The sequence below is a fragment of the Ochrobactrum sp. SFR4 genome, assembly GCF_019730395.1.
Lineage (GTDB): Bacteria > Pseudomonadota > Alphaproteobacteria > Rhizobiales > Rhizobiaceae > Pseudochrobactrum.
This window is the reverse complement of the sequence record NZ_JAAPBB010000007.1, coordinates 57,672-173,014: the sequence shown is the minus strand read 5'-3', so window position 1 is coordinate 173,014 and position 115,343 is coordinate 57,672. Positions and strand designations below refer to the sequence as shown.

The window sequence follows — 115,343 nt, the reverse complement described above, 5'->3', positions numbered from 1 at the left end:
ATCCGATCCGGATTTTCCGCAAACATCCGGACATCCTGCGCGAGTATCACACGAAATTCCGTTATATTCTGGTGGATGAGTATCAGGATACCAACACCGCACAATATATGTGGCTGAGACTGCTGGCGCAGCGCCCTAAATTTACAACACCTCAAGATAACACACCCAACACGACCGACTGGTCGCCCAATTCAGGCAATGATGACTTTTCAGCCGCCCCTGCGGAGCGCAGCCGCGATAGCGGCGACAGCGTGAGCACAAAAAAAATCAACACAGACAGACCTGCGCAGCAGGTCAATCTGTGTTGTGTAGGCGATGACGATCAGTCGATCTATGGCTGGCGCGGGGCGGAAGTGGATAATATTCTGCGCTTTGACAAGGATTTTCCGGGTGCAACAATTATTCGTCTTGAGCGCAATTACCGCTCCACACCGCATATTCTGGGCGCAGCATCCTATCTGATTGCCCATAATGAAGGCCGCCTAGGCAAAACCTTGCAGGCACAGGCTGCTGATCCGGAAGATCAGAAAGTGCATGTGCATGCGGCTTGGGATTCGGAAGAAGAAGCCCGTGCGGTCGGCGAAGAAATCGAACAGGCGCAGCGTCACGGTCATCTGCTTAATGATATGGCTATTCTGGTACGTGCCTCGTTCCAGATGCGTGAGTTTGAAGACCGTTTCGTAACACTCGGCCTGAATTACCGCGTTATCGGCGGCCCGCGTTTCTATGAGCGTCAGGAAATCCGCGATGCGATGGCTTATTTCCGCGTCGTAGCACAGCCTGCCGATGATCTGGCCTTTGAGCGCATCGTCAACACACCTAAGCGCGGTCTTGGTGAAGCCAGCCTGCGCTTGGTGCATGATTATGCCCGCGCAAAAAATATGCCGATGCTGCAGGCGGCAGAAGATCTGATTGCCACGGAAGAACTGAAACCCAAAGCCCGCTCGGCACTGCGTGAAGCGGTCGAGAATTTCCGGCGCTGGCAGGGGCTAATTGACAACAAGTCTCACACGGAACTGGCAGAAATCATTCTCGATGAATCCGGCTATACGGCGATGTGGCAGAATGACCGCTCTGCCGAAGCACCGGGACGTCTGGAAAACCTCAAAGAACTCATCCGCTCCATGGAAGAATATGAAAGCCTTCGCGGTTTTCTCGAACATGTGGCACTGGTGATGGATACGGAACAGAACGAAGGCATGGATGCCGTCAATATTATGACGCTGCACTCGGCCAAAGGTCTGGAATTTAAAACTGTATTTCTGCCCGGTTGGGAAGAAGGCCTGTTCCCGCATCAGCGTGCACTGGATGAAGGTGGCCGTTCAGGGTTGGAAGAAGAGCGTCGTCTGGCTTATGTCGGTCTGACACGCGCCAAGAAAAACCTGCATATCTGGTTTGTGTCCAACCGTCGTATTCACGGCATGTGGCAGACCACGATCCCGTCCCGCTTTCTGGAAGAATTGCCGGAAGAGCATGTGGATATTGCAGAATCCGACAGTTCCTATGGCGGCGGCTATGGCCAGTCGCGCTTTGATGCCGTGGGACGCGGTGATCCGTTTGCCAATTCCTATTCCACACCGGGCTGGCAGCGGGCGCAGCAAAACCGCTCCGATGCCACGCGTAATAATTGGGGTTCGCGCTCCGGTACCAATGTTGAGCGCATCGGCTATGGCGAAACAGATTCCGGCTTCGGTGCCGGTCGCGGTTCGGTCAAAGGCAAGGTCATTGACGGCGAGCTGGTGGCAAAATCCGTTTCCTCGACGCCGTCGGCCTTTAAGGTCGGCGATCGTGTTTTCCATATGAAATTCGGCAATGGCAATGTAGCATCCATCGACGGCAACAAACTGACCATTGATTTTGACCATGCCGGACAAAAACGCGTCATCGACAGTTTTGTAAAGCCGGTATGAGGCGTATCAGCAATGTAGCGCTGTATCGCGATGGCCGGATCCTGTTAGGCAAACGATCACCACACCGCCGGGTCTATGCTAATTGTTGGGCATTGTTCGGCGGTCACTTAGAGGTGTATGAAAGTCCGGCGCAAGCTGCGATCCGTGAATTGCGAGAAGAACTGAGTATACAGATTTCTGATCTGCAATTTGTGCACCAGTTTGAAACCGCTCAGATCACAATGACCGTTTATGCCTGCAACAGCTGGTCAGGCGAACTGCAATTATTAGATGACGAACATTCAGAAATGCGTTGGTTTGATCCGGTTCAGGCGATGACTCTGCCCGACCTTGCACTCCCTGAATATCGGACGACTTTTGAACACCTTTCCCGTCTCATATGACAGAGTCTCATTGCGGGATAAAAATTCCGTTTACCGACAACGCAGAAATAATATTCTAACATTGATCTGTATGAGAGCATAACATCATCTGACAGCAGATTAACGCAGCATAGCATTGCTTAACCGCGCCATAAATCTCCGTTAAATTTCGATCCAAAGAGCGAAGGAGCAGATTTGCCCCTTCGCTTCACTTGTTTTGAAAGAAAAATTTATGTCCGACGCTCATGTGAAAAAATCTTCTGCGCAGGCCAAACCGCTCTATCTGAATTTTGGTTTTCAGGTATTGACCGCAATGGTTATCGGTCTGCTGCTCGGTCTCGTTGCCCGTAATATGGGGCCTGATATCAACGGCAATGCCAACTGGCTGTCTGTCACCCTGCAGACAATCGGCTCGATCTTTGTGCAAATGCTGCGTGCACTTGTGCCACCGCTGGTTTTCACTGCGATTGTGGCTTCTATCGCCAATCTGGCTGCGCTTAACAATGCCGCTAAACTGGTCTGGCAGACCCTGCTGTGGTTTGCCATCACATCCTTTATTGCTGTGCTGATCGGTATTGCGCTGGGTCTGATTATTCAGCCGGGTATCGGCTCCGGTGTTGCCGCAGAGGCTGCCAAAGCGCCAGCCTCTTCCGGCTCATGGCTCGACTTCCTTAAAGGACTGGTGCCTGCCAATATGCTCGGCCTCGAAGCCAGCACCAAACTTGGCAAAGATGCTGCCACCACTTCGCTGAACTTCAATGTGCTGCAAATCCTCGTCATCGCCATTACATTCGGTGTCGCAGCTCTGAAAGCCGGTGATGCTGCCAAGCCTTTCCTCGCCTTCAACCAGTCTTTGCTCGTTGTGGTACGTAAAATCCTGTGGTGGGTTATCCGCCTCACCCCGCTGGGCACGATCGGCCTGCTTGGCCGTGCTGTTGCCCAATATGGCTGGGAAACACTGGTTCAGCTCAGCTGGTATGCCGCAGCCGTCTATATTGGTCTGGCAATCGTACTGTTCGTGGTCTATCCGGCAATCCTGATCTTCCACGGCCTGAAACCATCCCGTTTCTTTGCGGGTGCATGGCCTGCAATCCAGCTGGCTTTCGTATCCCGCTCTTCTGTTGGCACACTGCCGGTAACTGAAGCCGTGACCGAGCGTAATCTGGGCGTGCCGCGTGAATATGCAGCTTTTGCTGTACCGCTTGGTGCCACCACTAAAATGGATGGCTGTGCTGCAATCTATCCGGCGATCTCGGCGATCTTCATCGCCCAGTATTTCGGCCTGCCGCTCGGCCTTCAGGAATATGTGCTGATCGCTTTTGTCTCCGTGCTTGGCTCAGCTGCAACAGCCGGTCTCACTGGTGCGGTGGTGATGCTCACCCTCACACTCTCCACCCTCGGCCTGCCGCTGGAAGGTGTCGGCCTGTTGCTGGCGATTGACCCTATCCTTGATATGGGACGTACAGCTGTTAACGTTGCCGGTCAGGCACTCGTACCGGCCGTTGTTGCCAAGCGCGAAGGTATTCTTGATGAAGCTGTCTATAACAGCGAAAAGAACATCGATGATATCGATCCGTCACATCTGACAGCGCAAGGCGTTGCTGCTTAGAGCCTATCCCGAAAAGTGTGAAACGGTTTTAGGATTAAGATACGCGTAAAAACAAAAAGCCGGAGGAAACTCCGGCTTTTTTATTATCCCTGTCAGGCCGCTCCGGTGATCACATCATAAATCAGCTTCAGGTTCAGCACGATTACACTCAGTGCCACCAGCCATGCACTGGTTGTCAGCCACAGAGGTGACCGCAAAGCGCCCATCTTTTTACGATCCGCTGTAAACATAATCAGCGGCACAATAGCGAATGGCAGTTGCAAACTCAGTACCACCTGACTGAGGATCAGCAAATTGGCTGTTCCTTTATTCCCGTAAATCATCGTCACAATAATCGCCGGTATAATCGCCAGTCCGCGGGTAATCATCCGTCTGACCCACGGGCGGATACGAAAATTGATAAAGCCTTCCATCACGATCTGACCGGCCAGCGTCGCGGTGACTGTTGAGTTCAGCCCCGCACAGAGCAAGGCCACACCAAACAGAATTGGTGCGAGCGTGCTGCCGAGCAAGGGGGCGATCAGCGCTTCAGCCTGCTCAATCTCCACCACATCGGTACGGCCAACCTTGTGAAAGGTTGCAGCTGCCAGAATAAGAATAGACGCATTAACCGCCAGTGCCAGCATCAGTGCGATGGTTGAATCCCATGTGGAATAAGAAATCGCTTCGCGCTTTTCCTCTAAATTACTGCCATATTTACGCGTTTGTACAATGCCGGAATGCAAATACAGATTATGCGGCATTACCGTTGCCCCGATAATCCCCAGCGACAAATAGAGCATTTCCGGATTGGTCACGATTTCTGTTGTCGGTGCAAAGCCACGGATCACAGCCCCCCAATCGGGATCAGCCAGTGCAATCTGCACCAGAAAACACAGGGCAATAATACAAAGCAAAACCAGCACATAGGCTTCGATCCAGCGGAAACCTTTGCTTTGCATATAGAGAACAACAAAGACGTCCAGAGCCGTGAGCAGCACACCCAGCTCCAGCGGCATACCAAACAGCAAATTCAGGGCAATCGCCGTACCGATCACCTCGGCAAGATCGGTCGCGCAGATCGCAATCTCCGCGCCGATCCACAAAAACCACGCCATTGCCGGTGAGTAAGCATCGCGGCACGCTTGTGCCAGATCCCGTCCCGTTGCCACTGCCAGACGGGTACAGAGTGATTGGAGCAGGATCGCCATAATGTTAGAGATCAGAGCTACAACCAACAGCGTATAGCCAAATTTTGAACCACCGGCGATAGATGTGGCCCAGTTACCGGGGTCCATATAGCCGACCGCCACCAGATAGCCCGGCCCTGTAAAGGCCATCAATTTTCTCCAGCGGCTACCATGGCGCGGAACTGCAATTGTACCGTTCACCTCAGCCAGTGATTTCGCTGCCGGTTCCTGACGCCAGGCGCTCAAATTATCAGCACCCTCTGCCAGTGGAAATTCAGTTTTCTTCATGAAAAAATCTTTGCTACAAATGATAATGAAACTCATTTGCAACTAAATGCCTGAATTTTCCTGTCGTCAAGAAAAAACAATTCGTCGTATCGTGACAGGGAAATACAGGCATAAAAAAATGCAGGTTAGAGCGCCGTGCGCCCTCTTGGGCGCACAAAGGTCGCTCTAACACTTAAAAATTACACTTCAGAACCGGCATTTTCTTATAAATAATTTATTGCGGCTTACCTTTTTCCCACATCACATCCCCGCGATAGAGTGGCACAGTTGAAAGTGATGTTTTGGCAGAACCATCCTGCACCTGCGAGGCATGCGCCAGATAAATCAGCGTATTATTGGTCTGATCGTAAATACGGGTAATCACCAGCTTCTTCCAGATCAGGCTGGTGCGCTCGGAAAATACCCGCTCGCCGCCCTTACCTAGTTTAATATCTCCGATGGTAATCGGCCCTGTCTGCTCACAGGAAATCGACGCATTGGACGGATCTTCAAACCAGTTCCCCTTCTGCAGCCGGTCAATCATACCGCGCGAGAAGGATGCAAGATGGCAGGTCACACCCTGCACTTTCGGATCACTGACCGCATCAATCACAATATCATTGCCGAGCCAGTCCACACCAACCTTACCGATTTCCTCCGCCTGCGCCATGTTTACGCTTGTCAAAGGAGACAAGGCCAGCATTGCGCCCAGAGCTGTAACGGTCAGAAATTGTTTCATAAACATCTCCTGCATTCAGGTTTGAATCATCCATGGCAATTGTGGAGTGACCTTACACATCCTCCGCCAAAGGCAGCCACTTATCGAGAAAAGCATTAATCTCCATGGTCTGAATATCCGGCAGCGCTTTATAAATCAGCTCCACCGGCCAGTCCCACCATGCACTCTGCAGCAGGCGCTCAACCGTCTTTTCATCAAAACGCGGCCGCAGAATTTTTGCTGGCACACCGGCAACAATCATATAGGGCGGCACATATTTAGAAACCACTGCATTTGCGCCGATTACGGCACCGGTGCCGATGCTCACACCGGGCAAAATCACCGCACCATGGCCAATCCAGACATCATTGCCGATCGTTACCCGTCGGGAAGAACGATGCGCACGATAATCCATATCCACGCCGATATTGCGGAAATATTCATTCGGCCGGTAGGTCATTTTATGCATAGTCAGGCGCTGCATCGGATGTTCCAGCGCATTGATCCGCACATTGGAAGCAATGGAGCAGAAATGCCCGATCTCGGCATAAATACCCTCGCCGCTGCGCTCCAGATAGGTGAAATTACCAATCTGCACATCACGCAGGATCACCCGTTCAGCGATTTCGGTATATTGTCCGAGTTTAACGGATTTCAGCTGCGCGCTCGGATGAATTTTCGGCTGCACATCACGCGAAAACTGCAAAACATCCTCACTCATCACGTTTTATTCCTGCATAAGTTCAATTTCAAAATTTTCTGAAATTTCATAAAAGATGGGAAAATCACACACACAGCCTTTGCCAAACTGCAGCAAGCCAGCTATAACATTATTATGACGACAGCTGATAGACAGGCCAACGGGCACGAGAGCAGAAAATTGCTTTGGATTAGCGGCGTGGTATTAATCACCGCTCTGGTCGCTGGTGCTTTGTTTGCAGGCTGGATGAATTACAGCGACACCATATTCATGACCATGCTCATGGATGGTATTTCATGGTGCTTCTGAGGATCTGATTTATGCGTAAATATCTTCCCGTTCTGGTGCTGTTTGTTGCTGCTTTCACAATCGGCATTGTCGGCTTTCAGGCCTATCGCGACAAACAAATGGCCTCCGGCGAAGAGAGTCCTTATGGCGGCGCGTTCAAACTTGTCTCTATGAATGGCAGTGAGATCACCGATCAGTCTCTGCGCGGTAATCCTTCAGTCGTGTTTTTCGGTTACACCCATTGTCCGGTTGTCTGCCCGACTACCCTTTTCGACCTCGACAGCTGGCTGAAAGAGCTCGGCCCTGAAGGGGCAGCTATTCGCGGTTATATGGTCACTGTTGATCCTGAACGTGACACACCGGAATATATTCAGAAATACATCACCAATGTCTCCGACCGTATCACAGGCATTACCGGCGACCCGAAGGACATTGCTGCGATGCTGAAGTCCTATAATATCTATGCCAAGAAAGTTGACGAAGACGGCGAAAATTACACGATGGATCACACCGCATCTATCCTGCTTCTCGATAAGAACGGTCGTCTGCGCTCAACCATCGCCTATGGCGAACCGTCAGAAACAGCAATTTCCAAGCTGAAACGTCTGGCAGCAGGCTGATTATAGCGGAGGATAGCATTCGCATCTGACCAAGCTTCGTGATAGAGCAGTTTTCCTGAGTAAGGAAACTGCTCTATTCTTTTTTATAACTCCAATTCAGAGACCCCACATGGCACAGTACCGCTTATATCTCACACGGGACAAAGATCAGGCTGAGCAGATTTTCGATCTGCTTGAACCGGTATTTGAAGAAGATGGTCTGCCGCTGGCCAACACTGAAATTGATGAGGACAAGCAGATTTATGAAATCTCGCTTTATACCGAAGATAAAGCCGGTGCTGACGAAGCCCTGCCGCGCATGGCAGCTTGTCTGGGCCTGAAACCGGACGAAATCGGCGTGGAAGAACTGCCGGATATTGACTGGGTTCTGCATTCCCTTGAAGGTCTGAAGCCTGTACGCGCCGGCCGTTTTTTCGTTCATGGTTCCCATGACCGCGACAAGCTGCAGGACAGCGATATCGGCATTGAAATCGATGCAGGTCTTGCTTTTGGTACCGGCCATCACGGCACCACCGCCAGTTGCCTTGAGATGATTGAAGAAATCGTCGCGCTTGAAGAGCCGAAAAATGTACTGGATCTCGGCACCGGCAGCGCCGTTCTGGCCATTGCTGTTGCCAAATTACGCGACATTCCGGTACTTGCTACTGATATTGATCCTGTTGCCGTTGATGTGGCGCAGGAAAATGTGGTGAAGAACGGTGCCGACAAATGGGTTTCAACCCTCACCGCCACCGGCTTTGACAATCCTGATATGCAAGCTCGGGCACCTTTTGACCTGATCGTTGCCAATATTCTTGCCAATCCGCTGATTGAACTGGCAAGCGAGATGCGCCAGCATGTGAAAGATAATGGCTCGCTGATCCTGTCCGGCATTCTGGAAACCCAGCGCGACAGCGTTCTTGCAGCCTATGAAGCGGCTGGTATTGAACATCACAAAACTATTTACAAAGAAAGCTGGGTTGCTCTTCACCTGAAGCCAAAGCTCTGATTATAATCGGACTTCGAGGGATATATTCAGGATCAGAATCTCATGTTTCAGAACTTTGAAGTCAGCAGCAATCCGGCAACCGGTGCGCCGCGTGTAGCCAAATTGCGCGAGGAACTAAACCGTCTTCAGTTGGACGGTTTTCTTGTACCGCGTGCCGATGAGCATCAGGGCGAATATGTGCCGCTGCGTGCTCAGCGCCTTGGCTGGCTGACCGGCTTCACCGGTTCTGCCGGTGCAGCGCTGATCCTGAAAACCAAAGCCTATGTCTTTGTCGACGGGCGCTACACATTGCAGGTTCGTACGCAAACCGATCCGGCAGTCTTTGACATTGAAAGTCTCGTCGACAATCCTCCAGCCACATGGCTGGAGAAAAACGGAAAACGTCTGGTCATCGGTTTCGATCCGTGGCTGCACACAATTGCAGAAACCCGCGCGCTGAAAACAGCTCTTGAAGCACAGGGCGGCAAGCTTGTGCCGGTGCAGGACAATCTGGTGGATCTGGTCTGGACTGATCAACCTGCCGCGCCATTAGAGCCGGTGACAATTCAGCCACTGCAATATGCCGGTCAGGAGCCACGCGCCAAGCTCAACTTGTTGAGTGAAGCAGTTGCGGCAAGCGGCGCCGGTGCAACCATCCTCACTGATCCGTCTTCCGTTGCATGGGCATTTAATATTCGCGGCCGCGATGTCAGCAATACACCACTGCCTTTGAGCTTCGTGCTGATTGCCGCGGATGGTCAGCACATCCTGTTTATTGATAAACGTAAACTGCCGATTGAAACCGAAGCCTACCTCACACAGCTAACCAGGATCGTTGCTCCAAATCAGATGGAAAGCACACTGGCGCAGCTGGCTGGCGAAGGCACCAGCTTCATGCTGGATTCCGCACTTGCCGCGGAAAAACTGCGCATGATCATTACGCAGGCTAATGGCACCGTGGTTGAAGGTACCGACCCTGCCCGTCTGCCGCGCGCGATGAAAAACAAAGCTGAGCTGGACGGCTCCCGCGCTGCCCATGAGCGCGACGGCGTGGCAATGGTCAAATTCTTTTCATGGCTCGACAGCCAACCTGCCGGTAGTGTGGATGAAATCAGCGCCGCACAGCAGCTTGAAACAAGCCGCCGTACTGTTGGTGAAATGTTTCAGAAACCTCTGGAAGACCTGTCTTTTGACAGTATCTCCTGCGCAGGTTCTGACGGCGCAATCATCCATTACCGCGTCAATACAGATACGAACCGCACACTCAAAGATGGTGAACTGTATCTGATCGATTCCGGCGCGCAATATCGTGACGGCACCACAGATATTACCCGTACCGTGGCGATTGGTGAAGTCTCTGCTTTTGAGAAGAAGACTTTCACATTGGTGCTGAAAGGCGTTATCGCACTGTCACGCCTGCGCTTCCCTGTCGGCACGCGCGGTCAGGATATTGATGCCTTTGCCCGTGCCGCTCTCTGGCAGCATGGCTATGACTATGCGCATGGTACCGGCCACGGCGTTGGTTCCTATCTCGCGGTTCATGAAGGGCCGCAGAGCATCTCAAAGCGTGGTGCACAAGAACTCAAAACCGGCATGATCCTGTCCAATGAGCCGGGCTATTATCGTCCGGGCGAATTCGGCATCCGCATTGAAAATCTGATTATCGTCAAAGAGCCGAAAGCAATTGATGGCGGCGATATCGCGATGCATGAGTTTGAAACGCTGACTTTCTGCCCGATTGATCGTCGTCTCATTGATGTTTCTCTGCTCAATACGGACGAACTGACGTGGCTCAATGATTATCATGCACAGACCCGCGACAAATTACTGCCGCATTGCTCGGAAGACGAAAAGAATTGGCTAATTGCAGCGACTGAAGCGCTGTAAATCATACCCGTCTGAACAAAAAAACCGGCGCATGCGCCGGTTTTTTTTATTATCAATCTTATACCGATCTCAGAACGGCATATATTGGCGCAACAGCACAATCAGCACACCGCCAAAAATACACAGCGGAATAATACCGATACGGAATGCCGCCAGAGTGCAGAGCACCATGGTCACAAACTCTTTCCATCCCGCATTGAAAGCAGCAGGAGCAACAAGCGTTGTCAGCACTGCCGCAGGCACGGCATTGAGCCCGGCCTCAACGCGATAATGCACGCGCTCAAACTGCGAAAGAATGAGATGCCCCCCGATACGGGTAATATAAGTCAGCACAGCCGCGCCAAAAATAATCCAAACGGTTGAAGACATTACTGCACGTCCTTCACAGTTTTCACCGGTTCATCATCCAGCGTAATCACGGTTTCACGGCCAGACAGCGGCTTGGCAATCATCACAGCAACAGCAATCCCGCCAATGGCACCAATCGATACATGCCACGGCGAACCGATCCAAAAATAAGCGGCAACGGAGGTCACGGAGCTGGCAGCAACAATCGGCAGCCAGTTGGTACGGCTGCGAAAACCCATTACCAGCCCGAGAAAGTAAATCGGCAATAGCATATCAAGGCCGATGGCTTTCGGATCACCGATCATTCCGCCGAAGGTGGCGCCGAGATAGGCTTCAAAAACCCACATAGCGTAAAGCGGCGCGGCAAGTCCGATATACCAGATAAAGCTGATCGGCAGTTTCTGCTCAGCACGCTTTTCACTCTCCGCATATTGCACATCAGTCAGAAAGAAGAAGGCGACAATCTGCTGTAACGGCGTGAAATGCTTAATCAGTCGTCCTGTACCTGCGGAATACAATACGTGACGGAAATTCACTGCAAAAATCGACAGCAGAATCATCCAGGGCGCAACGTGATGGCCGAACAGTTCCATCCCCACCAGCTGACTGGCTCCGGCAAAAACCATGGTGCTCATCAGCACGGAATCCCAGACATTGAAGCCGTTATCAACGGCAACCACACCAAACAGCAGGCCAAAAGGCGCGCTGGCAAGGGTCACAGGAATTGCACGTTTGAAGCCGTCATAAAACAATTCGGCATTCGTTTGTGCTGCACAGGAACCATCCTGAGGCAGCATTTTCGGATTACATCCATCCATTTTCATTACCAGTATTTTTGCAAGCGCGCCTGATGGTCACAATCGTCATCAACCCGCGCTTGTCATCAAAGAATGGACTAAAGCAGAAAACTGCTCTCCGCTCCCACTCTGGTTATGAATAGGCTGATGCATAAAACCAATCAAGTGCAGGGCAGACACACCTGTCCTGTCATAAAACCGGATATTTAATCCGCACCCACCAGTGTGAACCATGCATCTTCATCAATCACTTCAATGCCCAATTCGGCAGCTTTTGCCAGTTTTGAGCCTGCACCGGGGCCTGCAACCACCAAATCTGTCTTTTTTGAAACAGAACCTGCTGCTTTTGCGCCATAGCGCTCAGCCATGGACTTGGCCTCATCACGCGACATACGCACCAGCGATCCGGTGAAAACAATAGTCTTACCGGCAACCGGTGATCCGCTCACAACTTCGTGAATTTCATCCAGAGGCGTTACCTCTGCCAGCAATGCACTCAGCACTTCAGTGTTATGCGGTTCCTGATAGAAATCTACAATCGCCTCGGCGACAATCGTGCCAATGCCTTCCACATCGGTCAGTTCACGCCAGGCATCATTGCCCTTATCGCTCTTTTCCTGCGGCACCAGAGCCGCCTGCGCCATTTCAGCCAGCTTCGCATAAGAACCAAAGGCACGCGCGAGTTTCTTGGCATTGACCTCACCGACATGACGAATACCAAGCCCGAACAGAAAACGGCTCAGCGCAATCTCACGCCGCTCATTAATCGCAGCATAGAGTTTTTTCACCGATGTCGCACCAAAACCTTCAATATTTTCCAGCTTCTTCAGCGGTGATGCGGCCTGCCGCTTTTCCAGCGTGAAAATATCTGCCGGTGTGCGGATTTTTAAACTCTCATCCTCAGCATTGAAGAAGAATTCAACCTGCTTTTCGCCCAGCCCCTCAATGTCAAAAGCATTGCGGGAAACAAAATGGCGGATACGCTCAACGGCTTGCGCCTCGCAGATCAGACCACCGGTGCAACGGCGCACTGCCTCACCTTCTTCACGCACCGTATGACTGCCGCAGACAGGGCAGAGACGCGGGAATTCATAGGTAACGCTATCCGTAGGGCGTTTATCGGCTACAATATCCACGATCTGCGGGATCACATCACCGGCACGCTGAATAATCACCGTATCGCCGACGCGGATATCACGCCCTTCACGCAATACATTGCCCTTCTGGTCAAATCCGCGAATATAATCTTCATTATGCAGCGTGGCATTGGTCACCACCACACCACCAACCGTAATCGGCTCCAGACGTGCAACCGGCGTCAGAGCGCCGGTACGACCGACCTGAATATCAATACCTTTGAGAATGGTGAAAGCACGCTCTGCCGGAAATTTATGGGCAATTGCCCAGCGCGGACTGCGTGAGATAAAACCAAGCCGCTGCTGGAGAGCCAGATCGTCAATCTTATAAACCACGCCATCAATATCATAACCAAGCGTGGCACGCTGTTCTTCAATCGCATGATAATGGGCAACCAGCTCCGGTACACTCTCAAAACGGCGCATCAGCGGATTGATAGTAAAGCCATAGGACTGAAATTTTTCCACCATGCCCATTTGGCTAGAGGCAGGCATTTCACTCACCTCACCCCATGCATAGGCGAAAAAACGCAACACACGGCTGGCGGTGATTTTACTATCCAGCTGGCGCAGAGAACCTGCTGCCGCATTACGCGGATTGGCAAAGACCGGTTTGCCGTCTTTTTCCTGTTTTTCATTGAGTGCCGCAAAATCCGCATGGCTCATATAGACTTCGCCGCGCACTTCCAGCACATCAGGCGCATCACCTTTGAGAACCTGCGGAATATCAACAATCGTACGCGCATTATTCGTAACATTCTCGCCCACCGAGCCATCGCCGCGCGTGGCAGCACGAACCAAACGCCCCTGCTCATAACGCAGCGAGAGCGACAGCCCGTCAATCTTCGGTTCTGCGGTAATACCAAGCGGACTACCGGGAAAGAGTTTGAGAAAACGATAAACCCGCCCGATAAACTCGCCCACATCCTCGTCACTGAACGCATTATCCAGCGATAGCATCGGCACCTTATGAGTGATTTTGGAGAATTTCTCGGAAACCGCCGCGCCGACTTTCAACGAGGGTGAATCTTCACGGATCAGGTGCGGAAAGCGTTGCTCAATCGCCTGATTACGTCGGCGTAGCGCATCATATTCCGCATCGGAGATGGATGGCGCATCCTGTGTATTATAAAGGAAATCATGCTTAGCGATGGTTCTTGCCAGAACTGCAAGCTCAGTTGCGGCCTGCTCTTCGCTCAAATTTTCAACGCTGATTTCGCTCATATTCAACCCGTCTCCGTTTACGGATTGAATATAACACAGTCGGATAAAATCAAACGCTCAAGACTGAATTTTATACAGTCAAAGCGCCGTTTTCCCGCAGCAAACGCTCGGCAGCTGCGCGGGCCTCGTCAGTCACACTGGCACCGGCGAGCATACGGGCAATTTCCTCCTGACGCTCGGCCACTTCCATCGTGCGGATAGAGGTGCGCATTTGCTCGCTCTCCCCTTGCGCCTTGGCGATCAGAAAATGCGTTGTCGCACGCGCAGCAACCTGCGGCGCATGGGTGACAGACAGAACCTGCACATTGGAAGAAAGTCGTGCGAGACGCTGACCAATCGCATCAGCCACGGCACCACCCACACCAGTATCAATTTCATCGAATACAAGGGTCGGTGCCGAGCCACGATCAGCAAGGGCAACTTTGAGCGCCAGCAGGAAACGGGACAATTCACCGCCCGAGGCGACTTTCATCATTGGCCCAGCGCGTGTACCCGGATTGGTACGCACCCAATATTCAACAACATCAATACCTTCAGCACTGCGGTTTTCCGTATCGGTTTCGATATTGACGATAAATTCCGCACGCTCCAGCTTCAGCGCCGGCAATTCCTGCATCACAGCCTGTGTCAATGACTGGGCGACCTTTGCACGCTCTGCCGACAAAGCAGCAGCCGCTGCATCATAGATTGCACGGTTTTCCTGTGCCTGCTTCTCCAGCTGCTCCAGCTTTTCAGCACCGGCATCAAGATCCTGCAAATCTGCATCCATCTTGTCGCGCAATGCAGCCAGATTGGCCACCGGCACAGAGAATTTGCGCGATGCAGCACGCAGCGCAAACAAACGTTCTTCAACTGTTTCCAGTACACGCGGGTCAAAATCAATCTCGCGCATTGCCGTATCAATACCGCCTTGCGCATCGCCGAGACGGTCCAGCGCCTCGTCAATCGCTTTAATCACCGGCTCCAGCAGATGTGGTGCTTCCGGCATTTTGCGTTCAAGACGGCGCACCAAAGCAGCCAGCGTCGGCACCGGCGACTCATGACCGGACAGCAGATCATTGGCTTCGCTGACATCTGTCGCGATCTTCTCGGACTTCATCATGATGGAGCGCTTTTCAGCCAGCTCGTCTTCTTCGCCCTCTTGCGGATCGAGCTTGGAGAGTTCTTCAGCGGAGGCGCGCAAATAATCGGCCTCACGTGCTGCGGCTTCCACCTTGGCGCGATGCTTGACCAAAGCACTCTCGCTGTCGCGCCATTGCTTATACAAACGGCGGAGCTGCAAAGTCTGTCCGTCCAGTCCGCCAAAAGCATCCAGCAGTGTGCGGTGCAAATCTGTGTCAATCAGCGCACGATCATCATGCTGCCCGTGGATTTCCACCAGATGGCGGCCAAGTTCACGCAGCAAACCAACGCTTGCCGCCTGATCATTAATGAAAACACGCGAACGCCCGTCACTATTCTGCACACGGCGCAGAATAATATCACCATCATCACTGATTTCATTGTCTTTAAGGAAATGCCGGGCGGGATGATTGATGCCGACATCGAACACCGCCGTCACCTGCCCCTGATCCGCGCCATGACGCACAAGAGACGCATCACCTCTGGCACCAAGCGCCAGAGACAAGCTGTCGAGCAAAATGGATTTACCTGCACCGGTTTCGCCGGTGAGGACAGACAGCCCTTTTTGAAACTCGATATCGAGTTTCTCAATCAGGACGATATCGCGGATCGACAGTTGCGCTAGCATGGCTGCCTTTTATAGCATTTTACAGTCAAATGACCACATTTGGCATCGATAAATGCGGGGAAACAATAAGACTGAGCGAGTTGAAGTTATCATTTAACTACAACTCGCTCTGCCTGCATTATGCTCCGCCCGTGATGAGCGAAGATGCTTTGGAAAGCCACGAACCGGAGTTTTCACGCGGCTCAAGACCACCACCCTGCAAGAGCTTATAAGAATCTTTATACCATGGGCTGTCCGGGAAGTTCTTACCCAGAACCGCAGCAGCGGTCTGCGCTTCAGAAGTCAGACCCAGTGCAAAATACGCCTCAGTCAGACGAGCCAGCGCTTCTTCCACCTGACGGGTGTTGGAATATTCCTCAACCACATTACGGAAACGCTTGATCGCACCAAGATATTCCTTGCGTTCAAGATAGTAGCGACCAACCTGCATATCCTTACCGGCGAGCTGGTCACGGGCAAAACGGATTTTGGTTTTGGCGTCTTCAACATATTCCGATTTCGGGAAACGATCGATCACTTCCTGCATTGCAGCAATCGCACGGCGGCTTGCCGCCTGATCGCGCGTTACATCCGGAATCTGACGGAAATAGCTCAGACCGATGATGTAATAGGCATAAGCGGATTCATCCGAAGTCGGGTAAAGCGTGTTGTAACGCTTGGCCATTGAAATGGCCTCTTCATAATTACCTTTGCGGTAATTGGTGAATGCGGACATGACCAGCGATTTACGCGCATATTCTGTGTAAGGATGCTGACGGTCAACAGCAGCGAATTTCTTCGACGCTTCGTCCAGACGTCCGGCTTCGAGATTGGCAAGACCTTCATTATAAAGCTTGTCTGCCGGATCAATGCTCTCGACATATTTGGACAGGTCAACATCTTTTTCGCCGGAGGCACAACCTGCAAGCGCCATTGTCAGCACGACAGCACTGGTCGCCATCGCCAGCTTGGTCATTTTACGAATTTGAGAACCCTCAGCACCAGTAACATTGGCTGCAGTATGTGGGAATTTAGAAATCGTCATGCTGTCTCCGGTGTTTCGGCAACACAAATCATGGGCAAATCATTCCTGTGTCAGAGGGTTCATAAACCATAGCTGAGAACAATCGGCAATGTTAATACAAGTTTATTCGCACTGCTTCGAGACTGCAATGCCTGCCAGACACGACTTTTTCAACCCGTACAGTCATAAAACAGCAAAATCTCTTACCAACCGCCATCACACTGCATGTGTTCGCGGCTCAATTAAGGCTGACAGAACAGACTCACAAAGAATCATTGAGTAATGTATCCTGATTATCATTTATAGTTGCGTGCTGTGTTCTTCAGATAACAAAAACTCAGCTTTCCAGCCGGAAATGGTCCTGATTTTCCAGCAATGCCTTCACCAGATGCGCATTCAGCTTATGACCGCCGCGATAAGAACGGAACAGACCACGGAACGGATGCCCCGCCAGCGCCAGATCACCGACGGAATCCAGCAATTTATGGCGCACAAACTCATCCGGATAATACAACCCGTCAGGATTGAGCACCTCGCCGCCATCACCGATAGCAATCGAATTTTCCAGAGACGAGCCAAGCGCCAGCCCCATTGAGCGCAGCTTTTCTACATCGCGCATAAAACCAAAGGTACGCGCTTTAGCGATTTCATGCTCGAAGACATCGGCATCAAGATCAAAACTGAAAGACTGGCGGCCGATTGAGGCCACCGGAAAATCAATTTCCACCTCATAGCGGGTACCGTCATACGGTACAAATTCAGCCCAGTTCTGCCCGTCTTCCACACGCACGGGTTTCAAAATAGTCATATGCTGGCGGGGGGTATCCTGTTTCGTTAATCCGGCCTTGCGAAATGCACGTATAAACTCAGCCGAACCGCCGCCGAGGATCGGCACTTCAGGACCGTCAATTGCAATGGTCAGGTTATCAACCTCAAGCGCAGCAATCGCTGCCATCAGGTGCTCAATTGTGCTGACACCAAAATCAGCAGAGCCGATTGACGTATTCAGTGTTGTTGAGCCAAGAGAGGCAGACAGTGCAGGAATACTCTCGCGACGCCCTTCGCTGTTGTGGCGGATAAAAACAATACCGTGGTTCGCAGGAGCCGGGCTGATATCCAGCGTCACAGGTTTGCCGCCATGCACACCAAATCCCGAGAGCGGAAATGATCCGGCTATTGTTTGCTGCATAGTTTTCATAACAATCCTGCTTCCTGTCTTATCTGCCAGTTTCATATAAGACGCTCAGCCTCAAGGCTCAATCTTGTTCGCCGATAAAACATCATCCATGAAACAAAAAAACACCGCGTCCTTATGAGAACGCGGTGAAATTTAAGCAAAAGGTATTTTATCAGATCAGTTGGCCTGACGGCGAAGGAACGCCGGAATTTCAAGCTGATCATCTTCAGAAGCCATGCGCGGCTGTGCACGACCCTGACTGTCAAGCTGACCGTTGCGCGGTGCATAGATCGAGGCATCCTGCGACAGCGGACGGCGCTGTTCAGGGGCACGAGCCTGCATCGGAGCGGCCGGCATTTCACGTTTCTGAGCCGGTTCCAGACGGGCAGTCGGCTGTTCGTCATCACGACGGGACAGGCTGGCAGTCAGACGACGCAGCAGACCAAGCGGACCGCGTTCTTCATGTGCCTGCTGTGCCGGCTGCGGAGCCGGTGAGCGACGGGCATTCATTTCCGCCTGAACAGCCGGAGGAAAGTCCGATACGCTTGGCATACGCGGAGCCTGACGCGGCTGCTGAGGAGCCAGAGCCGGATCCATGTGCTGCTGCGGCTGGAACTGCGGCTGAGGTGCCAGATTATGACCCAGATTCTGATTTGGCTGCTGCATCTGCGGCTGAACCGGAGCCTGCATCTGCGGACGCGGAGCTGCTGGCTGCTGGCGCATTTCCATCATGTCCGGTGCAGGTGCCTGAAAAATACGGCTCTGCGGCTGGAAAGCAGCATCATTGGTAGCGGCTGGCGGCGCATAAGAGCGCTGCTCACCTTCACCCAAATGCAGGGACTGCTGAGCTGAAGCTGCATGTTCAACAGGTTTAGCCTGAGCAACAGGCTGCTGAACAGGAGCCTGAGCGGCCGGCTGCGGAGCTGGTTTGGCTACTGGTTTCGCTGGCTGGCGAAATTCCAGCGGCGCAGGCGCCGCGTCTCCGATCTGCTTATCGATTCCGGTAGCAACGACAGAAACACGGATCACACCTTCGAGACCTTCATCGAAGGTCGCGCCGAGAATGATCATAGCATCCTGATCGACTTCTTCACGGATACGGGTAGCAGCTTCGTCAACTTCAAACAGTGTCATGTCACGACCACCTGTGATCGAGATCAGCAGGCCGCGCGCACCGCGCATGGAGGTTTCATCCAGCAGCGGGTTAGCAATCGCAGCTTCAGCAGCAGCAATCGCACGACCGTCGCCGGAAGCTTCACCGGTGCCCATCATGGCCTTGCCCATTTCGCGCATAACCGAGCGAACGTCAGCAAAGTCCAGATTGATAAGACCTTCTTTAACCATCAGGTCGGTGATGCAGGCAACACCGGAATACAGCACCTGATCGGCCATCGCAAAAGCGTCGGCAAAAGTGGTTTTGTCATTGGCAATACGGAACAGGTTCTGGTTCGGAATGACAATCAGAGTATCGACATTCTTCTGCAGTTCTTCGATACCCATATCAGCCGTTTTCATACGGCGCTGGCCTTCGAAGTGGAAAGGTTTGGTGACAACACCAACGGTCAGAATACCTTTTTCGCGCGCTGCACGGGCAACAACCGGCGCGGCACCGGTACCTGTACCACCGCCCATACCGGCGGTTACGAAGCACATATGTGTGCCGTTCAGGTGATCGATGATTTCATCAATGCACTCTTCAGCGGCTGCGCGGCCGACTTCCGGCTGCGAACCTGCACCCAGACCTTCGGTCACAGCTGCACCCAGCTGAATAATACGTTCAGACTTGGACATGGTCAGAGCCTGGGCGTCGGTATTGGCCACAACAAAATTTACGCCACGCAAACCGGCGTTAATCATGTTGTTGACAGCGTTACCGCCACCCCCGCCCACACCGAAAACGGTGATGCGCGGCTTCAGCTCGGTGATATCCGGCTTTTGCAGATTGATTGTCATCAGTTTCGTTCCTTTTGCCTTTCACCGCTTCGCCGCCGCGGTGCCGTATTCTGATTTATTTTTTGTACGCATACCCCGGAAGGAACCGCGTTATCATTTTGAAATTATCCGGTCATTTACCATGATTTGGCAAAAAGCCCAGAGTGTAATCGGGTCAGAAATAAAAAATCTCAAACCCTTGTTTCAAAACTGCTTTCCTTCAATTTTACTCCTCAGGAAAGCTGCAGCTCTTTCTTACTAAAAACTTGTTTTCAGCCATTGGCCGACCCGTGACATACGCCCGCCGGAGCCGATAAGACGACCACCGGAGGCAGCACGAACAGACCGTTCTTCAATGCCTGCTACCTGCGGATAAATCAGCAGGCCTACTGTTGCCGAAAATGCCGAACCTTTTGCAGCTTCCGGCAATCCCGCAATTCCTAAAGGCCGCCCGATACGGACATTGCGCGCCAGAATACGGCGGGCAACTTCCGGCATACCGGTCAGCTGGCTTGCGCCACCTGTCAGCACAACACGCTTACCGACAATATGGCCCAGACCCGAAGCATTCAGCCGGTCACGAACCAGTTCCAGTGTTTCTTCAACACGGGCACGAATGATACGGGTGAGAACTGAACGCGGATACTGGTTGGGCACATCACGATCGTCATCGCCGATCGGAGGAACACTGATCAGATCGCGGTCATCGGCGGCGCTTGGCAGCGCTGAGCCATACATAACTTTGAGACGTTCAGCATCTTCCATACGGGTGGAGAACCCGCGTGCCACATCCATTGTTACATGCATACCGCCAATGGCAATGGCGTCAGCATGGATAAATTTGCCTTCCGAGAATACGGAAATTGTTGTGGTGCCGCCGCCCATATCAATACAGGCCGCGCCCATTTCCGCTTCATCATCCACCAGAGCCGCCAGACCGCTCGCATAAGGGGTGGCGACAATAGCTTCAACCGAGAGATGGCAGCGATTGATGCACAATTCGAGATTGCGCAAAGGTGCACTGTCTGCGGTCAGCACATGCATATCAACGCCGAGTGAATCGCCCAGCATGCCCATCGGATCGCGGATACCGCGTTCACTGTCGAGTGTGTAACCAATCGGCAGCGAGTGAACCAGATGACGCTCAGCCTGCAGCGCCTGTTTGGCACCGGCAGCAAGCACGCGGCGGATATCCGTTTTCTCTACTTCATGGCCGCCCAGATCAATGCTCGCATTGAAGCTTTCGCTTTTCAGACGACCGGAAGAAATATTGACGATCAGCGATTCAACGGTCAGACCGGCCATACGTTCAGCCGCATCAACGGCCAGACGGATCGACTGCTCGGCAGCATCCAGATCAATCACAACACCGGATTTAACACCGCGGGACTTCTGATAGCCGATACCCAGCACATCCATACGATGCGTACGACCCGGCAGAAACGCGCTTTCATCCCGCGGGCGCAGACGCGCAATCACACAGGAAACCTTGCTCGACCCGACATCAAGCACTGTCAGAAGCCGCGTGCGGCGACCTGAAGAGGCCGAACCGGAAGTATTTTTTGCAGACCAGATACTCATACGCGCCTACCCGCTGCCGCTTTGGCAGCTTTTTCACGGTCTTTCAGCATTTTCACACGGCTTTCCATGCCGGTCGGTGTGAGCTGTACAGTCACACGGTCATCCAGACGCATGTCGAGACTGAGAATATCCCGACCAAGAATATTTTTAGTCCGTTGCAGGGTTTCAACCTCTGCCAGAGCACGCTTTACATCCTGCTCAGGCAACAAAACCCGTACACCATTATCAAACAACAGATCCCAGCGGCGGTCAGAAACCCGCGCATAGGCACGCACTTTGGCGGCCAGATCAGGATAGGCCGCGACTGTTTCAATAAAAGCTTTGCCGCGGCTCGAAGCGCCTTCGCCCACCACCAGCGGCAGCGAGGCATAACGTGAACCGTTCAACGGAACGATCGGCTTGCCTTCTTCGTCCACCAGCAGCAAATCACGGCCGGACTGCCAGACTGCAAATGCCTTACGCTCCTGCAGGGAAACCACAACAGAACCCGGATAGACTTTGCGGATTTCAACACCGGCCACCCAAGGCAAGGTTTCAATCGCCTGACGTGCTTCATCCGCATTGAAACCGATCAGAGATGTCTCTCCGTCGAGCCCGAGCTTTTCAAGAATATCAATTTCAGAGGTTTCATTATTACCGGCAACGCTCACCTTCTCGATTGCAAAACCGAAAGTTGATGCCGTTGCCTTCACAACCTCATGCGTATGGTTACCAATAACCATACCGTAAATGCCGGTCGCACTCAGAAAACCGATCATGCCGAAAGTACCCGCATAACGCGGAACATTGACCCCGCCGCCGAACAGGCGCGAGGCAATACGGAAAGGCTTGCGCAGAAAACGCGGAAGAACAAAAGCACCACCGTGCGAAAGTGATGTACGGGACATCATCGCATCACGATTACTTCTGTCAGATCTCGCCTTTATCGCATGCACGAGGCATCCTCCACCATCCAGCTCAACAACTCACCGAATGAATACCCTTCAGCCTTGGCAATATCCGGCACCAGAGAGGTCGGCGTCATGCCCGGCTGCGTATTCACTTCAAGCCAGATCAGCTCACCGTCACCGGAGCCGTTCTCATCAAAACGGAAATCGGAACGACTCACGCCGCGACATCCGATTGCCTGATGTGCCTGAAGTGCCATTATTTGTATTTTTTGGTAAATATTTGGTGAAATTTTCGCAGGACATTCATGCCGCGAGCCACCATCTGCATATTTTGAGTCATAATCGTAGAAGGAATGTGCCAGCGGAATGATCTCGCACACACCAAGGGCGCGATCACCCATCACAGCGCAGGTTAATTCACGTCCGGCGACATAGCGCTCGACCATAACCTCATCGCCGTATTTCCACTCATCCGAACCGAGAATCTGCGGCGGAGCGCTCTGCCCTTCACGCACGATTACCACGCCGAAGCTGGAACCTTCACGCACCGGCTTCACCACATAAGGCGGCTGCATCGGATGCTGATTACCAATATCAAAGCGGCTCATCACGCGCGATGGTGCAATAGCCACACCGGCAGCACCGGCAACAAGCTTGGCACGACCTTTATCCATAGCCAGCGCCGAGGCCAGCACACCGGAATGTGTGTAAGGGATTTGCAGATATTCAAGAATACCCTGAATGGCACCGTCTTCACCGAAAGGACCATGCAAAGCATTGAAGGCCACATCAGGCTTCAGCTCAGCCAGAACGGCGGCCACATCACGGCCGACATCAACGCGCGTCACACGATAGCCCTGCTCTTCAAGCGCTTTTGCGCAAGCAGCACCTGAGGAAAGGCTGACCGGACGCTCCGATGAAAACCCGCCCATCAAGACAGCAACATGTTTACCTGTCATTTTAACCATGTCCCCTCTGCCAGCAACGCTGATACACATAAAACTAAACTCTGAGCCCGCCGGAGCTGAGCCGCATGTCGAACAGACACGCAAAACACATTAAAAATATTCCCTGGCACGCCGCACAATCAAAACCCGAACCAAAATTCAGACAATTATACAGCGCTCCGGCGGAAGACTTCCGCAGAACCCCAAGGCAAAATTAACTTGCCGACCCAAATCACTAACGCTTGTTCACTATAAGAATCAGAGAGTTGATTCTATGGCAAGCCCTTACAAAAAATTACGCTAGCAACATACGAATCAGATTCGGTTGAAACCACTGATTTATTATGGTTTTTTGATAATTAGTTACTTCGGAAATTTATTTTAGCAAAATACAAAGACAGGACTCTTGACAGGGGCAAATCACTCGGAAAACCGCGTAAAACCCTCCTTGAAAACAAATCACCGCTGCTCTCCCAAATCAGAGAAAACAGCGGTGATTTTACAGAGCTTCAGCTGCCTTCCTGAAAAAGGAGCGACGACTACAAAAAGAGTAAAAGATTAATCGAGAAATTCGGTGACTTCGCGCCCTTCGAGGAACTGGCCAAGACGGCGAATTTCCCAATGGAGCTTAATGCCGGAATTCGCCCGCACTTTATTGCGCACAGTTTCCCCCAGCAATTCCAGATCATAACCGGTGGCATTATCACCATTAATCATGAAATTGCAGTGCATATTCGACATATGCGCACCACCGACAGTGAAACCACGGCAACCGGCTTTATCGATTTCCTTCCATGAAGATGTGCCTTCAGGGTTCTTAAAAGTAGAACCGCCAGTCTTCTCACGGATCGGCTGCACCGTCTCACGATGGTTCTGCACTTCATCCATAGCTGCGCGGATTGCAGCTGCTTCACCACGCGGCCCTTCAAACAGCGCACTGGTGAAAATCAGATCTTTCGGTGCAGAACAATGGCGATAGGCATAGCCCATATCCGCATTGCTTAAGCTATGCAGATTGCCTTTACGGTCAAGCGCACGCACTTCCACAACACGTTCACAGGTTTCAACACCATTGGCACCGGCATTCATGCGCAATGCACCGCCGATACCACCCGGAATACCGTGATAGAAATGGAAACCGGCGATTTCAGCTTCAAGCGCAGCCGCAGCCACACGTTTGTCCGGTGTCGCCGTACCGGCACGCAGACGTGTATCTGCCACCCGCTCGACCTCGCCAAAGCCTTTTGCAGACAAACGCACCACAAAGCCCGGAATACCACCTTCACGCACCAGCAGGTTTGAGCCGATACCGACAGTCATGACCGGAATTTCTTCCGGAACATTTTTCAGGAACTCTGCCAGATCATCCTCATCCGCAGGCTGAAACAAAACTTCCGCAGGGCCACCGGCACGAAACCATGTGATCTTATCCATGCCGGAATTTGGTGTCAGACGTCCGCGAATACCGGACAAAGGTTTTTCAAGCTGCTTAAGCAGCGCTTCACCATCAAGCTTTACAGCCATTTTCAACCATCTCTCTTAAATCGATCCGGACTTCAAATTTTCCGGATTATAAGCATCACAACAATTCGGATAAGGTCAGGAAAAACACGGCAGGATCAAGGCATTATTCCTCAAACCCTGCCAAGTAAATGAAACAGCGCTAACCGCACACATTGTCTCAGCTTGCGCTTGTACCACCCAGCTGCTTAGGCAATGCGTATGCCCATTGTGTGATATTACCGGCACCAAGGAACACGACAAAGTCACCTTCCTGTGCCAGCGCTTTAATCGCTTCAGGCAAATGCGCAGGGTCTTCCAGATAGCGAGCATCGCGATGACCGGCAGTTTTGATCTTGCTCACTAAGGCTTCCGAGGTCACGCCCTCAATCGGATCTTCACCGGCGGTATAAACCGGCGCAATCATCACAGTATCCGCATCATTGAAGCAAGTTGAGAAATCATCGAACAGGCTCGCCAGACGCGTAAAGCGGTGCGGCTGGGCAATCGCAATCACGCGCTTAGGCGCGGCTTCGCGGGCAGCTCTCAGCACGGCTTTGATTTCAACCGGATGGTGGCCATAATCGTCAAAGACCTCAACGCCGTTCCATGAGCCGGTATGGGTAAAGCGACGCTTCACACCACCAAAGCCGGACAGACCCTTGCGGATATCATCGGCAGTCAGACCAAGCTCATGCGCCACAGCAATGGCCGCAGTCGCATTGGACACATTATGACGACCTGGCATCGGCAGACGCAGGTCCTTGATCTCGACGACTTCGCCCTTGCGGTCACGAATGACAACGTCAAAAACAGATACGGCACCATCCATATGATGGTTGGAGAAACGCACATCCGCCTGAGGGTTTTCACCATAGGTAATCACGCGGCGGTCTTCGATACGGCTGACAAGCGCCTGAACTTCCGGATGGTCAAGACACATCACGCCGAAACCATAGAAAGGTACGTTCTCAACAAACTGACGGAAAGCAGCACGTACATTATCGAACGAGCCGTAATGGTCGAGATGTTCCGGATCAATATTGGTGATAACTGCAATATCGGCAGGCAGCTTAAGAAAAGTACCGTCGCTCTCGTCGGCCTCAACCACCATCCACTCACCCTCACCCATACGGGCATTGGTGCCATAAGCATTGATGATACCGCCATTGATAACGGTCGGGTCAAGATGGCCGGCTTCCAGAAGCGTTGCAACCATAGAAGTCGTGGTGGTTTTGCCGTGGGTACCGCCGATGGCAATTGCCTGACGGAAGCGCATCAGCTCGGCCAGCATTTCCGCACGGCGCACGATTGGCAGCAGATTTTCCCGCGCCTCAACCAGCTCCGGATTATTCGGACGGATAGCAGTGGAAACCACAACCACATCAGCCTTGCCGATATTCTCAGCTTTATGACCGACAAAAACTTCAATGCCTTTATCACGCAGACGCTGCACATTGGCACCGTCAGCCTGATCAGAACCCTGAACCTTATAGCCCAGATTATGCAGCACTTCCGCAATACCGCTCATGCCAATGCCGCCGATTCCGATAAAATGAACCAGACCAATATTCAGAGGCATTTTCATGCGCGTTTTCCTTCTTTGTAATCAGAAACAGACAATCCCGCTGCAATAGCTTCTGAAAGATCAGCAAGCAACCGTGTTGCATCAGGACGGCCGGAACTTTTTGCCCGTGCTGCCATATCTGCCAGTCTTTGCGGCTCACTCAGCGCTGCAATCAGGATTTTTGCCAGTTTTTCCGGTTTCAGCTCCGCCTGACGGATAACCTCACCGCCACCGGCTTTTGCCAGCGCTTCGGCATTGGCGGCCTGATCGTGGTCAAGGGCAAACGGAAATGGCACCAGCAGGCTCGGACGGCCAATCGCTGCAATTTCAGAAACGGTAGAAGCACCGGAACGGGAGAGAACGAAATGCGCCTGCGCCATCATCTCCGGCAGATTACCGAAGAATGGTGCGACCTGTGCTTTAACGCCCAGCTTCTCGTAGGCTTTACGGCAAATCACTTCATCTTCAGGACGCGCCTGCTGAGTGACAAACAGTCGTTCACGCTCGTCAATCTCAAGCAGAGCAATCGCGGCAGGCACCACAGTAGAAAAATATTGCGCGCCCTGACTGCCGCCAAAAACCAGCAAGCGGAAAACATCCGGCTCTACTGAAGGCTTATAAGCCACATTGGTCTGTGCCAAAACGCTCGGGCGCACCGGATTACCGGTCTGCACCGTTTTAGCCGCATGAGCGCCGCTCTCTGCCGACAGGAAACCACCGGCAATCGCTGTCACGCGGGCAGACAAACCTTTATTGGCACGTCCCATCACCGCGTTCTGCTCATGGATAATCGTCGGAATACCCATACGCGAGGCTGCATAGAGCGGCGGCAAGGTCGGATAGCCGCCAAAACCGACAACCAGCTTGGGATTCAGACGGCGGAAAAGCTTGCGGCAATCGAGATTACCCTGCCACAGGCTGTAAAATGTCTTCGCCAGTGCAATCGGATTTTTACCGGCAATGGTTGCGGAACGCACGACATGGACATGGTTTTCATCAAAACCGGAAACAAAACGCTGCGCACGTTTATCCGTTACCAGATGTACATCATAACCGTCATTTGTCAGCTCATGCGCGAGCGCTTCAGCAGGAAATAAATGCCCGCCGGTACCACCCGCCGCCAAAACGATAACACCTTTTGTCATCATCATCCGTTCTGTATTTTTTAACAGGCAGTCCCGAACAATCATTCACCGGAACTGCGCAATTCGTCTTATAATTTAAAGCACAGGAATACGTTCGCCTGCGCCTTTCAGCGAAGCAGACATACGGCGTTCAGGATTTTGACGTGTCAGCGCCAGAAGGAAACCCATCGTAATTGCAATCGCCACCAGCGATGAACCGCCATAGGAAATAAACGGCAGAGTCATCCCTTTGGCAGGCATCAGGTGCAGATTCACTGCCATATTGATGATCGACTGGAAGCCGAACAAAATCACAATGCCGGAAATTGCCAGACGCGAGAAAGCATCACGCTCTCTCATGGCAACAACAAGCCCGCGAATAACGATAAAGGCGAACAGCAGCATAATCAGAATGCATAGAATAATACCGTATTCCTCCGCAGCCACCGAGAAAATAAAGTCCGTATGGCTGTCAGGGATAATACGTTTGATCGTGCCTTCACCAGGCCCCTGCCCGAACCAGCCGCCACTGATAATCGCTTCGCGTCCGGTATCAACCTGAAACGTGTCACCTTCACCGGTCATAAAGCGGTCAATACGGCCCGCCACATGGGGAAGGAATGTATAAGCGCCCAAGCCCAGCACGACTGCACCGCCGCCAAAGACGACAATCCACATCCATGACATGCCCGCCAGAAAGAACATAGCGCCCCAGCTCACAGCGGTCAGCGTGGTTTGCCCGAAATCCGGCTGCGCCATCAGCAGTGTTGCAACCAGACCGAACAGGATAAGCGCCATGAAACTGCCCGGCATATCCCCGCTGCGCTCCTGTTCGGAGAACAACCATGCACAAATCACCACAAAAGCCGGTTTCATAAACTCGGACGGCTGGATGGAAACTCCGGCCAGAGAGACCCAGCGCCGCGCACCTTTGACTTCAATCCCGAAAAACAGGGCTGCAACCATCAGCAACAGAGAAATACCAAGCAGAGCCAATGCAAAACGGCGCACCAGACGCGGGCTGAGAAATGACGTACCGATCATAGCGATCAGCGCAGGGATCATGAAAAAGATCTGGCGCTCAACAAAGTGAAAACTGTCCAGACCAATACGCTCCGCCACCGCAGGACTGGCGGCATAGGACAGCAAAATGCCAAGCCCCATCAGTGCCAGACAGGCAGCCAGAAAATAACGGTCAATCGTCCACCACCAATTGGCGACAGGGCCTCTGTCTACGCGGCTAACCATCAGTCTGCCCTCCCGATTGGTGCAAATCCCTGAAGTGTCATGACTTTATCGCGGAATGCTGCGCCGCGTTTTTCAAAATTCGGAAACTGGTCAAAACTGGCGCAAGCCGGTGACAACAGCACAACCGGCTCATCAGCCGCATCCTGTGCCGCATCCAAGGCTGCATGATCAATCGCGGCATCCAGCGTATGACTGATTTCAAACGGTACATCATTGCCCAGAGTAGCCGCAAATTGCGCCGCCGCTTCACCGATCAGATAGGCTTTGGTAATGCGCGGGAAGAAGATGCGCAGACTTTCAATGCCACCGCTTTTCGGCAGGCCGCCCGCAATCCAGTAAAGTTGCGGGAAAGACGACAGTGCAGGCGCAGTTGCTTCCGCATTGGTGGCTTTTGAATCATTGATAAACAGGGTTTTACCCTGATGGCCGACCTGCTCCATACGATGAGCAAGCCCCGGAAAACTACGCAGACCGGCGCGGATTTCGTCAAGGCTCAGACCAACAGTCAGGCATGCGATGATTGCGGCCAAAGCATTTTGTGCATTATGCGCACCGCGCAGAGAACCGATGCCCTCCAGCGACAATAGCAGTTCTGTCTTGCCACTACCGGCGCGATAGATATCCGCACCCTGCGCATAGAAGCCCTCTGTCAGCACCTGATCTTTCGAGAAACGGATCAACTTCTTACCGGATTTTTCAAGGCGGTCTGCAATAGCAATGCAGTAATCATCATCCACCGCCACGATGGCCGTATCACTGCCTGCAACCAGACGTTCTTTGATAGCTGCATAATTTTCCATCGTACCGTGACGGTCGAGGTGATCGGGCGTCAGGTTCAGCAAAATACCCGCTGTCGGATTGAGCGAAGGTGCCAGATCAATCTGATAGGACGAACATTCAACCACATAGTTACGGCCATCTGCCGGTGCTTCAAGCGACAACACGGCAGTACCGATATTACCGCCGAGCTGCATATCACGGCCTGAGGCTTTGATAATATGGGCAATCAGCGCGGTTGTGGTGGATTTTCCATTGGTGCCGGTAATGGCAACAAACGGTACATCATCGCCTGCAGCCAGCGCTGCATTGCGCTCACGGCAGAATAATTCCACATCACCGATAACCGGAACTTGGCGCTGATGTGCCTGTTCCGCACTCCAATGCGGCTGCGGATGGGTCAGCGGCACACCGGGAGAGAGGATAAATGCACTGAAACCGGACCAGTCTGCCTCGCGTAAATTCTGCGTGAGAATGCCTTCCGCTACCGCACGGGCAACACTGTCCGGATTATCATCCCATGCCACAACCTTCACGCCGCCGGCGATCATAGCTTTCGCCGTTGCAATACCGGAACCGCCAAGGCCAAACAGCGCAACAGCTTTATCTTTGAGGGTCAGTGTCGGGATCATGATCAGGCCGCCAGTCGACAATAATATTCAATATATAATTTAATCCGAATGGTTAACAAAACCATTCGGATTACGTGTGTTTTGCAATTTATTTAACGCAGTTTCAGCGTTGAAAGACCGATCATCGCCAGAATAATCGCAATGATCCAGAAGCGGATCACAACCTGACTTTCAGTCCAGCCTTTTTTCTCAAAATGGTGATGGATTGGCGCCATCAGGAACACACGCTTGCCGGTCAGCTTGAACCAGCCAACCTGAATAATCACCGACAGTGCTTCCATAACGAACAGGCCGCCGATGATTGCCAGCACGATTTCGTGCTTGGTCGCAACCGCAACCGCACCCAGCATACCGCCCAGCGCAAGCGAACCGGTATCACCCATAAAGATCGCGGCAGGCGGAGCGTTGAACCAGAGGAAACCCAGACCGGCACCAATCACGGCACCGAGAATAACAGCTAGCTCACCGGTGCCCGGTACAAAGTGGATTTGCAGGTAATCCGCAAAAATCGCGTTACCCGACAGATAAGCAATAAAGCCGAAAGAAGCCGCAGCAACCATCACCGGCACAATCGCCAGCCCATCAAGACCATCGGTAAAGTTGACCGCATTACCGGAACCAACCATGACAAAAGCAGCAAAAGGAATGAAGAACCAGCTCAGATCCAGCAACATGCCTTTCAGGAACGGGAATGTCAGTGAGGACGAAAACGGCTCCTGACCGGTGCGCATGATGACATAGGCAGCAATTGCAGCAATGATGAACTCAAGCCCGAGACGTGCCTTGCCGGAAAAACCTTTATCCGACTGTTTTGTCACTTTCAGATAGTCATCGTAGAAACCGATAGCACCGAAGCTGATTGTTACCAGCAACACAACCCAGACATAAACGCTTTTGAGATTGCCCCAGAGCATGACCGAAGCCAATGTTCCGAACAGGATCATCAAACCGCCCATGGTAGGCGTACCGGCTTTCTTGAAGTGAGTCTGCGGGCCGTCAGCACGGATCGGCTGACCGCGCCCCTGCCGGACGCGCAGACTGTCAATAATGCGTGGCCCAAGTAAAAAGACCAGCAAAGCTGATGTAATCAGTGCACCGCCGGTGCGGAAAGTAATATAGCGGAATACGTTGAAAAACGACAGATGATCCGCAGCATTGGCTAATAACATCAGCATCGGGTGAATGCCCTTCAGGTCGGTATCGGCACTTTAACACATAGCATTACACAAAATGCAGTGCTTAGTTCCTGTTATTCTTTAGCAGCCAGCTATGACTGTATATGAAAATCCGGTTTTACACTTTAAGCGTAAAACCGGCCTGTTTATTCTGCTGCCTCAGAGACGGCATATTTTTTCAGCAATGCATTGACGATTTTCACAAAGCCGATCGACTTTGACGATTTAATCATCACCACATCTCCGGGACGCACTGCTTTGACTACAAGTGGAAGCAGTTCGTCAACGCTTTCCCGATACTCAACCTGAATTTCTGCAGGCATTGCGGATTTCAGGGCACTCATATGCGCGCCACCGATGAAAAGCATATTCACATGCGCATCCACAATCGGGCGTGCCAGATCACCATGCAGCTTGGAAGATTGCTTGCCCAGCTCCAGCATATCGCCAAGCACTGCAATGCGCCGTCCCTTCTCTATCCCCTCGCCTTGCGGCTCAGTGGACTCAAGCAGTGACAGTGCAGCGCGCATAGATGCCGGATTGGCATTATAGCTCTCATCAATCAGCGTGAATGTGCCGTCACCATGGCGCAGACGATATTGCGCGCCGCGTCCGGCTTCAGCCTGCAGACTTGCCAGCGCCAGCACAACTTTCGTCATATCCGCGCCGACCAGATGTGCAGCGCCCATCACCGCCAGCATATTCTGTACGATATGCCGGCCGGGAGCACTGATCTTCACAGCCGCCTCCTGACCGCCGAGTGAAACCGTGATACAGGAGCAATCCGTCTTCATCACCAGATCACGCAGTTTGTAGGTTGAACGGGCATTTTCACCGAAAGTGGCAATGTGCTCAATCCCAGCCGCAACAGCCAGCGTTTCCAGCTGTTTAAAGCGTTTGTCATCCCTGTTCAGCAGCGCATAACCGCCGGGCAGAACGCCTTCGAAAATCTCTGCTTTGGCAACGGCAATTTCTTCGAGATTAGCAAAATGCCCCAGATGTGCAGGCGCAATCAGCGTAATGACAGCCACATGCGGCTGAACCATTTTCACCAGCGGGCGAATTTCATCATGATGGTTCATGCCGATTTCAAAAACACCATAATCGGTATCTTCCGGCATCCGTGCCAAAGTCAGCGGCACACCCCAGTGATTATTGAATGAAGCGGCGGAAGCATGAACCTTTCCGCAATCGGACAGAACATGACGTAAGGCTTCTTTGGTGGTGGTTTTGCCCACAGAACCGGTAACAGCAATAATCTGCGCTTTTGAGCGTGCGCGGGAAGCAATGCCAAGGCGGGTCAGTGCGGCCAGCACATCATCCACCACAATCATCGGCACCTGTAGTTTACCCAGAGCAGGCAAACGCGCTTCGGTCACAACCAGCAAACCTGCACCGGCAGCCATAGCAGCGGTCGCAAAATCATGCCCGTCAAACATATCACCTTTAATCGCGAAAAAGGCTTCACCCTTTCGCAATGTGCGGGAATCGATCGAAATACCGGTAATACCTTCAGGAAGGTGACCAACCGGCCGCCCTTCCATCGCTTTTACCATGTCAGACGATTTCCAAAGCAAATCACTCATTTAAAACGCGCCTCAAGCGAGCGGGCAACTTCTGCATGATCCGAGAATGGCAGCGTCACATCATTGATGGTCTGCCCTTCTTCATGCCCCTTGCCCGCAATAATAACTGTATCACCGGCCTGTGCGAGCAGCACAGCATGGCGGATAGCCTCGTGTCGGTCACCGATTTCCAGTGCATTTGGCGCGGCAGTCAGAATTTCAGAGCGGATCACCGCCGGTACTTCCGAACGCGGATTATCATCGGTGACAATCACCACATCGGCCAGACGGGTGGCAATTTCCCCCATGATCGGACGCTTGCCTTTATCGCGGTCACCGCCACAGCCAAACACCACAATCACACGACCGGTCGTGAAAGGGCGAACTGAAGTCAGCACATTTTCCAGTGCGTCAGGCTTATGGGCATAATCCACATAGACAGGCACGCCGTCTTCAGTGGAACCAACCAGATCCAGACGACCCGGCGCACCTTTCAGACGCTCCAATGCACGGAAAGCCGCATCCGCAGGCACACCGGAGACAATTGCCAGACCGGCTGCAACCAGCGCATTCGCCACCTGAAAATCACCGGCCAGCGGCAAAGCAAATTCGTAAATCTTACCGGCATGGCTCAGCTCAACATGCTGACGATGGCGCTCATGTTCCACGCGTTTCAGTGTAATGAAATCGCCTTTACGGCCAACAGTTTTGACATCAGAACCGGCCGCAACAGCGGCTGCAATCGCCTGTGGTGAAAAGGCATCATCCGCAAAAATAATCGCCGGAGCACCTTTTGGCAGCAGCGTATCAAACAGGCGCATTTTTGCACCGAGATAATCTTCAACCGTCGGATGATAATCCATATGATCGCGGCCGAGATTGGTGAAGGCTGCGGCTGTCAGCTTCACGCCGTCCAGACGACGCTGATCCAGCCCATGCGATGAAGCTTCCATACAGGCATGGGTCACACCTTCATCCGCCAGCTCTGCGAGTAGCTTCTGCAGTTCCACAGGATCAGGTGTTGTCAGCGAGCCATATTCATTTCGTGTCGGGGAGAAAACGCCGGTTGTACCAATACTTGCGGCCGCAAAACCTGCATAGGCCCAAATCTGCTGTGTAAAGGAAGCCACAGAGGTTTTACCGCTGGTACCGGTAACAGCAGTCATAATCTGCGGTTGTTTGCCATAGAATGTTGCAGCAGCCATTGCCAGCGCATGGCGCGGGTCTTTGCTGCGCAGCACAGGCACAGTGATGCCCTCGGCATTCATGTCTTCATCGGCCAGAATTGCAACTGCACCGCGTTTAACAGCATCAGCCGCATAGGCCGAACCGTCATTTTTTACGCCTTTCAGAGCAGCAAACAAGCTGCCCTTCTGTACCTTACGGGAATCGGAACTCAATCCGGAAATCTCAGTCTGTGCCACTGAGTCCGTCATATCATTTACATAGGCTGCGATATCTTGAAGTTTCATGCCATTCAGATCCCGATTTTGAATTCATTTCATGTGACATAATAAGTGCTCAAGGCATTATTACGTCACATTGATCCCCTGCTCAGATCAGTCATTTTCATAAGCTGCCAGAATTGGTGCATTATCCTGCGCAAAGTCAGGCGACACACCCAGGAATGATGCTGACCTGCGAATGATATTTGCAACCATTGGGGCAGCATTGAGTCCGGCAGTCGCAGAAAGTTTGCCTTCCTCCGGTTTTGGCTCATCAATAATGGTCAGAACCACATAAGTCGGGTCATCCATCGGGAATGCGGCAAGAAACGCGTTAAAACGGACATCTTTGGAATAACGGCCGTTGATAACCTTTTCCGCTGTACCGGTCTTACCACCGACACGATAACCCTTCACCTCAGCGCGCCGACCGGAACCGATCTCGGAATTGAGACGATAGAGATAGCGCATGTCATCGCTGGTTTTAGGTTTCAGCACCTGCGTGGCAATCGCATTGGCCTCTTCTTGTGTACGCGGTACAAATGTCGGCGGAATAAGCTTGCCGCCATTGACCAGCGCCGCAGCGGCAACGGCCGTCTGCAACGGCGTGGTCATCATGCCGTGCCCGTAGGAAATAGTAATGGAGTGCACTTTCTTCCACACGCGCGGTTCAACAGGACGTGCAACTTCCGGCAGTTCGGTCTGCATGCGATCCAGCAGACCGACGCGCTTCAGAAACTCGCGATGGCCTTCAATACCAATCGCATCAACTTCTTTACCCGAACCGATATTGGAGGAATAAATAAACACTTCCGCCAGTGTCAGCCAGCGGGCTTTACCGTGGAAGTCGCGGATGGTCTGTCGGCCGATCGTGATCGGACGGGTCGCATCAAACTTGCTTTCCAGATTAAACTTACCGGAATCCAGCGCCATCGCCGTGGTAAAACTCTTAATCGTCGAACCCATTTCATAGGTACCAGCAGACATCCGGTTCAGACGATCTTTTTCCAGTGCATTAAACGGATTATTCGGATCAAAATCCGGCACCGAAGCCATAGCAACGACTTCACCGGTCTTGGCATTCAGCACCACAGCACCGGCAGCAATCGCGCGGTATTTTTCAACAGCGCGTACCAGTTCGTCACGCATAATATGCTGAACGCGCAGGTCAATCGACAGGCGGAACGGCTCCAGATTGTCCGGCTGGGCAAGACCAGCCATACGCAGATCGCTCAAGCCCTGACTGTCGATATATTTTTCCATACCGGCAATGCCCTGATTGTCGATATTCACCAGACCGAGAATGTGAGAAGCAGTCGGGCCACCCGGATAGAAACGGGATTTCTCAGTGCGGAAACCGATACCCGGCACGCCCAGTGCCATGATCTGGCTCTGCTGACGTGGTGTCAAACCGCGCTGAATCCATACGAAACCTGCACCGCTCTTCAGGCGGCGATAGGTGCTTTCCCAGTCAAGATTAGGCAGAACCGTTGCCAGCAGTTCCAGAGTTTCGTCCGGATCGGCAATCTTTTTCGGCTCGGCATAGAGCGAAGCTGTTTTGATATCAGTCGCCAGCACTTCGCCGTTGCGGTCAAGAATATCCGGCCGTGCTGCAAGCGTGCTGGCCGCACCGGCGCGATAACCTTCATTATCGCCGCCCTGCATACCGTAATAAACGAGGCGGCCGCCAATCACCGCGTAAATACCGACAAAGCAGGAAATCGCCATAATCAGACGATTACGCGCGCGGTTTCCATGTTTTTTACGGTTTCCGGCAAAGGCAACACTGTCATTAAGCGGAGACGTGGCAATGCCGCGCTCACTCTCAAGCGCGGCACTGTCAAATTCAGGTGCCTGCCCCAGAACCGGAGCATCATCTGATGAGGATTTTTTGTTTTTACGCCGGAACCAGCTGCTTTTTCCACTCATGGCCGCACTCCCGGAACCACAACACGCATCGGTGCCGCATTTGAAACCGCACCGGCCGGCGCAGTTTGCGCAACACTGCCTGTGCTCATCGTATCAACAGATGCAATCAGATCGGCACTGCCACCGATCAGTTTTTCAATATCATCAGCCTGTTTCATCGGAATATCATCGAACAGACCGATCTGCGTCACATCAACCGGCTGCAATTTCAGCTGTGACTGATAAATATCGGACAGACGCTGCAAACGGTTCGGCTGGGTCATCAGGCTCCAGTCGGCTTTCAGCAGATTGATCGTGTCTTTTTCAAAGGCAATCTGACGCTGAATCTTCTTGATCTCAACCACCTGCTTTTCAGCATCATGTTTGATCTTATAGGTCACGGTTGCCGCCACCAGCATGACTGCGATCAATATAATATCTATAGTTCGCATCATGATGATTTCCTCTTCGCATTATCAGTTTCTGGCAGAACAGGCAGGGTTGGCAGGCCGAAAATACTGTAATCCGCTTTAAGCGACGGGTATTCTGTGCGGATACCGGCGCGCAGCTTGGCCGAACGCGCGCGCGGATTGCGCTCCGCCTCTTCCTCGCTGGCACCCACTGCCCCTTTGACCGCAGGCGTGAAACTGCCCTGACGCATATGCGCTTCCGGCAGATGACGCGATCCGCCGCCGCCGCCCGCACGATCTGCAAAAAAGCGTTTCACAATACGGTCTTCCAATGAATGGAATGTCACAACAACCAGACGGCCGCCCGGCTTCAGCGAACGTTCTGCGGCAATCAATGCACGCGCCAGTTCACCCAGCTCGTCATTCACATAAATACGCAGTGCCTGAAAAACGCGTGTCGCCGGATGAATACGGTCTTTCGGATGGCGCCCGACCAGCATTTCAATCGCATTGGCAAGATCACGGGTGCGACTGAAAGGCTCACTTTCACGGCGTTTTTCGATCATGCGCGCAATGCGTCCGGCATGACGTTCCTCACCGAGAAAATTAAAGATGCGCGCCAGATCACCCATTTTATACTGGTTGACCACATCAGCGGCGCTCAGGCCCTGCGAGGACATGCGCATATCCAGCGGCCCGTCTTTCTGGAAAGAAAAACCGCGATCCGCCTCATCAATCTGCATCGAGGAAACACCGATATCCAGTACAACACCGTCAGGCTGCACATCGCTCAGCACATCTTCCATCTGGGAGAAGCGTGCCTGCACCAGACGCAAACGTCCCTGATATTCTGCAACCACCGCCTGTCCGGCAGCAATTGCATTCGGGTCGCGGTCAATGGCCAGAACCTCGGCACCGGTTTTGAGAATTCGTTTTGTGTAACCACCCGCGCCGAAAGTGCCGTCCACATAGAGTTTACCCGCTTCAGGCTGCAAAGCACTGACAACCTCTTCCAGCATAACCGGAATATGGCGGGAATAGTCTTCATGCTCTGATGCGCCCGCCTGTGTATCAGCGTGCGGTGTCAGTTTGTCTGCCTGCGCTTCCGGAACCATAATTTCCTTCGGTCCTGTCATTGTATTGCTTTCTTCAGCGGACCCTGCGTGAGAACGGCAGATCCTTGCGTGCCAACGGGTAAACCGCGGCTGCAGATTTCAGCATTTTGCATACCGGCTAATGCCGGATGCAGCACAAAATGTCTGGAAACTGAACAAAGTCTGGACGCAACAAACTGCATTAAGAAATACCACCGGGGTAAGGTAGGCGTCAACGCAGGTGCAAAAACCGCTCCGAACGTTGCCATATTATCGATTTTTGCGATTGCGCAGCCGGCCGGACACGCAATACGCCGTGAATAAATTTATCCAATATTAATATTAAGGAAGGGTTATTATACGAGCGCAGTTATGATTTATCAGCGGTTAAAATGACGCTTTATATGTCGTTCATTTCACCGCAAGAGCATGTCGCGTTTAATCGAATTCATAGCATTCGCTCTAACCGTTTGTTGTACGCATGTCTTTATCCCATCGAAGCGGGAATAGAAATCAGCCCAGCGAACTGATTTCCCCGCACAGGCGGTGTCCGCTTTTGGGGGACATGCTCTATAATTTCAAACAGATTTGTCAGCCGGTCTGTAAGCCGGGTTCTGTATGGCCGGACTGTTTCCAGCCCGACGCGGCAGCCATTCATCTGGGACGGATGTCGCCACCCGCCTCTTGCAACCCACCCGGACGGCTATCCGGAAACCGATTACCAGACCGAAGCCTGATGCGCCGTCCCTATTCGGTCTTGCTCCCGATGGGGTTTACCGTGCCACTCCCGTTACCGGCAGCGCGGTGGGCTCTTACCCCACCCTTTCACCCTTACCTGCCCGATGTCCCGAAGGACAATGGCAGGCGGTCTGCTCTCTGTTGCACTTTCCCTGAGGTCACCCTCGCCGGGCGTTACCCGGCATCGTGTTTCCATGGAGCCCGGACTTTCCTCACTTGCCACCTTTCGGTATTGAACAAGCGCGGCTGCCCGACCGGCTGACATGCGTCTATAGGCTTGATCTGCCATAAAACGCAATAAAAAAGCTGGGTTCCGGCAACGGAAACCCAGCTTTTGTACAAAATCTCAGCCCTGCTGTGTAAGGGCTGTTTAGATTTAGGTTATGGCGTACAAATTGTCCCGCCAGAGCCTGAATATAAACAGGCATAGAGCATTTGCAGTTAACTGACTTCAGTTAACAGTCGCAATTGCGCATCTTAGAATGAACGCATGAAGTCTTTAACATTGCTGCAATATTTTGCAGATGTCGGATTCATACGCTTGGCGCCGTGACCGGCATTATATTTGAGGATTGTGCCGCAGGTTGAACCACCGCCGAGCTTCTGTGCCTGTGCAAGATATTTCATGCCATATTGCACATTGGTTGCCGGATCATACAAACCTTTTGCCGAACCGGTATAACCAAGACCGCGTGCAGTACCAAGCTTGATCTGCATCAGGCCGATTTCACCGGCGCTGCCGCGAACATGGGGCTGATAATTGCTTTCATGACGCACAACCGCATGAGCAAGCGCCAGCGGAACACCATAAGAAGAGGCATAACGGGCAATGATGCCGGAATAAGGCTTGCCTGATTTGTCTGTCTGCGCCTGCTTGGTTTCTGCTTTACCGCTGATCTGTTTATTCAGATCAATACGGGTGCGAGCGGAACGGCGCTCAATAACCGGCATTTTGGCAGTACCGGAAGCCTGTTTCTGATAGGCCGTACGACTGGCATCAGACTTGTTTTTACCCGCTTCACTCTTTTTTGCAGCAGTTTTTTCTGAAGCTTCTTTTTTCGCTTTCAGGATGTCTACAAGATTTGTTTTTTCAAGTACCGGTGCACTCATGGCTGGTGTCAGACCGAACGAAACCACCGCCCCGCTGAGAGCGCATAAAAATCCAATTTTTTTAATCATAAACCTTAACCGTTGGAACTGTTGCATAATCCGTCGAAGAGTTTTGCAAGACATGCAAAACCAGCTTTCAACGCCCTTCCTTCTGGGAAACAGTCCGCCCCATCACCAGACTTGCTCAAGGAAATTGAGGTTGTATCTGACGGGGAAATGCAGCCGAAGATTGTCGCCACAAATCACAGTTTACTAAAAACTGTAACAATTGCGGAATTTACTTGGCTGTTAACGATAAGGTTTTTATAAAAATCAGCTGGTTACGGTTTCACGTAAATTCATCGAAATCAGCCTGTGCAGTGTCTCAATTGTTGAGATATCTGCCACACCATCAATCTGTTTTGGACGAAAATGGCGCTGAAATGCGCTCATCACCACTTTGGTCCGCTCGTTAAACTCGCCGTTGATGGCGATATCATAACCATACATAGCCAGCATGGACTGCAAGGCCTCCACCGGTTGCCCCTGATCTCCCATGGCAAAAAATCTCCCGCCACGGATTGGTGCCGGCTCAACCCAATGACCGATCCCCGCTTTAAACAGGTCCTCCCACGGAAAATTCTCACCCGGATCAATCTTACGTTCCGGTGCAATATCAGAATGGGCAAGCACATTCTCCGGCGCAATATTATAGCGCTCACAAATAGAGCGACAGAGAGAGATAACAGATGAAATCTGCGCATCAGGAAAAAGCGGAAAATTCTCCAGAACACCCGGATTGACGATTTCAATACCAATAGAGGCGGAGTTGATATCCCGCTCCCCTTTCCAGCAGCTTTGACCTGCATGCCATGCACGTTCGCTTTCCGCGACCATTTGCACAACCTGACCATCTTCATGCACGAGATAATGTGCCGAGACCTCTCGTTCAGGGCATTTGAGAATATCCAGCGCCTCCTGCGCAGTCGCAAGCCCCGTATAATGCAGGATCAGAAAGCGCGGTTCTTTGCCGTCTTTACGCGGACCAAAATTGGCAGATGCATCAATAACAGCGCCCTCATAGTCCGCTTTGCTCAGCAAGGCGCGCGGAGCTGCCTGATTGTTCTGTGCCAAACCGGCTTCCGGTGTTGAATTATCCTGCATAGTCATGCTGACCCAGTTGTTTCTCAAGTGTCGCCCATGCTGCATTGATCGCAGCCAGACGGTGATTGGCTATTTTCTGAAATTCATAAGGCATACCGCGGGCGATCACCAGATCCGGATGGTTTTGACGCACAAGTTTGCGATAATGCTGCTTGGCCTCGGTATATCCTACTCCGCGCGTTAAACCCAGAACAGCATAAGGATCGGACGGGCCGAGATTGACATGCCTTCCGGCGATCAGCAAAAACTCGTCTTCCTCAATACCAAAAATTTCAGCTACACGCCGCAGGAACTGCATTTCCTTATCGTGTACATAGCCATCGGCTTTGGCGATATAGAACAAACCGTCGAGAACATCGGAAAGCGCACCGCAAGGCTCATCCGCTCCGTTTTGCTGCGAGGAACGACACAGTGAAGCAATTTGACGGGCATAGCTCTCAAAACCGGCCACATCCTGTTTGGCAAGATTATACAGCCTTGAGACGTGATCCGCCTCTTTTTCCGGCACTTCAAAAATATCCTGAAAAGCCCGTACTTCGTGCTGTGAGACAATACCATCAGCTTTGGCCATTTTGGCAGACAGCGCGATCATAGCGATGGAAAAAGCAACGCGACGGCGTGTTTCCGCATCACCCTCAAAATAGGTGCGGACGGCTTCAATCACTCCGGAAAACGCACTGTAAGCCGTCTGCGTTAAAAAATCAGCGATACTGGACCAAATCGACATAAGCTTATGTAATTCAAAACAACTCTGATGAAAACCATCAAGCGCGAAGAGTTGAATGAAATTCAGCCGACATTGCTTATGGTCAATACCGGAACACTACGAGCCTTGCCCGGAACGAGGCGTGTAAAAGCATAAAGCAGAGAACATTTCCGGCAATTCACACCAAACCTGAAATGCTCTTATAGTCTTACATCCAGGCTTACATGGACTTTGCAGATGACTGTTCCGTGCGCATCTGACTTTCCATGCGCACACGTACAAAATCTTCTGCAGTTTTTTTAGCTGCCGCAGCCTGATCTGACGTCTGACCGACACTCAAAGCAGTTTTCTCCGCATCATCACCGGCTTTTTGCACTGCAACCCTCACATCTTCTTCCGTGAGCGGTTTCTTCAGCTCCGGTAAAAGCACAGCAGGACCTGCAACACTGTTCTGCGACGCTTTGGCATCAATTTCAGCCAGTTCCTGATCGGCCTTTGACTGCAATTCCTGCTCCGAATGAGCAATTACGGCTGCAACACTGTCAGTCTGTTTTTCTGCGGTCTTGTCATGCGTCAAAAATCCGCCGGAAAAGACCAGACCGGTCAGCACACCGACAGCAAGGATAAAAGCCAGCAGACGATACATTTGACCTCCTCAGCCACCTTCACCAAGGCGCTTACAATCTCTCAGTTAATGCCGGAAATATTTAATTGTTCCGCTTTTTATTCCGGTAATTATGACAGTATTCCTGTTAAACCTGTATAAGTTATGACCCTGCCAATCAAAAAATATTTATAAATCAAATAGTTTGGCACAGGACATTGACCATCTGAGAAAAGATGCGTCTGTCTTCATTCCGTTTTCGGCAAAAATTATCATTGTCCCTCTAAAGGAAAAATTTAACCTTTTGAAGTAAGAAAGCATTCATGATTTCCCTGTGATTATTGTGAGATGATACCCGATGAAGCCAGCAGCACTTGCCGTTTTCAGCCTTGTGCTGAGTGCATGTACATCTGTGGATTATGATTTTTCAGATGTGAAACCGGCGGCAGGTTCCGTCTCCGGCACAGGAATCGCTCTCCCTTCATCCGGCGCCAAAGCGCCGCGCTTCTATGATCGCAAGCCCCATGACTATACCGGTAAAACCCCGTGGCATTATCCGGTACATGGCACTGATGTCTCCAAATATCAGGACAAAGTAGACTGGCAGCAAGTGCGCAGCAGCGGCGTTTCTTTTGTCTTTATTAAAGCAACAGAAGGCGGCGACCGCGTTGATGACCGCTTTGCTGAACATTGGGCAGGCTCACGCGCGGCCGGCATTCCGCGCAGTGCCTATCATTTCTATTATTTCTGCCGCAGCGCAGCCGATCAGGCGCGCTGGTATATCCGTAATGTGCCGAAAGATCCGGGTGCTTTGCCGCCGGTTCTGGACATGGAATGGAACCCACTGTCGCCATCCTGTAAACTTCGCCCTGATCCGGCTGTTGTGCGCAAGGAAATGCGTACATTCCTGACCATGATCGAGCGTCATTACGGCAAAAAACCAGTCATCTATACCACGGTTGATTTCTTCGATGACAATGAACTGCGCAGTTTCAGCGATTATCCGTTCTGGCTGCGCTCCACAGCCGGTCATCCGGATGAAAAATACGGTCCTCATCCGTGGGTCTTCTGGCAATATACCGGAACGGGTACAATTCCGGGTATCAAAGGCGATGCTGATATTAATGTGTTCGCAGGCAATCATGCCCAGTGGAGAAAGTGGCTGGAAAGCAACAAAGTCAGATAAAATCACGCTTAGTACGTGAATCTGATTTTAACACCTTCTTTTTCACAAAATGATTATGCAGGACATCACTCAGAAAATTTGAACGCTCTGGTCAAAACCGGTCAGATCAACCAAAACAGACAGGCCTTACTGAGGCCTGCTGCAGAAAGAACTGAGTTATGTCACGCCCTGCTTCCTTGTCTGCCTTCAGATCAGTTTTTAAACCACTTCTGACTGCTGCTACTCTTCTCTCTACTGCAAGCTTTGCTTTTGCCACAACGGCACAGCCTGCAACTCCCTCAACTGCACCATCCGCACCGGCAGCAGTTGTAATCGAAAAACCGGCCTGCGGCGGTGATTATAATGTCTGGCTTGAAGGCGTTGTCACTGAAGCCAAAGCAGCCGGCATCTCAGACAAGGCAATGACAGAGCTGCATAAAGCGCAGCTTGATGAACGCACATTGAAGCGTGACCGCACGCAAACTGTTTTCAACCTGACTTTTGCCGAATTCTCCAAACGTCTGATTTCCGAACAGCGCCTGAAAAAAGGCCGCGAAAATCTCGTTAAATATGCAGATGTCTTCAAAAAGGCCGAAGATACCTATGGCGTTCCGGGACCGGTGATTGCTGCATTCTGGGGACTGGAAACGGACTTCGGTGCTATTCAGGGCGATTTTGATACGCTGAACTCCCTCGTCACTTTGGCTCATGATTGCCGCCGTCCGGAGCTTTTCCGTCCGCAGCTGATCGCCTTGTTGAAACTGATGGATAAAGGCGTTGTTGATGCCGGCACACAAGGCGCTTGGGCAGGCGAAATCGGCCAGATGCAATTGCTGCCGAAAGATTATCTTGAGCGCGGTGTCGATGGCGACAATGACGGCAAAGTGGATTTGCGCAACAGTGTGGCCGATGCGGTGATGACAGCCGCCCGTATGCTGTCTGAGCTCGGCTGGCAGCGTGGTGAGCCATGGCTGGAAACTGTACAGCTGACACAGGACCTGCCATGGGAAAATTCCATCCGCACCTATCGTCTGCCACATTCGAAATGGAACGGCTGGGGCGTAAAGTCTGTAAATGGCAGCGCACTCGGCGCGGATGACGGTGATGCCTCCCTGCTCATACCGATGGGGCGTAAAGGTCCGGCATTCCTCTCCTACCGCAATTTTGATATTTTCGTCGAATGGAACAAGTCCATCGTTTACGCCACGACCGCGGCCTATTTTGCATCACGTCTGGCTGGCGGCGAGCCGTTCCTGCTCGGCACACCGGAAGCCGGTCTTTCAACTGAAGAGCTGAAAGAGTTGCAGAACAAGCTCGTTGTGCGCGGCTATGACATGGGTCGAATCGATGGTGTTTTTGGCACTATGACCAGAGATGCTGTGCGCACAGAACAGCTGCGTTTGGGCATGCCTGCCGATTCATGGCCGACACGTGAATTACTCGAAAAGCTATAAATTTAGTGGGATTTTGATGCCGTCTGTAAAAAAATTTACGGCGGCATCAAAACTTTTGACACCTGACTAACATATTGTATTTTTTACAAATTTAAAATTCTGCACGGATAGCGAAACCCGACTTCGCCACTGCTTCCAACGCCCTCCCTTGAAATTAGACTTTTCTTTGGCCGTTTATGTCGATAAAATGACACAAACGGGAAATGTGCTGACACAGTTAAAAAACAGTCAATTTGATCGTCAGACCATGCCTTCTGCATGGGTGGTTAAAAGGACTGGAATTAGCATTTCCGGTTTAGAGTTAAGAGAAGCGGCTCCGGTATAGTCCGTCAAAACGGACTTTGTCAGGAGTGACTTTCCAGCCTTTGAATGTTGTTCATACGGCATTTGAAAACTGAACTTACAACCTGCTTAGGAGGCAATCCATATGGGTTTAACGCGTTCAATCAATGCCTTGGTATTTTGCGCAGCTTTTGTTTTTGTCGCAGCAATGATTGTCGGTGTACTTCCCTGACCTCACATAGTCAGCATCTGAATTTCAGCAGCTGATCTGATATCTGCATTTCGGTTTCACAATCAGAAAAATACAGATTACAGTTTTAATAAGAGACATTTTGCAGGCATCACTTTTACAGATACTACCGGCATTCTCGGCATTCCGCAAAAGTAGATAAATCAAGTCCTGTCATTTTTAAAAATGAAAGCCCTGCGGAAGTATTTTCCGCAGGGCTTTTTCGTTTCATAATATATATTTTCAGGCCGCTACCGGTGCCCGCACGCCCAGCAAATGACAAATCGCAAAAGCCAGATCCGAGCGGTTCATGGTGTAGAAATGAAAATCATTCACACCACGTTCAATCAGATCATTCACCTGCTCGGCTGCCAGCGCCGCTGAGACCAGCATATGTGTTTGCGGATCATTCTCCAGTCCGTCAAAACGGTCTGCCAGCCATGCCGGTATGCGTGCCCCTGCACGCTTTGAGAAATTTGCCACCTGTTTGAAATTATGGATCGGCAAAACACCCGGAATAATCGGAATGTAAATTCCCGCACGACGCACACGCTCCACATAACGCTCATAAAGATCATTATCGAAGAAGAACTGTGTAATCGCCCGGGTCGCACCATTATCGACTTTGCGTCGCAGCATCTCAATATCGGTTGCAAAATCCGGGCTTTCCGGATGCTTTTCCGGATAGGCAGAGACGCTGATATCAAAATTAGCAATCGATTTGAGACCTGCCACCAGATCGGCACCATTCTGATAGCCGCCCGGTGTCGGCTGATAGGCTTCACCGATACCGCTTGCAGGGTCACCACGCAGTGCCACAAAGCGCGTCACGCCTAAAGATGCAAAGGAGCGGACGATAGAATTGACCTCTTCCTTGGTCGCATCCACACAGGTCAGATGCGCGGCAGGCGTAATGGACGTTTCTTTAATGATACGGGCAATGGTTTTATTGGTGCGCTCACGGGTAGAACCGCCCGCACCATAGGTCACCGAAACAAAAGCCGGATTAAGCGGCGCCAGACGCGTCACAGTCTCCCAGAGACGCTCTTCCATCTCCTCGGTTTTCGGCGGGAAAAACTCGAAGGACACACGGATCGGATGCGCGCTCTCGGAACGGCGCTGCTGGCCAAAACTAGACATCGGAAATCTCCGTTACTCTCTCCGTCATGGAGTGCACCATGAGGCAAAACATTCATGGCCACTTCACCATGAAGAAAATCAAAACTGTGCCTGCCCACATCTGAATGATGTAAAGCTAAACATTGGAATGCTACTCAATAATGCCGATGCGCCTCAAAGTGTGCCTCAGGCAGCATCGGCGATCAGCATTCGCGGATCACGGGCCAGCCACAGTTTAATCACCAGACCGGAAGCCTGTCCGCCCTGCGGCTCAAGTGCTTCAATTTTCTCCGGTTCCAGCCCTGCTGCCTTCATCCAGCCGGTCATTTGCTCGTCACTGAAACCAAGCCGCAAATGCGCATGTTCGTCACGCAGAAATTCCAGATCATGCGGCGCAAAATCCACGATCAGCAAGCGCCCCTGCGGACGCAGCGCACGGGCAGCCTCACGAATGGCCGATTGCGGCTCGTCAAGGAAGTGCAGCACCTGATGGATCGTCACCAGATCATAACCGTCGCGGTCAACCGGCAGCGCATATATATCGCCCTGACGCACCTGCGCATGGGCAACACCTGCCTGATCCAGATTGGTGCGCGCAACAGTAAGCATATCGCGGTTGATATCAATGCCGACACCGCGCACATAAAGCGGGCTGAACATTTCCAGCAAACGGCCGGTACCGGTGCCGATATCCAGCATAGACTGGAAAGCCTGTTCGCCGACAATACCGCGCAGGGCATCTTCCACCATCGTTTCATCAATATGCAGCGAACGGATTTGATCCCAGCTTTCAGCATTTGCGCTAAAATAGGCAGTCGCACGTTCGTGACGCTCGGCTTTCACCTGTGCCAGACGTTCCTGATCGCGCAACAGCAGCGGATCCTGATTGTCCTGCCAGCCGATCAGCGCACGGGAAAGCCCCTGATGGATCGGGGTTTCCGACAAACGGAAATAAGCCCATGACCCTTCCTGATAGCGGCTGATCAGCCCTGCTTCACTCAGCAATTTGAGGTGGCGCGATACACGCGGCTGTGACTGGTTGAGAATGGATGTCAGATCAGAGACGGTCAGATCACCGCCCGCAAGCAGCGTCAGAATACGCAAGCGGCTTGGTTCTGCCGCAGCCTTCAGCACTTCCACCATTTCTTCCAGAGCCAAAGGCTTGCCTGTCATACCACACTCCGCATTTAAAACACATAAAGATATGTTTATGTGATCTATGCAATCAATGCAACAAAAATCGACAACCAGATATTTTAAAATATCTTATTTGATCTAAGCATAAGCCAAGCACACCGCCCGCAGGAGATTATAATGGCCGCATCGGCAAAACGCCGCAAAGAGATTGAACTGGCGCTCCGTATACTGGCGCCGCGGATCCCCTTCTATGATGCGGAGCAAGTGCGGGAAGCAGCCACCGCACCGCATATGCGCAACCTCACAGCACACAATGCCGCGCGCCTCACCCTGCTCGCCTATATCCGCCATACCTATACCGATTACGACAAGCTCCGCGATGAAGGATTGGATAAAGACAGCGCGCTTTACTGGATAAATGCGCAAATAACAGAAAAGCTCAATGAATGGCACGCGAATAACTTACTGCCTGACAGTAATTACAGTGACCAGTAATTTAAATATGTGGGAGAGTAAAAATGTAATTTAAATCATTAAAAGGATTTTTAAAATGGCATATTTATTCAGAATTAAGAGCCAAACATTTGGTCGCTATATATGGGCTCAGCCGAGCACCTTAGGTAACAAGTATATTACTCATACCAGTCAAGTAACAACAACCACAGGCTTTAGTCCGGCAGGTGACTGGGTAACATTTGAAAACCCTACACTGCTCATTGGTGGCGGCGCATCAGCTTCTCTGAAAATTTTCAATCCCTTTACCGGCTCATTTCTGGGCAATACCGAACAAGGTGTAGCTATTTCCGGAGCTCCAACGGCTTACGGCACCGTATCCGGCCTTCTGAATTTCACAACATCTGACACAGCATGTAGCTTTATATTTAAAGCAATAGCTGGATCAGCATATCAAATACTACTTGACGATCCTTTAGTACCAAATAAAGCTGATCTTAAATATAAAGCTATTATTGATATAAATAGTACAAATTTAGGAACTAATACAAAATCCCCAAGAATAATATTTGTAGATAAGAACACTCCTGCTGCATCCGGTACAAGCGATGCATTTGTTTTAGATAATGTTCTTGGGCTTTAATATTTATCAATAATAATAATTATTAAAAGAGGTAAACATGTCAATACTTTTCACTTTAAGCAATACATCAAACAATAAAAAATTATTCATTTATGACAACACCGGAAATAATACTTCACTTTTTCAATATGAAGCTCAATGCAATATAGATACTATTGACGACGCAACAGATAGTGGTCAAATTTTTGCAATGCACAGCACGCCTGCGACTGGAAATAATACATTTACGATTTATAATCCGGCATCAGGTTCTTTCCTAGCCAGTTCAGGATTCCAAACAACAGTTCTCACATATACAGGGGAAACAGCTGGTGGAATAACCTTTCTTCCAGCAGCGGAAAAACTTCCTGTAAGTTTTGAAGTAGTACCAGGTCAGCAAAACGTTTACATTCTAAACATAGTTAACGCTCTGAATAAAAAATTATACCTCACCTATGACGAAGGCTCAGAAGGTGTCACCTGGCTAGAATTGGATCCGGCCATTCAAGTCGATCCTCCTTTGATCATTACTTGGAAGCTAAACGCGCTTACAAATAACTCAATTCCTCCTGCACAAAACAACATGCCTCCTGCGTAAATTATAAAAGAAGACCGAATTGCAATTTTGCAATTCGGTCACACTCTAAGTTATTTAGCATTTAAAATTTTAAACATAAAAAACCTGTTCCGGTATCCGCACGGTTATCTTATCCGCTGAATGAACAGCACCTGCCCGCTCTACCCACCCGGTCTGGCCGCGCAGAAATTTAGCTGCTTTCACAAATGAAAGCGCCGTTGCAACCTCGTTGTCCGCCTGAATATGCTGTGCGATTGAGGTTCCCGCAATTTTGCAAGGCGCATTAAGCCCGTCCAGCTTCAGAGTCAGGCCGCCGTCAAAAAACAACACCGTACCAGCAGGCAGCAAGGTAAAATCCGGGATATCCTCCACAACAATATTGGCACCGATCCACTCCGGCCTGATCGCATCCAGCCCCATTGCTGCGGTAATCTTGTCCAGCTCTTCTACAGAGACCAGAGAGACCTGCCGGTCGTTGCGGATCGGCGTGCCCCGCTCATACCACGGCTCACGACCTCCGGCCTTACGTGTCATGCCGTAATGGTAATCCCCGACGATACCACCGTGATCGCATTGCAAAACATCAACAGGCTGCGTTACAAAATCCTGTCCTGAAGCAATATAGAGACTACGGACACGACCTGAGATTTTACGCGCTGCGATGCGTTTGCCATGCATGTTATCAAACAAATCGGCCATCACAACTTCAACCTTCACCACGCACAACGACCATAAATACCCGCGGGAAATGCAGCAATACCTTACCATCAACAGTCAAAGGATAATGCTCGGCCAGCCGCTCGGTATATTCTGCCAGATAATCCCGCTGTTCTTCTTCATTCAGCGGATTTAAAAACGGCCGCAAGCCGGTGCTTTTCACCCATTCGGTAATCGCCGCATAGCCATCAAGCGGATGATTATAAATTGTGTGCCAGATATCGATATGGGATGCGAATGGTATCAGCGCATCATAATAGGCATTTACATTTGGCATTGGCGGCCGCGATGCATTGCTTAACCGCTCAATCCAGCGACTGTCTTTCGCCACTTGCCGCATCATGCGATGGGACGGCTCATTCCAGTTATCCGGCATTTGCACAGCCAGTGCGGCACCTGATTTCAACCCCTTCAACAGGCGCTGCAAATGCTGGATATGCTCAGGGATCCACTGGAACACCGCATTGGAAAACAACAAATCAACATCCGCATCCGGTTGCCACTGCGTGACATCGCTTAAATAAAACGGCACATCAGGCAACCGTGTCTGCGCTTTTTCAATCATATCAGGCGATGAATCAAAACCGGATAATTGTGCCTGCGGCCAGCGTCTTTTCAATTCTTCTGTCGAGTTACCGGGGCCGCAGCCAATATCAACAATCGCCTTAGGATTCTCCAGAGGAATACGGGCGATAAGATCGTTTACCGGCCTTGTGCGTTCGTCTTCAAATTTCAGATATTGCTGTGCCGACCAGTCTTTCATTGTCTTCCCTTTCTAAAACAAAAAGGCCGGTGCAATGCACCGGCCTTTATTAACTTCTGATAAGGTCGTTGAGGTTCTGATTATGGCGAGGCGAAAATGGTGGAGTTTGAGAACCGGCGCGCAGCGTACTGTTTGTACGTGAGCACCGGAAGCGCAAAACAACGCCATTTGCAGACCGCCAGAACCAGAACATCCCGAACCTTTATCGTGTCAGCGGCTTATAGGTCACCCGCTTCGGATTAACGCTTTCAGGTCCGAGACGACGAACCTTGTCAGCTTCGTAGTCCTCGAAGTTACCTTCGAACCACTCAACATGGCTGTCGCCTTCAAAAGCCAGAATATGTGTCGCAAGACGGTCGAGGAACATACGATCGTGCGAGATAATAACGGCGCAACCAGCGTATTTTTCCAGCGCATCTTCAAGCGCCGCCAATGTTTCTGTATCCAGATCGTTGGTCGGTTCGTCGAGGAGCAGCACGTTGCCGCCCGTCTGCAGCATCTTGGCAAGATGCACGCGGTTGCGCTGACCACCGGAAAGATTGCCGACTTTAGCCTGCTGATCGCCGCCCTTGAAGTTGAACGCACCGCAATAAGCGCGCGAGTTCATTTCAAATTTGCCGAGCTTGATGATGTCGTTACCACCGGAGATTTCTTCCCAGACATTCTTGTTCGGGTCGAGGTGGTCACGGCTCTGATCAACATAACCGAGCTTAACAGTATCACCGATACGCACGCTACCGGTATCCGGCTGTTCCTGACCAGTGATCATTTTGAACAGGGTCGATTTACCCGCACCGTTCGGACCGATCACACCAACGATACCGCCCGGAGGCAGTTTGAATGTCAGGTTGTCGATCAGCAAACGATCGCCGAAGGATTTGGACAGGTTTTCAACTTCGATAACCACCTGACCAAGACGCTCACCCGCAGGAATGAGAATCTGTGCATCACCCGGACGCTGATTTTCAGCCGCTTCAACCAGCTTGTCATAGGCCTTAATACGGGCTTTCGACTTGGACTGACGTGCTTTAGGACTTGCCGCAATCCACTGACGTTCACGCTCAAGAGCCTTCTGACGGGAATCGTCTTCACGACCTTCCTGAATCATGCGCTTGGCCTTGGCTTCCAGATAGGCAGAATAGTTGCCTTCATAAGGGATACCACGACCGCGGTCGAGTTCGAGAATCCAGCCGGTCACATTGTCGAGGAAGTAGCGATCGTGCGTGATGAGCAGCACAGCGCCCTTATATTCACGCAGGTGCTTTTCAAGCCATGCAGTGGTTTCAGCATCCAGATGGTTGGTCGGTTCGTCGAGCAGCAGCAGGTCTGGCTTGGAAAGCAGCAGCTTGCAAAGCGCAACACGGCGACGTTCACCACCGGAAAGCGTGGTTACATCAGCATCGGCTGGCGGGCAGCGCAGAGCTTCCATCGCCATTTCAACCTGACTTTCCAAATCCCAGAGGTTCTGGCTGTCAATAATATCCTGAAGTGCCGCACCTTCGTCAGCAGTTTCATCAGAATAATTCATCATCAGCTCATTATAACGGTCAAGAATGGCCTGCTTGTCAGCCACACCTTCCATCACATTGCCGAAAACAGTTTTTTCAGGATCGAGATGCGGTTCCTGAGCCAGATAACCACAGGTCGCACCATCGGCGAGCCAGGCTTCACCGGTAAACTCTTTATCGAGACCAGCCATAATCTTGAGGATTGTCGATTTACCGGCGCCGTTCGGGCCGAGAATACCGATTTTCGCATCAGGATAAAATGACAGGTGCAGATTTTCGAGAATCTTCTTTGTGCCGTAGTTTTTATTCAAACCCGACATATGATAAATAAATTGACGTGCCATTGGGTGGCTGTTCTCCGAGAATTTGAGCCCGTAATGTGTGGGAATTCGCTTTGATGCGCTATTTAGGCTAAATATTGCGCAGGGGCAATGCCAGAACAGAGGCGAAGCAGGCGCGATAAGCATCTTCCCCTGTTTAACCTCTGAATAGCTGATTATTATTACAAGTATAGTCTCCGCACTCCCGAAACAAGGTTTCACAATGCCATTTGATAATCCTGAAATCCTGTTAAGTCCGAGCGGTGCAAAACTGGCGCTGCGCTTTCAACCGGCGAAAAAAACACCCATCGGAAATATACAGATCAGCCACGGCCTTGCTGAACACGCTGCCCGCTATCATGACTTTGCGGATTATCTCGCAGAGCACGGATTTAACGTCTATGCCCATGACCATCGCGGACACGGATTGACCAGCGCACCGGATGCACCGCTCGGTCAGTTCGCAGCCAAAGATGGCGATGAAAAAGTGCTGCAGGATATCAGCTTTATTGAAAAGACAATCCGCGAAAGACATGGCCGATTGCCGCTCATTCTCTTCGGCCATTCCATGGGGGGATTGGTAACACTCGCCGCTTTATGCGGAAAATTCTGCACACCCGATGCGGCGGCCATATGCAATTCCAATTTTGCCAATGTGCTGAATCAAACATTGGCTTTCACTTTACTCAAAGCCGAGCGCATGTTTCTCGGCTCCGATGTCCCCAGCCATTTCCTGCCAGCCATGACTTTCCGCACATGGGCGAAGCAGGTGGAAAATTACCGGACGCAATTTGACTGGCTGTCCCATGATGCAGCGGAGGTTGCGCTCTATAATAATGATCCGCTCTGCGGCTATGATCCGTCGGTCAGTATGTGGATCGATGTTTTCCGCTTTATGCGCCGTTGCAATAATCCTGCTCCGCAACAAGCAATACCATTGCATATGCCACTTTATTTACAGGGTGGCGGACAGGATCCTTCAACAGAAGGCGGTAAATCCCTGCTTGCACTGGAAAAAAGACTGAGAGCCTCCGGCTTCAGCAATATTACCACACAGATTTATCCGGAGATGCGCCATGAAAGCCTGCATGAAACAGATCGTGCGCGTTTCATGCAGGACTTTACGGCATGGGCATTAAAGGCAATCGCCTGACAGGGCTTTACGCCAGCCACTTGTCATAATCAGACACCAACAAATGCAGTGGCTGAACATCATCTTCCACATCGGAGAACCGGCCGATCGGCTCACGGAAGATGTTATCCGTGAGATCATCATTGACGGTTGAAACCTCGCCAATCAGCACATCACCGCCCTCACCCCAGAAAGCATGCCAGTTACCGGGCATCAGGGTCACGCTTTCACCCGGATCAAGCTTCAGCAAACCACCGGCGGACAGTCGCTTAATACGTCCGTCACAGGCAACAACCACGTCGCTTTTATCGTCAATCGAGCCATCCGGGTTGGAATTGAACATTTCCAGCACCAGTTTGGCACCGCCGCGATTGATAATGTCCTCTGCCTTCACCACATGGCGATGCATCGGCGACAGCTGGTTCTCGCGCGAGATCATGATCTTTTCCGCATAAAGCATACCGGTGCCTTTTTGCAGATCTTCGGCCTGTCCGTTGCGCACGGTAAACAGGAACAGTCCCATTTCATCGAAACGCCCCTGCCCGTAATCGGTAATATCCCAGCCGAGACGCGCATTGCGGATTGCTGCACTGTCATTGCTCACACGGGTGCGCATTTCCTCCGGCGACCAATAGGCAAAAGGCGGCATGACAAAACCGAAAGACCGGATAAAGCGGTCACTTTCACGGATAATTTCATTAATTTCCGAGCGTTTCATAAATATTTCCTCCAGCGGGCATCCGTTTGATACGGGTCTTGTCTGCGCAACAGAAAAGCACGGCCTGCCGCGTCTGACCAGCCCCTTTTCGGCTACAAAATATTGCCGCCGATAAATTTCCGGATGCGACGGTTTGGCGTGTCGTCTTTACGCGAAGCCCATGTCGTTTTCGTATGCGCGTCCGCCATATTTCAATGGTTGAATACGGATAATCAGAGCAGATTTTTTGAGAAATATTCTGAGACTTAACTCTTGTCGTCAATCTTAATACCCATACGGGATCAGGCTTTTCCATGTCGCACATAAGCCACTCCGGCTGCGACATGTTTTAAAGTCCGGCACCCCCGATGAACAACGCTATGCGAGGCATATCATGGACGTCCGCAATCAGATGCTGAGTGACTTGTTGGGGCGCGACCCGAATTTCAGTCTCGGACAGAAGTTCTACACAGATCCCGGCTTTTACAAGCTCGATCTTGAACATATCTGGTACCGTGAATGGGTCTTTGCCGGCCATGATTGTGAGCTGCCGAAAGCAGGCAGCTATATTACTGTGCAGATCGGTGATTATCCGGTGATTGTCGTGCGCGACAGTCAGGGCAATATCCGTGCATTCCATAATACCTGCCGCCATCGCGGCTCGCGTATCTGCACGGCGGAAAAAGGCACCGCTGCCCGCCTCGTCTGCCCTTATCATCAGTGGACTTATGATCTGGATGGTAAGTTATTGTTTGCCCGTCAGGTCGGGCCGGATTTCAAACCGGCAGATTTCGGCCTGAAAACCGTGCATTGCGAAACTGTCGCCGGTTACATTTATATCTGTGTCGCGGATGAAGCACCGGATTTCAATGCTTTCCGCGCAACGGTTGAGCCTTATCTGGCGCCCCATCAGATCAAAGATGCAAAAATTGCCTTTGAAAGCACAATCATTGAAAAAGGCAACTGGAAGCTGGTCTGGGAAAACAACCGCGAATGCTACCATTGCGCCGCCAACCATCCGGAACTGTGCCGCACCTATCCTGAAGCACCAAGCGCCACCGGCGTACAGGGCATGATGGAGGATGAGGAAACCAACCAGCTCTGGAAGCGCTGTGAAGATACCGGCCTGCCTGCTAAATTCAACATGTCCGAGAACGGCCAGTATCGTATTGCCCGCATTCCGCTGCTGCGCGATGCCGACAGCTATACAATGTCCGGCAAGCCTGCTGTGGCGAAAAGCCTGAGTTCAGAGGTTACTGCCTCCAAGATCGGCGCGATGCTGCTGTTCAACTATCCGTCCACATGGAACCATGTGATGATTGACCATGCGATTTCTTTCCGTGTGCTGCCGATCAGCGCCGAGGAAACCATGGTCACCACCAAATGGATGGTCAATAAAGATGCAGTTGAAGGCGTCGATTACAATCTCGATGAACTGACCCATGTCTGGATCGAAACCAATGATCAGGATCGCCGGATCGTGGAAGAAAACGCCCGCGGCATTCGCTCACCGGCCTATCAGCCGGGGCCTTATTCCGTGGAGCATGAAGGCGGCGTCATGCAGTTTATTGAATGGTACGCCAATTTCATCACCCCGCGCCTGCAAGGAGAAGTTGCTAAACTCAGCCGCGTGGCCTGACAACAGATCACAACAACTCAGAGCGCAGTAAAAAACGTGCTGTGCTCTGAGCAGCAGTAATGACAAGGCAGGTTCAATGTGAACCCACCTCAAGCCCCCTTCAGGTGAAGAGCAGCACGAATGAAATATCTTGATGAAATGCTGCCGTGGAACGACAGGCTTCAGGTTCTGGAATGTGATGCGGCGATTGAAGAAGCGCCGGACGTGATGACTTTCTCGTTCCGCACGCCGGACAATAATAACTGGTTCCGCTATATGCCGGGTCAGTTCATCACGATTGAGATACCGGCCGCACCGGAACCGGTCATGCGTACCTATACGCTGTCTTCCACGCCGTCGCGCCCTTATTCTGTGTCCATCACCATTAAGGCACAGGCAGGCAGTATCGGCACCCGCTGGATGCTGGATAATATGCGCCCGGGCATGAAACTGAAAGCTTTCGGCCCTGCCGGTGATTTCTCACTCGTTTCGCATCCGGGCAAAAAATACCTGTTCATCTCTGCCGGTTCCGGTATCACGCCGATGATGTCGATGACCCGTTTCCTTTATGATACGCAACCGGCCAGCGATGTGGTTTTTCTCAATTGCGCCCGTTCACCGGATGAAATTATCTTCCGTAAGGAGCTGGAACTCTTAGCCAGCCGTATGGATAACCTGCGCCTGCAACTGGTTGTTGAGCGTTCCATCGCCCGCAATGTCTGGAGCGGCGTTCATGGTCGTATCAGTCATAGTATTATTGATATTTCCGCACCTGACTTCAAAGACCGCACAGTCTTTTGTTGCGGCCCCGAGCCGTTTATGCGCGCTGTGCGTGACATGCTTGAAGCCAACGGCTTCAACATGGACAATTATCATCAGGAAAGTTTTCAGCCCGCCTCGGAAGCACCCGCTATACCGGTACCTGCCGCGCTTGAAGCCGCAGCCGGTGATGCGGAGACCGAGGCGCCGAGCGTTATTTTCACATTATCCGGCATGGAAGTACAATGCAGCCCGACAGATACTGTGTTGCTGGCAGCGCGTAACGGCGGGTTAAAAATACCAAGCGCCTGCGAGTTTGGTGTCTGCGGTACGTGTAAAGTCAAATGCCTCAGCGGCGAAACCGTTATGAACCATAATGGTGGTATTCGCGATGATGAAATTGAAGAAGGCTATATTCTTGCCTGCTGCTCTCATCCGCTGGGACGGGTGGAAATTGAAGCCTGATCCTCTTGACCTTTCCGCGTGCTTTCGTCACTGATCGCTCTCGGACGTGACGCAGCGGGAGAATGGGATGCCACAACACGATCAGAAAAACTCCGCCTTTATTGTGATTGATATTCAGAATGATTTTTGCCCCGGAGGCGCGCTGGCTGTAGCCGGCGGAGACAGTATCGTTGCAGGCATCAATCAGGAGATTGCGCGTTTTGACCATGTCATTCTGACACAGGACTGGCATCCCGCAGGACATTCCAGCTTCGCCTCGACACATGAAGGCCGTGAGCCTTATGAAATGGTGACAATGTCCTATGGCAAACAGACTTTGTGGCCGGATCATTGCGTACAGGGAACCCATGGCGCGGAATTTCATAAAGACCTGCAATGGACAAAAGCCGAGTTGGTAATCCGCAAAGGCTATCGTAAAGCTATCGACAGCTATTCCGCTTTCTTCGAGAATGACCACATGACCCCGACCGGTCTTGGCGGCTATTTGCGCGAGCGCGGCATTAAGCATGTAACACTGGCCGGTCTCGCTACCGATTTCTGTGTGGCCTATTCGGCTCTGGATGCGGCAGCACAAGGTTTCAAAGTCACTGTGTTGCCGGATTTAAGCCGTGCGATTGATATTGGCGGATCTCTGCAAACCATGATGAGCCAGATGCGCAATGCGGGTGTAGCGTTCCGTTAAAACTGTATTCCCTCCGCAATCAACAAGGCAGCGCTCGACGGCTGCCTTTTTTGCTTTATATAGACGCCTTTATCCTCCTACCCGTTGTCCGGAACAGAAAGCCTCACCGTGATTGAGAAAAAAGACGTTGTAATTATCGGTGCAGGCGCAGCCGGAATGATGTGTGCAATCCGTGCCGGTCAGCGGGGACGCTCGGTCGTGCTGATTGACCATGCGAAATCCCCCGGTGACAAAATCCGTATTTCCGGCGGTGGCCGCTGCAACTTCACCAATATTCATGCAACGGCAAAGAACTATCTGTCCGCCAATCCGCATTTTTGCAAATCCGCGCTGGCACGTTTCACGCCGCAGGATTTCATCGCCATGGTCGATAGCTACGGTATCAGCTGGCATGAGAAAACATTGGGACAGCTGTTTTGCGACCATAGCGCCAAAGACATTATCAATATGCTGCGCACGGAAATGCAGCAGGCAAATGTGCGGCTCGACCTCAACACCACGGTTTCGGACATCAGCAAAACCACAGACGGTTTTATAGTTGCGACGAGCTATGGCAAAATCGAAGCACAATCACTGATTATTGCCACGGGCGGCAAATCCATTCCGAAAATGGGAGCCACGGGTTTTGCCTATCAGATTGCCGGTCAGTTTGGTCACAGCCTGATTGAACCCCGCCCCGGCCTTGTGCCTTTGACACTGGAACCCAATCTGCTGGAACAGCTCAGCCCACTCTCAGGGGTAGCCGTCGATGCAGAGCTTAGACATGGCAAAACCCGATTCCGCGAAGCACTGCTTTTCACCCACCGCGGTATGAGCGGACCTGCGATTCTGCAGATTTCATCCTATTGGCGCGAGGGCGATGAGGTCGTTTTGACCATAGAACCGGACTTTGACTTCCTTACATTGTTAAAAAATGCACGAAAAACGAATGGCAAACAGTCTGTCCAGACCGCCCTTGCAGAAAAGTTGCCCCGTCGCTTGGCTCAGTTTTTCACGGAAAAGACACAATTGAACAAGCCGCTAGCTGATTTGTCTGACAAGATCTTAACAAATCTCGTTGCGGCAATTCAGGATTGGCATATCAAACCGGCAGGTTCCGAAGGGTATCGTACAGCGGAAGTTACACTCGGCGGAATCAGCACTGATGAACTCGACTCAAAGACGATGGAATCTAAAAAGGTACAAGGCCTTTATTTCATTGGAGAATGTGTGGACGTAACGGGCTGGCTTGGCGGATTCAACTTCCAATGGGCATGGGCATCAGGCCACAGCGCAGGTCAGGCCGCATAATATTTACGTGACAAATCACACGTTTTCGTGAGCGGCGCGCAGATTTACATTGTGTCCAAAAGGTGTCAAGCCGATCACATTTACTTCAAGTCGATAAGATCTTTCTGTTGCATATTTGTGACAGACATTTCCGAGGGTATATTTTATGTTTCTAACGAAATCTAAAAGGAGTTCATCACATGAAATATACAACTCTGGCAGCTGCTCTGCTTCTCTCCTCCACAAGCGCGTTCGCAGCTGATGCTATCGTTTACAACGAACCAGCTCCTGCTGTTGTAGCTGACACTTTCTCCTGGACAGGCGGCTATATCGGTCTTAACGCCGGTTATGCAGGCGGCAAGTTCAAATACAACGATTACGCTGGCTTCTCTGCTAAAGACAATGCAAGCGGCTTCCTCGGCGGTGTTCAGGCCGGTTACAACTGGCAGTTTGATCAGACCGTTGTTGGTATCGAAACCGACTTCCAGGGCGGCAACCTGAAATCCGATGCAGAACTGAACTTCAATGGTCAGACTGTTGGTGCAGAAGCCAAAATCAACTGGTTCGGTACAACCCGCGTTCGTCTCGGTTACACACCGGTTGACCGCTTCATGGTTTACGCAACAGGTGGTGTTGCTTACGGTAAAATCAAAGCTTCTGCTTTCGATGGCGTAAACAGCTTCTCCCAGTCCGACACTAAAGTTGGTTACACTGTAGGTGCCGGTGCAGAATACGCTGTTACAAACAACGTAACTCTGAAAACCGAATACCTCTACACCGACCTCGGCAAGCTGAAACTGGATGATGTTAACGGCGTTCGCTTCGGTGAAGTTAAGGCTCCGTTCCACACAGTACGCGTTGGTGTGAACTACAAGTTCTAATCCATCCTTACGGATTAAAAAGAAAGCCCCGCATTGCGGGGCTTTTTTTATATCTGAACAGCCAAACTCAAAACGACAGCAAAGACACCACCTCAAAGCAGCCCCGAATTTTCCTGCCGATGGTCAGCGCGTATCCTTCATAACTATACCCATATTATAATCCCCCGCACCTACCCCTCGGCATAGTTTATGCTTATCTATACATCAGCACTATGATGTATCGGGAGAGTTATGAATAAGTCCTGTGTCGCAATTCTTTTGGCTTGCAGCCTGTTTCCGTCTTCACTTCATGCCGCCCCTATTGGTGAAGTGATAGCCGAAATGGCAGGCAAATGCTGGAAATTGCCGGAAAAAACCGACTATCAAAAAGCATCAGCCATTTTTGAAGTTACTTATAATGCGGATGGTGAGTTGCTGGAGATCATCACTGTCGAATATCGGCCTGTGCGTGAAGCCGGTAAAATTTTTGCCCTCAGCGCACAACAGGCACTTCTGGATTGCGCCAATAAAACCGATGTTAAATCCAGAACAATACGGGTGGTCATGAATTATACCGCACCAAGATCCAATGAGCCCCTGATTATGAAAAGGTCTCTGCGGTAATATCAGTGCAAATCTCCCAAGCAGATACAGCCTATGTCAACAAGCCGAGTTCTTTTTGCTTTTTCTTGGACAGTCCCTGCGCAACAAGATGGTAAGACTGCAGGATATAGTCTTTCAGCTCATCATCATTGAGACCTGGCTCCGCATAATGCTGTATCCATTTCATGCCGCGCGAGGCAAGATATGGTGCAGGGCGCAATCCCGGCTGCTCCTGCAGCATTTCAAAAGCAATGTGACTGACTTTAAAACTGAAACTCGGCTGGTCATTATGCCAGCCGCCAATGACAAAAACCTTGCCACCGACTTTCCAGACATGTGAACCGCCCCATTGAACAACATATGTTGTGGCCGTCAAAGCATTGCAAAAGGCATTATACTCGTCATAGGTCATGGCATATCCTGATGTTAATGACATAATATAAAGCGGACTTCTTGGCAGATAGCCATGCAAAAATTTTCAGGCGCATGATGAAACCCGATATGTCTTCCGTAACGATGCTCATAATACTGTCAGGCTTACACGGCTGCAGCAAGGCACTGGGGAAATTGCTCACCGGTGCTGATTTTTCTCAAATCCTGCAAAGCCTTGCCGGAACAGCAATCATCGGGACAATTGTCAGCTGGGTGGTCATTTGGGGGCTATTGCGTTTATTTGAAAAGCAACATCACACAACGCTGATCACAAACTGGATACTGCTTGCCGCATCGCTGGTCAGTTTTACGCTGGCAATTATACGGATGCATTAACGGCATATTTGTGAGATCAGAAAACATTCTGTAGAAAAATTATCTAAATAATTATTTTTATTAGAATTTATTTGAGTATATTGGTGTAACTGCAGCATGTCGCAAACAACAGATATGCGACGACACAAAATAAAAAGCGAACGCAACGGATATAAAAATGCGCTACGCTTTGCCATTTTCCGGATGAATATGAAATGAGTTTTACGCAAACGGGTGCCTCGAAATTGGATCTTGCAAAGCGCAATACATGGGTCCTTACCACTGCGCAGGCTTTGGGCGGAGCAAATGCCCCGATTGTTATTTCACTTGGCGGACTGGTCGGGCAACAGCTTTCACCGGATCCGGATCTTGTCACTCTGCCGGTCAGTCTTTTAAATCTTGGTCTCGCGCTTGGCACCCTGCCTGCCGCTTATCTCATGCGCCGTTTTGGCCGGCGCACAGGTTACCTTTCAGGCGCTGTTATCGGTATAATTTCAGGCCTTATTGCAACAATGGGGATTATACTTTCCAGCTTTGTCATCTTTTGTCTCGGCACATGTCTGGCAGGTTTTTATTCCTCATATGTGCAAAGCTACCGTTTTGCAGCAGTCGATGATGTCAGCGGCGAACAGGCCCAGAAAGCCATTTCACGTGTTATGATTGGTGGCCTTGTCGCTGCAATCATTGGACCGCAGCTTGTCATATGGACACGCGATTCAATTCCGGGCGTTGCTTTCGCCGGAAGCTTCCTGAGTCAGGCTGCTTTGGCTGCACTGGCCATTCCGGTACTCTGGCTGCTGCACTCATCAACAGCACCAAAAACACAATCGCAAGACAATACAACACAGCGCCCGCTCAGCCAGATATTCCTGTCCCCGCGCTACATACTCGCCATTGCTACAGGTACTGTATCTTATGGCTTGATGACTTTTCTGATGACCGCATCTCCTATCGCCATGGTCGGGCACGGACACTCAATCGATCAGGCTGCGCTTGGCATTCAGTGGCATATTCTTGCAATGTATGCGCCGAGCTTTTTCACCGGCGCACTTATGGTGCGTTTCGGAAAAGAACGTATCGCCGCCATCGGCCTGCTTCTGATCGGAGCGTCAGCAATTGTTGCTTTGTCCGGCTTTGACATTGCTCACTTCTGGATATCTTTGATCCTGCTGGGCTTAGGTTGGAATTTTGGTTTTATCGGCGCAACCGCCATGGTTGCAGAAGCCCACACACCGGCAGAGCGCAGCAAAGTTCAGGGAGCAAATGATTTCCTCGTTTTCGGAACCGTCGCCTGCGCTTCATTCTCAGCCGGATCACTGTTGCACAGCTCCGGCTGGCAGACGATCAACTGGATTGTTCTTCCGGCAGTTGCCCTGATCTTAGTGCCATTAGTCTGGCGGGCTGCCCGCCCCTTCCGCGATTGACAATATAACTGCATAGTCATGCAGCATTCAAACTTATCTGACGGGATTAAGTGGTGGGCCCGGAGGGACTCGAACCCCCAACCAAGCGGTTATGAGCCGCCGGCTCTGACCAATTGAGCTACAGGCCCACGCAATCCCGATCTACCTGAATCGAAACATGATCGCAAGACTAACTCGCTTATCAGCCAAAACATTATCAATCACTGTTTAAAGACATGGCAGATATAGCCAATGACACAGCATATCATTCTGTAAAACAAGATATTTTCGCAATAATAGCGCTATCAGCCTCCTTCTCGCCGGTACAAAAAATCAGGCTGCGAATCTGTTCGATTCGCAGCCTGACATGAAATCAATTCAACCGGTCAATGCGGGATTAACGCAAAATCGGGCAACCGCGTGCTTTACCGAAGAGAACACTCACCGGACGGCCGTGACGGTAACCGGAAACGCGGATCGTTGAGCGGTTGCTATGTACGCGCATCCCGCGAATGCCCATACGCGATGCTTTGGAAACTGCATTACGCGGTGTGCAGGCATAACGGTTCGGACGATATTGCGGACGGTTATAATGACCGTGACGATGGTTTACCTGCACCACCGGCGCACCTGTAGTCGCCACTCCGCTGACTGCGACTGACACCATTGGCGTAGCGGCCTGTGCTGAAGCACCGGCAGAGAAAACACCTGCAAGACCAATCAGACCTGAAACAATTGCTGCTTTCATTGAGAAACCCGACATAGCATCCTCCTTGGATAATTTTTTTACTTGTTGCGATATCCAATGTTTAGCAGGCTATTTCTGAATGCAGCAGCAATCAATCATTCATTTGCAGTTCATCTGATCACTTTTTATCAGGCAATGTGACCGGTCATGTGTTTCAGATATGCCTCTTCATCCGGCAGATCATGATCATAGGCAGTGATCTTGCCGCGCACGGAAATACCAGCTTCATGCACCGTTTCTTTGGAGCCGGAAACAAGCGGATGCCACCATTCCAGATCCCTGCCCTCAGACACACGACGATAACCGCAGGTCTCCGGCAACCAGCGCACGGTCTCAATGATTTCCGGAGTCAGAAATACGCAATCCGGCACGGTTTTTCTACGGTTCGGATAATCCGAACACTGACAGCTTGTGCCGTCCAGCAAAGTACAGGCAACACTGGTGCCGTAAATCTCATCTGTATCATCATCCTGCAGTTTATGCAGGCAGCACTGGCCGCAGCCATCACAAAGGCTTTCCCACTCCTGCTTGTTCAGCTCACGCAATGTTTTGGTTTGCCAGAATGGTTTCTTCATAACGTCCTCACCTTCCCGCAGCATTTTAGCAAATTTACTGCGGCCGGATAAATCAATTTCAAAATAAAAGGCCCGGTAAACCGGGCCTTATGTCACTTCAATATCGCCTCAGTTTAACGGAACAAGCCTTCGCCCTGTTCATCAATAATCTGGCGGGCTTTGATGAGGGTAATATTCACCGCATCATCCATAGTTGCAAAACGGTCAGCGCGGATGAACTTATGTTCTTTCATCTCACCGCCTATTTCTTTGCGGATCAGGCCGCAGGTCTGAAACTGTCCGCCCTCATTATAAGGCGTTGCAAGAATGATGAAGCCCTTATGCTCACTGCTAACCGGCTCTGCCTGAGCCTTGCTGTCTGCAGCTTCAGAACCACCAAACCCAAAAAGGCGTTTAAGAAAAGACATTCTATCCCCTAGAGCATTTCGCAGTTAAATGGGATCATTTAACGTCCGCGACAATGCGACAGTTAAAAGAATTTAGAGCGAGCACAGCGGCTAGTATTAAACACGGCACGCTCTAGCAAAATGCCGCCACCACAGGGATGACGGCACTTTCTTGTGCTTTTTAGCTATCCAGGAACGAACGCAATTTACGCGAACGGCTCGGATGCTTCAGCTTACGCAAGGCTTTCGCCTCGATCTGGCGGATACGCTCACGGGTAACCGAGAACTGCTGACCAACTTCTTCCAGCGTATGGTCGGTATTCATACCAATACCGAAACGCATACGCAGAACACGTTCTTCACGCGGTGTCAGCGATGCCAGAACGCGGGTCGTGGTATCGCGCAGGTTTGCCTGAATGGCCGCATCAATCGGCAGCAGCGCATTCTTATCTTCAATGAAATCGCCCAGGTGTGAATCTTCTTCATCACCAACCGGCGTTTCAAGAGAGATCGGCTCCTTGGCGATTTTCAGCACCTTACGCACTTTTTCCAAAGGCATAGCCAGCTTTTCAGCAAGTTCTTCCGGTGTCGGTTCACGGCCGATTTCATGCAGCATCTGGCGCGATGTACGAACGATCTTGTTGATCGTTTCGATCATATGCACCGGAATACGGATGGTGCGTGCCTGATCCGCAATGGAACGGGTGATCGCCTGTCTGATCCACCATGTCGCATAAGTCGAGAACTTATAGCCACGGCGATATTCAAACTTATCAACCGCCTTCATCAGACCGATATTGCCTTCCTGAATAAGATCAAGGAACTGCAGACCACGGTTGGTGTATTTCTTGGCAATCGAAATCACGAGACGCAGGTTTGCTTCAACCATTTCCTTCTTGGCAATGGTTGCTTCGCGCTCGCCCTTCTGCACCTGATTAACAATGCGACGGAATTCACCGATTGAAATCGCGGTTTCAGTGGCCAGATTCTGAATTTCCGAACGCAGATTATCAATGCCGCGTTTTTCTTTAGCAACAAACTCTTTCCAGCCGCGGGCTGTCAGGGTTTCAAGACGGTCAGTCCAGTTCGGGTCAAGTTCATTGCCCTGATATTCTTTGAGGAATTCTTCACGGCGCACGCCGAAAGATTCCGCCAGACGCAACAGCTTGCCTTCGTTCTGAACAAGACGCTTGTTAATGTCGTAGAGCTGCTCAACCAGCGATTCAATACGGTTCTGGTTCAGCGACAGCGATTTAACGGCCTTGATCAGCTGATCTTTCAGTTCCTTGTAGCGACGCTCCTGCGAGGTCGACAATTCACCGGCAGCAGCCAGACGACCTTCCACCTGCTGATCCTGCAATTTACGCAGTTTCTTATAGGTGTCAGCAATCAGATCGAGCGTTTCCATGACCTGAGGGCGCAGTTCAGCTTCCATCGCAGCAAGCGACAGATTGGCCTCATCGTCCTCATCGTCTTCGTATTCTTCCTGAATTTCACCGCCGACATTGGTGATATCATCGTCATCGCGTGAACGACGGCCACCTTTATCATCACCGCGCGCAGGCTGTTCTTCAACGCGTTCGATCACCGGCGCCTGTTTGGCCTCAGGACCTGCATAAGTGGTTTCAAGATCAATGATTTCGCGCAGCAGAATCTGCTGATCGTTCAGCGCTTCACGCCAGATGATCAGAGCCTGAAATGTCAGCGGGCTTTCGCAAAGTCCGGCGATCATGGTTTCGCGGCCAGCTTCAATACGCTTGGCAATCGCGATTTCACCTTCACGCGACAACAGTTCAACCGAACCCATTTCGCGCAAATACATCCGCACCGGATCGTCGGTACGATCCGTTGGTTCTTTTTTGGTTGTTGTTGTCGCCAGCGCGGTGCCGCCGGCTTCTACCAGATCACCGCCGCTTTCTTCGCTGTCATCGTCGCGCTCTTCTGCGTCGGCATCCTGCTCGTCATCTTCAACAACATTGATGCCCATATCGGACAACATCGACATTGTATCTTCGATCTGCTCGGATGTTACTTCCTCAGAAGGCAGCACGGCATTCAGCTCGTCCATCGTGACATAGCCACGTTTCTTGGCGAGCTTAATCATCTTCTTGACAGCGTCGTCCGAAAGGTCGAGAAGCGGCCCATCGGTCGCGCCATCGCGCTCGACTTCAGCTTCTTCGTTTTCCTTTGCCTTCGTTGCCATATATTTATCTCCAGACGATCGGTTTGCTTGGTTCATCGGGCAGAATGAACAACAGAACAAACGATTCGCGTTATGCCCCGTGACTATCGATAGTATCGGCAATAGCGCTTTCGCGTTAAAACCGGATTAACCGTGCTGATTACCGGCTGCGGCAATTAAAACAACGGTTTGCAAATTTCATATTTACAGAGCCTTCTCAGCCCCGTATTGACCTCATACCGGTAATGACATTGTTCAGATGCTGTGTATTATCGCCTTTCAGCGACGGACAAGCTCTCACCGATACAATTAAAGAATGCGACTCATATGATTCGCATGGAAAAAGCGAATCATTTATGCAGATTCGCGACAGAGTGACGCCGGTTAAGCACCGAACAATGCAGTTCTGAGCAGTTTTTGTTCAAATTATCTCTGTTTGGCGACCTTGTTCACGTATCTGCTATCCTCAGAAACCGCCAGGCGGGCGTCCTGAAGACTGACCGAAACCTTCAATAAGCGCTTCGGTTGCATCAGCCTTGCGAATTTCGCTCTGAATATCAATCAAACGCGCAAAAACCTCCGCTGACGCTTCAGTGGAAAGAGCCTCTTCAACGGCTCTTAGTTCCTTATGTAGTGTCCGTGCGCGCAGATGCAAGTGCATTGCCTGTTTGAGGGCTTCACGGGCATCATCTTCGGCTGCCAGCAGTGTTGCCGGCCACAAACGAGCGCGGCGTACGACCAGCTCAAGCTCTTCCAACAGTTCAGCAAAACCATTTTCACTGAGCGTTTTGCGCATGGCTTTGCCGTCTTCAGCCAGATGGCTGGCCATGACATCCAGGACCGCTGCATGCAAGGCTGTCAGTCCCGCATGGGTCAGCTCCAGCGTAGCCACAGTTTCAAAATTCTCATCGATCAGCGGCGGATGATTAATCAGCGTCAGCACAATCGTAGCCTCACGCAAACTAGGCGCTGACGAACCGCCTTTCACAATAGCCGACCGCGTCAGACTGTCAGAAGCCTTTGTGGATGCATTATTGCCAAATCCACCACCAAAGCTGCCGCTTTTACCGCGCTGCGGCTGGAAATTGCCCTTACCGCCAAAGCCGCCTGCCCGTTTATCGGCATTCTGCCGCCCCCATTTAGGACCGAAGAAGCTCTGCGATTTCTCGCGCATATGCTGGCTGTAATAATGTTTGACGCCTTCGTCTTTGATCCGCGCCACATGGGTGCGCATCCGTGCATCAAGTTCAGCACGCCGCTCAGGCGTTTCAAAATTACCGCCTGCAGTTTCCCGCATCCACAGCATTTCTGCCAGCGGCTTGGCATCCTGTAATACAGTTCTGAAAGCGGAAGCACCTTGCTCTTTGACCAGATCATCCGGATCCTTGCCGTCAGGCAGCAGTGCAAAAGCCAGCGATTTGCCCGGCTGCAAATTCGGCAAACCGGTATCGACCGCACGATATGCCGCGCGCAAACCGGCCTGGTCGCCGTCAAAGCACAAAACCGGCTCAGGGCTGATACGCCAAAGCAAAGCCATCTGCTCCTCGGTCAGCGCTGTACCAAGCGGCGCTACAACCTCGTTGAAACCGGCCTGCGCCAGTGCGATCACATCCATATAGCCTTCAACCGCAATCACAGGCTTGGCTTCTTCGCCATTTTGCGCCTGACAGGCACGACGCGCGCGCACCATATTGTAGAGCACACGACCTTTATGAAACAGTTCGGTTTCCGGCGAATTGAGATATTTCGCAGGCGCATCCGGTGACATTGCACGTCCGCCAAAGGCGATCACGCGATTGCGGCTGTCAGTAATCGGAAACATGATGCGGTCGCGGAAACGGTCATAAGACACCGCAATGCCCTCACCATGTACAACCATGCCGCAGGCTTCGATCTGCTCACGCGTTGCGCCTTTAGAGGCCAGATATTCCTTGAGAATATTGCGGCCTTCCGGCGCATAACCAATACGGAACTCAGCCTGCGTCTGCGCATTTAAGCCACGGTCGCGCAAATAAGATCGCGCTTTGGCACCAACCGATGCCTGCAACTGGTCTTCAAAAAACGCTGCGGCCAGTTCCATCACATCATAGAGCGTGCCGCGCTTTTCCTCGCGTCTCTGCTGCTCGGCATCCATAACCGGCATCGGCACACCTGCCATATCGGCAATACGTGCGACAGCTTCAGGAAAGCTCAGGCCTTCAAGCTCGGTAAGAAAACGGAAATGATCGCCCGTCACACCGCAGCCGAAACAATGATAGCGGCCTTTGCGATCCTCACAGTGAAAGCTCGGGCTTTTCTCACCATGAAAAGGGCAGCACGCCCAAAAATCCCCCTTGGACGCATTGGTTTTCTTGCGATCAAAACTCACGCGCGTCCCGATCACAGACGATATCGGAACGCGGTCGCGGATTTCATCAAGGAAGGACGGGGGGAAACGCATGCGCCTGTAAATTCTCTCTCAGTTCTCTTGCCAGAACAATACTGACTTCGGGGGACATAAGACCTTGCCCACTCATCTTAATAGCATGAAATACAGAAAAACACGCCTCAACAACGCATCTTTCCCCGATACTCACATGCCCGCTCCTGCGCAAGTGCAGTTCCTCCTATAAGCGGGCAGCACAGTTGTCATAATTATCGCTTATCATCTTATACAACGGGACAGCAATATTATCCTTCAACGCCTGAAAATGTAGGATTTTGATTTAGTCGGCTAACTGTCATAAATTTGTCATAAAAACTTTAAATACCATCTGTTAGAGGTAAAATCCCTCTTCCAAATTAAGCATAATGTGCCTAGATTGGTTAGCCAGTGCATGATTTTCGCACTGCATTTTATCCGTCCTGATCATTCCGCCAAATCACTGCAGTAATGCGGTGCGGGCGCGAACAGGAACGGAGCATCCGGAGACAATCCGGGGAACCACGAAGGATGAGCTAATCATCCGGTAATAAAAAAGGAATACGCATTTGAATGGTTCAGTCGTCCTCCTGCATCTTGCAGGGGCAGTCGCGTTGCTCTTATGGGCAACCCGTATGGTTCGGGCAGGCGTTGAAAGCGCCTATGGCGACCGTTTACGCCGACGACTGCGCAAATATATGCAAAAACCGCTTCTGGCGGTGAGTTTCGGTGTTTTACTGGCTGTATCCCTTCAAAGCTCCACGGCCGTCACTTTGCTGGTCGGCTCTTTTGTCGGCGCAGGCTTTGTCAGCGGTGTGGCCGGCCTTATGGCCGTGCGCGGCGGTGAGCTTGGCTCTGCCCTTGTCGTTAAAATCCTGAGCTATGACCTGACTTTGCTGGTGCCTTTGGCGCTTGTGGCAGGCACATTCATTTCTATGTCTTCCGAGCGCTTGTTCTGGCGACAGAATGGTAAAATTCTGGTCGGTATCGGCCTGCTTATTCTCTCGCTTGAACTCACCGGAGAGGCGACAACGCCATTGCGCGACAGTCAGCTGCTACCGGTAATTGTCAATTATCTGGCGAGCGATCCGGTCACCACCTATCTGCTTGCAGCGCTGATGACATGGCTGTTCCATTCATCAATTGCCGCCATCATCCTGCTCACATCTTTCGCTTCACGCGGCCTCATTCAGCCGGATCTGGCGGTGGTGATGGTGCTTGGCGTCAATCTTGGCTCTTCTATCATCGCCCCCCTGCTCACACGCAATGCCCCGCCGGAAACCCGCGTGGTACCGCTCGGCAATCTGCTGATGCGCGGCGCGGGCTCTCTCGTTATCCTGATCCTGTTTCTGTCCTTTAAGCCGCCGGTCGAGTTTCTCGGCTCCGATCCGGTCAGTCAGGTTGTGAATGCGCATATCCTGTTCAATACGATTATTCTGATTGCAGGTATCCCGCTGTCAGGGCTTGTGCTGCGCGCTACAGAAACACTGGTCAATCTTAAAGCCAAACCGGAAGCACCGGCAGAAACTGTTTTCACGCAGGAAATCAGCGCGCTGGATATAAGTGTGATCAACTCCCCGCCTCTGGCGCTCGGCAATGCGACCCGTGAAGTTGTGCGCACCTGTGAAACCGTTGACGTGATGCTGCGACGGATTATGGATCTTTATGAAAAACCGGATCAGGTCGGTATTAATGAACTGGCAAAACTGGATGACCGTCTGGATGCCCGTCATGCCGCAATCAAGCTTTATCTCGCGAAACTGGCGACCAAAAACCTGAGCGAAGATGAAGCTCTGCGTACGCAGGAATTGCTCGGCGCCTGCGTTAAACTGGAACAGGTCGGCGATATTATTGTGCGCAATATGCTTGCCCATGTGCAAAAGAAAATGGATCGCAAGCTGGAGTTCACAGAAGAAGGCTGGGACGAACTGACCGAATTCCACGCCATGGTCGTTTCCAATGCGCATCTGGCATTCAACGTACTGGTATCGCGTGACAGCTACACGGCACGCCAGCTCGTGCATGAAAAGGACCATCTGCGCGACATGGAAAAGCGTACCAGCGAAATGCATTTCCAGCGGCTGCGTGAAGGGACTGTACGCAGTGTTGAGACCAGCTCAATCCATCTGGATACAATCCGCGATCTCAAACAGATCAACTCGCTGCTTGCTTCCATGGCCTATCCGGTGCTGGAAGAAAAAGGCATGCTCGGCGGCACCCGCCTGAAAACCGCGACAGAAAGCTGAAATAAAAAAAAGCCCGCGATTAGCGCGGGCTTTTTCTTTATTCTCTCAGATCAGTTGCCGAGCAGTTCTTTCAGCACACCACTGGCCTTGGCAAAATCCATCTGGCCGGTATAGCGCTCTTTAAGAACAGCCATCACCTTACCCATATCGCGCAGACCTTCCGCGCCGATTTCGGCAATGGCAGCGGCGCTGTTAGCGCGGATTTCTTCATCGCTCAGCTGTTGTGGCAAAAACTCTTTAATAATAACAATTTCCGCACGTTCAGTTTCTGCCAGCTCAATACGATTGCCTTCTTCGTACATTTTGGCGGATTCTTCACGCTGCTTAATCATTTTGGCAAGAATTGCCAAAATTTCATCATCCGACACAGGATCTTTGCCTGCACCGCGATTGGCAATGTCGCGATCCTTCAGAGCAGCCATAATCAGGCGCAGCGTTGAAGCACGCATTTTTTCATGGGCTTTCATAGCCGTTGTCAGAGCTTGCGAAATTTCCTGACGCAGCATTTCTTATCTCCTTGGCAGGACAGCACTATATATTCATATCCGGCCTGTTAAATTTATAAAATCCGGTCAGAGCAAGGCGCGGTCAGTTGTCTTTTTATGAACACGCGCATGATGCAAATTTTACAGAAATCAGGGCATGCGCACAGAACAAAATAAAGGCGATACGCTCCTGAATGCAATAAAGCTGGCCGGAATAAGCAAATCAAAGGCCTTATAGCGCAATTTACCGTCTTGGCAAAACCATCCGCTTATTTTCTTCGCGCAGCCTCATTATTGCCTCTGCAATATACAAACAGAAGCCGCTCTTTCAGGCTGTTTTGATAAGCGCAAAGTACTGGCCGCCGCTTTTCCCGCGAAAATATCCGTCACAGCAATTGACCACAGGGCAAGATTTCTTTACATTATTAATCTTAGCAGAAGATTTTTTTCATTCTCGCGACGGAGCTTATTGTATCCGGCGCGTTTTTGCACATCTGGTGTTTATCATGCCGGGTTGCATCTGCACATATAACACATAGTTGCCGTTCAGATGGCCGACCACAAAGCCGGTTCCGGACGCGACATACTTAGAGCGCCGTGCGCCCTATTGGGCGCACAAAGGTCGCTCTAACACTTTAAAATTGGAGCATAATTTATCCTTAAACTGATTTAAGTTTAAGGTGTTATGCTCTAAACAGTACAGCGCGCAATTTTGATCAGGAGTGCCTCAATGACCGAAACCACACCCAAAACCGCACCCTGGACGACTTCCAAGCCAACAGCTGTTCTTGTTTTGGCGGATGGCACAGTGATCGAAGGCAAAGGTGTCGGCGCAGTCGGCGCGATTGAAGCGGAAGTCTGCTTTAACACCTCCCTCACCGGCTATCAGGAAGTTCTGACCGACCCGTCCTATGCAGGCCAGATCGTGACTTTCACATTCCCGCATATCGGCAATGTCGGCACCAATGAAGAAGACAGCGAGCGCCTTAATCCGGCCAGCCGCTCCGGTGCAGTCGGCACAATCATCAAGGCTGATATTACTGCCCCTTCAAACTACCGTGCGACACAGGATTTCGACAAGTGGCTGAAGCAGCACGGCATTATCGGCCTCAGTAATGTTGATACACGCGCACTGACTGCCCTGATCCGTGAAAAAGGTGCAGCCAATGCCGTGATTGCGCATGATCCGAGCGGCAATTTTGATATTCCGGCTCTGAAAAAACGCGCAGCAGCATGGGCTGGTCTCGTAGACCTCGACCTCGCTAAAGATGTTACTTCCGGCCAGTCATCTGTATGGACAGAAAAATCATGGGTCTGGAATGAAGGCTATGGCAGCCAGACAGAAGAACAGTTCCATGTCGTTGCGGTTGACTATGGTATCAAACGTAACATTCTGCGCCTGTTTGCAGATCTCGGCGGCAAGATCACGGTTGTTCCGGCCACTGCAAGCGCTGAAGATATTCTGGCGCACAATCCGGACGGCGTATTTCTGTCAAACGGCCCTGGTGATCCGGCGGCTACCGGTGAATATGCAGTACCAACCATCAAAAAACTGATTGAAACTGACATTCCGCTGTTTGGCATCTGCCTCGGCCACCAGATGCTGGCACTGGCAACAGGCGGCAAGACTGTGAAGATGCATCAGGGTCATCACGGCGGCAACCATCCGGTGAAAGACCACACAACCGGTAAAGTTGAAATTGTTTCGATGAACCACGGCTTTGCGGTGGATGCGGACAGCCTGCCGGAAGGCGTGGAAGAAACTCACATCTCGCTGTTTGACGGTACAAATTGCGGATTGCGGATTATCGGCAAACCGGTTTTCTCGGTACAGCACCATCCGGAAGCATCACCGGGCCCCGAAGACTCGTTTTACCTGTTCCGCCGCTTTATCAACCTGATCCGCGCACGCAAGGGTCAGGAGCCACTGCCGGAACGCGACGCGGCCTGAGATAAATACTCATAGACAAAATAAAAGGCCGGTGATTTTCACCGGCCTTTTTTTATTATTTTACTATCAAGCTCGAGGTCATATTCGGGATGATGACGTGGCGAAAATGGTGTTTTTTGAGAACCGGAACGGAGCGTACTTATAGTACGTGAGTACCGGAAGCGCAGAAAAGCGCCATTTGCAGACCGTCAGCGCCCGAATATATCAAATCGGGTTATTGAAAGTATCACAGGCGTCCACCTTCCCCGTATCGAAGCCGCGCTTGAACCATTTGGCACGCTGTTCAGAGGTACCGTGGTTGAAGCTTTCCGGTACGACATAGCCCTGCGAACGCTTCTGCAAAGTATCATCACCGATCTGATGGGCGGCATTCAGAGCCTCTTCGAGATCACCCTGCTCCAGTAGTCCCTTCTGCTCGGTGAATTTACCCCAGACACCGGCAAAGCAATCGGCCTGCAATTCCACGCGCACAGACATGGCGTTGGACTGTGCTTCACTCATGCTTTGGCGCATCTGGTTAAACTTCGGCAGAATACCGAGCAGGTTCTGCACATGATGACCGACTTCATGCGACAGCACATAGGCATGGGCAAAGTCACCGGAAGCGCCGAAACGCTTGTCCAGTTCACGGTAGAAACTCAGATCGATATAAACTTTCTGGTCGCCCGGGCAATAGAAAGGTCCCGAGGCAGCAGAAGCAAAACCGCAGGCGGATCTTACCTGACCATCAAACAACACCAAAACCGGCTTTTTATAGGTCTGACCGGCAGACTGAAAAATACCGCTCCAGACTTCTTCTGTTTCCTTCAAGACAACACGACTGAAACTGGCCGCTTCATCATCGGCACGCGGTGTGGAGGAACCAATATTAGAAGAGCTGCCGGACGTCTGTGTGCTCTGGATGGAACCGTCACCGAACAGGATAGGCAGCGGATTAATACCCGCCATCCACAAAACAAGTGCCATTACACCCAGAATAAGAATGCCGGAAAGACCGCCGCCGCGCACAACACGGAAACCCGGCCCGCCGAGTCCGCCACCGCCTCTCAGACCACCTCCGCCATTCCCACGGCGATCCTCAACATTGTCACTCTCTTCGCGACCTTGCCAGCGCATCAGCGCTCTCCTTATTTTACATAATTCTGTGGTAGCTATAATAAAACGGAAATGCTTTGCCCGCTACTCTGTGCTCTGTCTATTTAGCAAAGATAAAACACAGGACATTTCAAAACAGGCTGACAACCGGTCAAATTTCAATAAGAATTGTTATAAACGCATATTTTCTCCCAAATAACGTATTTAAGGGGTTACTTTCCGCGGATTGATTACCTATAAGACACGCTTAGCCCAGACGCATCATATAGCCTCTGAACCCGACGGTCTTACCGTTCGGGCTTTTGTCGCAGAGCCAAATAAGCGCTAAACACAGGATGAGACCATGCCAAAACGCACAGACATCAAATCGATTCTGATTATCGGAGCGGGACCAATTGTTATCGGTCAGGCATGTGAATTTGACTATTCAGGCACGCAGGCCTGTAAAGCCCTGAAAGAAGAAGGGTACCGGATCATTCTGGTGAATTCCAATCCTGCCACGATCATGACAGACCCTGATCTGGCGGATGCTACATATATTGAGCCGATCACACCGGAAGTTGTTGCCAAGATCATCGCCAAAGAGCGTCCTGATGCGCTGCTGCCAACCATGGGCGGCCAGACAGCGCTGAATACAGCGCTGTCGCTGAAACGCATGGGTGTTCTCGACCGCTACAATGTGGAAATGATCGGCGCCGACGCCAAAGCCATTGATAAAGCCGAAGACCGCGCGCTGTTCCGCGAGGCTATGGCTAAAATCGGTCTCGAAACGCCAAAATCTATGCTGGCCAATGCCACGGATGTAAAAGATGAAGACCGCAAGGCTCATAAGGTCAAACGTGAAGAGCTGAAAGCCAAACTTTCCGGCGACGATCTCGACAAAGCGCTCGACAAGCTGGAAACCGAATGGCAGCTCGGCGAAACTGATCGCAAGCAGCGCTATATGACCCATGCTATGGCTATGGCAGCACAGGCACTTGACCATGTTGGTCTGCCGGCAATTATCCGCCCGAGCTTCACCCTTGGCGGCACCGGCGGCGGCATTGCCTATAACCGCTCCGAATTCTTTGAAATCGTAGAAGGCGGCCTTGATGCTTCGCCAACCACCGAAGTACTGATCGAAGAATCCGTACTCGGCTGGAAAGAATATGAAATGGAAGTTGTGCGCGATAAAGCGGACAACTGCATCATTATCTGCTCGATCGAAAATATCGACCCGATGGGCGTTCATACCGGCGACAGTATCACTGTTGCCCCTGCCCTGACGCTGACTGATAAAGAATATCAGATCATGCGCGATGCTTCAATTGCAGTTCTGCGTGAAATCGGCGTTGAAACCGGCGGCTCGAACGTGCAGTTCGCGGTTAATCCTGAAAACGGTCGCCTGATCGTTATTGAAATGAACCCGCGCGTATCGCGCTCGTCCGCTCTGGCCTCCAAGGCAACCGGCTTCCCGATTGCTAAAGTTGCTGCCAAGCTGGCTGTCGGCTACACCATGGATGAGCTGGAAAACGATATTACCGGCGGTGCAACGCCTGCTTCGTTTGAACCAAGCATTGACTATGTCGTCACCAAAATCCCGCGTTTTGCTTTCGAGAAATTCCCGGGCGCCAACAATGTTCTGACCACTGCGATGAAGTCGGTCGGTGAAGTTATGGCCATCGGCCGTACTTTCCAGGAAAGCCTGCAGAAAGCCCTGCGCGGTCTTGAAACCGGCCTGACCGGTCTTGATGAAATCACCATTCCGAACATCGAAGACGGCGATGAGAAAAGTGCAATCCGCGCTGCGATTGGTACACCAACACAGGATCGTCTGCGTATGGTTGCGCAGGCTATGCGCCTTGGCATGCCGCTGGATGAAATTCACGCGGCATGTAAGATCGATCCTTGGTTCCTTAAGCAGATGGCTGAAATCGTGGCGACCGAAGAGCGTGTGCGCGAACACGGCCTGCCGCAGGATGCCGAAAATATGCGCCATCTGAAAGCCATGGGCTTCTCGGACAGCCGTCTTGCCGGTCTTATCCGCAAAGATGCTAAGGATGTTGCCAAGCATCGTGCAGATTTGAGCGTGCATCCGGTTTTCAAACGCATTGATACCTGCGCTGCGGAATTCGCATCACCAACCGCCTATATGTACTCAACCTATGAAACACCGTTTGCAGCAGGCGATGCCTGTGAAGCCGGTGTGTCCGATCGCAAAAAGGTTGTTATTCTCGGCGGCGGCCCGAACCGTATCGGTCAGGGTATCGAGTTTGACTATTGCTGCTGCCATGCAGCCTTCGCGCTGAGCGATGCTGGCTATGAAGCAATCATGATCAACTGTAATCCGGAAACTGTTTCGACAGACTATGATACTTCAGACCGTCTGTATTTCGAACCGCTGACCGATGAAGATGTGATCGAAATTCTGCGTAAAGAGCAGGAAAAAGGCACCTTGCACGGCGTGATCGTACAGTTCGGCGGTCAGACCCCGCTGAAACTCGCCAATGCACTGGAAAAAGCCAATATTCCGATCCTCGGCACCTCACCGGATGCTATCGATCTGGCGGAAGACCGTGACCGCTTCCAGAAACTTCTGATCAAGCTCGGCCTCAACCAACCGAAGAACGGCATTGCCTATTCTGTTGAGCAGGCTCGTCTTATTGCCGGCGACCTCGGCTTCCCGCTGGTTGTTCGCCCGTCTTATGTTCTGGGTGGCCGCGCCATGCAGATCATTCATGACGAGCGTATGCTGCAGAAATATCTGCTGGAAACCGTGCCTGAACTGGTAACCGAAGATATTAAAGCCAAATATCCGAACGACAAAACCGGCCAGATCAACACGCTGCTGGGCAAAAACCCGCTGCTGTTTGATACCTATCTGACCGATGCAATCGAAGTGGATGTGGACTGCCTCTGCGACGGTCAAGATGCTTATGTTGCCGGTATCATGGAACATATTGAAGAAGCCGGTATTCACTCCGGTGACTCAGCCTGTTCCCTGCCGGTTCATACCTTGAGCGATGAAATCGTTGCTGAACTCGAACGCCAGACCATTGCTATGGCCAAGGCGCTCAATGTCGGTGGTCTGATGAACGTGCAATATGCGATCAAAGACAATGTGATCTATGTGCTTGAGGTCAACCCGCGTGCATCGCGTACCGTACCTTTCGTTGCTAAAACCAACGGCACACCTATTGCCAAAGTTGCAGCACGTATTATGGCCGGTGAAAGCCTTGAACAGGCACTGGCAGCCTATGGCGGCAAGCCGGATGTGAAAGCACAGCGTCATATCGCCGTTAAAGAAGCCGTGTTCCCGTTCGCACGCTTCCCGGGCGTAGACACCCTGCTCGGCCCTGAAATGCGCTCGACCGGTGAGGTCATGGGGCTCGACTATGATTACCCGCTGGCTTTCGCAAAAGCACAGCTCGGCGCCGGTGTTGACCTGCCACGTGACGGTACACTCTTCGTGTCCGTTCGTGATCAGGACAAAGCACGTATCGTCTCGGCGGTTAAACGTCTTGCTGATCAGGGCTTCAAGGTTCTGGCAACCGGCGGAACACAGCGCTATCTGGCTGAACAGGGCATTGAAGCTGCCAAGATCAACAAGGTGCAAGAAGGCCGCCCGCATATTGAAGATGCCATCCGCAACCGTCAGGTGCATATTGTCTTCAACACTACAGACAGTGTCAGCGCGGTTTCCGACAGCAAGTCGATCCGCCGTGCAACCCTGATGCACAAACTGCCATATTACACCACATTGGCTGGTGCAGAGGCAGTTTCTGAAGCGATTGCCGCACTCAAGGCCGGATCACTGGAAGTTCGTCCATTGCAGGATTACTTCAAGAAAGACTAATAAGCACACTTATCATCAAGCAAAAGGCAGCCTTACAAGGCTGCCTTTTGTGTTTTCAGCACTGTAATGCCTGTTTCAGATGCCGCGCGACCTTGTGTCGATCTATTCAGAGATACTTTTCGGAGAGTGGTAATTTGCAGAAATATTCTCACGTCCTAAGCATGTTTCCCGGAGATTTATTCTCCGTCCATGTGCGATTTCCTGAGAAGCCGCCTTGTATTGGTCGAAAATGTCGCATATGTTGAGTTCATCGAATTTTCGGTCGAGTGATTTTGCGGCCCGCACGGCAACGCCTTGCTTCTCATGATCTTCCATCAACAACTTCGATCCACCGGGAACGCCTGCAAGGCGAACCTGAATTTACTATGAACTTGAAGGAATTTCCCATGGCTACGGGAACAGTTAAGTGGTTCAACACGACCAAGGGTTTCGGTTTTATTCAGCCTGATCAGGGCGGCACAGACGTGTTCGTTCATATCTCCGCTGTACAGCGCGCTGGCCTGGCTCAGCTCGATGAAGGCCAGAAAGTTACCTATGAAATCGTGCAGGATCGCCGCTCTGGTCGTTCATCTGCCGACAACCTCGTTGCAATGTAATTTGCGACAAGGTTAAGAGCTGCAAATCTCCAGCAGATTTCATGCGGCTCAGGGTTGAGATACAGGGCGTTCTGGTCACACTGACTGACAATCTGGGATCGAATAAAAGGCGGGTTTACCCGCCTTTTCTTTTTTCTTCACATTCAAAATATAAAACACCGCAATTACACCGCGGTACAAAAGCTTTCCTTGCACTTTGCCTGTGATTGCGACATAAAGCTGTAGCCTCTGACTGAACAGTCCGGCTCTATATCAGCGTTGCTCCCCACCGGCATAAACAGCCTCAAAACTGTCAACTCTCCGGATATCACATGCGACCAGATCAATCTGTGCTCGCGAAGGGCTTAACAACGTCGCTATAGCGGCTGCTCAGCACCGGCAGCAACGCTTAAACACACGCGGTTGAGGAGATTGCGCTGTGTCTTAGGTTTTCTTTTATCCTCCGGCTCATCAGCCGGATCGCCAGTTCCATTCAGGAGTAATGATCATGGCATTCCTCGCCGACGCACTGTCCCGCGTAAAACCATCTGCCACAATTGCTGTCAGCCAGAAAGCACGTGAGCTGAAAGCTAAGGGCAAAGATGTTATCAGCCTTGGTGCAGGCGAGCCGGATTTTGATACCCCTGATAATATTAAACAGGCAGCCATCGACGCGATCACCCGCGGCGAAACCAAATATACCCCTGTCTCCGGTATTCCTGAACTGCGCAAGGCCATTGCTGCGAAGTTCAAGCGTGAAAACGATCTGGATTACACATGGGAGCAAACCATTGTCGGCACCGGCGGCAAGCAGATCCTGTTTAACGCATTGATGGCAACCCTCAATCCGGGTGATGAAGTTATCATCCCTGCGCCTTACTGGGTGAGCTATCCGGAAATCGTTGCCCTGTGCGGCGCAACACCGGTGACTGTTGAAACCACAATGGACAACCAGTTCAAGCTGCAGGCTGCGGATCTGGAAGCTGCGATCACGCCAAAAACCAAATGGCTGATCCTCAACATGCCTTCCAATCCGACAGGTGCCGCTTATTCTGAAAGCGAAATCAAAGCACTGACCGATGTGCTGCTGCGTCATCCGCAGGTCTGGATTCTGACCGACGATATGTATGAGCATCTCGTTTACGGCGAATTCAAATTCATGACCCCTGCGCAGGTTGAGCCAAAGCTCTATGACCGCACACTGACCATGAACGGCGTCTCCAAAGCCTATGCCATGACCGGCTGGCGCATTGGCTATGCAGCGGGCCCGCTGCAGCTGATCAAAGCCATGGATATGGTTCAGGGTCAGCAGACCTCCGGCGCCTCCTCCATTGCACAATGGGCAGCTGTTGAAGCTCTTAACGGTCCACAGGATTTCATCGAAAAGAACAAGGCAATCTTTCAGGGACGCCGCGATCTCGTTGTCTCCATGCTCAATCAGGCCAAGGGCATCACCTGCCCGACACCGGAAGGCGCATTCTACGTCTATCCGTCCTGTGCAGGTCTCATCGGCAAAACCGCACCTTCGGGCAAGGTTATCGAAACCGACGAAGATTTCGTATCCGAACTGCTGGAAGCAGAAGGCGTTGCGGTTGTTCATGGTTCAGCTTTTGGCCTTGGACCAAACTTCCGTATTTCCTATGCGACTTCCGAAGCTCTGCTGGAAGAAGCCTGCATCCGCATTCAGCGTTTCTGCTCTTCCCTGCGTTAATCCGCACGAGAGCGCATTGCGAAAAATGTAAAGCAGTTTTCGGGATAAAATGCGCGGCAAGCAAAATGATAGAGCGGTTCCAGTGTTTCAGTCATAACCGGAACCGCTTTATCGCCAAAACCATAGAAACTCCCGACCGGTCTACCGTTCGGGAGTTTCTCATTTAAGCAGCTTGACGATACGGGCGCAGTTTCATGGCGACATAATAAACGCCGCCGCCAATCAACACGCCGAAGAACCAGCCATAGATCGACCACCAGTCCGGCAGGAGATTGGTCAGCATCGGTAAAATACTAGAGAACAGCGAACCGATTGCCGTTGCAATCAGCGCATTGATATTCCAGCCATTCGTAAAGCGATATTCTCCGTTTTCCCGATACAAGGCTTCAACATTCACCTCCCCCTTCGCGATCAGATAATAATCCACGAGGATGATACCGAAGAGCGGCCCCATGGTTGCGCCGATCGCATTGACGAAAGTTGCCGCATTACCCTCCCACGGTGCAAAGGGATAAAGAAACAGTGCTATCAAAGCCGCAATATAACCACCCTTTTTAAAGTCAATATAACGCGGCAAAGCGTTGGAAAAATCAAAAGCCGGTGACACAAAATTGGCGACCACATTGATCCCCAGTGTTGCAACTGCAAAAGTCAACGCAGCAAGCAAAGCCAGAAACCAGCTGTCAAACTTTGCTGAAATCTGCTCCGGATGCAGCAATACCTCACCATAGACATTGAATGCTGCAATCGTAGTGATACCGGCCACCAGAGAAAACAGCATCAGATTGACCGGCAATCCCCAGAGATTGCCTTTCAGCAAAGTTTTTTTATCCGGTGTATAGCGGGAGAAGTCACAGAAATTTAAGTAAAGTGCCGCGAAATAGGTCACCCATGTTGCGGCCACAGCCATCAGCGCCCAGAAGGTTCCGGGCTCACCCGGCACACCTGCATCCTTGGTAGCAGTCAGCAATACATCCTGCGGAATGCCGTGATCAAAGGAAAAACCACCGGCCTTAATAACCAGCCCGACAGCCAGCACCAGCATCGCAATCCAGACTGCAGGCCCGGCCCAATCCTGAAACTTGCGTACAGTCTCCATGCCGTTCTGAATAATCAGCAGCTGCAAAGCCCAGACAATCAGAAAACATATCGTGGAAAGCGTACTGTGTCCCAGAAAGAATGACGTCTGGTGAAATTCCAGCAGGCTTTCATTGCGGATCAGCAAAGCCACAATTGCGCTGGAAGCTGCTGCCGTTTGCGCACCATACCAGAAACAAGCCACAACCGCCCGTACCAGCGCCGGCAGGTTAGCACCCCAGATACCAAAAGATGCACGCGCAAGTACCGGATAAGGCACACCGGTTTTAACACCTGCATAGCCTACAAGATTCATCAAAAAGAAGATGATAAGCGATCCCGCACCAATGGCGACAACAAAATTAACAAAGCCTCCGCATAGCAAAAACAAGCTTGCAGCAAGGTAATAACCCCACAGGCTGTGAACATCCGAGGTCCAGACGTTAAATATACTGAAGGCACCCCAGTTGCGCTTTTGCGCAGGTGCCAAATCTTCATTATATAAATTAGGCGAAGCATCAGTGATGCGCATTTCATAGCCTCCCGACAGATCAGGGATGACTTAGCCAAATATAAGAAACACATTCTCCGGCACGCAAAACAACACATCCGGCAAGCGAATGCAGTACCAATCTCCGGCTATCTCCCCTCAATTATGCATTATGTTTTATTATATAAATGATGCGCTCCATTGAACGGAGCGATATGCAATTACCTATAACGGGTATCTCACGCCTAAACACGGCGCCATTTCTGTATAAAAAATTTCAGAATGTATTACCTGACACAGCACCGGTCCCCTCACTCATACCGGCAAGAATGCAGACAGCAAAGACATACACTCTGCCGACCATAGAAGCGGGAATAAATCCGAAAGTCCAGAAGAATTATCCGGCAGGCATCATGTCAGAAAGATCTGCATTATGTGATACTTAAACAGTTTTCCGTCAACGAAAACTCTTTTGAAAACTGCTCAGGATTTTGAACAAAAAAAAGCCGGACATAAGCCCGGCTTGGAATTTTGAAGGCGTCATATGGACAAGCCTTCAGAGGGGAACACTTAGGATGCGCAATGGGAGGAGGAGACGCATCACTAAGATGAGTTGTATATGCTCCTTTAAGCCTGATTTCACAACTCCCGATATTGCAAGGCAGCCATGCATTTTCAGATAGCTCAGCATCTTGAAACCGTTTTTTCTGCACAGACGGGCATTAAACAACAAAAAAGCCGGTAAAACCGGCTCTTTTAACGTCAATTGGTCTGTTTCAGAAGGACCAGTTTCTCGCTTTGGAGAAAATGAAATCGCGGAAAACATGCAGCTTGGCCGCATTTTTCAGCGCTTCCGGATAGCAGAAGAATGTATCAAAGGAAGGAATCTCTCCCAAAGCCGGCAACAGACGCACCAATCCAGATGTTTTATCGACCATATAATCCGGCAAAACCCCGATCCCGACACCGCTGAGAACCGCGCGGCGGATGGAAAGCAGATTATTAACCTGCAAAGTCGGAATACGTGCACCGCCATCAGTGCGGCCTGCTGTTTCCAGCCAGTTCAGCCCTGTCAGATAGGACGGTGCAGATTCACCGAAGGTTACAATGCGATGCTCATCAAGCTCTTCAATAGCACTGAGCTTGCCATATTTGGCAATATAGCCTTCAGATGCATAAACATGCATATGCACGGTAAACATGCGACGCTGGATGAGATCCGGCTGCTGCGGCTGACGTAAACGTAAAGCACAATCCGCATGACGCATGGTCAGATCCAGCTCTTCATCATCCAGAATGAGCTGCACCTGCACATCCGGATAGAGATCGGCAAATTCTTCCATCCGCTCGATCAGCCAGCCGGAACCAAGCCCGACCGTTGTCGTCACACGCAGGCGACCGGAAGGTTTTTCACGGTTTTCATTGAGTTTGGAACGGACATTTTCCAGCTTCATCAGCACGTCATGAGCTGTGCGATACAAAACTTCGCCCTGTTCAGTCAGAATAAGGCCACGCGCATGACGATAGAACAGCGCCACACCGACATCCTGCTCAAGCGCGCTGACTTGGCGTGAAATCGCAGATTGCGACAAATGCAATGTTTGCGCCGCATGGGTAAACGAGCCGGCCTCAGCAGCGGCATGAAAAATGCGTAGCTTATCCCAGTCAAGTGGTGCCACCACACTATCCCCTTTTCATGCAATGCCCGCCTTTATAGCAACGGACATTGCTTTGCATCCTCCGGCACAATGCGGTTCATCCGCTATGCACTTCCCATTTCAACTTCACACCGATATCCGACAGTAAATCAGAATCAGCTTATAACTGCCACAAGACAAAGAACTAAATTTTGTGGCAACTTTAAAGAGCCTGAGCATTTTCAACAAAAACGAAAACCGGTTTTGCAAAGAAAATGCAGCAGAAACAAAGAAGCAGAGCGGTTTTACGATTCAGGGTCATTAAAAACCGCTCTGCAGTGCAGAATTATCAGGTGCCGACTGTTCAAACCACGAACTTAACCGCTCAGGCTTCCGGCTGTGCCGCCAGCCAGCGTTCAGCTTCAAGTGCAGCCATACAACCCATGCCTGCCGCGGTTACAGCCTGACGGAAAATATCATCCGTCACGTCACCGGCGGCAAATACACCTTCAATGCTTGTCGCGGTTGAATCCGGTGCTGTCCACAAATAACCGCTATCCTTCATCTTCAGCTGATCTTTGAACAGAGATACTGCCGGTGCGTGACCGATTGCGACAAATACACCATCAGTTTTCACCTCGGTGATCGCACCGCTCACCGTATCTTTGAGTCTTGCGCCGGTTACAACCGGCCCCATAGGCGGATTGGCGGGATTACCGGTGATTTCCTCAACCGCGTGATTCCAGATGATTTTTACATTTTCGCGTTTCAGCAGACGTTCCTGCAGAATTTTCTCGGCACGGAAACTGTCACGGCGATGCACAACAGTGACTGATTTAGCGATATGCGAAAGATACAGTGCTTCTTCGACAGCAGTATTACCGCCGCCGACAACAATCACATCCTTGCCGCGATAGAAGAAACCGTCACAGGTTGCACAGGCAGACACACCGCCGCCCATGAAATGCTGTTCGCTTTCGAGACCGAGCCATTTGGCCTGCGCACCGGTCGCAATAATCACAACATCGCTGGTAAACACTGCGCCACTATCGGTTTTCGCTGTGAACGGGCGCTTCGACAGGTCAACTTCCGACACCAGATCATAGACAATTTCAGCGCCGACATTTTCAGCCTGTTTGGCCATTTGTTCCATCATCCACGGCCCCTGCACGGTTTCTGCATAGCCCGGATAATTCTCAACATCGGTGGTAATCATCAGCTGACCGCCCTGCTCCAGACCGGTAATGATAACCGGTTTCAGCATGGCACGAGCCGCATAAATAGCTGCCGTATAACCGGCAGGTCCTGAACCGATAATGAGGACAGGAACATGGCGCTGTGTCATAGACTTTTCTCTTTCCGCGTAACTTCATTGCCGCGCATTACAGAATGCAATCCGTATTGCGCCCAGATAGTGTGAAACTAGGTTTCGCAGTCTCCGATTACAAGCTGAAGCGGGGCTTAATCACAGGCAAGTTTATCTATAGGCCAGAAAACCGCGCTTGTGTTTCTGAGAAGTCACAAATCGGCTTTTGTGCCAGCCCCCCATAGGAAATACATAAAAATTTTGCTAGATTCCTATAATATTCCTATAGAGTTACCAACCCCGTGCTGCTTTACGCATAACAGGCGGTCCTGCTGACGGGAAAAGTTATTACAGCCGAGAGGGCAGGATCATATTTCGCTTCGTTAGTAATATTTGCGCGCGTTTAGGCATGATGATGGCCGTTGCCATGCTGTTTCCTGCAATGTTTGACTTGCGCGACGGCACACCGGACTGGCTGATTTTCATTCGCTCATCCCTGTTTACCGCCGTTGTATCGTCACTGGTCTTTCTCTCCACGCAAAACAGTCATGTCCGCTTTTCACCGCGTCTCGGCTTTCTGCTCACAGTCTCGCTCTGGGTAACTGCTGGCCTGCTCGGTTCTATCCCGTTTTACTTCTCCCATCTGCCGATCAGTTTCGCGACAGCGTTGTTTGAATCCACATCCGGCATCACAGCAACCGGCTCTACAGCACTGACAGGTCTCGACCAGATGCCGCGCGGCATTCTGATCTGGCGCTCATTGCTGTGCTGGATCGGCGGTATCGGGTTTATCGGTTTGGCGCTGTTGCTGCTGCCGTCTCTGCGCATCGGCGGTGTCCAGCTATTCCATATGGAATCCTCGGACAAGTCCGAGAAAATTCTGCCGCGCGTCAATCAGCTGGCGATCGGCATTATTGTCGCCTATTGCGGCCTGACCATCCTATGTATTGTTGCATTTTTTGCCGCCGGAATGGGCATGTTTGATGCCATTAATCACGGGCTGACGACGATTTCCACGGCTGGTTATTCGACCCATGACAATTCTTTCGGCTTTTTCGAAGGTAATAACGCCATTCTGATTGTGGCTATGGTCTTTATGACGCTCGGCTCCCTGCCGTTTATTCTGTACATCAAGGCCGTCATTCCGCAGCAAATGCCCAACCTGCTTGATCCGCAGGTTAAACTTTTCCTGTCTTTAATCATAATCTTCACATTCGGGCTGGCTGTGATACTGCGCATCAGTTCCGATATGCCTTTCGGCACTGCTTTGCTAACCGCAGGCTTCCATTTCATTTCCGTTATCACCACCACGGGTTTTGCAATGGAGGATTACACGCTTTGGGGACCTGCCGCGGTCGGCGTGTTTTTTCTTGCCTCCTTTATCGGCGGCTGTGCCGGTTCCACATCGGGCGGTATGAAAATCAACCGCATCATCATTTTGTGGCGCACCACACAGGCCAGCCTGACCCGTCTGGTCATGCCCCACGCTGTTGTCAAAGCCCGTTATGGCTCATCGGAAATCACTCCTGATATTGCCCAGAGCGCACTGCTCTATCTGTTTCTGTATTTTGCCTCGCTGGTACTGGGCACAATGGCATTGTCAATCTTCGGGCTGGATTTTGTCTCTGCTTTTACCGGCGCGCTTACCGCTCTCTCCAATGTCGGTCCCGGCCTTGGCGAAACCATCGGCCCTGCAGGCAATTTCTCCACTATCAATGACAATGCGCTCTGGGTACTGAGCTATCTCATGCTGGCCGGACGTCTGGAACTGATTACTGTGGTCATTCTGTTTACCCGTGCCTTTTGGGTACGCTGAACAGCGACCATCACGAAAAACTGATCCGGTTCTGAAAAAGAAAATGATGCAGAATGGTTGATAATTTCAATTAGCCATTCTCATTGTTTCATTCATGATATAATGCAATGACTCTAAAGCAATTCTTGGAAAGGCCGTCACAGGCTCTGAGCCTTGCATTGTTGTTATATAATTGCTTTATGCACTTCTGAGACTTCCATTCTGCCTCCGGCAGTTCACAGCCCTTTTATTGCCACCCTCTTACGGAGTTCCTATGCCGATTAAGGTTGATCTTGATGATATTGACTGGAAAATTCTGCGGGAACTGCAAAATGACGGGCGGATGACAAATGTCGAGCTGGCGGAACGCGTCGGTATTTCGGCACCGCCATGCCTGCGCCGTGTGCGCAAACTTGAAGAAAGCGGCATTATTCAGGGCTATCAGGCAATTATTAAAGGTGAAGCTGTCGGGCAGGATCTGGTGGCTTTCTGCTCAGTCGGCCTGAAGCACCAGTCCGATGGCGAATTGAAAGCCTTTGCCGAGAAAACCAAATCCTGGTCGCTGGTGCGCCGCGCATGGATGGTGTCCGGTGAATCCGATTTTCTGCTGCATTGCGTTGCACCAAATCTCAACGCGTTTCAGACTTTTGTGATTGAAGAACTGACCGCGACGCCGAATGTGGATTCTGTGCGCACAGCACTGACCATCAAGCCGGTCAAAGACGAAGTTTTGATCGCAATTTAAACGCGACACATCTCAGAAAATGAAAAAGCCGGTGAAAACCGGCTTTATTTATATCTGCTCGAAAATCCGTTGGTAGAAATCACCGATTGTCTTCGCTTCGCGTTCCAGCGGGAAAAACTCGCGCACACGCTGCAAGCCTTTTTCCGCATGCTGTGCGGCAAGTGCGGGGTCGCGCAGATAATTTTCAATCGCAGGTGCCATAGTCGCACCGGACGGCACAACATAACCGGTTTCACCTTCAACCACGATTTCCGGATAGGCACCGGCATCGCTGGTCACGACTGCGGTTTGTGAAGCCATGGCTTCAAGCGGTGTCAGGCCAAAACCTTCGGTGCGCGAGGGCGCCACATAAACATCCAGACGGCGATACCATGCACTGATACTGTCGCCCGCAGGATCGGCACTGACAAACGGCACCTCACCCAGAAAAATAATCCGGTCAGCAAGACCCGCTTTTCTGACCTTTTCCTGCAGCTCTTTTTCAAAGCCAACATGCTCGGCTGTGGCACGTCCTGCCACCACGGCTGTCCAGTCGGGATAGCGCGGCAACAGTTCAATCATCGCATCGACAAAAAGATCGGTGCCCTTCTGATGCCGCACACGCCCAAAACAGCCAATGGCATATTTTCCGGGCAAACCAGTAGCAGCGAAACGATCCTGCTCACTTTGTGGCGGACGGAACTGTTCCAGATCAATACCGTGCATACTGACAGTATTCGGCACTTCCAGATAGCTCGCCGTGCGAGTACTGGTTGCCAGCACACCGTCCATACGACGGATCAGCCATTTGGTGAATTTCTTATGATGGCGCTGTGAAGCCGAGGTAAAAATCACCTTCAGCTTCATCCGCAGCACATCACGCATAATAATGCCGGCCAGCATTTCAACATTGCGGCGGGCATGCCAGATGCGGAATTTTTTGCCGGACGCAGGCTTGCGCCATAATCCGGCAAGATCACGCAAATTCACATGCGGAAGATCATCCGGCAATCCCCGCCCGACAGCTGCAATCCTGATCCCCATTTTACGCTGCACCGGCACCAGCTGGACAATCGTCGAGGTGACGCCGGAGAGACGCTTTTTAAAATTCGGAGCCAGAATATCAGTGTCGATGAGGGATACGCGCACTGGTTAAATAAATCTCATACCAAGGATTTCATAGGAACGGGCGCCGCCCGGTGCATTGAACTCCACAGTATCGCCTGCGCTTTTGCCGATCAAGGCACGAGCAATCGGTGACGAGATGGAAATGCGGCCGTTTTTAACATCCGCTTCCTGATCGCCGACGATCTGATAAATGCGCTCTTCTTCGGTGTCTTCATCAATAAGTGTAACAGTCGCACCGAACTTGATGGTCGTGCCTGTCAGCTTTGAAATATCGATCACTTCAGCACGGGCGATAAAGTCTTCAACTTCACCGATACGGCCTTCATTGAGGCTCTGTGCTTCTTTGGCTGCATGATATTCGGCATTTTCAGAAAGATCGCCGTGCGCGCGCGCTTCCGAAATCGCCTCGATAATGCGCGGACGCTCTTCCTGCTGACGCCAGCGCAGTTCCTCTTTCAGCTGATCAAAGCCAGCCTGTGTCATAGGGAACTTTTCCATGCCCTGTCCTTTCTCATGCCTGATGCGCGGTCTTCAATCGCGCTAAAGCACTCCGCAGCCTTAAAACCACGAAAATGCAGAAACAAAAAATGAGACTATCTTCCGGCTGGCAGAGCGCCGTGCGCCCTGCTGGCCGCACAAAGGTTGCTCTAACATTTATATTTACAGCGTAATTTTACCTTAAACTGTTTCGAGCTTAAGGAATTATGCTGCAGCAGCCGGAGAACACCCCCGAGACTCAAAAATAAAACGGTCACCGAAGCGGTGCTTCGGAACCGTTCATCATTCATCATCTGTTTCAGTTATCGTGCCAGCTTTGCAAACAAAAAGAAAGAGCAAAAAGCATCGGCAAAAAATTTGTGAAAAACGCGGGACCTGTCCGCCCCGCTCCAAGCTTTTCTGAAACATTTTTTAAAAAAAACAGATCTTTTTTACTGAAAACCTGTGACAGCTTTTACATAAACACAACACTATGAAAACACCGAAACAATATATAAGACTTCAGTATAAAGTATTATAAGTCCGGAAATTTTATAAAAACTACAGCAGACAGCACGAGAATCATTTCGGATATACGCTGTAACATCATATATTATGCTGAAATCCGGCTTGCTTTCCTGCAATAATACAGCATAGTGACCGCGGTTCAGCACATGACCTAAGCCTGCTCCGATCCGGTTTGCCCTCAGCTCTGTCCCGTATCACACAGAGAAAAGCAGTTCCGGCATGCCGGACAGTCCGGTCTTTGCAAGAGAAACATGATCTGAACTGCACCTGGAGCGGTTCCGGTTAATATTGAATCAGCAGAACCGCTCTGACTCTTTGTTTTAACGCGTATCTTATCTGATCGAAGCGGGATAAGAAAACAGTCCAGTGAACTGTTTTCCCTGCGAAGGCGCTTCGCACTTTTCGGAATACGCTCTATCCGCGATTTTAGCATTCCGCAGGCATATCATGACCCAGTCACGCGCTAATTTACTGCTTCTTTTTGCCGGCCTGATCTGGGGTCTTGGCTTTGTTGCCCAGTCAACCGCCATGGAAAATATCGGCCCGCTGACCTTTATCGGCCTGCGCTTTATCGTGGCCACGGCGACAGTTGCACCTTTTGCCTTTATGTAAGCCGGACGCGCATCCAAACCACTATCCATCTCAGATTACAAAGCCTTTATGATTCTCGGCAGCATGTTGTTTTCCGGTATGGTTCTGCAGCAAACCGGCCTGCTTACCACTTCAGTCACCAATGCCGGCTTTCTCACCGGTCTTTATGTTGTACTGGTACCGATTTTAGGCGTGATTTTATTTTCCCAATGGCCGCATCCGGTCGTCTGGATCTGTGCAGTGCTCAGCCTTACAGGCATATTCATGCTGTCCGGCGGTTCGCTTGACGGTTTCAGTCAGGGCGACTGGCTGATGATTACCGGCGCATTTTTCTGGGCTTTGCAGGGCTTGTTCATTGCCCGCTATGCATTGCGTATCGGCAGACCGGTGACCATGGCCTGCGTTCAGTTCGCAGTCGTTGCCCTTGCCGGCATCATTTGTGCTGCAATTTTTGAACAAATCGAATGGCAGACCATTCAGGCTGCGGCACCGGAAATTCTGTTCACCGGCATGTTCTCATCCGGCGTTGCGTTTACATTGCAAGCTATCGGCACACGCTACACCAGCGCACCGCAGGCAGCTATTTTCCTGTCTTCTGAAGCTTTATTCGCAGCCCTGTTCGGTGCGATTCTGCTCGGCGAACGTCTGCCATTCATCGGCCTTGCCGGTTGTGCGCTGATTTTCCTGTCCATGCTGATGGTGGAAATTGTACCCCGCCTGCGTTTCAAAAAACCAACAACCGGCAAGACAAGTCTTTCAGAGGTTTCTGCAGAAAATCTGTGAGACGAACCGGTCACAGCTATGGTTTAAAAGACACGGCAACACGTTAAACCGCCGGATTTATCTGTGCGGTTTATGTTTACAGATTGCCAGACTTGTTAATAACTGCTTTTAAAAACACTGAACATCCGGTTACGTACACGGAAGAGGTTCAGCTTGGTTGAACAGTAACAGGCTTGGCAAGGATAGAGCAGCGAATGACTCGCATTTTGTTTCTGGCATTCGTTTCCATCATTATCAGCGGTTGCACCGGCTCCCGCGCGGTACTCTGGCACGGCCCCAATTCCAATCCGGCTTCCGTAGCTGCCGCCAATGCTGCCATCGTCAAACCAGCTCAGCCAGCTTCCGTTGTACCGGTTTATGTAGCCACAAGCCGCCAGCGCAGCGATGATTTTTCAATGCCTTATAACGCGAAACGTTCAGACAAACTGAATTTTTCACGCGTTGATATCGGCATCCCGAAAGCGCATGTGAGAGGTGTTGTGGAAAAGACCGGCTACAAGCCGGATCCGGCCAAACATTTCGCAGCAGTCAGCTTCCAGCCTTTTGATAACAGCCAGATTTTCGTCAATCAGCTGAATCAGGCTCTGGATCAGCATTCGGCTAAAGATCAGGAACTGCTGATCTTTGTGCATGGCTATAACAATAATTTTGCGGACAGCACGTTCCGCGCCGCCCAGTTCACCCATGATTACGGATTGAAATCCGTGACGGTGCATTACGCATGGCCGTCTGCCGCCTCGCTCGGCCTTTATGTTTACGACCGTGACAGCGCAAATTTTGCACGTGACGGTCTGGCAGAGCTGCTGAAACTGGCATCAAAAACCAAAGCCAAACGGATTTTGCTGGTTGGTCACTCCATGGGCAGTTTTGTCACCATGGAAGCCCTGCGCACATTGGCACTCAATGAAGAACGGACTGCACTAAATCGCCTGACCAATGTTTTGCTGGCCGCGCCTGACATTGATCTGGATGTGTTTGAAAAACAGATCAAAGATGTCAAACCTCTGCCACCTATGGCCGTTCTGGTTTCGCGTAATGACAGCGCGCTGAATATTTCAGGCCGCATTACCGGCGGACATTCCCGCGTCGGCGACGGTTCCAGCATTGAAACACTGCAGAAATATGGCATTGCCGTGCTGGATGCCAGCAGTGTTGACGGCGGTGCACATAGTGTCTTCGCCTCTTCACCAACGCTGATGGCACTGGTTAGCGACGGCAGCCTGTCTCTCAATACTTTGAAAGGCGAAGGTCAGACCTCCGGTCAGGCAATATTAGCAGATGGTACCAATGTGATTACCGGTGCAGCTTCTATGGTTATCTATCTGCCCGGGCGTATTTTAACAGCGGCTGCCACAGGCTTTCAGCAATAATACAAAGCTCTCACACCATCCCCGACCTGTTTTGACTTCGGGGATGGTGTAAAATTTGTTTTCTGCAGTAACCACATTTTACAATATTGATTTTCTCCTCATCAATAAAAGATTATATTAAATCGGTAAGCATTCAGGCTGCATTCACATAATTCCGTATAGATTCTGACAAACGAAAAAAGTCCCGCTATCCGTCCGTCCATATTCCGAATGTATGCATGACGGAACCGGAACAGGTGTTAATTCGTTTATACTTCATGGCGCCCTTTGATGCTCTGAGCTCAGAAAGCCTCTGACATGAAAAGCGCGCAGATTGTTCTGCTGCAAAAATAGACAATTCATCACGGGGAGACCGAAAAATGAAACTTGGTATCAAATCGGCAATCATTGCCATTGCTTTATTCTCCGCCACAGCTGCTCAGGCTGCGAATGCGATTGTGACAACCAATCTTAATCTGCGTACCGGCCCTGGCACGAATTATCGTACGCTCGGCTCTATTCCGAACGGTGCGCGCGTTGATGTGAACGGCTGCACCAGTGGCTATGGCTGGTGTCGGGTCTATTATGCTGGACGCTCCGGCTGGGCATCCTCGCGTTATCTGGCAGTGCGTGAAGGATCTTCCGGCAACTACAGCAATAATAATTTCGGCAACACGGCCGCAGCTATCGGTATTCCGCTGATTGCCGGCGTGGTTATCGGCTCGGCCATCAACAATGACAGGTATGACCGCTGGGATCGTCCGTATTATCGTCCGCACCGCCCGTATTACCGGCCAAATTACCGTCCGGGCTGGAACGGGCACCGCCCCGGTCGCCCGGGCTGGGAAAACGGCAACCGTCCTGGACGTCCGCACTGGAACCGTCCGCGTCGCGGCGGTGACGGTCCGCACGGCCAGTAATCACTGAGCCTCTAAAAACGCCGCAGAGATTTTCTGCGGCGTTTTTTTATTTCTGATAATTATCAGCCAGAATGAAAACGTACCCTTTTCGTTCTATACTTATATGCCTATATTCGCTAATGTCTGACGACCCGCTTTATTCTGATCGGGCTACAGACTGGCTGTATTAATCATCTGCCCTTCGCTTCTGCTTGCCGAGAGAGTTCTGACATGTCCAAAAAAGATAAGTCATCACAGCCCCCTGCTGATTTGAACAAGCAGCAACAGGGTTTCGGTGAAACACCGCAAGTTGATGGTTTCGGCGAAGTGCCTCAGGCAGAATTTTCAGGCATTCCGCTCTCCTCTTCGGTTGGCGACTGGTCGCGGATGATCAGTGAAATGGCTGAGCAGCCGGAAGCACTGCCTGTTACCAAACCGGCACCCCCAAAGAAAACCGCCCCGAAAAAAAGCGACACCTCCAAGGCACCTACATCCAGAGCCAAAGCAGCCACGCTGAAAGAACGCGTAGCGGCAGGTCTCAATCCTGTCTCCGGCATGGATATCACCATGGAAGATGCAGCCAATATGCCTTCCAGCGGTGCCACTGCAACCGTAGAAGCGCTGTCTGCTTTGATTGAATCCGGCAATCCGCTGTTCAAAAACGGTAAACTCTGGACACCGCACCGGCCGGAACGCCCTGCTAAGTCCGAGGGCGGCATCCAGATTAAAATGGAAACCGAATATACCCCTTCCGGTGACCAGCCGACAGCCATCGCCGATCTGGTGGAAGGTATTGAAAACAGCGATCAGACACAGGTTCTGCTCGGCGTGACCGGTTCGGGTAAAACTTTTACCGTTGCCAATATTATTGAACGCACACAGCGTCCTGCTCTGATTCTCGCACCGAATAAGACACTGGCAGCCCAGCTATACGGAGAGTTCAAAAGCTTCTTCCCGAATAATGCGGTCGAATATTTCGTATCCTATTATGATTATTATCAGCCGGAAGCTTATGTGCCGCGCTCCGATACCTTCATTGAGAAAGAATCCTCGATCAATGAAGAAATCGACCGGATGCGCCACTCCGCCACCCGCTCACTGCTGGAACGCGATGATGTGATTATCGTCGCCTCGGTCTCCTGTATTTACGGTATCGGTTCGGTCGAAACCTATACGGCAATGACCTTTGAAATGACGATCGGCGACCGTCTCGATCAGCGCCAATTGCTTGCCGATCTGGTGGCGCAGCAATATAAGCGTCAGGATATCAATTTCGTGCGCGGCTCCTTCCGTGTGCGCGGCGATACGATTGAACTCTTCCCTGCCCACTTGGAAGACCGTGCATGGCGTATCTCGCTCTTTGGTGACGAGATTGAAACCATTACGGAATTCGACCCGTTGACCGGTCAGAAAACCGGCGATCTCAAATCCGTAAAAATCTATGCGAATTCGCATTATGTGACGCCGCGTCCGACCCTTAATCAGGCGATCAAATCCATCAAGGAAGAGCTAAAGCACCGCCTCGTCGAACTGAATAATGCCGGACGTCTGCTCGAAGCCCAGCGCCTTGAACAGCGCACAACCTTTGATCTGGAAATGCTTGAGGCGACCGGCTCCTGCGCCGGTATTGAAAACTACTCACGTTATCTCACCGGCCGCCAGCCGGGTGAGCCGCCACCGACTTTGTTCGAGTATATTCCTGACAATGCTCTGGTTTTCATCGATGAAAGTCATGTTACCGTTCCGCAGATCGGCGGCATGTATCGCGGCGACTTCCGTCGTAAAGCAACGCTTGCGGAATATGGATTCCGCCTGCCCTCCTGCATGGACAACCGCCCGCTGCGTTTTGAAGAATGGGATGCAATGCGCCCGCAAACCGTTGCGGTATCAGCAACCCCCGGCAAATGGGAAATGGAACAATCCGGCGGTGTGTTTGCTGAACAGCTGATCCGCCCGACCGGCCTGATTGACCCGCCGGTTGAAGTGCGCCCAGCCCGTTCGCAGGTCGATGATGTGCTGGGAGAAATCCGCGAAACAGCAAAGAACGGCTACCGCTCGCTGGTCACAGTGCTGACCAAGCGCATGGCCGAGGACCTGACAGAATATCTGCATGAACAGGGTGTGCGCGTCCGTTATATGCACTCGGATATTGATACGCTGGAGCGCATCGAGATTATCCGTGACCTGCGCCTTGGTGCATTTGATGTGCTGATCGGCATCAACCTGCTGCGCGAAGGTCTGGATATTCCGGAATGCGGCTTCGTTGCAATTCTCGATGCGGATAAAGAAGGCTTCCTGCGTTCGGAAACCTCACTGGTGCAGACAATCGGCCGTGCAGCGCGAAATGTCGATGGCCGCGTTATTCTTTATGCCGATACGATCACCGGCTCTATGCAACGCGCGATGGAGGAAACCAGCCGTCGTCGTGAGAAGCAGGTTGCCTATAATACCGAACATGGCATCACACCGGCATCGGTGCGCAAGAATATCTCGGATATTCTCAATTCCGTTTATGAGCGGGATCATGTACGCGCGGATATCAGCGGCTTTGCAGAACAAGGCGGGATGGTCGGCAATAATCTCGGAGCGCATCTTGAGCATCTTGAGAAGAAAATGCGTGACGCGGCAGCTGATCTTGACTTTGAAACGGCAGCAAGGCTGCGTGACGAAATCAAACGTCTGCGAGAAAAGGAACTGGCTATTGCTGATGATCCGCTGGCACGCGAAGCGGAACTGTCCCTTGAACGGCCGTCCAGAGGTGGCAGAACATCGCCGTCACCATCCCTGTTTAAAAAACCGTCGCTCGACAATATGGGGCCCGGAACAGATATGGTGAAACCGCTCAGCCCGCAGAGCAACGACGATCCGGCTCCGGTCAGGCGGCATCGCGCCGGCGCCGGCTCCTATGAAGATCCGGTGGATGTGAAACGCAAAACCCGACGCTCCGGCAAGACCGGACGTCCCGGCAAATAACGTGTTGCATCCTGTCTGTGTTGACAGGGTAAGACGGAAAACGCATGAAAGCTATGTGCGTTTTCCATTTCTTGCATTAACATATGTCTCAAAACCCGCGCAGGATTTTTGCGATATATTCTGACAGGATCAGCCTATGCGTCTTCCGGCCGGATTATTTGCTGCACTCATGCTGTCTGTTCCGGTCTCTGGTCTGTCCGCTGCCTTTGCACAAGAGCAGCAGGAAAAACCGGCTGAATCTGCCCCTCCCATAGCGGAGAAAAAACAGAGCGGGAAGTCTGACACCGACGCGAAACCTGCACCGGATGTTGCGCAAATCTGCCGCCTGATTGCCGGATCAGCCGAAAAACATGGCATCCCGCCGAATTTCTTTGCCCGCCTGATCTGGAAAGAAAGCCGTTTTGATCATCTGGCTGTCAGCCCTGTCGGGGCGCAGGGTATTGCGCAATTCATGCCTTACACAGCTAAAGAACGCGGCCTGACTGATGCTTTCAATATTGAGCTGGCTCTGCCCGCCTCGGCATCGTTCCTGAAAGATCTGCATAGTAGTTTCGGCAATTGGGGGCTGGCAGCCGCGGCCTATAATGCAGGACCGACCCGTTTGTCCAACTGGATGAAGAATGGCGGATTTCTGCCATTGGAGACAGAGAATTATGTTCTCTCCATTACCGGCAAAAGCGTGGATCATTTCAGCACCGGACAGGAACTGACCGACACACCACTGGATGACAAACTGTCATTTCAGCAAGCCTGCCAGCTGTTACCCGTCATCAAATCCCGCTCACTCTCTATGGCGCAGCTTAATCCGTTTCCATGGGCGGTTCAGGTGGCAGGAAATTTCCGCCAAAGTGTTGTCAGCGCTCAATGGAACCGCTTGCGCAAACAGAATCCGAAACTGTTCGCCGGACGTGAAGTCTATATTTCCCGTGTCCGCAGCCCGATCGGCAGAAGAGGTATCTATGTTGCCCGCCTCGGTGCGAACAGTCGTCAGACGGCGGATAATCTCTGCCAGACCATCAGAATCAGTGGCGGTTCGTGCATCATTCGCAGAAACCGCTGAGACATTCAGAGCCTTTGGCGGCAGTGAAGGTAAAATGCACGGGGCTGCATCACTTTCCGGAATAAGCGACAACCGGAATACACAACCGGAATACCAGCAATTGTTCAATTTCAGCAGTGAAAACAACGTCTTTAAAAATCGAAAGCAGCCTTTTTGTGTATTTTTTCTCAAAATATGCGATTTTTTAAGTGATCCGACTTCCTTCAATCACAAAGAACTACACAATTCAGTTATTATACAACAATTTTCAAAACTAAATAAAACTTAAGTCATCTTGATTTTCTTTTTAGTGAAGTATCTTTGTATTTATGACTATTTATTTTTTATTGCAGCCCAACTTGGCAAAGAAAAAACAGCATCATAACAAAAATTTGCTTGCCAAATACCTCTCTATAGATCAGTCTTCAAATGTTCGGGCATTTGGCGAACAATGGAAGACTGGAAGAACGGCGCGCCGGAACCGCTATAAGCTCCGGGTCAGGCAACTGACAATGATCGGCTCCTTTCCTGATTTCGATAACTGCCTGCATACCCCTACCGCTGGGCGTGTGGTGCGCATAGCGGTTCGAAAAATTCCGTTGCGGCTGAAAGGCCAAGACGGCGCCAAGGAAAAGGAACGTATCCCATGGCACAAACCGGCGTAGTCAAATTCTTTAATGGTGAAAAAGGCTTTGGCTTTATCAAACCGGATAATGGCGGACCAGATATTTTCGTACATATCTCTGCTGTTCAGGCTTCCGGCCTCACAAACCTCGCTGACAATCAGAAAGTTTCTTTCGAAACTGAACCGGATCGTCGCGGCAAAGGCCCTAAAGCTGTAGACATCAGCATTACCGAATAAAAAGCACCAGACTGCCTATATATGATTTCTGCGTGGTATTCTCATGGAAGTCAGACTATAAGCAGTGCTTTATTCAGAAACCCCGGTTACGCCGGGGTTTTTTATTACCCGCAGAGCGCAAACTTCGCTCTTTTAAACGCTCGCTGTTCACTTTCTGATACAGTCTGACAATCAAAAAAGACAGTTCACGCCGGTTCGCAGAGCATTACCGGATTGCCCCCTCTCACCGGAGAGCCTGCTATCCCGTTGTTTTCGTGAATATCTTACACCAGCAAACGATTCCCGTTTAAGCACCGCACTCGCACGTCTTGCAAACACGTAAATTCATGCTTTCAAATCCATGCTGCTTGTCATTAATCGTGAAAGACGGAGATATTTAAAAAGCTGAACATTGCCCTTATTTTCTGTTCAGCAAGCATTCATATGCCCTGCTCTAATGATTGATCATCATCTTATCTCAGACATTAAGTTGCGGATGAGAGAAGACCAAAACCGGCATTGCCGAATGCGTAAAGCTTCGTAAGGAGGCACAGATTATGATGAATAAGTTGACCAAAACCGCTCTGATCGCAGGCCTCTCCATTGCCACGATAGCTGGCAATCTCTCAGTTGCATCCGCTGATGACTGGGGACGCCGCCACGGAGGCTGGAACAATGGCGGCTGGAATCATGATAATGGCTGGCGTAACCGTGACAGAGACTGGGATCGCCGCGACCGCCGCCGTGATCGCAACAATGCGATAGCCGCAGGTGTGCTTGGCCTTGCAGCCGGTGCAATTATCGCCGGAGCCATATCCCAGCCACAACCGCAACCTGTTTATCGTGAACCGATTTACAACGCACCTCCGCCACCGCAGACCTTCTATCCTGCCCAGCCGGCACGCGGTAATTATGGACGTGACTACCGTGGCTCCTACCAGCCATGGACACGCGAATGGTATAACTGGTGCTCCCAGAAATACCGCTCCTTCAATGCCCAGTCCGGTACATTCCGCGGCTATGATGGTCAGGATCACTTCTGCGTTGCAAACTGATCCCGCTCAGATGAAAAAACCGCCGGTCCCACCGGCGGTTTTTTATTAGGGCACTAAGCTGCCCAATGAGATGTCCGACACTCAGAGTTATCCTCTTCCAAGACAGCTCAATTACACCAGAAACGGGTTGCCTCTGCGCTCATCACCAAAGCGGCTACCTGCACCATGACCGCAGATAAAGCTGAACTCATCACCGAGTGGCAGCAGCTTCTCCTTGATGGAACGGATCAATGTTTCATGATCCCCGCCCGGCAAATCCGTGCGGCCAACCGATCCGTTGAACAAGACATCACCGACAATTGCAAAATGCATGGCTTTATTTATGAAAACCACATGCCCCGGTGAATGCCCCGGACAATGCAGGACTTCAAAATCCTCTCCGGCAACCTGCAAGACGTCCCCTTCTTTCAGCCAGCGATCCGGCTGAAAATTGCGGAAGCCTTCGCCCAGACCAAATTTAGCCGCCGAGGCCTCCACATTATCATAGAGAAACGCATCTTCTTCCTGAGAACCGATAATCGGCACCTGCAATGCATCACGCAGATCAGCGGCAGCACCGATATGATCGACATGGCCATGCGTAATCCAGATCGCTTCAATTTTTAGCTGATTATTCTCAATCACTTCCTTGAGCGCATCAACATCACCGCCCGGATCAATAACGACGCCTTTTTTACTGTCCTTATCGAACAGGATTGTACAATTCTGCCGGAAAGGCGTGACTGCAACTATGATTGCCTGAAGCTTGCTCATTTATCACCCGATTATCGTTTGCATTCTATGGCCGGTTTTCGTTTTGCATAGAGCATGTCTGGCTCAAATGGGTTCATTCAGTTTTCGCGAACATGCGACCATAAAAGAATCCAGAGCGAGTGCCATGCGTACAATTAAGCGCGACACGCTCTTGCACAAACAAAAAAGGACAGCCGGAGCTGTCTCTTATATAGGTCGCGTAAATGAAAAAAGCAGTGCGCGCACACTGCCTGAAGAAAAATCATATTCTTATGACCGGCACGATATCATACCCTGCCGGTCATAAGGTAATTAATCCCGATTTTGTACGATCAGGCTTTATTGGCCATGCTGTTTTTAATCAGACCGATTACGGCCGTCAAAACAGCACCGCCGGCACCGCCACCGATCAATTGTCCGACAATACCGCTCAGCGCAGAATCAAGACCGCCACCGGACAGCATTGGCAGAAGCTGACCCAGGATCAGACCGCCGATACCACCGGCAACTGTATTGCCTGTTGTTCCAAGGCTGAGATTCTTAACTGCGCCTGCCAGATTACCACCGACAGCACCGGCGACTAACTGCACAAGAATAGGAATAATGGCATCCATAATTGTCACCCCAATTAATGTTAAACATCAAAGTAGAACGCCTTGACATCTAGATGATGACAAGAAAAAGGAGTCTGTCAATTCTTATAATTATTACCTGATAAATTCAGCATGTTTCATCCCTTCTGAACTGACCGTAATCATACAATTTCGCACAGAATCAGTTTTACGCAGCAGAGCATTTGAAAATGCAGGATGTTGGCCTCAGAATGTTGCCATGGATGTTTCTAAAACGGAGAATTGAAAGTAAGATGCAGGTAATCTATCCGCATAACAAACAGGCTGATAGAACTATACAGACTGAAATATGAAAGAACCGGAGACCGGACGTGCGTTTCAATCACAATGATACTACTATTCGTTCAGCCCTCTCAGAAGATGAGGTCAACGATCTGGGCATCATTGAGCTTCTGTTCTTTTCCTATCGCGATTTCACAGCTGACCCTGATAAGCAGCTTGAAACCATGGGCTTCGGCCGCGCACATCACCGTGTCTTATATTTCGTCAACCGCAAACCCGGCATGAGCGTCGCGGAATTGCTGGATGTTTTGAAGATCACCAAACAAAGTCTTGCCCGTGTTCTGAAACAACTGGTCGATAACGGCCATATTATTCAGCTGACCGGTGAAACCGACCGCCGCCAGCGGGAATTATATCCGACTGTTTCCGGCCGCGAGCTTATTCTTTCTCTGACACAACCACAGTCAAACCGCATTGCGGCAGCTCTGGCTGAAAGCAATGTCACGGAAAAACAAATTATCCAGAACTTCCTGAAAGCTATGGTTAACAGCGACCAGCGCGATCAGATCGACAGCCTGCCGCTCAACCGGTAAATATAAACAGCCTTCATTCACATAGTGTGTATATCCGAAGGCAGTCCGCACAGATAAACAGACAGCTGAAAACGAAATAATAAAGCTGAATTCACGCCTTACCAAAGGCAGAAAAAGCTTTGTACTGAAAGGGTAGAAACAATGACCGGCGAAGACACAATTTTGTCCGATGATGCCCCGCACCTGCTGGTGGTTGATGATGATACCCGTATCCGCAGCCTGCTCTCGCAATATCTGAGCACCACCGGTTACCGCGTTACAATGGCAGCCAATGCGCAGGAAGCCCGCCGCAAGCTCGAAGGTATTGATTTCGATCTCATTATTCTCGATGTCATGATGCCGGGTGAAAGCGGTGTAGAGCTGACCCGTTCGCTGCGTGAGCAGAAAAATGTGCCAATTCTGATGCTTACCGCGCTTTCTGAAACCGACAGCCGTATCAGCGGCCTCGAAGCCGGTGCCGATGACTATCTCTCCAAACCGTTTGATCCGCGTGAACTGACGCTGCGTATCAATAATATTCTGCGCCGCGGTGCTCAGCCGACACAGCATATTATCGAGCAGATCGTTTTCGGCCCTTACACTTTTTCCATTCCGCGCAAGGAACTCAAACAAGGCGGCGAAGTTATCAAACTGACAGATCGTGAACAGGATATCATGACGATCTTCGCTGAACGTGCCGGCGAGACAGTACCGCGTCATGAACTGACAGGTCAGGACGGGGAAGTCGGAGAAAGAACAATTGACGTGCAGATCAACCGTTTGCGCCGCAAGATTGAAGTGGACCCTGCTAATCCAATCTGGCTGCAAACAGTGCGCGGTATCGGCTACAAGCTGAGCATTGAGCAATAAAAGCTCTCATCGCCAATAACATAATCCTGACGAACAGGAGAAAATAGCAGTTGCTCTGGAAAAGGTTTTCCGACTGGCTGGCATTGCGTATGCCCAAGCGGCTTTATGCGCGCTCGCTCATCATCATCATCGCTCCGATGGTGCTGTTGCAGTCGGTTATTGCCTTCGTCTTTATGGAACGGCACTGGCAGATGGTCACAGAACGTCTGTCCACGGCGGTTGTACGCGACATCTCTGCTATTATTGATATTCTGGAAACCTATCCGCAGGAACCTGATTACGCGAATATTATCCGTATAGCGCAACAACGGCTGGATCTGAACGTATCCGTCTTGCCGCCCTCGCCGCTTCCGCCTCCGGGACCAAAACCGTTTTTCTCTATTCTTGATTACTTTCTTAATGAAGAAATCACCCGCCAGATCAACCGGCCATTCTGGATTGATACGGTCGGCGATTCCGATCTGGTAGAGATCCGCATTCAGCTGGACGATAAAGTGCTGCGTGTTTTTGCCAAGCGCAGTCAGGCCTATGCTTCAAATACGCTGATCTTCCTCACATGGATGATTGGTACGGCCTTGGTTTTGCTGACCATAGCGATTGCCTTTTTGCGCAACCAGATCAAACCGATCCAGCAATTGTCAGAAGCGGCTGAAAGTTTCGGTAAAGGTCAGCCCATGCCTGTCGGCTTCCGCCCCCATGGCGCTGAAGAAGTGCGCAAGGCGGGCATTGCCTTTATTCAGATGCGCGAACGCATTGAACGACAGATTGAACAGCGCACAGCCATGCTCAGCGGCGTGAGCCACGATCTGCGCACCATTCTCACGCGCTTTAAACTGCAACTGGCCATTGCCGGCAGCAAAATTGATACCGTGCCGCTTAATCAGGATATTACCGACATGCAGAATATGCTGGAAGGCTATCTGGCTTTTGCACGCGGTGAAGGCAGTGAGGAGCAAGGCGTTCTGGATCTGCAAATCCTCTTCACGAAGCTGGAAGAAGAAGCACGGCTGCGCAATCGTGGTTTCTCCACTGAGATGCACGGTAACAGCAATATTCACGTCCGCCCGAATGCATTCACTCGATTGGTCAGCAATCTTGTCGGCAATGCTTTCCGCTATGCACAGTCGGTGCATTTAACAGCAACACACAAGGATGACTGGCTGACCATTGTGGTCGATGATGATGGTGCCGGCATACCGGAAGATAAACGGGAAGAGGTTTTCAAACCTTTTGTACGCCTGGATGAAGCCCGCAATCAGGACGCAGGCGGCACTGGCTTGGGCTTAGCGATTGCCCGCGATGTTGCCCGAAATCATGGCGGAGATATTACACTGGACAGCAGCCCGAAAGGCGGCTTGCGTGCCATTATCAGCATTCCTGCGTGATACAAGAATTCAGGTACTGGACACAGCTATATCCGGCACCTGAACTGAACTTCTGCATAATATGCGGTGCAGCCTTATTTACACGATGACAGAAACTTCACAGCCTGCGCATTGTAAACGCTGTCATCAGGCGATGAGAAACCGACAAAGCCTTTCCGCTCTTCTCCGGCTTTTAATGTACCGGTTGTCAGGAGTTTCTCAATCGTATCAGCGGACAGCTCGGTTTTATCCGGCATCACCGCTTTAAAGCATCCGGCAGAAAGATTGAGCGGCTTATCACTCGCATTCAGGACAGCCACATTAAAGGTTTTGGAAAACTGAAGCATGTCGCCCACAGTGATGGCCGATTGATTACGCATTGTGGAATTCACAATCACTACGTCCGCTTCGTCAAGCGGCTTACTTGCGGCATAAGCACCATTCGCAATACAAGTGAATAAAACAGAAAATAAAATGATTTTCTTATTAATCATAGAATAACTCCGATAAAAATACCGGGAATTATCAAAGGCATTTATGTCATATTTTAGATAAATTATATAAATACATAACATCAAAGAATATAATTAAAAATGATAATTATATTCTTTGAAAAATAAGGTTATATCAGTTTTTTCCCGTTCGGTACATTTCGCTCTGTTGCTGCCAACACAATATCACCATTTTCATCAGCAAATCCGAGTGTCAATACTTCAGACATAAACGGACCGATCTGGCGCGGCGGAAAATTAACTACAGCCAGAACCTGACGACCGACCAGCGTTTCCGGCGTATAATGAACAGTAATCTGTGCAGATGATTTTTTAATGCCAATCACATCGCCGAAATCAATTTTCAGCTTATAGGCAGGCTTGCGGGCTTTGACGAAAACTTCCGCTTCAATAATCGTACCGGTGCGGATGTCGACTTTTTCAAAATCCGCAAAACTGATTTCCTGATACTCAGACACAATACCCCCCATGCTTATAGAGCGTGTCGCGTTTAATTGTAACCACTGCGCTCGCTCTATCTCCAAGTTTTTACGCATGTCACTATCGGAAAACCGGTACCCGCTTTTCCGCGACATGCATTAGAGCATAATTCCTTAAACTTAGATCAGTTTAAGACAAAATTATGCTCTAATTTTAAAGTGTTAGAGCGACCTTTGTGTGCCAAGCTTGGCACACGGCGCTCTGGCGCTGCCTTTTTAAACAGGCAGCGCTTGTTTTATCACCTTAAGCCCGGCCGACGGTTTCAAATAACACGCCCTGCAAAGCCTCTTTCGCTGGCACGCCCGACCAGACCACAAACTGGAAAGCCTGATAATAGCATTCACAAGCCTCCAGCGCGCTGGCCAGCAACACCTCAACCTGACGGCTGGTCGGCTTAGCGCCGCCCGCCAGCAACAGGGACTGGCGATACATTATCGCCCCTTCCTGCCGCCACAGATCAAAGTGCCCCATCAACAATTGCTCATTAATCAGAGAGAGCAGACGCATGACTTCATTCACGCGGGGCTCACTTACCTTGACATCAAAGGCGCAGGCCAGATGCAGCGCTTCAAACTCTTCCATCCACGAGAATGAAAGATGATAATCCGTCCAGTTACCGACAACAGAAACCGCAATCTCATCGTCACCGGTACGGTCAAAAGCCCAGTCATTGGCATGCGCAACCTGTTCAATGACATCCACCGGATGTGCATCGCGAGCGATATCGAGCTCAAGAAGGTTCATGTTCGTTCCCTGTTTTTGGGTTTACCCGTAAGAGCAAAACCCGGATTCCGGCTGTCATAAATACGCAGCCGGAATGCATCCCCCCGCAGCAAGCGCCGCAAAAAAGACACACTGGTTAATAGGCCGAGACAAATGTTGCCAAACACTGCAACCCCGCCTCCAACACACGCGCAAACACATGACTGTTACACTGGCACATCAACCGGATCTGTGCGGCTGAACTCACTGCCCTGCCACTCCCCGCTTCTGCCATGCTTCATGACTCAATTACGAATCATGCAGTGTTTTCAGTCTATTGATGCTGAGTCAGAGTACCAGTCCTTTTTGTCAAAACTCTAAGAAACCATGTGGAAAGAACAAACGGCGCCCGAGTGGGCGCCGCTGTAACCGATTCTGGAATAAGGGCTTTTAGGCATTCACCCCTGTGAATAAAAAGTTAAAAAATCTTTGAGATTTTTAGACCTTAAGCGCCTTTTTTCGCTGGTTTTTCTGTCAGTGCTGCTTCGATTTTAGCAATACGCTCTTCAAGCTCGGCAATTTTAACAGTCAGGGCACTGTTTTCGGTACGGGTTTTGACCGCCATTTCACGCATGGCTTCAAAATCTTCACGCTGCACAACATCCAAAGTGTTGAGCAATTTTTCACCCTGAGAGCGCATTGCTGTCTCGACTTCACGACGCACGCCCTGCGCGGCACCCGCAGCATCAGTGACGAGTTTTGCGAGTTCATCAAGAACTTTACCGGTTGCATTACTCATTGGATCACCTCTTTTTAGCCGCCACAGGCGGAAATAAACTTCTGCTTCTGAGATAAGCCCGCATTATATCGTATGCAAGACTTAAACAGTCTTACTTTGTCAGACATTTAAGTTCGGCTTAAGGCGAGTGGATTGAATTTGACGTTTGCCCCCGACCGACATCAATGTTGTTTCAAACGTCAAATTCGAAAATCTACTCGTTTCATATAATTGCCAGTGGTCATTTCAATACCGACATTTGCTCAGCATCTACATCCACGGGATGCAAATGCCGGTATCAGACCACTGGAACCCGAATAAAGCCATAAAAGCAACGGACTTTTATCCTGAACAAAAATTCGCTATGCCTCATCAACAACAGTACAAACCAGTGCTGGAACACATGATAGCAGACGCAGCCATAACGGAGTGAAGAATGACCGAACCGCAGATCATAATGGCTGCACTGCCCTTCCCAAATATTGATCCTGTGCTGTTTTCCATAGGGCCGCTCTCCGTGCACTGGTATGGTATCGGCTATGTCATCGGCATTTTGTTTGCGTGGTGGTATGGCAAGAAACTTGTAAACACAGCGCGTCTGTGGCCGAACAATAATGCGCCTATGGATCCGCTGGCTCTGGATGATTTTGTGCTCTGGGCAGCCCTTGGCGTTGTGATCGGCGGCCGTCTCGGTTACGTGCTGTTTTATAATTTCGGTTTCTATATCAGCAATCCGCTGGAAATACCGGCTGTCTGGGACGGCGGCATGTCCTTCCATGGCGGAATTCTCGGCACGACCGTTGCCATGATCCTGTTTGCACGCAAGCGTCGCATTCCTGTCTGGAGTATGTTCGACACAATCGCCGCCGGTGTACCGATCGGCCTCGGCGTCGTGCGCATTGCCAATTTCATCAATTCAGAACTCTGGGGTCGCGTCAGCGATGTTTCATGGGCAGTTTATTTCCCCAATGGCGGACCGCTGCCACGCCACCCGAGCCAGCTTTATGAAGCAGCACTCGAAGGTTTTGTATTGTTCTTCGTACTCGCTTTGCTGATCTGGAAGGGCAACAAGCTCAAAGCTCCGGGCTTCATCGCCGGTGCCTTTGTCGCCGGTTATGGCTTGTCCCGTATTCTGGTTGAATTCTTCCGCGAGCCGGACGCACAGCTCGGCTATCTAGTCGGCGGCTGGATGACCATGGGCATGGTTCTGTCTGTTCCGATGGTACTGCTCGGTGTCTGGGCAATGTGGCGCGGAAACCGAGCTGCGGCAAAGGCATAAACAATGGCAGAAACGACAATCCCCGCCGCAGACAAGCTGAAACAGCGTCTGATCCGCTTGATTACCAATGGCGGACCGATCAGCGTGGCAGACTATATGGCTTTCTGCCTCGCCGATCATGACGGCGGTTATTACATGACCCGTGAGCCGTTCGGGGCGAAAGGTGACTTCATCACTGCGCCGGAAGTTAGCCAGATGTTTGGTGAACTGATCGGCATTTGGGTCGTCAGCCATTGGGAAGCTCTGGGCAAACCGGAAAACTGCACCATTTGCGAGATTGGCGGCGGTCGCGGCACTTTGATGAGCGACCTGCTGCGCGCGGCTGGCAAACTGGCACCGGGCATGCTGCGCACCACCCATATTGCAATGGTGGAAACCAGCGACCGGCTGACAGGCGTGCAAAAGAAAAAGCTTGAGGGTGCCGCCCCTCACATGGCTTGGTATAAAAGCTTCGGGGAAATCCCGCAAAACACGCTGATCCTCGTCGCCAATGAATTGTTCGATGCGCTGCCGGATCATCAATATGTTAAACATGAAGGCCGCTTTGTTGAGCGTATGGTTGCAACCCGCAATGAGGCAGCACCGGAACTCTGCTTTACCACCGGTACCGGCGGCATTGACCCCACACTTCTGCCTCAAGGCCATGAAACAGCACCAGAAGGTACAATTTTCGAGGCCTCACCGGCTCGTTCTGCACTGATGCAGCAAATCAGCGAACATATCCGCAAGCACAAAGGTGCGGCTTTGCTGATTGACTATGGCTCTCATGAAGCCGGTTTCGGCGACACCTTGCAGGCACTCTATCAGCACGCCTATCAGGATGTGTTCATCGCTCCCGGTCAGGCCGATATTACTACACATGTGGATTTTGCCGCTCTCGCGCAAATTGCTTCCGGCCTCGGCTGCACGATAAAAGCTGAAGAACAGGGCGGCTTCCTGTTGAGAATGGGTCTGCTCAGCCGTGCAGGTCAGCTTGGCGCCGGTAAATCTGCCAGCGTGCAGGAACAAATCCGTGATGATGTGGAGCGGCTGGCTGCGCCAAACCAGATGGGCAGCCTGTTTAAAGTCTTAAGCGTCACTTATCCCGACCTGAAAACAATCTGATATTTCATTTTCCAGAGAGACTATCATGACCAATATGCCTGATCCGATCCGCTCTCCTTTGCTCGAAACCAATGACCGCATCGCGCATGGGTTTTTCACCCGTCTCGGCGGCGTATCTTCCGGCATTTATGACAGCCTCAATGTCGGTGCAGGTTCTAAAGATGATCCTGATGCTGTGGCGGAAAACCGCCGCCGCGTAGCCGCCTATTTCGATCTTCAGCCGGAAGACCTGCAAACCCTCTATCAGGTGCATTCACCAACCGTTCTGACTATCACCGAGGCCCTGCCTTCGCCACGGCCGCAGGCCGATGCGATGGTGACCAATGTGCCGGGACTGATTCTGGGTGCATTGAGTGCTGATTGTGGTCCTGTGCTGTTTTGTGAGCCGGAAGCGGGCATTATCGGCTCCGCTCATGCGGGCTGGCGTGGTGCGCTTGCCGGTGTTCTGGAAAACACCGTGGAAGCTATGGTCAATCTGGGCGCGGAACGGTCAAAAATCCGCGCAGTTCTAGGGCCCTGCATCGGTCAGGACAATTATGAAGTGGGGGCTGAATTCGTTGCGGAATTCACTGCCCGCGATCAAAGTTATGAACAATATTTCCGCCCTTCAAGCGATCCGGCGCGTAAAATGTTTGATCTTTGGAGCTTTATCGTTGATCGTCTGTCAGCCTGCGGTATCCAGACAGCGTCTCTTGATCTCTGTACCTATGCCGATGAAACGCGGTTTTTCTCTTATCGCCGCACTACCCATCGCAAGGAACCGGATTACGGACGCCAGATCGCCGCGATTGCCATCCGGAAGTAAACGCTTCCGGTTCTGAAAACATAGATGATCTTGCTGAGCTGCTCACAGAGTGGCAAGCGGCACAGTCGTTTGTTCAATGCGGAGATAATTATGGCACTTCATTTTGCACCGGAAGAATTTGCGGCACGCCGTGACCGGCTGATGCTCTGCATGGCTGAGAACAAGCTTGATGCATTGCTGCTGTTCTCTCAGGAAAGCATGTATTGGCTGACCGGCTATGACACTTTCGGCTTCTGTTTTTTCCAGTGTCTGGTTGTCAAACAGGACGGCAGCATGGTGCTGATGACACGCTCCGCCGACCTGCGTCAGGCGCGCCACACCTCTACGATTGAACATATCGTGCAATGGACAGATCGCGAGAACGCCAATCCTGCGGTTGATCTGCGCAATCTGCTCAATGATATGGACTTGCTCGGCGCCCGCATCGGTGTTGAATACCAGACCCACGGACTGACCGCAGCCAATGGCCGTAAACTGGATGAGCAGCTGAACAGCTTTGCCAAGGTGATTGATGCTTCCGGCATGGTTGATCGCCTGCGTCTGCTGAAAAGTCCTGTGGAAGCCGATTATGCCCGCAAAGCTGCAGCCTTGAGTGATGCCATTTATGATGCCGCGCTGGAGCAGGTACGCAGCAATGCCAATGAGGCGAATATTCTTGCCGCGATGATGGAAGCAAACTTCCTCGGCGACGGCGATTTTCCGGCCAATGAATATATTATCGGCTCCGGCCCTGATGCCCTGCTCTGCCGCTACAAATCCGGCCGCAGGCAAATGTATAAAAACGATCAGCTCACGCTGGAATGGTCCGGTGTCTACCGCCATTACCATGCGCCGATGATGCGTACAGTGCTGACCGGCAAAGCCACCAAGCGCCATGAGGAACTGTATGAGGCAGCACATGAAGCCCTGATGGCTGTTGAAGCCGCCCTGACCCCGGCTTCAACATTCGGTGATGTTTTTGAAGCCCATGCCAAAGCACTGGAAGCCCATTCCCTGACGCGGCACCGCCTCAATGCCTGCGGCTATTCTGTTGGTGCGCGCTTCACACCGTCATGGATGGATCCGCAGATGTTCTATGCGGGCAATACCGAGCGTATTGAGCCGGATATGACGCTGTTTGCCCATATGATTATTATGGATTCTGAAACCAATACGGCCATGACCTTAGGCCAGACCTATCTGACCACCAACGGCCCTGCCGAAAGCCTGTCGAAGAGCAGTCTTGATCTGGTGATTATTTAACGGGAACTGAAGCCGATGCCGGTTACTTTATCTGCCTCTGTTGATGCTTCTTTAAAACGGAAAGCAACACCGCTGTTGCTTTTTAAGTCTTCCGCAACAGTACCGTTGCTGGCATCAGCCCTTCTGCTGGCTGGTTGCTCCACGCAGACGACCAGTGAGAAAAGCGCGGCACTTGCCCCGCTGACCTCTGATTTTGGTCAGCCCGCACAGGCTGCTCAGGCGCCTTTGAATATGGCCAAGGTGCGTAATTACAAACTCTATATTGCACCGATCATCGGCGCACCGCTGGAGATTGTGACACCGCTCTCATTGCGTTTTGACACAATCATAAAAACACAATCCATCACTCTCGCCTCGAATATGGAAACCGAAGCCGATTATATTCTCAAAGGCTATCTGTCTAACCTCACCGAGAATAATCAGACTTCTGTGCTTTATGTCTGGGATGTCATGGATAAGCAGGGCAATCGCGTACATCGCCTGCAAGGTCAGGAGAAAGTCTCCGGCAAAAACGGCTGGTCTTCCGTTCCTGCGACTGTGATGGGTAAAATTGCAGATGACACACTGGCGGACTATTTCCGCTGGGTCTCGGCCAACGCTCCGTAAACAGAGCAAGTCCCCGTTAAATATCAGGTGAGACTCAGTTTCACCTGATCCTGCCGGTCATGTTAAGCCTGTTCTCAGAAACTTCACACAAACGTGTCTTTTTGGCCTATAGAGAGCATGAAAATGCAGCTTTTGTGAAATATCGGGGCATTAATGCTGCCCTGCGGCTTTTGTACCCTTGCAATACTGGCCAAGCTTTGTAAAAGGCCGCTCATCCAGCCAGTGTTGTATGAAGAAATGATGCATAGCTGCTGAAGTGAAATCTTATGAGACGAACGGGTTGCAGACCCTGAACTCTCACAATCAAACCCGGATACAGGGAATCCGCGCATGACCGGTGCAAAATGCATTAAAGGGCCATGCGCTAGGCAAACCAGCGCCAGAGGCAAAAAAGCATGAAACTTTTCGCGGGCAACTCCAATCGTGTCCTAGCAGAATCCGTCGCAAAACATCTGAATATTCCGCTCGGCAAAGCCGTTGTAAAGCGTTTTGCCGATCAGGAAATCTTCGTAGAAATTCAGGAAAATGTGCGCGGTGAGGACGTTTTCGTTCTGCAGTCCACCTCTTATCCTACCAATGATCACCTGATGGAACTGCTGATCATGATCGATGCATTCCGCCGCTCTTCAGCGCGCCGCATCACCGCAGTGCTCCCTTATTACGGCTATGCCCGTCAGGATCGTAAACCTGGCCCGCGCACACCGATTTCCGCCAAGCTGGTTGCCAATCTTATCACCGAAGCCGGTGCAAACCGCGTTCTGACCCTTGATCTTCATGCCGGTCAGATTCAGGGCTTCTTCGATATCCCGACAGACAATCTCTATGCCGTTCCGGTTATCGCCCGCGATGTTAAAGCCAATTACGATACATCCAATGTAATGGTGGTTTCGCCGGACGTTGGCGGTGTGGTACGTGCCCGCTCGCTGGCCAAGCGTATTGATGCGCAGCTGGCAATCGTTGACAAGCGCCGCGATCGTCCGGGTGAATCGGAAGTGATGAACGTGATCGGTGATGTAACCGGCAAAGACTGCCTGCTGTTCGACGATATAGTTGATTCCGGCGGCACACTCTGCAATGCGGCCGAAGCTCTGCTGGCCAAAGGTGCAACCAGCGTTACCGCCTATATCACCCATGGTGTTCTCTCCGGTGGCGCGATTGCCCGTATCACCAATTCCAAGCTGAAAGAACTGGTTATCACCGATTCCATTCAGCCAACCGCTGCAATCGATCAGGCGCATAATATCCGCGTATTGTCGATTTCCGGCCTGATCGGCGAAGCGATTGCCCGCACCGCCGCTGAAGAATCCGTATCCAGCCTGTTCGACTAACAACTGTCAGTCATATGAATTGAAAAAGCCGGATCAGTGATCCGGCTTTTTTGTTTTCTTCTTCATAAAGACAGTGCATTCTCCTCATCAAACGGAGGAGAATGCATCATGTCAGATCCTATACTCTATACAAATCCGATGTCGCGCGGACGTATTGCCCGCTGGATGCTGGAAGAAACCGGCACTGCCTACACAACGCAGCTCGTCCCTTTCGGCCCGGTTATGAAAGACGCGGAATACCGGTCGATCAATCCGATGGGCAAAGTACCGGCACTTCAGCATAACGATCACATCATCACCGAAACGGCTGCAATCATCGCCTATCTCGCCGATGTGTTTCCGGATGCTAAGCTCGCACCAACCGCAGACGAGCGGGCAAAATATTATCGCTGGCTGTTTTTCGGCGCAGGGCCTGTAGAAGCGGCTGTCAGCAACCATGCCAGCGGCTTTAATCCGACAGAAGAACAGGGACGGTTTATCGGATACGGCTCCTATGAAACCGTTATGGATGTGCTGGATCAGGCGCTGTCAGAAACACCCTACATCACCGGCGACCGCTTTACCGCAGCCGATGTCTATGTTGGTGCGCAAGTAAATTTCGGATTGGGGTTCAATACAATTGAAAAACGCCCGAGCTTTATCGCTTACAGCCAGAGACTTCTGGAACGCCCTGCCCTGCAACGGGCAACAGCGCTCGATGATGCCGACATGGCGAAAATGAAAGCCTGATTATTCTGCAGTCTCAGCGCCGTCTGCGCTTTCATCCGGCCCGTTCGGATCACCGGCTGCGGTTTCACAGCCCATATCGGGAAATGCAACAATACGCATGCCCTTGAAGTCATTTCGCACAACCAGCAGACCGCGCTCTTCAAAATAAGTCAGCAGACGACGGGCGCGGCTGGTGGAGTGACTGCCATAGGCACGCGCCAATGTGGCATCAGACGGACATGGCGCACCTTTGACCGCAGCCTGCGCCACAATCAGGAACACGCCCTGCACATCATCGGTCAGGCTTTCTGACAATTGCAGTGCAGTCTGCCACTTCTCATCATCAATCAGCTCGTCCCCGCCGCTGGCCTGCGCCACAGCAAGACGACGACGGAATGCCGGTAACGCCAGTGGTTCCCCCGGCACACGATGAATACGGCAGCGCACCAGAAAATCCTGATACAGCACCGCAACAGTACGATAGGCGGCTTCCGGATCTTCAATGATCTCGGTCATCACCTTATCCAGCAGCTCTTCACGCTCGGCTTCCACCAAGCCCGGAAACAGCGGCTCATCCGGCACTTCCGCTTCCGGCTTGGCTTTCACAACCTGCTCCAGAATTTCAGCAATCGGGCGCGGCGGCGGAGGCGGTGGTGGCGGACGACGCACAATCATCTTCGCTTCTTGCGCACTCGGCGTAAAAATCAGATCAGCAGCATCAACCGGAGAATCCGGCAAGGGCATCAGTTTCGGGCTGGATGAACGCGCAGATGTTTCCACCTTGCCGATTTTCACAGGCAGAGGACGGCGCGACAAAGCAGGTCCCAGTGCCACAAAATGGCCGCGCTGCAAATCACGGAACTGCTCGGCCTGACGGCGATCCATACCAAGCAGATCGGCCGCACGCGCCATATCAATATCAAGAAAGGTACGCCCCATCAGAAAATTGGAGGCTTCAGCCGCAACGTTTTTGGCAAGCTTTGCCAGACGCTGCGTGGCAATCACACCGGCCAGTCCGCGCTTACGTCCGCGACACATCAGATTGGTCATCGCGCTCAGCGAGATTTTACGCGCTTCATCGGAGACTTCACCACCGACAGAAGGTGCAAAAAGCTGCGCTTCATCGACAACCACCAGCATCGGATACCAGTAATCACGGTCAGCATCGAACATACCGTTGAGGAATGCCGCGGCGGCTTTCATCTGCTGGTCAATATCTAACCCTTCAAGATTAACCACCACCGACACACGATGCTGACGAATACGCTGGGCAATACGCGTCAGTTCAGCCTCGGTGCGTGCAGCATCAACCACCACATGGCCATAGACATCGGCCAATGTGACAAAATCGCCTTCAGGATCAATGATACACTGCTGCACCCACGGCGCGCTCTGCTCTAACAAGCGGCGCAGCAGATAGGATTTACCGGAACCGGAATTACCCTGCACCAGCAGACGCGTGGCCAGCAGCTCTTCGAGATCGAGCATAGCCGCGGTGCCGTTCGTTGTGGCTCCCATGTCGATGCCGACCTTCATATGACCTCCTGAAATACACGTGAAAAAACACCCTGATGAACGGGTGTGATAAAATAAGATTCGGGATATGGAACTTGTCTATCAGCTATGTATCATAACACCAAGTCACGAAGCTTGCGCATTTAGCACGGCTGCGTCTGAATACACAGCGACAGGCACTATAAGGGGCAAAAATGCCAGTCTTGTGCACAAAAACTTGCACTCACGAGTTTTATCGCTTATGAGAGCGCATCCGCGTAGACACCCTTGGAGGCAACGCGGAATGATATGTCCGTATCATCGCTGTTTTTGCTGCGTATTTCGCGGATATATCATGTTTCGGAATTTCACCTGATTTTGCGGAACACTCCAAATTACTTGATAAGGAAAAGCCATGAGCG

98 protein-coding genes, 1 tRNA gene, 1 other RNA gene and 5 pseudogenes (2 of these 105 cut by a window edge) are annotated in these 115,343 nt (G+C 51.3%); 49 read left to right on the top strand and 56 right to left on the bottom strand.

The genetic code is table 11. The features are described 5' to 3' along the window. The 4 genes and pseudogenes from HBA93_RS24745 to HBA93_RS11075 all read left to right on the top strand — a co-directional run. Positions 1–149: pseudogene (locus HBA93_RS24745) on the top strand (ATP-dependent helicase) (its annotated part extends 703 nt beyond the left edge of the window); the annotation flags it as partial. A 141-nt stretch (positions 150–290) separates the two neighbouring features. Next, positions 291–1,910, top strand: a pseudogene (locus HBA93_RS24740) (3'-5' exonuclease); the annotation flags it as partial. After that, positions 1,907–2,293: an NUDIX domain-containing protein gene (locus HBA93_RS11080; protein ID WP_221723296.1), complete on the top strand. Its 387-nt coding sequence runs from the start codon at positions 1,907–1,909 to the stop codon at positions 2,291–2,293. The pseudogene HBA93_RS24740 and the gene HBA93_RS11080, both read left to right, overlap by 4 nt. Positions 2,294–2,504: 211 nt before the next feature. Further along, positions 2,505–3,881, top strand: coding sequence for a dicarboxylate/amino acid:cation symporter (locus HBA93_RS11075; protein ID WP_221723295.1), 1,377 nt, complete (start codon positions 2,505–2,507; stop codon positions 3,879–3,881). Between the two features lie 92 nt (positions 3,882–3,973). Here the strand turns inward: HBA93_RS11075 and HBA93_RS11070 are convergent, their stop codons facing one another. From HBA93_RS11070 to HBA93_RS11060, 3 genes and pseudogenes are all read right to left on the bottom strand, one after another. Then, positions 3,974–5,338 carry an Nramp family divalent metal transporter gene (locus tag HBA93_RS11070; protein WP_221723294.1) on the bottom strand — a complete coding sequence of 455 codons (1,365 nt, stop codon included), beginning with the start codon at positions 5,336–5,338 and terminating at the stop codon, positions 3,974–3,976. Between the two features lie 214 nt (positions 5,339–5,552). Further along, positions 5,553–5,984: pseudogene (locus HBA93_RS11065) on the bottom strand (CreA family protein); the annotation flags it as partial. A 124-nt stretch (positions 5,985–6,108) separates the two neighbouring features. Beyond that, a complete protein-coding gene (locus HBA93_RS11060; protein WP_221723293.1) occupies positions 6,109–6,756 on the bottom strand; it encodes a DapH/DapD/GlmU-related protein in 648 nt (215 codons plus the stop codon). A 159-nt stretch (positions 6,757–6,915) separates the two neighbouring features. On the opposite strand from HBA93_RS11060, the gene HBA93_RS24150 reads away from it, so the two are divergent. From HBA93_RS24150 to HBA93_RS11045, 4 genes are all read left to right on the top strand, one after another. Continuing rightward, the gene (locus tag HBA93_RS24150) at positions 6,916–7,044 is read left to right on the top strand and encodes a hypothetical protein (protein WP_286201871.1); all 129 of its coding nucleotides are present in this window, start codon (positions 6,916–6,918) and stop codon (positions 7,042–7,044) included. 11 nt (positions 7,045–7,055) lie between these two features. Beyond that, positions 7,056–7,643 (top strand): SCO family protein, encoded by a 588-nt coding sequence (locus HBA93_RS11055; protein WP_022711382.1) that lies wholly within the window; start codon positions 7,056–7,058, stop codon positions 7,641–7,643. A gap of 109 nt (positions 7,644–7,752) precedes the next feature. After that, complete coding sequence (locus HBA93_RS11050; protein WP_121991450.1) at positions 7,753–8,631, top strand: 50S ribosomal protein L11 methyltransferase; 879 nt, start codon at positions 7,753–7,755, stop codon at positions 8,629–8,631. Positions 8,632–8,673: 42 nt separating this feature from the next. After that, positions 8,674–10,497 (top strand): aminopeptidase P family protein, encoded by a 1,824-nt coding sequence (locus HBA93_RS11045; RefSeq protein WP_221723292.1) that lies wholly within the window; start codon positions 8,674–8,676, stop codon positions 10,495–10,497. A gap of 69 nt (positions 10,498–10,566) precedes the next feature. On the opposite strand, the gene HBA93_RS11040 is transcribed toward HBA93_RS11045, so the two are convergent. From HBA93_RS11040 to HBA93_RS10915, 26 genes are all read right to left on the bottom strand, one after another. Then, positions 10,567–10,866 carry an AzlD family protein gene (locus tag HBA93_RS11040; RefSeq protein ID WP_121991452.1) on the bottom strand — a complete coding sequence of 100 codons (300 nt, stop codon included), beginning with the start codon at positions 10,864–10,866 and terminating at the stop codon, positions 10,567–10,569. Beyond that, entirely contained in the window at positions 10,866–11,642 is a 777-nt protein-coding gene (locus HBA93_RS11035; RefSeq protein WP_221723344.1) for an AzlC family ABC transporter permease, read from the bottom strand. The genes HBA93_RS11040 and HBA93_RS11035 overlap by 1 nt, the downstream gene beginning before the upstream one ends. A 206-nt stretch (positions 11,643–11,848) precedes the next feature. Further along, positions 11,849–14,002 (bottom strand): NAD-dependent DNA ligase LigA, encoded by a 2,154-nt coding sequence (gene ligA, locus HBA93_RS11030; RefSeq protein ID WP_221723291.1) that lies wholly within the window; start codon positions 14,000–14,002, stop codon positions 11,849–11,851. A 70-nt stretch (positions 14,003–14,072) separates the two neighbouring features. Further along, on the bottom strand, positions 14,073–15,752 hold the full coding sequence (gene recN / locus HBA93_RS11025; RefSeq protein WP_221723290.1) for a DNA repair protein RecN: 1,680 nt from the start codon (positions 15,750–15,752) through the stop codon (positions 14,073–14,075). Between the two features lie 118 nt (positions 15,753–15,870). Further along, a complete protein-coding gene (locus tag HBA93_RS11020) occupies positions 15,871–16,707 on the bottom strand; it encodes an outer membrane protein assembly factor BamD (protein ID WP_121991655.1) in 837 nt (278 codons plus the stop codon). Between the two features lie 385 nt (positions 16,708–17,092). After that, positions 17,093–17,953, bottom strand: a complete 861-nt coding sequence (lpxC, locus tag HBA93_RS11015) for a UDP-3-O-acyl-N-acetylglucosamine deacetylase (protein ID WP_221723289.1) — start codon at positions 17,951–17,953, stop codon at positions 17,093–17,095. Between the two features lie 156 nt (positions 17,954–18,109). Then, a complete protein-coding gene (gene ftsZ / locus HBA93_RS11010) occupies positions 18,110–19,885 on the bottom strand; it encodes a cell division protein FtsZ (RefSeq protein ID WP_221723288.1) in 1,776 nt (591 codons plus the stop codon). 237 nt (positions 19,886–20,122) lie between these two features. Next, entirely contained in the window at positions 20,123–21,445 is a 1,323-nt protein-coding gene (ftsA, locus tag HBA93_RS11005; protein ID WP_221723287.1) for a cell division protein FtsA, read from the bottom strand. Beyond that, positions 21,442–22,380, bottom strand: a complete 939-nt coding sequence (locus tag HBA93_RS11000) for a cell division protein FtsQ/DivIB (RefSeq protein WP_502910082.1) — start codon at positions 22,378–22,380, stop codon at positions 21,442–21,444. The genes ftsA and HBA93_RS11000 overlap by 4 nt, the downstream gene beginning before the upstream one ends. Further along, positions 22,368–23,294, bottom strand: coding sequence for a D-alanine--D-alanine ligase (locus HBA93_RS10995; protein WP_221723285.1), 927 nt, complete (start codon positions 23,292–23,294; stop codon positions 22,368–22,370). The genes HBA93_RS11000 and HBA93_RS10995 overlap by 13 nt, the downstream gene beginning before the upstream one ends. A 546-nt stretch (positions 23,295–23,840) precedes the next feature. Then, positions 23,841–24,806, bottom strand: coding sequence for a UDP-N-acetylmuramate dehydrogenase (gene murB, locus HBA93_RS10990; RefSeq protein WP_221723284.1), 966 nt, complete (start codon positions 24,804–24,806; stop codon positions 23,841–23,843). Positions 24,807–24,963: 157 nt separating this feature from the next. Then, a complete protein-coding gene (murC, locus tag HBA93_RS10985) occupies positions 24,964–26,370 on the bottom strand; it encodes a UDP-N-acetylmuramate--L-alanine ligase (RefSeq protein ID WP_121991459.1) in 1,407 nt (468 codons plus the stop codon). Beyond that, a complete protein-coding gene (gene murG, locus HBA93_RS10980) occupies positions 26,367–27,494 on the bottom strand; it encodes an undecaprenyldiphospho-muramoylpentapeptide beta-N-acetylglucosaminyltransferase (RefSeq protein ID WP_221723283.1) in 1,128 nt (375 codons plus the stop codon). The genes murC and murG overlap by 4 nt, the downstream gene beginning before the upstream one ends. Positions 27,495–27,569: 75 nt before the next feature. Then, entirely contained in the window at positions 27,570–28,721 is a 1,152-nt protein-coding gene (gene ftsW / locus HBA93_RS10975) for a putative lipid II flippase FtsW (protein ID WP_022711365.1), read from the bottom strand. Then, positions 28,721–30,130, bottom strand: a complete 1,410-nt coding sequence (gene murD, locus HBA93_RS10970; protein WP_221723343.1) for a UDP-N-acetylmuramoyl-L-alanine--D-glutamate ligase — start codon at positions 30,128–30,130, stop codon at positions 28,721–28,723. The genes ftsW and murD overlap by 1 nt, the downstream gene beginning before the upstream one ends. A gap of 92 nt (positions 30,131–30,222) precedes the next feature. Further along, positions 30,223–31,305 carry a phospho-N-acetylmuramoyl-pentapeptide-transferase gene (mraY, locus tag HBA93_RS10965; protein WP_022711362.1) on the bottom strand — a complete coding sequence of 361 codons (1,083 nt, stop codon included), beginning with the start codon at positions 31,303–31,305 and terminating at the stop codon, positions 30,223–30,225. A gap of 146 nt (positions 31,306–31,451) precedes the next feature. Beyond that, positions 31,452–32,891: a UDP-N-acetylmuramoylalanyl-D-glutamyl-2,6-diaminopimelate--D-alanyl-D-alanine ligase gene (locus HBA93_RS10960; RefSeq protein ID WP_221723282.1), complete on the bottom strand. Its 1,440-nt coding sequence runs from the start codon at positions 32,889–32,891 to the stop codon at positions 31,452–31,454. Further along, positions 32,888–34,342, bottom strand: a complete 1,455-nt coding sequence (locus tag HBA93_RS10955; RefSeq protein WP_221723281.1) for a UDP-N-acetylmuramoyl-L-alanyl-D-glutamate--2,6-diaminopimelate ligase — start codon at positions 34,340–34,342, stop codon at positions 32,888–32,890. Before HBA93_RS10955 ends, HBA93_RS10960 begins: the two co-directional genes overlap by 4 nt. Positions 34,343–34,429: 87 nt before the next feature. Then, the gene (locus tag HBA93_RS10950) at positions 34,430–36,244 is read right to left on the bottom strand and encodes a peptidoglycan D,D-transpeptidase FtsI family protein (protein WP_121991463.1); all 1,815 of its coding nucleotides are present in this window, start codon (positions 36,242–36,244) and stop codon (positions 34,430–34,432) included. Continuing rightward, positions 36,241–36,678 carry a cell division protein FtsL gene (gene ftsL, locus HBA93_RS10945; protein ID WP_022711358.1) on the bottom strand — a complete coding sequence of 146 codons (438 nt, stop codon included), beginning with the start codon at positions 36,676–36,678 and terminating at the stop codon, positions 36,241–36,243. Before ftsL ends, HBA93_RS10950 begins: the two co-directional genes overlap by 4 nt. Next, positions 36,675–37,748, bottom strand: coding sequence for a 16S rRNA (cytosine(1402)-N(4))-methyltransferase RsmH (gene rsmH, locus HBA93_RS10940; protein WP_221723342.1), 1,074 nt, complete (start codon positions 37,746–37,748; stop codon positions 36,675–36,677). The genes ftsL and rsmH overlap by 4 nt, the downstream gene beginning before the upstream one ends. Positions 37,749–38,314: 566 nt before the next feature. Beyond that, positions 38,315–38,727: RNase P RNA component class A (gene rnpB / locus HBA93_RS10935), an RNA gene on the bottom strand. Positions 38,728–38,942: 215 nt separating this feature from the next. Beyond that, positions 38,943–39,644 (bottom strand): lytic transglycosylase domain-containing protein, encoded by a 702-nt coding sequence (locus HBA93_RS10930; RefSeq protein WP_121991464.1) that lies wholly within the window; start codon positions 39,642–39,644, stop codon positions 38,943–38,945. Positions 39,645–39,887: 243 nt separating this feature from the next. Beyond that, entirely contained in the window at positions 39,888–40,718 is an 831-nt protein-coding gene (locus HBA93_RS10925) for an N-acetylmuramoyl-L-alanine amidase (protein WP_221723341.1), read from the bottom strand. Then, on the bottom strand, positions 40,708–41,445 hold the full coding sequence (locus HBA93_RS10920; protein ID WP_121991466.1) for a J domain-containing protein: 738 nt from the start codon (positions 41,443–41,445) through the stop codon (positions 40,708–40,710). Before HBA93_RS10920 ends, HBA93_RS10925 begins: the two co-directional genes overlap by 11 nt. A gap of 199 nt (positions 41,446–41,644) precedes the next feature. Then, the gene (locus HBA93_RS10915) at positions 41,645–42,070 is read right to left on the bottom strand and encodes a hypothetical protein (RefSeq protein ID WP_121991467.1); all 426 of its coding nucleotides are present in this window, start codon (positions 42,068–42,070) and stop codon (positions 41,645–41,647) included. Between the two features lie 316 nt (positions 42,071–42,386). On the opposite strand from HBA93_RS10915, the gene HBA93_RS10910 reads away from it, so the two are divergent. Then, a complete protein-coding gene (locus tag HBA93_RS10910) occupies positions 42,387–43,214 on the top strand; it encodes a glycoside hydrolase family 25 protein (RefSeq protein ID WP_121991468.1) in 828 nt (275 codons plus the stop codon). Between the two features lie 176 nt (positions 43,215–43,390). Next, positions 43,391–44,647: a lytic murein transglycosylase gene (locus tag HBA93_RS10905; RefSeq protein WP_502910090.1), complete on the top strand. Its 1,257-nt coding sequence runs from the start codon at positions 43,391–43,393 to the stop codon at positions 44,645–44,647. 754 nt (positions 44,648–45,401) lie between these two features. On the opposite strand, the gene metF is transcribed toward HBA93_RS10905, so the two are convergent. Together metF and HBA93_RS10895 are read right to left on the bottom strand one after the other, a co-directional pair. After that, on the bottom strand, positions 45,402–46,298 hold the full coding sequence (metF, locus tag HBA93_RS10900; protein ID WP_121991470.1) for a methylenetetrahydrofolate reductase [NAD(P)H]: 897 nt from the start codon (positions 46,296–46,298) through the stop codon (positions 45,402–45,404). A gap of 165 nt (positions 46,299–46,463) precedes the next feature. Beyond that, on the bottom strand, positions 46,464–47,450 hold the full coding sequence (locus HBA93_RS10895) for an ArsR/SmtB family transcription factor (protein ID WP_121991471.1): 987 nt from the start codon (positions 47,448–47,450) through the stop codon (positions 46,464–46,466). A gap of 141 nt (positions 47,451–47,591) precedes the next feature. Between HBA93_RS10895 and HBA93_RS10890 the strand changes: the two genes are divergently transcribed. The 3 genes from HBA93_RS10890 to HBA93_RS10880 are packed head-to-tail and all read left to right on the top strand — an operon-like array spanning position 47,592 to position 49,087. After that, positions 47,592–47,909: a DUF2293 domain-containing protein gene (locus HBA93_RS10890; protein WP_221723279.1), complete on the top strand. Its 318-nt coding sequence runs from the start codon at positions 47,592–47,594 to the stop codon at positions 47,907–47,909. A gap of 55 nt (positions 47,910–47,964) precedes the next feature. Further along, positions 47,965–48,510 (top strand): hypothetical protein, encoded by a 546-nt coding sequence (locus HBA93_RS10885; protein ID WP_221723278.1) that lies wholly within the window; start codon positions 47,965–47,967, stop codon positions 48,508–48,510. A gap of 37 nt (positions 48,511–48,547) precedes the next feature. Then, entirely contained in the window at positions 48,548–49,087 is a 540-nt protein-coding gene (locus HBA93_RS10880) for a hypothetical protein (protein ID WP_221723277.1), read from the top strand. Positions 49,088–49,156: 69 nt separating this feature from the next. Here the strand turns inward: HBA93_RS10880 and HBA93_RS10875 are convergent, their stop codons facing one another. From HBA93_RS10875 to ettA, 3 genes are all read right to left on the bottom strand, one after another. Next, positions 49,157–49,786 carry an MOSC domain-containing protein gene (locus HBA93_RS10875; protein WP_353619348.1) on the bottom strand — a complete coding sequence of 210 codons (630 nt, stop codon included), beginning with the start codon at positions 49,784–49,786 and terminating at the stop codon, positions 49,157–49,159. Continuing rightward, on the bottom strand, positions 49,773–50,546 hold the full coding sequence (gene tam / locus HBA93_RS10870; protein WP_221723276.1) for a trans-aconitate 2-methyltransferase: 774 nt from the start codon (positions 50,544–50,546) through the stop codon (positions 49,773–49,775). The genes HBA93_RS10875 and tam overlap by 14 nt, the downstream gene beginning before the upstream one ends. Before the next feature lie 202 nt (positions 50,547–50,748). Beyond that, on the bottom strand, positions 50,749–52,398 hold the full coding sequence (gene ettA, locus HBA93_RS10865) for an energy-dependent translational throttle protein EttA (RefSeq protein ID WP_022710994.1): 1,650 nt from the start codon (positions 52,396–52,398) through the stop codon (positions 50,749–50,751). A 199-nt stretch (positions 52,399–52,597) separates the two neighbouring features. Between ettA and HBA93_RS10860 the strand changes: the two genes are divergently transcribed. After that, entirely contained in the window at positions 52,598–53,527 is a 930-nt protein-coding gene (locus HBA93_RS10860; protein ID WP_221723275.1) for an alpha/beta fold hydrolase, read from the top strand. Between the two features lie 7 nt (positions 53,528–53,534). On the opposite strand, the gene HBA93_RS10855 is transcribed toward HBA93_RS10860, so the two are convergent. Then, positions 53,535–54,224, bottom strand: a complete 690-nt coding sequence (locus HBA93_RS10855) for a D-lyxose/D-mannose family sugar isomerase (RefSeq protein WP_221723274.1) — start codon at positions 54,222–54,224, stop codon at positions 53,535–53,537. A gap of 373 nt (positions 54,225–54,597) precedes the next feature. On the opposite strand from HBA93_RS10855, the gene HBA93_RS10850 reads away from it, so the two are divergent. The 6 genes from HBA93_RS10850 to HBA93_RS10825 all read left to right on the top strand — a co-directional run bounded on the left by HBA93_RS10850 (position 54,598) and on the right by HBA93_RS10825 (position 60,480). Continuing rightward, the gene (locus tag HBA93_RS10850; RefSeq protein ID WP_221723273.1) at positions 54,598–55,842 is read left to right on the top strand and encodes an aromatic ring-hydroxylating oxygenase subunit alpha; all 1,245 of its coding nucleotides are present in this window, start codon (positions 54,598–54,600) and stop codon (positions 55,840–55,842) included. A gap of 120 nt (positions 55,843–55,962) precedes the next feature. Continuing rightward, on the top strand, positions 55,963–57,045 hold the full coding sequence (locus HBA93_RS10845) for an FAD-binding oxidoreductase (protein ID WP_122093779.1): 1,083 nt from the start codon (positions 55,963–55,965) through the stop codon (positions 57,043–57,045). A gap of 67 nt (positions 57,046–57,112) precedes the next feature. After that, complete coding sequence (pncA, locus tag HBA93_RS10840; RefSeq protein ID WP_221723272.1) at positions 57,113–57,727, top strand: bifunctional nicotinamidase/pyrazinamidase; 615 nt, start codon at positions 57,113–57,115, stop codon at positions 57,725–57,727. Between the two features lie 108 nt (positions 57,728–57,835). Beyond that, positions 57,836–59,017, top strand: a complete 1,182-nt coding sequence (locus HBA93_RS10835) for a BaiN/RdsA family NAD(P)/FAD-dependent oxidoreductase (RefSeq protein ID WP_221723271.1) — start codon at positions 57,836–57,838, stop codon at positions 59,015–59,017. Positions 59,018–59,196: 179 nt separating this feature from the next. Continuing rightward, complete coding sequence (locus HBA93_RS10830; RefSeq protein WP_121991482.1) at positions 59,197–59,877, top strand: outer membrane protein; 681 nt, start codon at positions 59,197–59,199, stop codon at positions 59,875–59,877. 231 nt (positions 59,878–60,108) lie between these two features. Further along, complete coding sequence (locus HBA93_RS10825; protein ID WP_121991483.1) at positions 60,109–60,480, top strand: hypothetical protein; 372 nt, start codon at positions 60,109–60,111, stop codon at positions 60,478–60,480. 31 nt (positions 60,481–60,511) lie between these two features. Here HBA93_RS10825 and HBA93_RS10820 read toward each other — a convergent pair whose 3' ends face one another. Then, positions 60,512–60,871 (bottom strand): MmcQ/YjbR family DNA-binding protein, encoded by a 360-nt coding sequence (locus HBA93_RS10820; RefSeq protein WP_121991484.1) that lies wholly within the window; start codon positions 60,869–60,871, stop codon positions 60,512–60,514. A 155-nt stretch (positions 60,872–61,026) separates the two neighbouring features. On the opposite strand from HBA93_RS10820, the gene HBA93_RS10815 reads away from it, so the two are divergent. Together HBA93_RS10815 and HBA93_RS10810 are read left to right on the top strand one after the other, a co-directional pair. Continuing rightward, positions 61,027–61,227 carry a hypothetical protein gene (locus HBA93_RS10815; RefSeq protein ID WP_221723270.1) on the top strand — a complete coding sequence of 67 codons (201 nt, stop codon included), beginning with the start codon at positions 61,027–61,029 and terminating at the stop codon, positions 61,225–61,227. 194 nt (positions 61,228–61,421) lie between these two features. Next, positions 61,422–62,630, top strand: a complete 1,209-nt coding sequence (locus HBA93_RS10810; protein ID WP_221723269.1) for an MFS transporter — start codon at positions 61,422–61,424, stop codon at positions 62,628–62,630. Between the two features lie 51 nt (positions 62,631–62,681). Here the strand turns inward: HBA93_RS10810 and HBA93_RS10805 are convergent. The 6 genes from HBA93_RS10805 to dnaG all read right to left on the bottom strand — a co-directional run bounded on the left by HBA93_RS10805 (position 62,682) and on the right by dnaG (position 68,940). Further along, a tRNA-Ile gene (locus HBA93_RS10805) sits at positions 62,682–62,758 on the bottom strand. A gap of 248 nt (positions 62,759–63,006) precedes the next feature. Then, positions 63,007–63,372, bottom strand: a complete 366-nt coding sequence (locus HBA93_RS10800) for an antifreeze protein (RefSeq protein ID WP_122093820.1) — start codon at positions 63,370–63,372, stop codon at positions 63,007–63,009. 113 nt (positions 63,373–63,485) lie between these two features. Beyond that, positions 63,486–63,932: a YcgN family cysteine cluster protein gene (locus HBA93_RS10795; RefSeq protein ID WP_051139026.1), complete on the bottom strand. Its 447-nt coding sequence runs from the start codon at positions 63,930–63,932 to the stop codon at positions 63,486–63,488. A gap of 113 nt (positions 63,933–64,045) precedes the next feature. Then, the gene (locus HBA93_RS10790; protein WP_121991488.1) at positions 64,046–64,339 is read right to left on the bottom strand and encodes an HlyU family transcriptional regulator; all 294 of its coding nucleotides are present in this window, start codon (positions 64,337–64,339) and stop codon (positions 64,046–64,048) included. Between the two features lie 160 nt (positions 64,340–64,499). Continuing rightward, positions 64,500–66,521, bottom strand: coding sequence for an RNA polymerase sigma factor RpoD (rpoD, locus tag HBA93_RS10785; protein WP_121991489.1), 2,022 nt, complete (start codon positions 66,519–66,521; stop codon positions 64,500–64,502). 445 nt (positions 66,522–66,966) lie between these two features. Next, positions 66,967–68,940, bottom strand: a complete 1,974-nt coding sequence (gene dnaG / locus HBA93_RS10780; RefSeq protein ID WP_122093823.1) for a DNA primase — start codon at positions 68,938–68,940, stop codon at positions 66,967–66,969. A 530-nt stretch (positions 68,941–69,470) separates the two neighbouring features. Between dnaG and HBA93_RS10775 the strand changes: the two genes are divergently transcribed. After that, a complete protein-coding gene (locus HBA93_RS10775; protein ID WP_221723268.1) occupies positions 69,471–71,147 on the top strand; it encodes a Na/Pi cotransporter family protein in 1,677 nt (558 codons plus the stop codon). 50 nt (positions 71,148–71,197) lie between these two features. On the opposite strand, the gene HBA93_RS10770 is transcribed toward HBA93_RS10775, so the two are convergent. Beyond that, a complete protein-coding gene (locus HBA93_RS10770) occupies positions 71,198–71,653 on the bottom strand; it encodes a GatB/YqeY domain-containing protein (RefSeq protein ID WP_121991492.1) in 456 nt (151 codons plus the stop codon). A gap of 709 nt (positions 71,654–72,362) precedes the next feature. On the opposite strand from HBA93_RS10770, the gene carA reads away from it, so the two are divergent. Then, the gene (gene carA, locus HBA93_RS10765; protein WP_121991493.1) at positions 72,363–73,583 is read left to right on the top strand and encodes a glutamine-hydrolyzing carbamoyl-phosphate synthase small subunit; all 1,221 of its coding nucleotides are present in this window, start codon (positions 72,363–72,365) and stop codon (positions 73,581–73,583) included. Positions 73,584–73,787: 204 nt separating this feature from the next. On the opposite strand, the gene ypfJ is transcribed toward carA, so the two are convergent. Next, positions 73,788–74,699 (bottom strand): KPN_02809 family neutral zinc metallopeptidase, encoded by a 912-nt coding sequence (gene ypfJ, locus HBA93_RS10760; RefSeq protein ID WP_121991494.1) that lies wholly within the window; start codon positions 74,697–74,699, stop codon positions 73,788–73,790. 322 nt (positions 74,700–75,021) lie between these two features. Between ypfJ and carB the strand changes: the two genes are divergently transcribed. The 3 genes from carB (at position 75,022) to HBA93_RS10745 (ending at position 80,799) form a co-directional block, all read left to right on the top strand. Continuing rightward, the gene (gene carB / locus HBA93_RS10755; RefSeq protein ID WP_221723267.1) at positions 75,022–78,513 is read left to right on the top strand and encodes a carbamoyl-phosphate synthase large subunit; all 3,492 of its coding nucleotides are present in this window, start codon (positions 75,022–75,024) and stop codon (positions 78,511–78,513) included. A gap of 386 nt (positions 78,514–78,899) precedes the next feature. Next, on the top strand, positions 78,900–79,109 hold the full coding sequence (locus HBA93_RS10750; RefSeq protein WP_022711712.1) for a cold-shock protein: 210 nt from the start codon (positions 78,900–78,902) through the stop codon (positions 79,107–79,109). A gap of 487 nt (positions 79,110–79,596) precedes the next feature. Next, positions 79,597–80,799, top strand: coding sequence for a pyridoxal phosphate-dependent aminotransferase (locus HBA93_RS10745; protein WP_121991497.1), 1,203 nt, complete (start codon positions 79,597–79,599; stop codon positions 80,797–80,799). A gap of 163 nt (positions 80,800–80,962) precedes the next feature. On the opposite strand, the gene HBA93_RS10740 is transcribed toward HBA93_RS10745, so the two are convergent. The 3 genes from HBA93_RS10740 to trxB all read right to left on the bottom strand — a co-directional run bounded on the left by HBA93_RS10740 (position 80,963) and on the right by trxB (position 85,348). Continuing rightward, entirely contained in the window at positions 80,963–82,408 is a 1,446-nt protein-coding gene (locus tag HBA93_RS10740) for an NCS1 family nucleobase:cation symporter-1 (RefSeq protein WP_122093829.1), read from the bottom strand. A 734-nt stretch (positions 82,409–83,142) separates the two neighbouring features. Further along, a complete protein-coding gene (locus tag HBA93_RS10735) occupies positions 83,143–84,048 on the bottom strand; it encodes a LysR family transcriptional regulator (RefSeq protein ID WP_221723266.1) in 906 nt (301 codons plus the stop codon). 340 nt (positions 84,049–84,388) lie between these two features. Continuing rightward, positions 84,389–85,348, bottom strand: a complete 960-nt coding sequence (gene trxB / locus HBA93_RS10730; RefSeq protein WP_116087810.1) for a thioredoxin-disulfide reductase — start codon at positions 85,346–85,348, stop codon at positions 84,389–84,391. Between the two features lie 376 nt (positions 85,349–85,724). Here trxB and HBA93_RS10725 point away from each other — a divergent pair, with 376 nt between their 5' ends. After that, positions 85,725–87,125 carry a TrkH family potassium uptake protein gene (locus tag HBA93_RS10725; protein WP_221723339.1) on the top strand — a complete coding sequence of 467 codons (1,401 nt, stop codon included), beginning with the start codon at positions 85,725–85,727 and terminating at the stop codon, positions 87,123–87,125. Positions 87,126–87,378: 253 nt separating this feature from the next. Next, complete coding sequence (locus HBA93_RS10720) at positions 87,379–87,849, top strand: Lrp/AsnC family transcriptional regulator (RefSeq protein ID WP_022711706.1); 471 nt, start codon at positions 87,379–87,381, stop codon at positions 87,847–87,849. Positions 87,850–87,897: 48 nt separating this feature from the next. Here HBA93_RS10720 and HBA93_RS10715 read toward each other — a convergent pair whose 3' ends face one another. Beyond that, a complete protein-coding gene (locus HBA93_RS10715; RefSeq protein ID WP_221723265.1) occupies positions 87,898–88,977 on the bottom strand; it encodes a glycosyltransferase family 4 protein in 1,080 nt (359 codons plus the stop codon). A gap of 3 nt (positions 88,978–88,980) precedes the next feature. Further along, the gene (gene greA, locus HBA93_RS10710) at positions 88,981–89,454 is read right to left on the bottom strand and encodes a transcription elongation factor GreA (protein ID WP_221723264.1); all 474 of its coding nucleotides are present in this window, start codon (positions 89,452–89,454) and stop codon (positions 88,981–88,983) included. A gap of 954 nt (positions 89,455–90,408) precedes the next feature. Here greA and HBA93_RS10705 point away from each other — a divergent pair. From HBA93_RS10705 to HBA93_RS10665, 9 genes and pseudogenes are all read left to right on the top strand, one after another. Next, positions 90,409–91,335: pseudogene (locus HBA93_RS10705) on the top strand (DMT family transporter). Between the two features lie 194 nt (positions 91,336–91,529). Then, positions 91,530–92,705, top strand: a complete 1,176-nt coding sequence (locus HBA93_RS10700) for an alpha/beta hydrolase (RefSeq protein ID WP_221723263.1) — start codon at positions 91,530–91,532, stop codon at positions 92,703–92,705. A gap of 359 nt (positions 92,706–93,064) precedes the next feature. Continuing rightward, a complete protein-coding gene (locus tag HBA93_RS10695; RefSeq protein WP_122093835.1) occupies positions 93,065–93,604 on the top strand; it encodes an SH3 domain-containing protein in 540 nt (179 codons plus the stop codon). Positions 93,605–93,853: 249 nt separating this feature from the next. Further along, entirely contained in the window at positions 93,854–96,556 is a 2,703-nt protein-coding gene (uvrB, locus tag HBA93_RS10690) for an excinuclease ABC subunit UvrB (RefSeq protein WP_502910089.1), read from the top strand. Between the two features lie 136 nt (positions 96,557–96,692). Then, positions 96,693–97,616 carry a lytic transglycosylase domain-containing protein gene (locus HBA93_RS10685; RefSeq protein ID WP_221723261.1) on the top strand — a complete coding sequence of 308 codons (924 nt, stop codon included), beginning with the start codon at positions 96,693–96,695 and terminating at the stop codon, positions 97,614–97,616. Beyond that, positions 97,582–97,884, top strand: coding sequence for a hypothetical protein (locus HBA93_RS10680; RefSeq protein WP_221723348.1), 303 nt, complete (start codon positions 97,582–97,584; stop codon positions 97,882–97,884). The genes HBA93_RS10685 and HBA93_RS10680 overlap by 35 nt, the downstream gene beginning before the upstream one ends. A gap of 40 nt (positions 97,885–97,924) precedes the next feature. Continuing rightward, entirely contained in the window at positions 97,925–98,260 is a 336-nt protein-coding gene (locus HBA93_RS10675) for a hypothetical protein (protein ID WP_162994421.1), read from the top strand. Then, positions 98,242–98,457: a cold-shock protein gene (locus HBA93_RS10670; RefSeq protein ID WP_022710150.1), complete on the top strand. Its 216-nt coding sequence runs from the start codon at positions 98,242–98,244 to the stop codon at positions 98,455–98,457. The genes HBA93_RS10675 and HBA93_RS10670 overlap by 19 nt, the downstream gene beginning before the upstream one ends. 539 nt (positions 98,458–98,996) lie before the next feature. Beyond that, positions 98,997–99,491: a BA14K family protein gene (locus tag HBA93_RS10665; RefSeq protein WP_121991661.1), complete on the top strand. Its 495-nt coding sequence runs from the start codon at positions 98,997–98,999 to the stop codon at positions 99,489–99,491. A gap of 111 nt (positions 99,492–99,602) precedes the next feature. Here the strand turns inward: HBA93_RS10665 and HBA93_RS10660 are convergent, their stop codons facing one another. Both HBA93_RS10660 and HBA93_RS10655 read right to left on the bottom strand, forming a co-directional pair. Then, the gene (locus tag HBA93_RS10660) at positions 99,603–100,244 is read right to left on the bottom strand and encodes an MBL fold metallo-hydrolase (RefSeq protein ID WP_221723260.1); all 642 of its coding nucleotides are present in this window, start codon (positions 100,242–100,244) and stop codon (positions 99,603–99,605) included. 311 nt (positions 100,245–100,555) lie between these two features. Continuing rightward, entirely contained in the window at positions 100,556–100,837 is a 282-nt protein-coding gene (locus tag HBA93_RS10655) for a hypothetical protein (protein WP_121991508.1), read from the bottom strand. Positions 100,838–101,166: 329 nt separating this feature from the next. On the opposite strand from HBA93_RS10655, the gene HBA93_RS10650 reads away from it, so the two are divergent. The 3 genes from HBA93_RS10650 (at position 101,167) to HBA93_RS10640 (ending at position 103,904) form a co-directional block, all read left to right on the top strand. Continuing rightward, entirely contained in the window at positions 101,167–101,670 is a 504-nt protein-coding gene (locus HBA93_RS10650; protein ID WP_121991509.1) for a MarR family winged helix-turn-helix transcriptional regulator, read from the top strand. A gap of 141 nt (positions 101,671–101,811) precedes the next feature. After that, positions 101,812–102,519 (top strand): response regulator, encoded by a 708-nt coding sequence (locus HBA93_RS10645; protein ID WP_121991510.1) that lies wholly within the window; start codon positions 101,812–101,814, stop codon positions 102,517–102,519. An 89-nt stretch (positions 102,520–102,608) separates the two neighbouring features. Then, the gene (locus HBA93_RS10640; protein ID WP_221723338.1) at positions 102,609–103,904 is read left to right on the top strand and encodes an ATP-binding protein; all 1,296 of its coding nucleotides are present in this window, start codon (positions 102,609–102,611) and stop codon (positions 103,902–103,904) included. Positions 103,905–103,978: 74 nt separating this feature from the next. On the opposite strand, the gene HBA93_RS10635 is transcribed toward HBA93_RS10640, so the two are convergent. The 4 genes from HBA93_RS10635 to HBA93_RS10620 all read right to left on the bottom strand — a co-directional run bounded on the left by HBA93_RS10635 (position 103,979) and on the right by HBA93_RS10620 (position 106,376). Then, positions 103,979–104,377, bottom strand: a complete 399-nt coding sequence (locus tag HBA93_RS10635; protein WP_221723259.1) for a DUF4354 family protein — start codon at positions 104,375–104,377, stop codon at positions 103,979–103,981. A 128-nt stretch (positions 104,378–104,505) separates the two neighbouring features. Beyond that, complete coding sequence (locus HBA93_RS10630) at positions 104,506–104,853, bottom strand: tRNA-binding protein (protein WP_353619347.1); 348 nt, start codon at positions 104,851–104,853, stop codon at positions 104,506–104,508. 265 nt (positions 104,854–105,118) lie between these two features. Beyond that, positions 105,119–105,619 (bottom strand): type III secretion system chaperone family protein, encoded by a 501-nt coding sequence (locus HBA93_RS10625; RefSeq protein ID WP_022710142.1) that lies wholly within the window; start codon positions 105,617–105,619, stop codon positions 105,119–105,121. A 463-nt stretch (positions 105,620–106,082) separates the two neighbouring features. After that, positions 106,083–106,376 (bottom strand): accessory factor UbiK family protein, encoded by a 294-nt coding sequence (locus HBA93_RS10620; RefSeq protein ID WP_221723257.1) that lies wholly within the window; start codon positions 106,374–106,376, stop codon positions 106,083–106,085. A gap of 415 nt (positions 106,377–106,791) precedes the next feature. Here HBA93_RS10620 and lgt point away from each other — a divergent pair, with 415 nt between their 5' ends. The 7 genes from lgt to HBA93_RS10585 all read left to right on the top strand — a co-directional run bounded on the left by lgt (position 106,792) and on the right by HBA93_RS10585 (position 113,448). After that, the gene (gene lgt / locus HBA93_RS10615) at positions 106,792–107,634 is read left to right on the top strand and encodes a prolipoprotein diacylglyceryl transferase (RefSeq protein WP_221723256.1); all 843 of its coding nucleotides are present in this window, start codon (positions 106,792–106,794) and stop codon (positions 107,632–107,634) included. A gap of 3 nt (positions 107,635–107,637) precedes the next feature. Then, positions 107,638–108,738: a class I SAM-dependent methyltransferase gene (locus tag HBA93_RS10610; protein ID WP_221723255.1), complete on the top strand. Its 1,101-nt coding sequence runs from the start codon at positions 107,638–107,640 to the stop codon at positions 108,736–108,738. A gap of 25 nt (positions 108,739–108,763) precedes the next feature. Further along, the gene (gene pgeF, locus HBA93_RS10605; RefSeq protein WP_221723254.1) at positions 108,764–109,543 is read left to right on the top strand and encodes a peptidoglycan editing factor PgeF; all 780 of its coding nucleotides are present in this window, start codon (positions 108,764–108,766) and stop codon (positions 109,541–109,543) included. Between the two features lie 90 nt (positions 109,544–109,633). Further along, on the top strand, positions 109,634–110,785 hold the full coding sequence (locus HBA93_RS10600) for a M24 family metallopeptidase (protein ID WP_121991517.1): 1,152 nt from the start codon (positions 109,634–109,636) through the stop codon (positions 110,783–110,785). A 15-nt stretch (positions 110,786–110,800) separates the two neighbouring features. Then, complete coding sequence (locus HBA93_RS10595; RefSeq protein ID WP_221723253.1) at positions 110,801–111,391, top strand: hypothetical protein; 591 nt, start codon at positions 110,801–110,803, stop codon at positions 111,389–111,391. Positions 111,392–111,786: 395 nt separating this feature from the next. Then, positions 111,787–112,719, top strand: a complete 933-nt coding sequence (locus HBA93_RS10590; protein WP_075656032.1) for a ribose-phosphate pyrophosphokinase — start codon at positions 111,787–111,789, stop codon at positions 112,717–112,719. Positions 112,720–112,827: 108 nt separating this feature from the next. Continuing rightward, positions 112,828–113,448 (top strand): glutathione S-transferase family protein, encoded by a 621-nt coding sequence (locus HBA93_RS10585; protein ID WP_121991519.1) that lies wholly within the window; start codon positions 112,828–112,830, stop codon positions 113,446–113,448. Here HBA93_RS10585 and HBA93_RS10580 read toward each other — a convergent pair whose 3' ends face one another. Next, the gene (locus tag HBA93_RS10580) at positions 113,449–114,963 is read right to left on the bottom strand and encodes an ATP-binding protein (protein WP_221723252.1); all 1,515 of its coding nucleotides are present in this window, start codon (positions 114,961–114,963) and stop codon (positions 113,449–113,451) included. It abuts the gene before it with no gap. 373 nt (positions 114,964–115,336) lie between these two features. Between HBA93_RS10580 and rplY the strand changes: the two are divergent. Next, positions 115,337–115,343: pseudogene (gene rplY / locus HBA93_RS10575) on the top strand (50S ribosomal protein L25); its annotated part runs 287 nt beyond the window's last position; the annotation flags it as partial.

What these genes read in the sequence shown, in the direction of transcription:
- HBA93_RS11045 (WP_221723292.1), top strand. Translation starts at nt 8,674, where the DNA reads ATGTTTCAGAACTTTGAAGTCAGCAGCAATCCGGCAACCGGTGCGCCG.
- pgeF (WP_221723254.1), top strand. Translation starts at nt 108,764, where the DNA reads ATGACCAATATGCCTGATCCGATCCGCTCTCCTTTGCTCGAAACCAAT.
- HBA93_RS11070 (WP_221723294.1), bottom strand. Translation starts at nt 5,338, where the DNA reads ATGAAGAAAACTGAATTTCCACTGGCAGAGGGTGCTGATAATTTGAGC.
- HBA93_RS10620 (WP_221723257.1), bottom strand. Translation starts at nt 106,376, where the DNA reads ATGAGTAATGCAACCGGTAAAGTTCTTGATGAACTCGCAAAACTCGTC.
- murG (WP_221723283.1), bottom strand. Translation starts at nt 27,494, where the DNA reads ATGACAAAAGGTGTTATCGTTTTGGCGGCGGGTGGTACCGGCGGGCAT.
- HBA93_RS10855 (WP_221723274.1), bottom strand. Translation starts at nt 54,224, where the DNA reads ATGAAACGCTCGGAAATTAATGAAATTATCCGTGAAAGTGACCGCTTT.
- HBA93_RS10750 (WP_022711712.1), top strand. Translation starts at nt 78,900, where the DNA reads ATGGCTACGGGAACAGTTAAGTGGTTCAACACGACCAAGGGTTTCGGT.
- HBA93_RS10995 (WP_221723285.1), bottom strand. Translation starts at nt 23,294, where the DNA reads ATGACAGGTAAACATGTTGCTGTCTTGATGGGCGGGTTTTCATCGGAG.
- tam (WP_221723276.1), bottom strand. Translation starts at nt 50,546, where the DNA reads ATGAAAGACTGGTCGGCACAGCAATATCTGAAATTTGAAGACGAACGC.
- HBA93_RS10880 (WP_221723277.1), top strand. Translation starts at nt 48,548, where the DNA reads ATGTCAATACTTTTCACTTTAAGCAATACATCAAACAATAAAAAATTA.
- HBA93_RS10720 (WP_022711706.1), top strand. Translation starts at nt 87,379, where the DNA reads ATGCCGATTAAGGTTGATCTTGATGATATTGACTGGAAAATTCTGCGG.
- HBA93_RS10890 (WP_221723279.1), top strand. Translation starts at nt 47,592, where the DNA reads ATGGCCGCATCGGCAAAACGCCGCAAAGAGATTGAACTGGCGCTCCGT.
- HBA93_RS10960 (WP_221723282.1), bottom strand. Translation starts at nt 32,891, where the DNA reads ATGAGTGATTTGCTTTGGAAATCGTCTGACATGGTAAAAGCGATGGAA.
- HBA93_RS10660 (WP_221723260.1), bottom strand. Translation starts at nt 100,244, where the DNA reads ATGAGCAAGCTTCAGGCAATCATAGTTGCAGTCACGCCTTTCCGGCAG.
- mraY (WP_022711362.1), bottom strand. Translation starts at nt 31,305, where the DNA reads ATGCTGATGTTATTAGCCAATGCTGCGGATCATCTGTCGTTTTTCAAC.
- trxB (WP_116087810.1), bottom strand. Translation starts at nt 85,348, where the DNA reads ATGACACAGCGCCATGTTCCTGTCCTCATTATCGGTTCAGGACCTGCC.
- HBA93_RS10915 (WP_121991467.1), bottom strand. Translation starts at nt 42,070, where the DNA reads ATGTATCGTCTGCTGGCTTTTATCCTTGCTGTCGGTGTGCTGACCGGT.
- HBA93_RS10950 (WP_121991463.1), bottom strand. Translation starts at nt 36,244, where the DNA reads ATGAGTGGAAAAAGCAGCTGGTTCCGGCGTAAAAACAAAAAATCCTCA.
- HBA93_RS10850 (WP_221723273.1), top strand. Translation starts at nt 54,598, where the DNA reads ATGGACGTCCGCAATCAGATGCTGAGTGACTTGTTGGGGCGCGACCCG.
- HBA93_RS10740 (WP_122093829.1), bottom strand. Translation starts at nt 82,408, where the DNA reads ATGCGCATCACTGATGCTTCGCCTAATTTATATAATGAAGATTTGGCA.
- HBA93_RS11080 (WP_221723296.1), top strand. Translation starts at nt 1,907, where the DNA reads ATGAGGCGTATCAGCAATGTAGCGCTGTATCGCGATGGCCGGATCCTG.
- pncA (WP_221723272.1), top strand. Translation starts at nt 57,113, where the DNA reads ATGCCACAACACGATCAGAAAAACTCCGCCTTTATTGTGATTGATATT.
- HBA93_RS10930 (WP_121991464.1), bottom strand. Translation starts at nt 39,644, where the DNA reads ATGATTAAAAAAATTGGATTTTTATGCGCTCTCAGCGGGGCGGTGGTT.
- murD (WP_221723343.1), bottom strand. Translation starts at nt 30,130, where the DNA reads ATGATCCCGACACTGACCCTCAAAGATAAAGCTGTTGCGCTGTTTGGC.
- ligA (WP_221723291.1), bottom strand. Translation starts at nt 14,002, where the DNA reads ATGAGCGAAATCAGCGTTGAAAATTTGAGCGAAGAGCAGGCCGCAACT.
- metF (WP_121991470.1), bottom strand. Translation starts at nt 46,298, where the DNA reads ATGTCTAGTTTTGGCCAGCAGCGCCGTTCCGAGAGCGCGCATCCGATC.
- HBA93_RS10800 (WP_122093820.1), bottom strand. Translation starts at nt 63,372, where the DNA reads ATGTCGGGTTTCTCAATGAAAGCAGCAATTGTTTCAGGTCTGATTGGT.
- HBA93_RS10895 (WP_121991471.1), bottom strand. Translation starts at nt 47,450, where the DNA reads ATGACAGGCAAGCCTTTGGCTCTGGAAGAAATGGTGGAAGTGCTGAAG.
- HBA93_RS10670 (WP_022710150.1), top strand. Translation starts at nt 98,242, where the DNA reads ATGGCACAAACCGGCGTAGTCAAATTCTTTAATGGTGAAAAAGGCTTT.
- HBA93_RS10655 (WP_121991508.1), bottom strand. Translation starts at nt 100,837, where the DNA reads ATGGATGCCATTATTCCTATTCTTGTGCAGTTAGTCGCCGGTGCTGTC.
- HBA93_RS10675 (WP_162994421.1), top strand. Translation starts at nt 97,925, where the DNA reads ATGACTATTTATTTTTTATTGCAGCCCAACTTGGCAAAGAAAAAACAG.
- HBA93_RS10595 (WP_221723253.1), top strand. Translation starts at nt 110,801, where the DNA reads ATGCCGGTTACTTTATCTGCCTCTGTTGATGCTTCTTTAAAACGGAAA.
- HBA93_RS10830 (WP_121991482.1), top strand. Translation starts at nt 59,197, where the DNA reads ATGAAATATACAACTCTGGCAGCTGCTCTGCTTCTCTCCTCCACAAGC.
- murB (WP_221723284.1), bottom strand. Translation starts at nt 24,806, where the DNA reads ATGGCTGTAAAGCTTGATGGTGAAGCGCTGCTTAAGCAGCTTGAAAAA.
- ftsA (WP_221723287.1), bottom strand. Translation starts at nt 21,445, where the DNA reads ATGAGTATCTGGTCTGCAAAAAATACTTCCGGTTCGGCCTCTTCAGGT.
- HBA93_RS10580 (WP_221723252.1), bottom strand. Translation starts at nt 114,963, where the DNA reads ATGAAGGTCGGCATCGACATGGGAGCCACAACGAACGGCACCGCGGCT.
- HBA93_RS10885 (WP_221723278.1), top strand. Translation starts at nt 47,965, where the DNA reads ATGGCATATTTATTCAGAATTAAGAGCCAAACATTTGGTCGCTATATA.
- HBA93_RS10665 (WP_121991661.1), top strand. Translation starts at nt 98,997, where the DNA reads ATGAATAAGTTGACCAAAACCGCTCTGATCGCAGGCCTCTCCATTGCC.
- HBA93_RS10635 (WP_221723259.1), bottom strand. Translation starts at nt 104,377, where the DNA reads ATGATTAATAAGAAAATCATTTTATTTTCTGTTTTATTCACTTGTATT.
- HBA93_RS10845 (WP_122093779.1), top strand. Translation starts at nt 55,963, where the DNA reads ATGAAATATCTTGATGAAATGCTGCCGTGGAACGACAGGCTTCAGGTT.
- lgt (WP_221723256.1), top strand. Translation starts at nt 106,792, where the DNA reads ATGACCGAACCGCAGATCATAATGGCTGCACTGCCCTTCCCAAATATT.
- greA (WP_221723264.1), bottom strand. Translation starts at nt 89,454, where the DNA reads ATGGAAAAGTTCCCTATGACACAGGCTGGCTTTGATCAGCTGAAAGAG.
- HBA93_RS10795 (WP_051139026.1), bottom strand. Translation starts at nt 63,932, where the DNA reads ATGAAGAAACCATTCTGGCAAACCAAAACATTGCGTGAGCTGAACAAG.
- HBA93_RS11055 (WP_022711382.1), top strand. Translation starts at nt 7,056, where the DNA reads ATGCGTAAATATCTTCCCGTTCTGGTGCTGTTTGTTGCTGCTTTCACA.
- HBA93_RS10590 (WP_075656032.1), top strand. Translation starts at nt 111,787, where the DNA reads ATGAAACTTTTCGCGGGCAACTCCAATCGTGTCCTAGCAGAATCCGTC.
- HBA93_RS10925 (WP_221723341.1), bottom strand. Translation starts at nt 40,718, where the DNA reads ATGCAGGATAATTCAACACCGGAAGCCGGTTTGGCACAGAACAATCAG.
- HBA93_RS11035 (WP_221723344.1), bottom strand. Translation starts at nt 11,642, where the DNA reads ATGCTGCCTCAGGATGGTTCCTGTGCAGCACAAACGAATGCCGAATTG.
- HBA93_RS10790 (WP_121991488.1), bottom strand. Translation starts at nt 64,339, where the DNA reads ATGTCTTTTCTTAAACGCCTTTTTGGGTTTGGTGGTTCTGAAGCTGCA.
- HBA93_RS11020 (WP_121991655.1), bottom strand. Translation starts at nt 16,707, where the DNA reads ATGACCAAGCTGGCGATGGCGACCAGTGCTGTCGTGCTGACAATGGCG.
- ettA (WP_022710994.1), bottom strand. Translation starts at nt 52,398, where the DNA reads ATGGCACGTCAATTTATTTATCATATGTCGGGTTTGAATAAAAACTAC.
- HBA93_RS10770 (WP_121991492.1), bottom strand. Translation starts at nt 71,653, where the DNA reads ATGCTGCGTCAGGAAATTTCGCAAGCTCTGACAACGGCTATGAAAGCC.
- carA (WP_121991493.1), top strand. Translation starts at nt 72,363, where the DNA reads ATGACCGAAACCACACCCAAAACCGCACCCTGGACGACTTCCAAGCCA.
- carB (WP_221723267.1), top strand. Translation starts at nt 75,022, where the DNA reads ATGCCAAAACGCACAGACATCAAATCGATTCTGATTATCGGAGCGGGA.
- recN (WP_221723290.1), bottom strand. Translation starts at nt 15,752, where the DNA reads ATGCTAGCGCAACTGTCGATCCGCGATATCGTCCTGATTGAGAAACTC.
- HBA93_RS10820 (WP_121991484.1), bottom strand. Translation starts at nt 60,871, where the DNA reads ATGACCTATGACGAGTATAATGCCTTTTGCAATGCTTTGACGGCCACA.
- HBA93_RS11050 (WP_121991450.1), top strand. Translation starts at nt 7,753, where the DNA reads ATGGCACAGTACCGCTTATATCTCACACGGGACAAAGATCAGGCTGAG.
- HBA93_RS10695 (WP_122093835.1), top strand. Translation starts at nt 93,065, where the DNA reads ATGAAACTTGGTATCAAATCGGCAATCATTGCCATTGCTTTATTCTCC.
- HBA93_RS10910 (WP_121991468.1), top strand. Translation starts at nt 42,387, where the DNA reads ATGAAGCCAGCAGCACTTGCCGTTTTCAGCCTTGTGCTGAGTGCATGT.
- HBA93_RS10810 (WP_221723269.1), top strand. Translation starts at nt 61,422, where the DNA reads ATGAGTTTTACGCAAACGGGTGCCTCGAAATTGGATCTTGCAAAGCGC.
- HBA93_RS10920 (WP_121991466.1), bottom strand. Translation starts at nt 41,445, where the DNA reads ATGTCGATTTGGTCCAGTATCGCTGATTTTTTAACGCAGACGGCTTAC.
- HBA93_RS10825 (WP_121991483.1), top strand. Translation starts at nt 60,109, where the DNA reads ATGAATAAGTCCTGTGTCGCAATTCTTTTGGCTTGCAGCCTGTTTCCG.
- HBA93_RS10955 (WP_221723281.1), bottom strand. Translation starts at nt 34,342, where the DNA reads ATGAAACTTCAAGATATCGCAGCCTATGTAAATGATATGACGGACTCA.
- ypfJ (WP_121991494.1), bottom strand. Translation starts at nt 74,699, where the DNA reads ATGCGCTGGCAAGGTCGCGAAGAGAGTGACAATGTTGAGGATCGCCGT.
- HBA93_RS10860 (WP_221723275.1), top strand. Translation starts at nt 52,598, where the DNA reads ATGCCATTTGATAATCCTGAAATCCTGTTAAGTCCGAGCGGTGCAAAA.
- HBA93_RS10725 (WP_221723339.1), top strand. Translation starts at nt 85,725, where the DNA reads ATGGCCGTTGCCATGCTGTTTCCTGCAATGTTTGACTTGCGCGACGGC.
- HBA93_RS11060 (WP_221723293.1), bottom strand. Translation starts at nt 6,756, where the DNA reads ATGAGTGAGGATGTTTTGCAGTTTTCGCGTGATGTGCAGCCGAAAATT.
- ftsL (WP_022711358.1), bottom strand. Translation starts at nt 36,678, where the DNA reads ATGATGCGAACTATAGATATTATATTGATCGCAGTCATGCTGGTGGCG.
- HBA93_RS10585 (WP_121991519.1), top strand. Translation starts at nt 112,828, where the DNA reads ATGTCAGATCCTATACTCTATACAAATCCGATGTCGCGCGGACGTATT.
- ftsW (WP_022711365.1), bottom strand. Translation starts at nt 28,721, where the DNA reads ATGGTTAGCCGCGTAGACAGAGGCCCTGTCGCCAATTGGTGGTGGACG.
- murC (WP_121991459.1), bottom strand. Translation starts at nt 26,370, where the DNA reads ATGAAAATGCCTCTGAATATTGGTCTGGTTCATTTTATCGGAATCGGC.
- ftsZ (WP_221723288.1), bottom strand. Translation starts at nt 19,885, where the DNA reads ATGACAATCAATCTGCAAAAGCCGGATATCACCGAGCTGAAGCCGCGC.
- HBA93_RS10700 (WP_221723263.1), top strand. Translation starts at nt 91,530, where the DNA reads ATGACTCGCATTTTGTTTCTGGCATTCGTTTCCATCATTATCAGCGGT.
- HBA93_RS10685 (WP_221723261.1), top strand. Translation starts at nt 96,693, where the DNA reads ATGCGTCTTCCGGCCGGATTATTTGCTGCACTCATGCTGTCTGTTCCG.
- HBA93_RS10625 (WP_022710142.1), bottom strand. Translation starts at nt 105,619, where the DNA reads ATGAACCTTCTTGAGCTCGATATCGCTCGCGATGCACATCCGGTGGAT.
- HBA93_RS10645 (WP_121991510.1), top strand. Translation starts at nt 101,812, where the DNA reads ATGACCGGCGAAGACACAATTTTGTCCGATGATGCCCCGCACCTGCTG.
- HBA93_RS10745 (WP_121991497.1), top strand. Translation starts at nt 79,597, where the DNA reads ATGGCATTCCTCGCCGACGCACTGTCCCGCGTAAAACCATCTGCCACA.
- dnaG (WP_122093823.1), bottom strand. Translation starts at nt 68,940, where the DNA reads ATGCGTTTCCCCCCGTCCTTCCTTGATGAAATCCGCGACCGCGTTCCG.
- rpoD (WP_121991489.1), bottom strand. Translation starts at nt 66,521, where the DNA reads ATGGCAACGAAGGCAAAGGAAAACGAAGAAGCTGAAGTCGAGCGCGAT.
- HBA93_RS11075 (WP_221723295.1), top strand. Translation starts at nt 2,505, where the DNA reads ATGTCCGACGCTCATGTGAAAAAATCTTCTGCGCAGGCCAAACCGCTC.
- HBA93_RS10600 (WP_121991517.1), top strand. Translation starts at nt 109,634, where the DNA reads ATGGCACTTCATTTTGCACCGGAAGAATTTGCGGCACGCCGTGACCGG.
- rsmH (WP_221723342.1), bottom strand. Translation starts at nt 37,748, where the DNA reads ATGGTTCCGGAAGCGCAGGCAGACAAACTGACACCGCACGCTGATACA.
- lpxC (WP_221723289.1), bottom strand. Translation starts at nt 17,953, where the DNA reads ATGAAAACTATGCAGCAAACAATAGCCGGATCATTTCCGCTCTCGGGA.
- HBA93_RS10610 (WP_221723255.1), top strand. Translation starts at nt 107,638, where the DNA reads ATGGCAGAAACGACAATCCCCGCCGCAGACAAGCTGAAACAGCGTCTG.
- HBA93_RS10640 (WP_221723338.1), top strand. Translation starts at nt 102,609, where the DNA reads ATGCCCAAGCGGCTTTATGCGCGCTCGCTCATCATCATCATCGCTCCG.
- HBA93_RS11040 (WP_121991452.1), bottom strand. Translation starts at nt 10,866, where the DNA reads ATGTCTTCAACCGTTTGGATTATTTTTGGCGCGGCTGTGCTGACTTAT.